Source organism: Bacillus chungangensis (assembly GCF_030812995.1).
Taxonomy (GTDB): Bacteria; Bacillota; Bacilli; order Bacillales; family Bacillaceae_C; genus Bacillus_CF; species Bacillus_CF chungangensis.
In genome coordinates this window covers 1-115,343 of the sequence record NZ_JAUSTT010000009.1, presented here as the reverse complement: position 1 = coordinate 115,343, position 115,343 = coordinate 1, and the positions used below count along the sequence as shown (strand labels likewise).

At 37.4% G+C, this 115,343-nt stretch carries 122 protein-coding genes, 8 pseudogenes and 1 riboswitch; of the genes and pseudogenes, 115 read left to right on the top strand and 15 right to left on the bottom strand.

The features are described 5' to 3' along the window. Window positions 1–124 precede the first annotated feature (124 nt). The 21 genes from J2S08_RS09195 to J2S08_RS09095 all read left to right on the top strand — a co-directional run bounded on the left by J2S08_RS09195 (window position 125) and on the right by J2S08_RS09095 (window position 13,755). Entirely contained in the window at window positions 125–1,090 is a 966-nt protein-coding gene (locus J2S08_RS09195) for a hypothetical protein (protein ID WP_307228804.1), read from the top strand. An 81-nt stretch (window positions 1,091–1,171) separates the two neighbouring features. Next, complete coding sequence (locus tag J2S08_RS09190) at window positions 1,172–1,336, top strand: hypothetical protein (RefSeq protein WP_307228802.1); 165 nt, start codon at window positions 1,172–1,174, stop codon at window positions 1,334–1,336. Window positions 1,337–1,437: 101 nt separating this feature from the next. Then, window positions 1,438–1,662, top strand: a complete 225-nt coding sequence (locus J2S08_RS09185) for a DUF4177 domain-containing protein (protein WP_307228800.1) — start codon at window positions 1,438–1,440, stop codon at window positions 1,660–1,662. Window positions 1,663–1,747: 85 nt separating this feature from the next. Further along, a complete protein-coding gene (terS, locus tag J2S08_RS09180) occupies window positions 1,748–2,479 on the top strand; it encodes a phage terminase small subunit (protein WP_307228798.1) in 732 nt (243 codons plus the stop codon). Further along, on the top strand, window positions 2,476–3,777 hold the full coding sequence (locus tag J2S08_RS09175) for a PBSX family phage terminase large subunit (RefSeq protein ID WP_307228797.1): 1,302 nt from the start codon (window positions 2,476–2,478) through the stop codon (window positions 3,775–3,777). Before terS ends, J2S08_RS09175 begins: the two co-directional genes overlap by 4 nt. A 14-nt stretch (window positions 3,778–3,791) precedes the next feature. After that, window positions 3,792–5,135 carry a phage portal protein gene (locus J2S08_RS09170; protein WP_307228795.1) on the top strand — a complete coding sequence of 448 codons (1,344 nt, stop codon included), beginning with the start codon at window positions 3,792–3,794 and terminating at the stop codon, window positions 5,133–5,135. Continuing rightward, the gene (locus J2S08_RS09165; protein WP_307228793.1) at window positions 5,125–5,406 is read left to right on the top strand and encodes a hypothetical protein; all 282 of its coding nucleotides are present in this window, start codon (window positions 5,125–5,127) and stop codon (window positions 5,404–5,406) included. The genes J2S08_RS09170 and J2S08_RS09165 overlap by 11 nt, the downstream gene beginning before the upstream one ends. Continuing rightward, window positions 5,403–6,437, top strand: coding sequence for a minor capsid protein (locus tag J2S08_RS09160; protein ID WP_307228791.1), 1,035 nt, complete (start codon window positions 5,403–5,405; stop codon window positions 6,435–6,437). The genes J2S08_RS09165 and J2S08_RS09160 overlap by 4 nt, the downstream gene beginning before the upstream one ends. A gap of 97 nt (window positions 6,438–6,534) precedes the next feature. Continuing rightward, window positions 6,535–7,191 carry a DUF4355 domain-containing protein gene (locus tag J2S08_RS09155; RefSeq protein WP_307228789.1) on the top strand — a complete coding sequence of 219 codons (657 nt, stop codon included), beginning with the start codon at window positions 6,535–6,537 and terminating at the stop codon, window positions 7,189–7,191. A gap of 14 nt (window positions 7,192–7,205) precedes the next feature. Beyond that, window positions 7,206–7,565 carry a hypothetical protein gene (locus tag J2S08_RS09150; protein WP_307228787.1) on the top strand — a complete coding sequence of 120 codons (360 nt, stop codon included), beginning with the start codon at window positions 7,206–7,208 and terminating at the stop codon, window positions 7,563–7,565. Between the two features lie 15 nt (window positions 7,566–7,580). Further along, entirely contained in the window at window positions 7,581–8,639 is a 1,059-nt protein-coding gene (locus J2S08_RS09145; RefSeq protein ID WP_307228785.1) for a major capsid protein, read from the top strand. A 51-nt stretch (window positions 8,640–8,690) separates the two neighbouring features. Then, window positions 8,691–8,867, top strand: coding sequence for a DUF7210 family protein (locus J2S08_RS09140; RefSeq protein WP_307228782.1), 177 nt, complete (start codon window positions 8,691–8,693; stop codon window positions 8,865–8,867). Then, window positions 8,845–9,234: a phage head-tail connector protein gene (locus tag J2S08_RS09135; RefSeq protein ID WP_307228780.1), complete on the top strand. Its 390-nt coding sequence runs from the start codon at window positions 8,845–8,847 to the stop codon at window positions 9,232–9,234. Before J2S08_RS09140 ends, J2S08_RS09135 begins: the two co-directional genes overlap by 23 nt. Beyond that, window positions 9,231–9,587, top strand: coding sequence for an ABC transporter ATP-binding protein (locus J2S08_RS09130; RefSeq protein WP_307228778.1), 357 nt, complete (start codon window positions 9,231–9,233; stop codon window positions 9,585–9,587). The genes J2S08_RS09135 and J2S08_RS09130 overlap by 4 nt, the downstream gene beginning before the upstream one ends. After that, window positions 9,587–10,081 (top strand): HK97 gp10 family phage protein, encoded by a 495-nt coding sequence (locus tag J2S08_RS09125; protein ID WP_307228775.1) that lies wholly within the window; start codon window positions 9,587–9,589, stop codon window positions 10,079–10,081. Before J2S08_RS09130 ends, J2S08_RS09125 begins: the two co-directional genes overlap by 1 nt. A 14-nt stretch (window positions 10,082–10,095) precedes the next feature. Further along, window positions 10,096–10,518 (top strand): phage tail terminator family protein, encoded by a 423-nt coding sequence (locus J2S08_RS09120; protein WP_307228773.1) that lies wholly within the window; start codon window positions 10,096–10,098, stop codon window positions 10,516–10,518. Then, entirely contained in the window at window positions 10,511–10,696 is a 186-nt protein-coding gene (locus J2S08_RS09115) for a hypothetical protein (protein WP_307228772.1), read from the top strand. The genes J2S08_RS09120 and J2S08_RS09115 overlap by 8 nt, the downstream gene beginning before the upstream one ends. Then, window positions 10,697–12,013: a phage tail sheath family protein gene (locus J2S08_RS09110; RefSeq protein WP_307228770.1), complete on the top strand. Its 1,317-nt coding sequence runs from the start codon at window positions 10,697–10,699 to the stop codon at window positions 12,011–12,013. 1 nt (window position 12,014) lies between these two features. Continuing rightward, window positions 12,015–12,479, top strand: a complete 465-nt coding sequence (locus J2S08_RS09105) for a phage tail tube protein (protein ID WP_307228768.1) — start codon at window positions 12,015–12,017, stop codon at window positions 12,477–12,479. A 23-nt stretch (window positions 12,480–12,502) separates the two neighbouring features. Then, the gene (locus tag J2S08_RS09100) at window positions 12,503–12,925 is read left to right on the top strand and encodes a phage tail assembly chaperone (RefSeq protein ID WP_307228767.1); all 423 of its coding nucleotides are present in this window, start codon (window positions 12,503–12,505) and stop codon (window positions 12,923–12,925) included. Window positions 12,926–13,161: 236 nt separating this feature from the next. Further along, a complete protein-coding gene (locus J2S08_RS09095; protein ID WP_307228765.1) occupies window positions 13,162–13,755 on the top strand; it encodes a DUF4352 domain-containing protein in 594 nt (197 codons plus the stop codon). A 195-nt stretch (window positions 13,756–13,950) separates the two neighbouring features. Here J2S08_RS09095 and J2S08_RS09090 read toward each other — a convergent pair whose 3' ends face one another. Then, window positions 13,951–14,472, bottom strand: coding sequence for a helix-turn-helix domain-containing protein (locus J2S08_RS09090; RefSeq protein WP_307228763.1), 522 nt, complete (start codon window positions 14,470–14,472; stop codon window positions 13,951–13,953). A 158-nt stretch (window positions 14,473–14,630) separates the two neighbouring features. Between J2S08_RS09090 and J2S08_RS09085 the strand changes: the two genes are divergently transcribed. The 3 genes from J2S08_RS09085 (at window position 14,631) to J2S08_RS09075 (ending at window position 16,061) form a co-directional block, all read left to right on the top strand. Then, window positions 14,631–14,846: a helix-turn-helix domain-containing protein gene (locus J2S08_RS09085; protein ID WP_307228761.1), complete on the top strand. Its 216-nt coding sequence runs from the start codon at window positions 14,631–14,633 to the stop codon at window positions 14,844–14,846. Window positions 14,847–14,857: 11 nt separating this feature from the next. Continuing rightward, window positions 14,858–15,676 (top strand): phage antirepressor KilAC domain-containing protein, encoded by an 819-nt coding sequence (locus J2S08_RS09080; protein WP_307228759.1) that lies wholly within the window; start codon window positions 14,858–14,860, stop codon window positions 15,674–15,676. Between the two features lie 190 nt (window positions 15,677–15,866). Beyond that, window positions 15,867–16,061, top strand: a complete 195-nt coding sequence (locus tag J2S08_RS09075; protein ID WP_307228757.1) for a hypothetical protein — start codon at window positions 15,867–15,869, stop codon at window positions 16,059–16,061. A gap of 560 nt (window positions 16,062–16,621) precedes the next feature. On the opposite strand, the gene J2S08_RS09070 is transcribed toward J2S08_RS09075, so the two are convergent. After that, complete coding sequence (locus tag J2S08_RS09070; RefSeq protein WP_307228918.1) at window positions 16,622–16,705, bottom strand: putative holin-like toxin; 84 nt, start codon at window positions 16,703–16,705, stop codon at window positions 16,622–16,624. A 148-nt stretch (window positions 16,706–16,853) separates the two neighbouring features. Between J2S08_RS09070 and J2S08_RS09065 the strand changes: the two genes are divergently transcribed. From J2S08_RS09065 to J2S08_RS08965, 21 genes and pseudogenes are all read left to right on the top strand, one after another. Continuing rightward, window positions 16,854–19,097, top strand: a complete 2,244-nt coding sequence (locus J2S08_RS09065; protein WP_307228756.1) for a tape measure protein — start codon at window positions 16,854–16,856, stop codon at window positions 19,095–19,097. A 12-nt stretch (window positions 19,098–19,109) separates the two neighbouring features. Beyond that, window positions 19,110–19,397: a hypothetical protein gene (locus J2S08_RS09060; protein WP_307228754.1), complete on the top strand. Its 288-nt coding sequence runs from the start codon at window positions 19,110–19,112 to the stop codon at window positions 19,395–19,397. A 16-nt stretch (window positions 19,398–19,413) separates the two neighbouring features. Continuing rightward, the gene (locus J2S08_RS09055; protein ID WP_307228752.1) at window positions 19,414–20,094 is read left to right on the top strand and encodes a LysM peptidoglycan-binding domain-containing protein; all 681 of its coding nucleotides are present in this window, start codon (window positions 19,414–19,416) and stop codon (window positions 20,092–20,094) included. Then, complete coding sequence (locus J2S08_RS09050; RefSeq protein ID WP_307228750.1) at window positions 20,091–21,065, top strand: XkdQ/YqbQ family protein; 975 nt, start codon at window positions 20,091–20,093, stop codon at window positions 21,063–21,065. The genes J2S08_RS09055 and J2S08_RS09050 overlap by 4 nt, the downstream gene beginning before the upstream one ends. A 5-nt stretch (window positions 21,066–21,070) precedes the next feature. Next, window positions 21,071–21,322 (top strand): DUF2577 domain-containing protein, encoded by a 252-nt coding sequence (locus J2S08_RS09045; RefSeq protein ID WP_307228748.1) that lies wholly within the window; start codon window positions 21,071–21,073, stop codon window positions 21,320–21,322. Beyond that, window positions 21,319–21,729: a DUF2634 domain-containing protein gene (locus J2S08_RS09040; protein WP_307228746.1), complete on the top strand. Its 411-nt coding sequence runs from the start codon at window positions 21,319–21,321 to the stop codon at window positions 21,727–21,729. The genes J2S08_RS09045 and J2S08_RS09040 overlap by 4 nt, the downstream gene beginning before the upstream one ends. Further along, window positions 21,722–22,801 (top strand): baseplate J/gp47 family protein, encoded by a 1,080-nt coding sequence (locus tag J2S08_RS09035; RefSeq protein WP_307228744.1) that lies wholly within the window; start codon window positions 21,722–21,724, stop codon window positions 22,799–22,801. Before J2S08_RS09040 ends, J2S08_RS09035 begins: the two co-directional genes overlap by 8 nt. After that, the gene (locus tag J2S08_RS09030; RefSeq protein WP_307228742.1) at window positions 22,794–23,465 is read left to right on the top strand and encodes a putative phage tail protein; all 672 of its coding nucleotides are present in this window, start codon (window positions 22,794–22,796) and stop codon (window positions 23,463–23,465) included. The genes J2S08_RS09035 and J2S08_RS09030 overlap by 8 nt, the downstream gene beginning before the upstream one ends. Next, window positions 23,462–23,749, top strand: a complete 288-nt coding sequence (locus tag J2S08_RS09025) for a ketopantoate hydroxymethyltransferase (RefSeq protein WP_307228740.1) — start codon at window positions 23,462–23,464, stop codon at window positions 23,747–23,749. The genes J2S08_RS09030 and J2S08_RS09025 overlap by 4 nt, the downstream gene beginning before the upstream one ends. Beyond that, on the top strand, window positions 23,746–24,591 hold the full coding sequence (locus J2S08_RS09020) for a hypothetical protein (protein WP_307228738.1): 846 nt from the start codon (window positions 23,746–23,748) through the stop codon (window positions 24,589–24,591). The genes J2S08_RS09025 and J2S08_RS09020 overlap by 4 nt, the downstream gene beginning before the upstream one ends. After that, entirely contained in the window at window positions 24,588–24,896 is a 309-nt protein-coding gene (locus tag J2S08_RS09015; protein ID WP_307228736.1) for a hypothetical protein, read from the top strand. The genes J2S08_RS09020 and J2S08_RS09015 overlap by 4 nt, the downstream gene beginning before the upstream one ends. Then, window positions 24,889–25,038, top strand: a complete 150-nt coding sequence (locus J2S08_RS09010; RefSeq protein ID WP_307228734.1) for a hypothetical protein — start codon at window positions 24,889–24,891, stop codon at window positions 25,036–25,038. Before J2S08_RS09015 ends, J2S08_RS09010 begins: the two co-directional genes overlap by 8 nt. A 73-nt stretch (window positions 25,039–25,111) precedes the next feature. Beyond that, on the top strand, window positions 25,112–25,306 hold the full coding sequence (locus J2S08_RS09005) for a BhlA/UviB family holin-like peptide (protein WP_307228732.1): 195 nt from the start codon (window positions 25,112–25,114) through the stop codon (window positions 25,304–25,306). 53 nt (window positions 25,307–25,359) lie between these two features. After that, window positions 25,360–25,605: a hypothetical protein gene (locus J2S08_RS09000; protein ID WP_307228730.1), complete on the top strand. Its 246-nt coding sequence runs from the start codon at window positions 25,360–25,362 to the stop codon at window positions 25,603–25,605. A 41-nt stretch (window positions 25,606–25,646) separates the two neighbouring features. Continuing rightward, window positions 25,647–26,072 (top strand): annotated as a pseudogene (locus tag J2S08_RS08995) (glycoside hydrolase family 73 protein); the annotation flags it as partial. A 48-nt stretch (window positions 26,073–26,120) separates the two neighbouring features. Next, window positions 26,121–26,642: pseudogene (locus J2S08_RS08990) on the top strand (peptidoglycan recognition protein family protein); the annotation flags it as partial. A 222-nt stretch (window positions 26,643–26,864) separates the two neighbouring features. After that, a complete protein-coding gene (locus tag J2S08_RS08985) occupies window positions 26,865–27,071 on the top strand; it encodes an Arm DNA-binding domain-containing protein (protein ID WP_307228728.1) in 207 nt (68 codons plus the stop codon). A gap of 521 nt (window positions 27,072–27,592) precedes the next feature. Beyond that, window positions 27,593–27,982, top strand: a complete 390-nt coding sequence (locus J2S08_RS08980; RefSeq protein WP_307228726.1) for a hypothetical protein — start codon at window positions 27,593–27,595, stop codon at window positions 27,980–27,982. Window positions 27,983–28,057: 75 nt separating this feature from the next. Next, a complete protein-coding gene (locus tag J2S08_RS08975; protein ID WP_307228724.1) occupies window positions 28,058–28,726 on the top strand; it encodes an ATP-binding cassette domain-containing protein in 669 nt (222 codons plus the stop codon). Continuing rightward, the gene (locus J2S08_RS08970; protein WP_307228722.1) at window positions 28,710–29,651 is read left to right on the top strand and encodes a hypothetical protein; all 942 of its coding nucleotides are present in this window, start codon (window positions 28,710–28,712) and stop codon (window positions 29,649–29,651) included. Before J2S08_RS08975 ends, J2S08_RS08970 begins: the two co-directional genes overlap by 17 nt. 32 nt (window positions 29,652–29,683) lie before the next feature. After that, complete coding sequence (locus J2S08_RS08965) at window positions 29,684–29,836, top strand: hypothetical protein (RefSeq protein ID WP_307228720.1); 153 nt, start codon at window positions 29,684–29,686, stop codon at window positions 29,834–29,836. A gap of 156 nt (window positions 29,837–29,992) precedes the next feature. Here J2S08_RS08965 and J2S08_RS22745 read toward each other — a convergent pair. From J2S08_RS22745 to J2S08_RS08950, 3 genes and pseudogenes are all read right to left on the bottom strand, one after another. Further along, a pseudogene (locus tag J2S08_RS22745) lies at window positions 29,993–30,777 on the bottom strand (IS66 family transposase). After that, window positions 30,758–30,988: pseudogene (gene tnpB / locus J2S08_RS22740) on the bottom strand (IS66 family insertion sequence element accessory protein TnpB); the annotation flags it as partial. The pseudogenes tnpB (J2S08_RS22740) and J2S08_RS22745, both read right to left, overlap by 20 nt. Before the next feature lie 17 nt (window positions 30,989–31,005). Further along, window positions 31,006–31,668 carry an MBL fold metallo-hydrolase gene (locus J2S08_RS08950; protein WP_307228716.1) on the bottom strand — a complete coding sequence of 221 codons (663 nt, stop codon included), beginning with the start codon at window positions 31,666–31,668 and terminating at the stop codon, window positions 31,006–31,008. Window positions 31,669–31,796: 128 nt separating this feature from the next. Between J2S08_RS08950 and J2S08_RS08945 the strand changes: the two genes are divergently transcribed. The 7 genes from J2S08_RS08945 to J2S08_RS08915 all read left to right on the top strand — a co-directional run bounded on the left by J2S08_RS08945 (window position 31,797) and on the right by J2S08_RS08915 (window position 36,882). Next, window positions 31,797–32,147 (top strand): YolD-like family protein, encoded by a 351-nt coding sequence (locus tag J2S08_RS08945; RefSeq protein ID WP_307228714.1) that lies wholly within the window; start codon window positions 31,797–31,799, stop codon window positions 32,145–32,147. 582 nt (window positions 32,148–32,729) lie between these two features. Beyond that, window positions 32,730–33,680, top strand: a complete 951-nt coding sequence (locus J2S08_RS08940; protein ID WP_307228712.1) for a recombinase family protein — start codon at window positions 32,730–32,732, stop codon at window positions 33,678–33,680. Between the two features lie 32 nt (window positions 33,681–33,712). Further along, window positions 33,713–34,381, top strand: a complete 669-nt coding sequence (locus J2S08_RS08935; protein ID WP_307228710.1) for an ADP-ribosyltransferase — start codon at window positions 33,713–33,715, stop codon at window positions 34,379–34,381. A 459-nt stretch (window positions 34,382–34,840) separates the two neighbouring features. After that, on the top strand, window positions 34,841–35,221 hold the full coding sequence (locus tag J2S08_RS08930) for a hypothetical protein (protein WP_307228708.1): 381 nt from the start codon (window positions 34,841–34,843) through the stop codon (window positions 35,219–35,221). Beyond that, entirely contained in the window at window positions 35,196–35,606 is a 411-nt protein-coding gene (locus J2S08_RS08925) for a hypothetical protein (RefSeq protein ID WP_307228706.1), read from the top strand. Before J2S08_RS08930 ends, J2S08_RS08925 begins: the two co-directional genes overlap by 26 nt. Window positions 35,607–35,623: 17 nt before the next feature. Then, on the top strand, window positions 35,624–35,827 hold the full coding sequence (locus J2S08_RS08920) for a hypothetical protein (protein WP_307228705.1): 204 nt from the start codon (window positions 35,624–35,626) through the stop codon (window positions 35,825–35,827). A 170-nt stretch (window positions 35,828–35,997) separates the two neighbouring features. Next, window positions 35,998–36,882: a hypothetical protein gene (locus tag J2S08_RS08915; protein WP_307228703.1), complete on the top strand. Its 885-nt coding sequence runs from the start codon at window positions 35,998–36,000 to the stop codon at window positions 36,880–36,882. Window positions 36,883–37,115: 233 nt separating this feature from the next. Here J2S08_RS08915 and J2S08_RS08910 read toward each other — a convergent pair whose 3' ends face one another. Then, window positions 37,116–37,334, bottom strand: coding sequence for a tyrosine-type recombinase/integrase (locus J2S08_RS08910; RefSeq protein WP_307228701.1), 219 nt, complete (start codon window positions 37,332–37,334; stop codon window positions 37,116–37,118). A gap of 321 nt (window positions 37,335–37,655) precedes the next feature. Then, window positions 37,656–37,781 carry a hypothetical protein gene (locus J2S08_RS08905; protein WP_307228699.1) on the bottom strand — a complete coding sequence of 42 codons (126 nt, stop codon included), beginning with the start codon at window positions 37,779–37,781 and terminating at the stop codon, window positions 37,656–37,658. Window positions 37,782–37,871: 90 nt separating this feature from the next. Here J2S08_RS08905 and J2S08_RS08900 point away from each other — a divergent pair, with 90 nt between their 5' ends. From J2S08_RS08900 to J2S08_RS08805, 19 genes and pseudogenes are all read left to right on the top strand, one after another. Further along, window positions 37,872–38,066 carry a helix-turn-helix domain-containing protein gene (locus J2S08_RS08900; protein WP_307228698.1) on the top strand — a complete coding sequence of 65 codons (195 nt, stop codon included), beginning with the start codon at window positions 37,872–37,874 and terminating at the stop codon, window positions 38,064–38,066. Further along, the gene (locus J2S08_RS08895) at window positions 38,063–38,749 is read left to right on the top strand and encodes a response regulator transcription factor (RefSeq protein ID WP_307228696.1); all 687 of its coding nucleotides are present in this window, start codon (window positions 38,063–38,065) and stop codon (window positions 38,747–38,749) included. The genes J2S08_RS08900 and J2S08_RS08895 overlap by 4 nt, the downstream gene beginning before the upstream one ends. Continuing rightward, on the top strand, window positions 38,736–39,725 hold the full coding sequence (locus J2S08_RS08890) for a sensor histidine kinase (RefSeq protein WP_307228694.1): 990 nt from the start codon (window positions 38,736–38,738) through the stop codon (window positions 39,723–39,725). The genes J2S08_RS08895 and J2S08_RS08890 overlap by 14 nt, the downstream gene beginning before the upstream one ends. A gap of 82 nt (window positions 39,726–39,807) precedes the next feature. Beyond that, window positions 39,808–40,491 (top strand): ABC transporter ATP-binding protein, encoded by a 684-nt coding sequence (locus J2S08_RS08885; RefSeq protein WP_307228692.1) that lies wholly within the window; start codon window positions 39,808–39,810, stop codon window positions 40,489–40,491. Then, window positions 40,488–43,070, top strand: coding sequence for an ABC transporter permease (locus J2S08_RS08880; protein ID WP_307228690.1), 2,583 nt, complete (start codon window positions 40,488–40,490; stop codon window positions 43,068–43,070). Before J2S08_RS08885 ends, J2S08_RS08880 begins: the two co-directional genes overlap by 4 nt. Window positions 43,071–43,655: 585 nt before the next feature. Further along, window positions 43,656–43,849, top strand: a pseudogene (locus tag J2S08_RS08875) (hypothetical protein); the annotation flags it as partial. A 5-nt stretch (window positions 43,850–43,854) separates the two neighbouring features. Next, window positions 43,855–44,085 (top strand): annotated as a pseudogene (locus tag J2S08_RS08870) (ATP-binding protein); the annotation flags it as partial. A 281-nt stretch (window positions 44,086–44,366) separates the two neighbouring features. Continuing rightward, window positions 44,367–44,717: a DUF2200 domain-containing protein gene (locus J2S08_RS08860; protein ID WP_307228688.1), complete on the top strand. Its 351-nt coding sequence runs from the start codon at window positions 44,367–44,369 to the stop codon at window positions 44,715–44,717. 243 nt (window positions 44,718–44,960) lie between these two features. Continuing rightward, window positions 44,961–45,327, top strand: a pseudogene (locus tag J2S08_RS08855) (antirestriction protein ArdA); the annotation flags it as partial. Between the two features lie 726 nt (window positions 45,328–46,053). Next, entirely contained in the window at window positions 46,054–46,758 is a 705-nt protein-coding gene (locus J2S08_RS08850) for an ABC transporter ATP-binding protein (protein WP_307228686.1), read from the top strand. A 2-nt stretch (window positions 46,759–46,760) separates the two neighbouring features. Next, window positions 46,761–49,085, top strand: a complete 2,325-nt coding sequence (locus tag J2S08_RS08845; protein WP_307228914.1) for an ABC transporter permease — start codon at window positions 46,761–46,763, stop codon at window positions 49,083–49,085. Between the two features lie 63 nt (window positions 49,086–49,148). Continuing rightward, window positions 49,149–49,424 carry a hypothetical protein gene (locus J2S08_RS08840; RefSeq protein ID WP_307228684.1) on the top strand — a complete coding sequence of 92 codons (276 nt, stop codon included), beginning with the start codon at window positions 49,149–49,151 and terminating at the stop codon, window positions 49,422–49,424. Between the two features lie 1,021 nt (window positions 49,425–50,445). Next, on the top strand, window positions 50,446–51,105 hold the full coding sequence (locus J2S08_RS08835; RefSeq protein ID WP_307228682.1) for a response regulator transcription factor: 660 nt from the start codon (window positions 50,446–50,448) through the stop codon (window positions 51,103–51,105). After that, window positions 51,102–52,496, top strand: coding sequence for a sensor histidine kinase (locus J2S08_RS08830; protein WP_307228680.1), 1,395 nt, complete (start codon window positions 51,102–51,104; stop codon window positions 52,494–52,496). The genes J2S08_RS08835 and J2S08_RS08830 overlap by 4 nt, the downstream gene beginning before the upstream one ends. Window positions 52,497–52,582: 86 nt before the next feature. After that, window positions 52,583–53,419, top strand: a complete 837-nt coding sequence (locus J2S08_RS08825) for a hypothetical protein (protein ID WP_307228678.1) — start codon at window positions 52,583–52,585, stop codon at window positions 53,417–53,419. A gap of 827 nt (window positions 53,420–54,246) precedes the next feature. Continuing rightward, a complete protein-coding gene (locus tag J2S08_RS08820; RefSeq protein WP_307228676.1) occupies window positions 54,247–54,507 on the top strand; it encodes a hypothetical protein in 261 nt (86 codons plus the stop codon). A 978-nt stretch (window positions 54,508–55,485) separates the two neighbouring features. Then, window positions 55,486–56,370 carry an MBL fold metallo-hydrolase gene (locus J2S08_RS08815; protein WP_307228675.1) on the top strand — a complete coding sequence of 295 codons (885 nt, stop codon included), beginning with the start codon at window positions 55,486–55,488 and terminating at the stop codon, window positions 56,368–56,370. Between the two features lie 117 nt (window positions 56,371–56,487). After that, window positions 56,488–57,147 (top strand): DUF6518 family protein, encoded by a 660-nt coding sequence (locus J2S08_RS08810; protein ID WP_307228673.1) that lies wholly within the window; start codon window positions 56,488–56,490, stop codon window positions 57,145–57,147. Between the two features lie 272 nt (window positions 57,148–57,419). After that, window positions 57,420–58,472, top strand: a complete 1,053-nt coding sequence (locus J2S08_RS08805) for a serine hydrolase domain-containing protein (RefSeq protein WP_307228671.1) — start codon at window positions 57,420–57,422, stop codon at window positions 58,470–58,472. 619 nt (window positions 58,473–59,091) lie between these two features. Here the strand turns inward: J2S08_RS08805 and J2S08_RS08800 are convergent. Next, complete coding sequence (locus tag J2S08_RS08800; protein WP_307228669.1) at window positions 59,092–60,414, bottom strand: short-chain fatty acid transporter; 1,323 nt, start codon at window positions 60,412–60,414, stop codon at window positions 59,092–59,094. A 772-nt stretch (window positions 60,415–61,186) separates the two neighbouring features. On the opposite strand from J2S08_RS08800, the gene J2S08_RS08795 reads away from it, so the two are divergent. Continuing rightward, window positions 61,187–62,068: an aminoglycoside phosphotransferase family protein gene (locus J2S08_RS08795; protein ID WP_307228667.1), complete on the top strand. Its 882-nt coding sequence runs from the start codon at window positions 61,187–61,189 to the stop codon at window positions 62,066–62,068. A gap of 40 nt (window positions 62,069–62,108) precedes the next feature. Here J2S08_RS08795 and J2S08_RS08790 read toward each other — a convergent pair whose 3' ends face one another. Continuing rightward, window positions 62,109–63,164 (bottom strand): sensor histidine kinase, encoded by a 1,056-nt coding sequence (locus J2S08_RS08790; RefSeq protein ID WP_307228665.1) that lies wholly within the window; start codon window positions 63,162–63,164, stop codon window positions 62,109–62,111. After that, window positions 63,161–63,835 (bottom strand): response regulator transcription factor, encoded by a 675-nt coding sequence (locus J2S08_RS08785; protein ID WP_307228663.1) that lies wholly within the window; start codon window positions 63,833–63,835, stop codon window positions 63,161–63,163. Before J2S08_RS08785 ends, J2S08_RS08790 begins: the two co-directional genes overlap by 4 nt. Window positions 63,836–64,062: 227 nt before the next feature. Between J2S08_RS08785 and J2S08_RS08780 the strand changes: the two genes are divergently transcribed. The 24 genes from J2S08_RS08780 to J2S08_RS08665 all read left to right on the top strand — a co-directional run bounded on the left by J2S08_RS08780 (window position 64,063) and on the right by J2S08_RS08665 (window position 89,822). After that, the gene (locus J2S08_RS08780; protein WP_307228661.1) at window positions 64,063–66,306 is read left to right on the top strand and encodes an ABC transporter ATP-binding protein; all 2,244 of its coding nucleotides are present in this window, start codon (window positions 64,063–64,065) and stop codon (window positions 66,304–66,306) included. Continuing rightward, a complete protein-coding gene (locus J2S08_RS08775; RefSeq protein WP_370875655.1) occupies window positions 66,303–68,177 on the top strand; it encodes an ABC transporter ATP-binding protein in 1,875 nt (624 codons plus the stop codon). Before J2S08_RS08780 ends, J2S08_RS08775 begins: the two co-directional genes overlap by 4 nt. A gap of 379 nt (window positions 68,178–68,556) precedes the next feature. Further along, a complete protein-coding gene (locus tag J2S08_RS08770; protein WP_307228659.1) occupies window positions 68,557–68,919 on the top strand; it encodes a hypothetical protein in 363 nt (120 codons plus the stop codon). A gap of 3 nt (window positions 68,920–68,922) precedes the next feature. Then, window positions 68,923–69,237, top strand: coding sequence for a type II toxin-antitoxin system RelE family toxin (locus J2S08_RS08765; protein ID WP_307228656.1), 315 nt, complete (start codon window positions 68,923–68,925; stop codon window positions 69,235–69,237). A 415-nt stretch (window positions 69,238–69,652) separates the two neighbouring features. After that, entirely contained in the window at window positions 69,653–70,900 is a 1,248-nt protein-coding gene (locus tag J2S08_RS08760; RefSeq protein WP_307228654.1) for a radical SAM/SPASM domain-containing protein, read from the top strand. Window positions 70,901–71,104: 204 nt separating this feature from the next. After that, the gene (locus tag J2S08_RS08755) at window positions 71,105–72,019 is read left to right on the top strand and encodes an ABC transporter ATP-binding protein (RefSeq protein WP_307228652.1); all 915 of its coding nucleotides are present in this window, start codon (window positions 71,105–71,107) and stop codon (window positions 72,017–72,019) included. Further along, window positions 71,988–72,773 carry a hypothetical protein gene (locus tag J2S08_RS08750; protein ID WP_307228650.1) on the top strand — a complete coding sequence of 262 codons (786 nt, stop codon included), beginning with the start codon at window positions 71,988–71,990 and terminating at the stop codon, window positions 72,771–72,773. Before J2S08_RS08755 ends, J2S08_RS08750 begins: the two co-directional genes overlap by 32 nt. Window positions 72,774–72,775: 2 nt before the next feature. Then, window positions 72,776–73,405 carry a CPBP family intramembrane glutamic endopeptidase gene (locus tag J2S08_RS08745; protein ID WP_307228648.1) on the top strand — a complete coding sequence of 210 codons (630 nt, stop codon included), beginning with the start codon at window positions 72,776–72,778 and terminating at the stop codon, window positions 73,403–73,405. An 11-nt stretch (window positions 73,406–73,416) separates the two neighbouring features. Next, window positions 73,417–73,845, top strand: coding sequence for a hypothetical protein (locus J2S08_RS08740; protein WP_307228647.1), 429 nt, complete (start codon window positions 73,417–73,419; stop codon window positions 73,843–73,845). A 38-nt stretch (window positions 73,846–73,883) separates the two neighbouring features. Then, window positions 73,884–75,548, top strand: coding sequence for an ATP-binding cassette domain-containing protein (locus tag J2S08_RS08735; protein ID WP_307228645.1), 1,665 nt, complete (start codon window positions 73,884–73,886; stop codon window positions 75,546–75,548). A 270-nt stretch (window positions 75,549–75,818) separates the two neighbouring features. Further along, a riboswitch (TPP riboswitch) is annotated at window positions 75,819–75,918 on the top strand. Window positions 75,919–75,996: 78 nt separating this feature from the next. Beyond that, the gene (gene thiD, locus J2S08_RS08730) at window positions 75,997–76,812 is read left to right on the top strand and encodes a bifunctional hydroxymethylpyrimidine kinase/phosphomethylpyrimidine kinase (protein WP_307228643.1); all 816 of its coding nucleotides are present in this window, start codon (window positions 75,997–75,999) and stop codon (window positions 76,810–76,812) included. A gap of 713 nt (window positions 76,813–77,525) precedes the next feature. Beyond that, the gene (locus J2S08_RS08725) at window positions 77,526–78,530 is read left to right on the top strand and encodes a LacI family DNA-binding transcriptional regulator (RefSeq protein ID WP_307228641.1); all 1,005 of its coding nucleotides are present in this window, start codon (window positions 77,526–77,528) and stop codon (window positions 78,528–78,530) included. A gap of 19 nt (window positions 78,531–78,549) precedes the next feature. After that, window positions 78,550–79,506, top strand: coding sequence for a sugar kinase (locus J2S08_RS08720; protein ID WP_307228639.1), 957 nt, complete (start codon window positions 78,550–78,552; stop codon window positions 79,504–79,506). A 16-nt stretch (window positions 79,507–79,522) separates the two neighbouring features. Then, complete coding sequence (gene hxlB / locus J2S08_RS08715) at window positions 79,523–80,068, top strand: 6-phospho-3-hexuloisomerase (RefSeq protein ID WP_307228637.1); 546 nt, start codon at window positions 79,523–79,525, stop codon at window positions 80,066–80,068. Window positions 80,069–80,078: 10 nt separating this feature from the next. Then, window positions 80,079–81,089 carry an ureidoglycolate dehydrogenase gene (gene allD, locus J2S08_RS08710; protein ID WP_307228635.1) on the top strand — a complete coding sequence of 337 codons (1,011 nt, stop codon included), beginning with the start codon at window positions 80,079–80,081 and terminating at the stop codon, window positions 81,087–81,089. A 21-nt stretch (window positions 81,090–81,110) separates the two neighbouring features. Further along, window positions 81,111–82,109, top strand: coding sequence for a TRAP transporter substrate-binding protein (locus tag J2S08_RS08705; protein WP_307228633.1), 999 nt, complete (start codon window positions 81,111–81,113; stop codon window positions 82,107–82,109). 324 nt (window positions 82,110–82,433) lie between these two features. Then, window positions 82,434–82,928 (top strand): TRAP transporter small permease, encoded by a 495-nt coding sequence (locus tag J2S08_RS08700; RefSeq protein ID WP_307228631.1) that lies wholly within the window; start codon window positions 82,434–82,436, stop codon window positions 82,926–82,928. Next, the gene (locus J2S08_RS08695) at window positions 82,925–84,199 is read left to right on the top strand and encodes a TRAP transporter large permease (protein ID WP_307228629.1); all 1,275 of its coding nucleotides are present in this window, start codon (window positions 82,925–82,927) and stop codon (window positions 84,197–84,199) included. Before J2S08_RS08700 ends, J2S08_RS08695 begins: the two co-directional genes overlap by 4 nt. 11 nt (window positions 84,200–84,210) lie before the next feature. Continuing rightward, window positions 84,211–85,239 carry a zinc-binding alcohol dehydrogenase family protein gene (locus J2S08_RS08690; RefSeq protein ID WP_307228627.1) on the top strand — a complete coding sequence of 343 codons (1,029 nt, stop codon included), beginning with the start codon at window positions 84,211–84,213 and terminating at the stop codon, window positions 85,237–85,239. 4 nt (window positions 85,240–85,243) lie between these two features. Next, on the top strand, window positions 85,244–85,867 hold the full coding sequence (locus J2S08_RS08685; protein WP_307228625.1) for a bifunctional 2-keto-4-hydroxyglutarate aldolase/2-keto-3-deoxy-6-phosphogluconate aldolase: 624 nt from the start codon (window positions 85,244–85,246) through the stop codon (window positions 85,865–85,867). 16 nt (window positions 85,868–85,883) lie between these two features. Then, window positions 85,884–86,945 carry a mannonate dehydratase gene (uxuA, locus tag J2S08_RS08680; RefSeq protein WP_307228623.1) on the top strand — a complete coding sequence of 354 codons (1,062 nt, stop codon included), beginning with the start codon at window positions 85,884–85,886 and terminating at the stop codon, window positions 86,943–86,945. A gap of 12 nt (window positions 86,946–86,957) precedes the next feature. Then, window positions 86,958–87,794: an SDR family oxidoreductase gene (locus J2S08_RS08675; RefSeq protein WP_307228621.1), complete on the top strand. Its 837-nt coding sequence runs from the start codon at window positions 86,958–86,960 to the stop codon at window positions 87,792–87,794. Between the two features lie 83 nt (window positions 87,795–87,877). Continuing rightward, window positions 87,878–88,507 (top strand): 3-hexulose-6-phosphate synthase, encoded by a 630-nt coding sequence (gene hxlA / locus J2S08_RS08670; RefSeq protein WP_307228619.1) that lies wholly within the window; start codon window positions 87,878–87,880, stop codon window positions 88,505–88,507. Window positions 88,508–89,315: 808 nt separating this feature from the next. Next, window positions 89,316–89,822 carry a P-loop NTPase family protein gene (locus J2S08_RS08665; protein ID WP_307228618.1) on the top strand — a complete coding sequence of 169 codons (507 nt, stop codon included), beginning with the start codon at window positions 89,316–89,318 and terminating at the stop codon, window positions 89,820–89,822. A 169-nt stretch (window positions 89,823–89,991) separates the two neighbouring features. Here the strand turns inward: J2S08_RS08665 and J2S08_RS08660 are convergent, their stop codons facing one another. Beyond that, window positions 89,992–90,453 carry a GNAT family N-acetyltransferase gene (locus tag J2S08_RS08660; protein ID WP_307228616.1) on the bottom strand — a complete coding sequence of 154 codons (462 nt, stop codon included), beginning with the start codon at window positions 90,451–90,453 and terminating at the stop codon, window positions 89,992–89,994. Window positions 90,454–90,735: 282 nt separating this feature from the next. On the opposite strand from J2S08_RS08660, the gene J2S08_RS08655 reads away from it, so the two are divergent. From J2S08_RS08655 to J2S08_RS08590, 16 genes are all read left to right on the top strand, one after another. Then, window positions 90,736–90,990: a heterocycloanthracin/sonorensin family bacteriocin gene (locus J2S08_RS08655; protein ID WP_370875654.1), complete on the top strand. Its 255-nt coding sequence runs from the start codon at window positions 90,736–90,738 to the stop codon at window positions 90,988–90,990. A gap of 172 nt (window positions 90,991–91,162) precedes the next feature. Beyond that, window positions 91,163–93,097 carry a putative thiazole-containing bacteriocin maturation protein gene (locus J2S08_RS08650; protein ID WP_307228613.1) on the top strand — a complete coding sequence of 645 codons (1,935 nt, stop codon included), beginning with the start codon at window positions 91,163–91,165 and terminating at the stop codon, window positions 93,095–93,097. Then, entirely contained in the window at window positions 93,094–95,037 is a 1,944-nt protein-coding gene (locus J2S08_RS08645) for a TOMM precursor leader peptide-binding protein (protein WP_307228611.1), read from the top strand. The genes J2S08_RS08650 and J2S08_RS08645 overlap by 4 nt, the downstream gene beginning before the upstream one ends. A gap of 21 nt (window positions 95,038–95,058) precedes the next feature. Continuing rightward, complete coding sequence (locus J2S08_RS08640; RefSeq protein WP_307228609.1) at window positions 95,059–96,633, top strand: SagB family peptide dehydrogenase; 1,575 nt, start codon at window positions 95,059–95,061, stop codon at window positions 96,631–96,633. A gap of 336 nt (window positions 96,634–96,969) precedes the next feature. Further along, the gene (locus J2S08_RS22505) at window positions 96,970–97,113 is read left to right on the top strand and encodes a transposase (RefSeq protein ID WP_370875653.1); all 144 of its coding nucleotides are present in this window, start codon (window positions 96,970–96,972) and stop codon (window positions 97,111–97,113) included. Beyond that, entirely contained in the window at window positions 97,085–97,162 is a 78-nt protein-coding gene (locus tag J2S08_RS22500) for a hypothetical protein (protein ID WP_370875659.1), read from the top strand. The genes J2S08_RS22505 and J2S08_RS22500 overlap by 29 nt, the downstream gene beginning before the upstream one ends. 5 nt (window positions 97,163–97,167) lie before the next feature. Continuing rightward, window positions 97,168–97,365 (top strand): IS200/IS605 family transposase, encoded by a 198-nt coding sequence (tnpA, locus tag J2S08_RS22495; RefSeq protein WP_370875658.1) that lies wholly within the window; start codon window positions 97,168–97,170, stop codon window positions 97,363–97,365. Window positions 97,366–97,375: 10 nt separating this feature from the next. After that, window positions 97,376–98,530 (top strand): IS200/IS605 family element RNA-guided endonuclease TnpB, encoded by a 1,155-nt coding sequence (gene tnpB / locus J2S08_RS08630; protein WP_307228607.1) that lies wholly within the window; start codon window positions 97,376–97,378, stop codon window positions 98,528–98,530. Between the two features lie 179 nt (window positions 98,531–98,709). Then, on the top strand, window positions 98,710–98,925 hold the full coding sequence (locus tag J2S08_RS08625) for a YdbC family protein (protein ID WP_307228605.1): 216 nt from the start codon (window positions 98,710–98,712) through the stop codon (window positions 98,923–98,925). Between the two features lie 454 nt (window positions 98,926–99,379). Continuing rightward, complete coding sequence (locus J2S08_RS08620; protein ID WP_307228910.1) at window positions 99,380–100,108, top strand: class I SAM-dependent methyltransferase; 729 nt, start codon at window positions 99,380–99,382, stop codon at window positions 100,106–100,108. A gap of 93 nt (window positions 100,109–100,201) precedes the next feature. After that, complete coding sequence (locus J2S08_RS08615) at window positions 100,202–100,849, top strand: HAD family hydrolase (protein ID WP_307228603.1); 648 nt, start codon at window positions 100,202–100,204, stop codon at window positions 100,847–100,849. A 511-nt stretch (window positions 100,850–101,360) separates the two neighbouring features. Further along, complete coding sequence (gene rarD, locus J2S08_RS08610) at window positions 101,361–102,278, top strand: EamA family transporter RarD (RefSeq protein ID WP_307228601.1); 918 nt, start codon at window positions 101,361–101,363, stop codon at window positions 102,276–102,278. A 133-nt stretch (window positions 102,279–102,411) separates the two neighbouring features. After that, complete coding sequence (locus J2S08_RS08605) at window positions 102,412–103,503, top strand: hypothetical protein (protein WP_307228599.1); 1,092 nt, start codon at window positions 102,412–102,414, stop codon at window positions 103,501–103,503. A gap of 135 nt (window positions 103,504–103,638) precedes the next feature. Next, a complete protein-coding gene (locus J2S08_RS08600) occupies window positions 103,639–104,598 on the top strand; it encodes an alpha/beta hydrolase (protein ID WP_307228598.1) in 960 nt (319 codons plus the stop codon). Between the two features lie 180 nt (window positions 104,599–104,778). Continuing rightward, window positions 104,779–105,324 carry a sigma-70 family RNA polymerase sigma factor gene (locus tag J2S08_RS08595; protein ID WP_307228596.1) on the top strand — a complete coding sequence of 182 codons (546 nt, stop codon included), beginning with the start codon at window positions 104,779–104,781 and terminating at the stop codon, window positions 105,322–105,324. After that, window positions 105,302–107,071, top strand: coding sequence for a DUF4179 domain-containing protein (locus J2S08_RS08590; RefSeq protein ID WP_307228594.1), 1,770 nt, complete (start codon window positions 105,302–105,304; stop codon window positions 107,069–107,071). Before J2S08_RS08595 ends, J2S08_RS08590 begins: the two co-directional genes overlap by 23 nt. Before the next feature lie 381 nt (window positions 107,072–107,452). On the opposite strand, the gene J2S08_RS08585 is transcribed toward J2S08_RS08590, so the two are convergent. Beyond that, the gene (locus J2S08_RS08585; protein ID WP_370875657.1) at window positions 107,453–108,652 is read right to left on the bottom strand and encodes a methyl-accepting chemotaxis protein; all 1,200 of its coding nucleotides are present in this window, start codon (window positions 108,650–108,652) and stop codon (window positions 107,453–107,455) included. Between the two features lie 1,367 nt (window positions 108,653–110,019). On the opposite strand from J2S08_RS08585, the gene J2S08_RS08580 reads away from it, so the two are divergent. Next, complete coding sequence (locus tag J2S08_RS08580; RefSeq protein WP_307228591.1) at window positions 110,020–110,796, top strand: ABC transporter ATP-binding protein; 777 nt, start codon at window positions 110,020–110,022, stop codon at window positions 110,794–110,796. Window positions 110,797–110,967: 171 nt separating this feature from the next. On the opposite strand, the gene J2S08_RS08575 is transcribed toward J2S08_RS08580, so the two are convergent. The 3 genes from J2S08_RS08575 to J2S08_RS08565 form a co-directional block, all read right to left on the bottom strand. Next, window positions 110,968–112,503: a solute symporter family protein gene (locus tag J2S08_RS08575; protein ID WP_307228589.1), complete on the bottom strand. Its 1,536-nt coding sequence runs from the start codon at window positions 112,501–112,503 to the stop codon at window positions 110,968–110,970. After that, entirely contained in the window at window positions 112,500–112,853 is a 354-nt protein-coding gene (locus tag J2S08_RS08570; RefSeq protein ID WP_307228587.1) for a DUF485 domain-containing protein, read from the bottom strand. The genes J2S08_RS08575 and J2S08_RS08570 overlap by 4 nt, the downstream gene beginning before the upstream one ends. Before the next feature lie 272 nt (window positions 112,854–113,125). After that, window positions 113,126–114,664: a class I adenylate-forming enzyme family protein gene (locus tag J2S08_RS08565; protein WP_307228585.1), complete on the bottom strand. Its 1,539-nt coding sequence runs from the start codon at window positions 114,662–114,664 to the stop codon at window positions 113,126–113,128. A gap of 389 nt (window positions 114,665–115,053) precedes the next feature. Here J2S08_RS08565 and tnpA (J2S08_RS08560) point away from each other — a divergent pair. Further along, a pseudogene (gene tnpA / locus J2S08_RS08560) lies at window positions 115,054–115,262 on the top strand (IS200/IS605 family transposase); the annotation flags it as partial. A 9-nt stretch (window positions 115,263–115,271) separates the two neighbouring features. Beyond that, a partial coding sequence (locus tag J2S08_RS22490) for a helix-turn-helix domain-containing protein (protein ID WP_370875656.1) occupies window positions 115,272–115,343 on the top strand: 72 nt, incomplete at its 3' end.

Sequence of the window (115,343 nt, the reverse complement as noted above, 5' to 3'; positions counted from 1 at the left end):
ATTTTTAATAGAAATGGACATGAAGGAAGAATAGTGAAATTTGTTTTGTCGTTAATTGTCGAACGATTTAAGTAGGTAAATAGTCCTTTTTGTCGAAATAAGTAGTCGGAAGGGAGAGATAAAAATGAAATTTAGTGAGTATTTTGAATTGGAGGATGTAACTCAAAGCGATTTAGATTTTTTGGATGGGCTTATAGACAAAGATGTACCGCTTTATATAGATCCATCTCAGATTGAAGTGCAAGAAGGAGAGTGGTTTAAGGAATCGACAAGGATTATTAATAGTTTTTTTGAGAGAGTTTTTACCTTGTATAGAGCAGGTGAAAAAGAAAAAGCAGAAGCTTTGTTAATAAATGCACACGAACCAAATGAAACAAAACTAGGGGTATCTCAAGGTAATCCACAAGGGAAAGGCACCTCTCCTCAAAAATTAATAGAAATTTTTAATCATATTACCGATCAGGGACTTTTAAGAGATGATTTAATTAATGATTATAGTGATTTGACTATCTACGTTAAAGACTTTGCCGAAGATAGGATGTCAGATTTAGTAACAAATTTATTAAGAGAAAAGCTGGCTGAGTACACAATTAAACAAAGCAATATTTATGGTTTAGAATTAACAGAAGAACCTATTGATATGGGTGTTGCTTGGGATTTAGAGGCGTTGAATTGGAAGCAAGTTAGTCAGAGGGCATTAATGGAAAATGGATCACCATTACTTTTAGTCCCTAAATCAATAGTAGTACAAAAGTATTTATATACTGTAGAAGAATATCTTACAACTGTTGTTTTTTCTTGGAGAAAAAACTATCATATGGATAAAGATACAGAATTAGTAAGAAAAAAATATGTGAAGGTACACAAAAAAATTATACCATATCCACCTAGTAATGAGGTTTTAATTGAAAAAGAAATTACTGATAAAAATTTAACGCGCAAAGAGTATGCAATAAAAATCTCAAAAGAAAACTCTGCTTTAATAGATCAATTTCGTAGGGCGATCAATCACACATTAAGAGGTACACGTAGCAATCGTTTAAGTGATGAGGAGTTAACTCAAATTGTAGAAAAGCGAAGTAAAGAGTAAACATTTTTTATCAAATAGTAGTAAAAACTAAGCATCCCTTGTGGGTGCTTTTTTTTATAAAATAACAAAGGAGTGTTATTCATGGAGGAATATTACAATATAAAAGAAAAAGAGGCATACAAAACCCTTGTTTCTTTTGGAATACATGAACCAATTGCAAAAGACTGTATTGACAGCCGTAACTCGAAGGAGTTAGATATAGTTATTCAATTTCTAAAAAGGTATGGTGATTATATAAATAGTTGAAATTATAAACATAGCACCCTAACCGGTGCTTTTTCTTTTAGGAAAATAGTAGCAGGGAAATATCTCCTTCTGTCGAATAGTAGGAATATGGGGGGATAGTTATGAAGAAATGGGAATATAATGTTTTATATTGGGATGCGCCAATATACAGCTATCAAGAATCTATGGATTTAAATGAAACGCTAAACGAATATGGAATTGATGGATGGGAAGTCGTTTCAATGAGCCATCAAGTTGATAGTTCCTCGTCGACCGATGATGGTAGTGTTAGTTCAGTTGAAACTAATGCTTTTATTATTGTAATGAAAAGAGAATACCAAGAGTAAGTTATCAAATTATGTCACACTGTTGGTGTGGCATTTTTCTTTTCTCAAAACAAACACAAATATATGGAGGTGGCAGGTGATGTAGATGGCAGATAAACGTATTCAAGCTGAGAAAGATTATGTCAAAGGCATGAAATATAAAGACATTGCTGAAAAATATGGCGTGTCACTCAACACTGTGAAGTCCTGGAAGCAGCGTTATGGATGGAATAGAAATAAGGGTGCACCCTCTAAAAAAAGTGTGCACACAAAAAAACGCGGTGCACCAAAAGGGAATATCAATGCAAAGGGCAAAAAAGGAGGCGCAGCTCCTAAAGGTAATTCTAACGCTGTAACCCATGGCTTATTTGCGAAGTACCTTCCAGCTGAGACGTTAGAGATCATGGAAGCAATGGAAGAGCGTTCCCCGGCCGACTTGATCTTTGATCAAATCATGATCCAGTATGCAGCTATTATCCGAGCGCAGCAAATTATGCATGTCACTGATAAGGATGAAATGATTAAAGAGATTAAAAAGGAAAAAGAGAGTTGGGGCGATGGTTCTGGTAGTCATGAAACCGAATGGGACTTTCAATTTGCATGGGAGCGTCAGGCTACATTTTTAAACGCTCAATCCAGAGCCATGAGTGAGTTTCGCAGCTTAATTAAACAGTTCAACGAAATGGCCCATGAAGATGACGAGCGTCGCTTGAAGCTTGAACAGATGCAGTTAAACATCAAGAAAACAAAAGCCGAGGTTGAAAAGATATCGACTGGAACTGATGATAAACCAATTGAAATCCTCATCAAACGTAAGCGGAAGGATGAGGACTCATGACGGCTATTGAAAAAGAAGTCAATCCTCATTTTGAAGACTTCCTGTTCGATTGGAAGCAGAAATTTCAATTTCTTGTTGGTGGATATGGATCCAGTAAAAGTTATCATGTGGCTTTAAAACTAATCCTAAAATTACTAGAAGAAAAGAGAACAGCTTTAGTCGTTCGAGAGGTATATGACACGCATAGGGACTCAACCTTTTCACTTTTAGAAGAGATTGTTACAGATTTAGGGTTAGATCATAAAATTAAATGTGTAACTTCACCTATGCAGCTACGTTTTCCAAATGGTAGCAAGATTATCTTCAAAGGAATGGATAAGCCTGCAAAATTAAAATCCATTCACAATGTATCTATTATCTGGATTGAAGAGTGTTCAGAGGTCAAGTACGAAGGATTTAAGGAACTGCTAGGGCGTTTGCGTCATCCAACATTAAAACTCCATATGATTCTTTCTACAAACCCTGTGGGAGAAGATAACTGGACATTTCTACATTTCTTCAAAGATGATCGCAACAAACGATTGATATTAGATGACCAGGAGCTATATGAAAAAAGAACAATAGTAACTAACGACACCTATTATCATCATTCGACAGCTGATGATAATTTATTTTTACCTGAGAGCTATATTGAGCAGCTTGAAGAAATGAAGAGTTATGATCCAGACCTTCACCGCATTGCTAGGAAAGGTCGTTTTGGCGTGAACGGAAAACGTGTACTACCACAGTTCGAAGAGTGGGCGCATAAAGATGTAATGAGAGCCATTAGTGCTATCAGAAAACCTATCAAGCGTGTAGGTATGGACTTTGGCTTTGAAGATTCATACAATGCTATCGTTCGTTTGGCTATTGATCATAATAAAAAGATTCTTTATATCTATTGGCAATACTACAAGAATCAAATGACCGATGATAGGACAGCAGATGACCTAGAAGAGTTCAAACAATCAAGAGAATTGATTTATGCAGATAGTGCTGAGCCTAAGACGATTCAGTATTTCAAGCAAAGAGGGTTCAAAATTAAAGGAGCAAAAAAATTCAGTGGTTCTCGCCTGGCTAATACAAAGAAAGTTAAGCGATTTAAGAAAATCATCTGTTCATCGGAATGTCCTGATGTTGTTAGGGAGCTGAAATACTTAACATACAAAGAAGATAAAAATGGCCGAATAATCCCTGATGAGTTCAAGATAGATCCTCATACTTTTTCTGCTATTTGGTATGGATTGGACGATTACGAAGTTTCGGATCTAAAAGGAAATGCGTTAAGAACAATGAATAAATCAAGATTAGGATTATAGAGGTGGTGAAATAAATGCAAAAAATTAAACTAGACAAGGACACCGAAATATCGGGAGAATTGGTAAAAAACATCATTCAAGCCTGGGGTAAAAAACATATAGATCGATATGAAACTTTAGAAGGCTATTATCGCGGTAATCATAGTATACTAGCTCGCACAGTCGGTGAGAACAAACCAAACAATAAGCTTGTAAGTAATTACGCTAAATATATTACTGATATCTCAACTGGTTATTTTATGGGACGTCCGGTTACTTATGATAGTGATAAAGAGGAATACTTAAACCAATTATTTTCGGTTTTGGATAGAAATTATGAAGAGGATGTAAACTATGAACTCGCTAAGGAAATGAGTATATGCGGTGTAGCATACGAATTATTATACGTAGACGAAGGGGCCAATGTCCGTTTCAAGAACATCGATCACAAGACAATCATTCCAGTATATTCGGATGATATTGAAGAGAATCTTATTTTTGCCATTAGGCATTACACAACTCATAACTTAGTTGATAATACCAAAGTAGAAAAGGCAGAAGTCTACTCAGCCGATGAAATCATTGAATTTACAATGACGAACGATACATTTGAGGAAGTACAACGCCAGGAGCATTACTTTGGAGATGTTCCAATAATAGAGTATGTGAATAATGAAGAACGAATAGGTGATTTTGAAATTGTTTTGTCTTTGATCGATGCTTATAACAAGTCTCAGTCTGATACTGCTAATGACTTTGAATACTTTACAGATGCCTATCTAGTTTTAATCGGGATGAGCGGAACTGAGCAGCAGGATATTGACGATGCGAAAGAAAAGAGAGTGTTACTGCTAGATGAAAACGGACAAGCTCAATGGTTGATCAAAGAAGTGAATGATTCTGTAACAGAGAATTACAAGAACCGATTACAGAAAGATATTCATCGTTTAAGCCAAATCCCCAATTTGACTGATGAAGAGTTCGCTGGAAATCTCAGTGGTGTTGCTTTACGATACAAGCTTTGGGGAATAGAACAAGTTGCCGCCATTAAGGAGCGGAAATTTAAAACTGGATTAACTAAACGAATTCAACTCATAACGAATTTTTTGAATATCAAGGGTGCTTCTTGGGAGTATGATGATATTTTTATTTCCTTTCATCGAAACATCCCTCAGAACTTACTGGAAACAGTACAAATAGCTAAAGATTTATATGGTCTTTTAAGCGAAAAGACTTTATTAGGATTATTGCCTTTTATCGATGATATCGAAGGAGAAATCGATAGAAAGCAAGAAGAGGAAGATGGATATAGAGGAGCCGTAGATCCTTATGACTTATTAGTTAAACAAGGTAAGGGAGGAGAGTATGATGATCAGTAAGGAGACACAAGAAAAGATCGATGAGTTGATTTATGGCTTAGCTGCAGATTTAACAGGTAGGCTTATGACAGGAAGTGATATTGACACGAATGAAATTAGAGCTTTATCGGATCTTATTTCTGTTACAAAAAGGAAACATCAAAAGTTTTCACCGACAGTAAATATCCAAACAAAAAGTGTTGATAATGACTGTGATATAGATTCACTTATTAAGAGAATCAGTAAGAGTCTTGAAAAAGAAACAGCTTCGGTAAAAGGTATATATGAATGAAATCAGCTGACTACTGGCAAAAACGAGCTGAGCAAGTAGCTAATCGCCAGCACCTTAAAGCTGACAAATACATTACTTTATTAAGACGGGAATATGATAGGGCTATTCGAAGTATCCAGCGTGACATTGAAGTGTTTTACCAGCGTTTTGCTGTTAATAATGAGATTGACATGGCATCGTCCAGAAAATTATTAACAAGTGGTGAATTAAAAGAGTTTCGAATGTCATTAGAAGAGTTTATCGAAAAAGCGAAAGATAATGTCGACGGCCGATGGACAAAAGAATTGAACAACGCTTATTACAAGACTCGTATTAGCCGACTTGAAGCTTTGCAGATTCAGATAAGGCATCAAATCAAAACGCTAAACGAAAACGTACAGGAAGGCACACAGGCGTTACTTGGTGATGTTTATAAGGATACTTATTACAAGACTTTATTTGAAATTCAAAAAAGAACAGGTATTGGAACACCGTTTTCTAAGGTCCATCATGAAGCAGTTAAGAAGATTATCTCGAAGCCTTGGGTTGGGGGTAATTTTAGCCAACGTATATGGAGCGATAGGGAAAAGTTGTTACGTGAGCTAGAGATCAATCTATCACAAGTTTTCGTTCGTGGTGATAGTGTCGATAGGACTACCCAATCGCTAGCGAAACGAATGAATGTGTCATATTCAAATGCTGCTCGCATTGTTCGTACAGAAACATCCAACATTGTAACTGAAGGAACAATTGATGGATACAAGGCTAGTGGAGTAGTTAAAAAATATGAGTTTCTTGCCACTATGGACGAACGGACATGTGAGATCTGTGGTCCACTTGATGGAATGGTGTTCAAACTATCTGAAAAGCAGATAGGCGTTAATGCTAGTCCATTACATCCGAATTGTCGTTGTACAACTGTTGCTTATTTTGATTCAGATGAGGGGGAGCGTATTGCGAAAAGTGAGGATGGAAAATCATATTATGTACCTGCGAATATGACTTATGACACGTGGTATCAAAAGCATGTTGTTGGCAATAAAGATCAATGAAAGCATCAGCTAATTAGAATAGCAGGTGCTTATTTATTTGTAAAAAAACTGCAACTTACAGGCGTTGCACTATAAGGGGCAAATGGAGGAATTGATGATGTTTGAGGTTGAAAAGAAACCATTGAAAGTTGATCTGCAATTCTTTGCAGCAGAAGAGGGAGTTGAGGATGGCAATCAAAGCACTGGTGATCATCAGACAACAGCCGATGGAAAATCTGAAGAAATAGAGCTTCCGAAATCACAAGAAGAGCTTTTAAAGTTACTTCAAAGCGAGGCGGACAAGCGTGTCACTGGAGCATTGAAAACAGCTCAAGAAAAATGGGAGAAGGAATTCAAGGATAAACTCGAAGCAGAAAAAGCTGAAGCGGAAAAACTAGCTAACATGACTGCAAGCGAAAAAGAAAAGGCGCTGCTGGAAAAATCTAAAAAGGAAATCGAGGATAGGGAAAGGGCTATTCAACAAAAGGAACTTAAACTTGAAACGATCAACTTTTTAAATGAAAAGGAGTTGCCTATTCAGTTTGCCGACATTCTTCTAGCAGATGATGCAGAAAAAACAAAGGATAACGTAGATATTTTTGAAAAAGCATTTCGGGAAGCTGTTGAAAACGCAGTAACTGAAAGGCTGAAAGGGTCATCACCAAAGGGAGGCAAAGCAAGAGTGGAGGAAAGCAATATCGGAAAGCGTCTTGCTGATCTATACACGAAAAAGAATGAAGACTTAGAGAAAGCAAGAAAATCTTACTTTGGATAAGGAGGTAGAAGGTTGTGAGTAAATTTTTAGTAACGAAATATGCAAACAAAAAAGAAATTTTGAAGTTCCCGGATCATTATGTGGCGTTAACTGTAACAGTGGATGATAAAGGTGTTTTCCCAAATAAAGAAGGTAAAAAGATCGTTCCAGCTGGAACAATAGTAGGTGGTGGAGTTCTCGAAGATCAGTCCAAATCCGTAAGGAAAGTAACAGGGGCAGAGGCAGAAGGAGTCCTGCTTAATGATGTAGATGTCACATACGGATCAGCATCTGGATCTATGGTTATTCATGGATTTATAGATTTAAATAAAATTCCTGAAGTTCCAGATGGGGAAACGAAAACAGCACTAAAACAAATCACATTTTTGAAATAAGAGAGGAATGAGAATATGAGCACTATTTTTGATTTGGTAAATGCCAAAAGTATAGCGACATACTATGAGAATAATCCTTCGAATGCTATTCCGTACCTGGGAGCAACACTGTTCCCAGCTAAGAAGCAGCTAGGGCTTGATTTGTCCTGGATTAAAGGATCAAAGGGACTACCAGTGGCGTTAATGCCGTCTGAATTTGATTCCAAAGCGACAGTAAGAGACCGTATTGGATTCGATAAAGTTCAAACTGAAATGCCTTTCTTTCGTGAATCTATGAGAATAGGTGAAAAAGACAGGCAGGAATTAAATAGATTAACAAGCTCAGTTAACGACAGTTTAATTATGCCTATCATCAATAACATTTACGATGACGTAACTAGTCTTGTAAACGGGGCCCTGGTGCAGCCTGAACGAATGATTATGCAGCTATTATCAACAGGGAAAATAAAGATTACTGCAAATCGAGTAGACTACGAGTATAACTATGACATGCCAAATGAACATAAAGAAACTCTTACAGGTTCAGGTGACAGCGGAGCCAAGTGGAGCGATGTTGAAAACTCTGATCCCATCGAAGATATTATGACCTGGCAGGATAAAGTAGAAGATGATACAGGAGTTCGACCAACTAACGCAATCTGCACCAGAAAGACTTGGAACTGCTTATTGAAAAACAAGAAGATTCGTTTGGATATGAATCCTCTTGGTGGTCAAAACATTATCATGACAGATAACATGCTAAAGCAGTACCTTCAAACAAAGTTAGGTGTATCAGTAGCGGTTTATAACAAGAAGTTCGCATTGCAAGACGGCAGTACTCACTTATTCTATCCAGACGACCACTTTACTTTGATTCCAGACGGTAATCTAGGAAACACGTACTTCGGTACTACACCAGAGGAGTCAGATTTAATGTCTGGCAGTACGAATGCTGATGTTTCCATTGTGAATACAGGCGTGGCTGTATCCACCATCAAGGAGCCGCATCCAGTCAATGTTATGACAGTAGTATCTGCTATTATGATGCCAAGCTTTGAAACAATTGACACTATTTTCATTGCTAAAGTGAATTAATGATACAAGGGAGAAGATTCCCTTGTGTTTTGTTGAAAGGAGGAATTGCTTGTGGAACAGCAGGAAAAACCTAAAGCAAGTAAGACGAGTAAAAATAAGCAGCTGACAGTTACATTGATCAGGAATATCAAGTATAGAGGACAGCGTTATAAGAGTGGCGATACCTTAAAAATATCACAAGAAGATTATGATGTTTTCTTGGAGGATGGCGTTATTAATGAGGAATGATGTTCTGGTTATAGTAAAGCGCCGTCTTAAACTTCAGGATAATTCGTTGGATGATTTAATTTTTGACTACATCGAACAAGTAGAATGGAAAATTAAACTCTACTGTAATATCAGTAAAGTTCCAGAAGCTCTTAAGCGAATGTGGGCTTCTATAACAATCGATTTATTGAGAGTAGAACATCCGAACGAAGAAGCTATAGCTAACAGCGTCAGTGAGTCGATGGCTAGTGTTAAGTTAGGTGATACATCAATTTCTTATGGAAGTAAAGGAAATGAAGTGACCAGTACGTCTAAGGCGACATTAGACGATGTAGTTTTGAATTATCGCCATGAATTGAACAGATTTAGGAGGCTTAAAAGCCTATGATCAATTACAAGCATCATCGTAAAGCTATTGAAAAGACGTATGAAGATAAAGTTTCTATTAGTCGTTATGAAAAATTTAAAGTAGGTGGAGAAACAAAACATGAATTACATGTCATTTATAAAGACCAACCTTGCCGACTATCTCAAAAGGCACTTGGTTCAAACAACCAATCCGATGCACAAAACGACATAACTTATGAAACTAAGCTGTTTATATCGCCTGATTTGGAAATTTTGCAAGGTGATGAAATAGAAGTTACCAAAGGGACGATGAAACGTAAATACACAGCAGGAGAGCCTTTCATCTATCAAAGTCATCAAGAAGTTACATTAAGTCGAGAGGATTACGCATAATGGCCAAATGGGGAGAATTTGACTTTGGCGAGTTCGAGAAGATGGCCAAAACTTTTCAAAAGGCGCTAGATGAACGAGTGGTAGAAAGGTTCATTCAAGATTTTCTTTTAGAGATGGCTTTTCGTGCGGATCGTAAAATAAAAAAACGAACGCCAGTAGGTGATGGCCAGCTTCGTCGAGCATGGACTGTTGGCAAGGTACAACGTCATGGTAATTCATATGTTGTGGAGATATTCAACAACACTGAATACGCCTCTTTCGTTGAAAATGGTTTCCGCGCTCACTGGGTTCCTGGATATTGGCAAGGGAAAACGTTTGTGTATGATCCTAACGCCAAAACAGGTATGCAAGTCGGTAAGAAAGGCGGATGGGTTGAAGGACGGTTTATGATGACTATCTCCATGAAAGAAATCGAGCGAGAGTTACCCAAGTATCTTGAAAAGCGTTCGGCCGAATTACTAAACAATATTGTGAATGGACGTCCTCATAGATAGGAGTGATAACAAGAGTGGTAACTATTGATGATGTGCGAAAGGCAGTCATATCCGCACTAGATAAGCACTTTCCTGATATCGACATATACGGAGAGGAAATATTACAAGGGCTAGAGGAGCCTTGTTTTTTTGTGAAAATGTTCCCTACTGCAAGTGATCGTGAATTTAATAGACGATACAAGCGATCGCATTCATTCGACATCCATTTCTTTGCGAAAACAAATGCGGATCGTCATGAGATGAATGAACAACTGTATGAACATATGGAGTATATCGCAATGAATGGCGATTTACTCAGAGGTAAAAAAATGAGCGGTGAAATCATTGATGGTGTTCTCCATTTTTATGTTGACTATGAATTTCACGTCATGCGTGAGAAAGAAAAGGGAATCAAAATGCAAACTCTTGAACAGGAGGAGTATTTAAAAAATGGCTAAAAAAGCTGAAGTAGTTAAGAAAAATACAGAGTATACAAAGCAGCAATTTCTTGCATCAAAGAAGTTTACCACTATACAAAAAGATGTATTGAATGTGTTGCTGTTGGATGAACAGAAATACACAAATGATCAAGTAAAACAGATTATGGATGACTTTATGAAAAAGGAAGTGAACTAAATGGCAGGAGGTACATGGTTAACGCAGAATAAAGTCAGGCCAGGCGTGTATATCAACTTCGAAACAGAACCAAAACCCCTAGGGACTGTCGGAGATCGCGGCATTGTCACAATGGCTTTACCACTATCTTGGGGAGCGACAAAAGAAGTTATCACAATTCAAGCAGGGGAAAATCTTAAAAATGTCCTTGGCTATGACATTACGGATCCTGAAATGCTGTTGGTTCGTGAATCGTTAAAACGAGCGAAAACAATACTTCTTTACCGTTTAAACGGAGGAACTAAAGCGTCAGCGACACATGGTGAATTAACAGTCACAGCGAAATACGGCGGCATTCGTGGCAATGACATTTCTATCGTTGTTCAGGAGAACATCGATGACGAAACGAAATTTGATGTCCAAACGCTGGTTGATGGTGCGGAAGTAGACTTACAGACAGTTACCGCCATTTCTGAACTACAACAAAATAATTGGGTGACATTCAACGGCACTGGTAACTTGGAAGGAACAGCTGGTTTACCTCTCGTGGGAGGGTTAGATGGCCTTGTAACTAACGGTGATCACACCGATTATTTAGAAGCTATCGAAGTTTACGAGTTTAATACAATGGCACTCGTTTCAAAAGATGCCGTACTTAAAGGACTATATACATCCTTTGTAAAACGCTTGCGTGACGATGAGGGTTTTAAAATCCAAGTTGTCGTTGAAAATTATCCTATCGCCGATCATGAGGGTGTTATCTCAGTAAAAAATGGCGTGATACTTGCTGATGGTACAGAATTAAACGCTGAACAAGCGGTAGCGTGGGTAGCAGGAGCTACAGCAGGGGCTAATGTGAATCAATCCCTCACATATCAGGTATACGATGATGCTGTAGACGTTTCAGAACGTTATACAAACTCACAAATTGTCAATGCCCTGAAAAATGGTGAATTTATATTCACACATAGACAAGGTCGTGCTGTTGTTGAGCAAGATATTAACACATTAACATCTTTTACACCGAAACATGGGAAGGCATTTGCAAAAAATCGTGTTATTAGGGTTATAGACAGTATTAACAATGACTTTCAAAGAATATTTGAGTCTTTTTATATCGGAAAAGTGGATAACAATGCAGATGGCCGAAATCTTTTAAAGGGCGAATGTATTAATTACATGGAAACTCTTCAAGGAATTAACGCCATTCAAAATTTCGATGGTGCACAAGACATCTTAGTAGAACAGGGTAATGAAATAGATAGTGTGTATTCGGAGGTCTACGTACAGCCGGTGGATAGCATCGAGAAAATTTACATGAAAGTAGAGGTGAAGTAATGTGGGATTTTTTAGAGCAAAAGATGCGATTAGCGGTCAGGAAGGCAAGGCTTATGCCATTATAAACGGTAATGTCGAAGAAATGTTTTATGCTAAAAAAATCGAAGCAAAAGCAGATAAGAAAAAGTCATCGATGAAATCGTTAGGACATCGCGGTGAACAGCATAAAGCGGCAGGTTGGGCAGGTACTGGAACAATGACGATCTACTATGCTACGACATTATTTCGGAAGTTGATGCTAGAGTATATTAAAACAGGCAAGGATACGTATTTCGATATGCAGGTTATTAATGAAGATCCAACATCTAGCATCGGTAAACAAACAACACTCTTGAAGTTCGTGAACTTGGATGAAGCATTTATGGCGAAATTGGATGTTGATAGTGAATACTTAGACGAAGAAGTATCTTTCACTTATGAAGATGTGGATATTTTAGACAGTTTCGGAAAACCGATTTTAGGATAAAAAATATTAGGAGGAATAACAATATGAGTGATTTACAAGCGTTTTTTGCACAAAATGTACAAGCTGAAATTACAGAGGAATTTGTAATTTCCGATAGATTTAAGGATGAAAATGGTAAACCAATCCCATGGAAACTACGAGGGATGGATGAGATTGAAAATGAGGAAATCAGAAAATCAGCAACAAAACGAAAAAAAGTTAAGGGAAGAGGTTACGTAACTGAGATTGACGATGAAGAATACATTAATAAACTTATGGTCGCTAGTGTAGTCTATCCAAACTTAAAGGATGCTGAATTGCAAAAATCATATGGTGTTATAGGAGCTGGTATGCTTTTGAAAAAAATGCTATTGTCAGGTGAATACGGGGAGCTTGCCGAAAAGGTTAAAGAGATAAACGGATATGACAAGGACATGGAAGATCTGAAAGATGAAGCAAAAAACTAATTGAGGAGGGAGATAGCGAGGCGAACTATGCATACTACTCCCTCCACAAGTTTCAGAAGTGGCCAAGTGAATTCCTGTCTCTTCCTCGAAAAGAAAAAGCGTTCGTAATGACTGTTATCGATATGTATATAGAGAAAGAGAAAAAGGAAATGGCTAAACTGAGTAAATAGCCTTATTGCATTCCCTTTTTTGGTAGAATAAGAGTTGTATAAAAAATCAAAAAAGGGGGATTCATGTTGAAGAAACTTACAATTATAGGGCTAATATTTTTACTTTGTTTCTCATTAGTAGGTTGTGGTAATGCAGGTGAAGAAGCATCTGGGGTTGAAAAAAGTAATGAGAAGGAAAAAGTAAAAGAAAACGCTACAAAAAAAGATGAAGTTGAAACGGAAGAAGAGGAATCAGAAACTGTCCAAGAAACAATAATTGCAAATGTTGGAGAAGTATTTAATTATAAGGATTGGGAAGTCAAACTAGATTCTTTTGAGTTTAACCAAACAGTAAGTAGCGATATGTTTGAGTCATCAGCTGATGAAGGAAATAAATTCTTAGTTTTAAGATTTACTGTCACTAATAAAGGAACTAAAGCTGATTCATTCACCGATACAATAGGTGGAACGCAAATAAAAGCTATGTACAATGAGAAGTATGAATATGAAAAGTTAACTACTCTTTTAACAAGTGATTTGAGTGCCCAAAATGTGCAGCCACTAGCAACTGGCAACGGATTCGTCGTAATTGAAATGCCAGATAATGTGGTTGAAGCGTCAGAAAGTATAGATGTATTCATTGGAGAAGGCAAAGAAATTGTTAAAATAAAAATTCGTTAATTAGTCTCAATAATCTATTTCAAAAGAAAGAAAACGGTTGACAAGAGATGTAATGATATGTATATTTAAAATAAATTAATATATTCAGAATAAGGACAGCTGCGGAAGCACCGCTCTATCGAGTGCTACCCGTCTGTCCTTTTTGGTTTTTATCTTTAGAACTTATTATGAGTATGTAAACTCCAACAACAACCTTTAAATGAATTTTTGGTTAAGGTTAATAGATAAAACTACAAGATCATTATAAGTATTAGCAAGGATTTCGAAAATATTATCAAAAATAAGAGCTTTTAATTGTTCTTCTGGTAGTACTGTAGGAAAATGAGCAGCTTCTCTATAAAGATTTACACTTATACATAAAGAAGTAAATTCATCGATGCCTTCTTTAAGTATATCTTTTTCTAGAATATATATTTCGAGACGACATGGTATAGGTTGATCATAAATCAACAGTTCCCCATCAATTTCTAAATGATGATCTTTTTCAATCCATTCTGAAGTTTTACATGAAAAAAGTACTTTTAAGTGAGTAAGCAATCTTTCTACCGGCACATCGAAATAGTCGCATAATGTATCTAAGGTATCGTATTGAATTCCTTTTCCGGTGTTATGGTATAAGGAACTTAATGCATTTCTTGATATTCCGGTGTCTTTTGAAAGTTTAGTTATATTCAATCCTCTTTCGGCCATTAAGACTGCTAAATTGCATTTAATCAAAATGTGTCACCTCTTTATTAGTCATTATGATATCAAGTATAAGCAATTTTATACATTGTAACAACAAAATGAGGTTGACAAAGAAAACATATAAAGCTAATATATAGTTGTAAATTGCTATGACATAGTAGCAAAATGATATTCATGGAGGTGAAAATGTGATTAAATCTAATCTACCAATCTTATTAGCAAAAAAAAGAATAAATATTTCTGATGTATCAAGAGACACAGGGCTTTCACGCGCTACACTTAGTTCTTTGTTTCATGAAAGTGGAAAAGGGGTTAAATTTGAAACGCTCAGTAAATTGTGTTCCTATTTGGAGTGTGGTGTTGGAGAGATATTGGAATATGAAAAAAGTGAAAATATTGCTTAGGAGGGGTATGAATGAATAATTTAATGCTTTTTGAAGGACAGTATGAAGTGTTAATTTTGACTAAAAATGACTTAAAATTTGACTTTCATGGGGACTTTCTTATTTTGGCAAAGAGTGTTTCGAAGGCTCTTGAATATGCAAGAACAGAAGAAGTAACAAAATTTTGTAAAGAAGGTCAGGTATTCATTGTTAGAAATAGCGATCTTTCTATTTCGGTGAATCGCCGAATTAGAAAATTACACAATACAGGAGAAGCTTTTATTACAAACTTAGCACTGAATCGTGTATTTGGTAAATCTGAGAAACCTAAAGCTGAACCGTTTCAAGATTGGTTATACGAGGACATGCTTCCATCAATTCAAAAACATGGTGCATATCTTACTCCAGATAAAGTGGAGGAAGTTCTGCTTAACCCAGATACAATTATTCATCTTGCTAATCAAATAAAAGTAGAACGAGAAGAAAAAGAAAAGGCGCTCAAAACATTAGAAATTCAAAGACCTAAAGTGATTTATGCGGAAGCTGTAACTGTTTCTAGAGATACAGTATTAGTGAAAGATTTAGCTGCTGTATTGAAGCAAAAGGGTGTTGATATAGGAGAGAAGAGGTTGTTCAGTTGGCTTAGAGATAATGGTTATCTTTGTAAACGTAAAGGTGATATGTGGAATATGCCGACTCAAAGGAGCCTTGATTTGAGATTAATAGAAATTAAGCATGGATTGAGAACAGGAAATAATGGAGAAATGAAGAAAACCAGAACTCCAAAGATTACTGGGAAGGGGCAAATTTACTTCGTAAATAAATTCCTTGCAAAGGAGAATGTGATCTAGTGGTTTATGAGGAGAATAAAAAGGGAAATTTGTATCTATTAAAATTAAATAAAAAAACCACTATTTAAGTTGCAGCTTAAGTAGTGGTCGAATAAAGGGGCAATACCCCACGAATTAAGTACATACATTATAACCTAATTGACATCATTTTAAAAGTGGGTATTGCCTCCAATTTCAGGGAGGAGAAACTATGGATAGTGCACAAATTCGTAATAACTTTTGGGAAGTATGGAATGAGAAGGCGAGATTATTTAATGCTTTTGCTGACGAGTTACAAGGAAGGGATGATGAGACTTTAGAGAAAATAGCTCAACTGAATAGAAAGTGGCATGAAACTATGTTAGCTTTCGGTAAAGTAACGGAAGCAAGGATTTCACTAGATTAAACACCCTAACAAGGGTGTTTTTATTTGAAAGGGGTGATTATCTTTGATAAACTGTTAAGTACAATAGACTTTCCTATCAAGAGAGGCTTATATGGTAAAAAGAATAGACCATCTCCATAAGTTTCTGAGGCTCAAGGGAGGTCTATTTTTTCAAGTGCGAATGTGAAGTGAACATGAATTTCTAGGGATATTTCTCTATATCGAACTAAAGGAAAAAGTTATTTTATCAAAAATTGTGCTGTATCCTGTATGAATGTGCGGATTGAAATAAAAAGCGAGGCTAACTTGAAAAAGGAACTTCTTTTGTTGATTTCTGCCTAACCTATCGATGACGTTATAAGTTATAACCCCATCTTTATCACAGTGATTTGTAACTGCGGTATGAGAGTGTGATTATCTTTTCTTGTTCAGAATGTTATAGTATAATGAAAATAAGCATAGAATAAAAAAGACCGCAGGTGCTACCAACACCCACGGTTATGTACAAATAGACGTCTCCAAAAAGCGGAGTGGCTCATTAAGACCTACTGAAATAGACCGTAGACCTAGTCAAGGGCGGTCTATTTCTTTTTGTCTTGTGACAACAAAGCTACAATAAGTAACCCAAACGTGAGCATGAGCATCAACGCTTCAAATGTTGTCATCGGCATCACCCCCTTTCTTTCGGGGATGAGCCACAGACCGCCCTTAGAGCCGATTCTATTGTACAAGTTAATATTATAACATTATTTAACTCTATTAACACTCTCTATATGAGGGTGTTTTTTAATTTCAATGAAAGGAGGTTGGCCATTGGCAACCGTTACATCAACTCTAAAAATGTTTGACTCTTTTTCTGGTCCACTTAAAAACATCACACAGTCAATGAATATAATGCTATCATCTATGGAAAGTCTACATAGATCAGTAGATAGAAATAATAATATAGGTAAACAGTTTGATGTTGCTAGACAAAAAATAGCACAAGCTAATGCTGAAATTAACAAAATGACTCAATCTATCAGTAGCGCGGAAAAAGAACAAAAAAAACTTAATAATCAATTTAACAAGGGAGCAGAACTCGCATCAAACATAGGTAAAAAATTACTAGCTGTAGCAGCTACGTATTCAGGATTTAGGGCTGTTAAGGATACTATGTCAGATTTAATATCCACAGGTGTCAATTTCCATGCATTTAGACAAGATTCGTCTGTTGCTTTTAATACTTTTTTTGGTGATGCCAAAAAAGCACAAAAGTACATGGATGATATGCTGGATTTCGCTAAGACAACTCCTTTTTCTTATCCTGATTTACTTACTGCTGGACGTAACATGGTATCTTTTGGGATGGAAGCAAAAAACACACTTCCAGTACTACAAGCTATTGGTGACGCCACAAAAGGTATGGGTGGTGGTGCACAAAAACTCATGGATATCGCTAATGTATTCGGATCCATTCAAGTTTCCGGCAGACTCTCGTTGGGAGACGTAAACAGATTCCATGATCATGGTATTCCTGCGTTAAGAATGCTTGCTAATCAGGCCGGGGTAACAGCTGAAGAAATGGAAAAACAAATTCAAAAAGGTGTAATTGGAGCTAACACTGCAATAGCTTGGCTAGTAGATGGTATTAAAAATGGTACTGATGGATTAGAAGGAGCAACCGCGAAGTTTGGTGGGCTAATGAAGGCTAGTAAAGGAAATTGGTCAGGTGCGATTGATTCATTGCGCTCTGCATGGAGAAACGCCGGGGCTGAAATTACAAAAAAGCACATGCCCAAAATTACCGATGGGGTATACAAGTTAATTGATATAATAAAAAAAATGCCAGAAGCCTTAGGTCCATGGGTAGATGTGTTCGGTGGTGTTTTTGGTTATACGATAAAATCGCTACAAATCGTTCTTCCTATTATGTTGAAAATCGTTAATATTATAGGAATGATAGTAAACGCTGTTGGAAAATTATGGCCTATTTTAGAGCCAATCTTAATAGGTTTAGCAACAGTCCTACTTCCTTTAATAATTATAAAACTAGGAATAATTGTTTCTAAAATGTGGGCAATGGTGGCACCAGCGGTATCAGTTGCAGCAGCTTGGCTTGGAGTTACTTGGCCAATTCTTTTAGTTGCAGGTGCAATCACAACAGTTATTTGGGTATTGAATGCATTTGGTCTTAAAACCGAACAAATAACAGGATTTGTTGGAGGTTTATTCGCTTCTCTTTTTGCTTTGATATACAACGGAATTGCAATAACCTGGAATGCAATGTTAGCACTTGCAGAATTTATCGCGAATGTTTTCATAGACCCAACATATGCAGTTAAAAAGTTAGCTCACGATATGGCTAAATTTTTTGTTGATAGGATGTACAATATGGCATTAAGCGCAGAGAATTTTGCTAATGCATTTTCTAAAACAGTTTTAGCAGCTATAGACGGTGTTATTATTGGTATAAATATGTTGATAAAAGCTATGAACCATATACCTGGATTCAATATTCCTGAAATCGGTATTAGGGTAAGTGACTTAAAACAAAATAAAATTAGCAATACTTTTAAGAAGGTATCCAACGCTTTAGATGCGACTGCACCAAAAAGTGATAAAAAAGTTAAAGATTTTAGCAAATATAGAATGGAAGAAAAAAATATTTATGACGCATTTAAAAAAGGAAAGGATATTGCCACTGGTGCACTTGATAAGACTAAAAGTCCTAAGCCTGATTATGATATGCCTGAATTCGGAAGTGATATGCTCGATCCACTAGGATTGGGTAAAGAGAAAGGAAATAAAGGCAAACATGGCAATAAACCCAACATCGGCAAAGTCGACAGAGTAGGTAAAATCGATGACACAGTGGATATTTCTAGTGAAGACCTAAAAGTCATGCGCGATCTTGCAGAAATGAAAAGCATTCAAAACTTTGTTACCTTAACGCCAACAGTGGAAGTCAACACTGGGGACATTAACAATGGATACGACATCGACACAATCATCAGGAGAATAGAAAAGTCTTTGGAGGAAGAAATAGCAAGTGCGGCTAAAGGGGTTTATAGCTAAAAAAGAAAGGGAGTGTTAAAAATAGACGCTAACCTTAAAAATAAAGCCACTGAGAATTCAGCGGCTTTATCTAATGTAAATGATTTTCGTGAACCAGACTTTCAAGTTATTCTCACGTCTTATGAAATAAAGGATAGTGGTATACAAGATAAATGGAATAACGGAATGAATTTAAAATTGTCTTTTATAAGTGAAAATTTTTCACCTGATAAGTACTCAGAGTTTCTTAAAAGCTTCCAATTATTCTTAAAAGACAAAGGATATTCTCCATTTAAGGTAGACCAAGAGCTTTTTAATTGAAAGGGGTGTATTCGTGATGAATAACTACGGTATTTGGTTAAGTTTTAACAATCAGGAGGAAGGATTCCAAATACCCGTCAATCCTCCTGAGGTCGAAATTAGTGAGGAAGGAAACGGAAACACATATGACATCACTGGCCTTGGACAGATCAATGTTATTAAGAGTCCAAACTTAACCGAGGTTAGATTTGAAAGTTTTTTTCCAGCAATGCCTTATCATTTTGTTGTAGCTCCGACACTTTTAGAACCGATGCGGTATGTAAGTCTAATAAACAAATGGAGAGCGACTAAACGTCCTATCCGATTTGTTTACACTGGAGAAACGTTTGATATTAACATTGCTGCCAGCATCGAAAACTTTACTTGGAAGGAAACGGCTGGAACGAGTGGAGACATCGAATATTCTCTTGCCCTTAAGAAGTATATTTTCTATTCGGCAAAGAAGGTGAAGGTTGAGGGGAATAGTAATGGAGCAGCAAAAACAATGAAAGTGCAGGATAAAACACGCCCTAACGATAAGCAGCAACCTAAGACTTACACACTAGCAGCAGGTGATAATCTTTGGAAAGTGGCACAGAAGCACTTGGGTGATGGTTCTAGGGCAAAAGAAATCCAGGAGCTAAATAACTTGAAAGATTCTGATCTTAAAAAGCTACCAATTGGACTAGAATTAAAACTACCTGGAGCCGCATCATGAGGGATATGGAAATACTGGTTGATAATAAGAATGGTACTGTGTGGAACATGACGGAAGTTGTTAGTGATCTAACTTGGAAGACTACTAGAATAGGTAAGGCTGCTAGTATTGAATTTAATTATATTGATGCAAGCATCTATCAGGACCCTTGGTTCACCATAAAAAATGGTGATATTGTCCGCGTTAAATATAAAGGTACAAATGTTTTCTATGGATATATCTTTACGATTGATGGAGGAAAAGATGAAGCAGTAAAAATTACCGCATATGATCAAACGCGCTATCTCATGAACAAAGACACGTATGTATTTAAAAACGTTACAGCAACACAAGTCATCCAAAAAATCGCCAGTGATTTAAACCTTAAAACGAGTAAGCTTGAGGACACAAAATATAATATACCGACACTCGTTGAGGATGATCAGTCATTGATGGACATCATCTGTAAAGCACTTGACGCTACACTTATTGCTACAACTCAAAACTATGTTCTTTTTGATGATTTTGGACAGTTAACAGTACGAAATATTAAAGACATGGTGTCTGATTTTGTCATTGGTGATGATAGTTTAATGACTGATTTTGATTACAAACTGTCGATTGATAGTGACACATATAATCGTATAAAGATAGTCCAAGACAATAAAGAAACAAAAAAACGTGATGTATATATTACACAGGACAGCAAAACTATTGCAAAATGGGGACGTTTGCAGTACTTCCAGAAAGCAAATGAGAAACTTAATGCTGCTCAAATAAACGATATGATGAAACGACTCCTTGAACATAAAAATAGAGAGCAAAAGACAATGAGCATAAAAGCAATTGGTGACATAAGAATACGTGCCGGTTATTTCGTTCCAGTAATCATTGAAAAAAAGAAGATTAACTCCTATTTTCTTGTGGATGAATGTACTCATGAATTTAATGGTGATGACCACACAATGACGCTAAGTTTGAAGGTGATATGATGGGAATGCTTGATATTATTAAACGCGCAGGAGTGGGGGCTGTTGAAGCTAGCCAACCAGTCGCTGTTATGTTTGGAACAGTAACAAAACTAAATCCTTTGGAAGTGTTAGTCGAACAAAGATTACCACTTTCAAGGGATTTTTTAATTGTTCCGAAACGCTTCGCAGGACATTTTGAATTAGGGGAAAAATATAGTTTAATTCGTGTTCAGGGCGGAAATCAATTTTTGATTTTAGATGAGGTGGAGAAGGATTGATTATTCCAGAAGGAGGCTCATTAGAAGAACAAAGGATTAAAATTGAAAAACAACCTAGCCTAACTTACAAGATTGATTTTAATAAAAATCGTGTTATCGGGATGACAGATGATCTTGATGCTATCAAGCAAACTGTTTTCATCACCCTACACACTGAAAGATTTCAGTACCTTATATTTACAGATAACTTTGGTGCTGAATTAGATAGTTTAATCGGAACTAATAGATTGTTTATTCAATCCGAATTAAAAAGGCGTGTAACTGAAGCATTACTGCAGGACGATAGAATTACAAGTGTAGAAGGGTTTAAGTTTACATTTAGTGAAGGCGATGTACTTGTGCGATTTACAGTTGTAACGGAATATGGGAGCTTCGAGGATATGCTTGAGGTGAAGAGAAATGTATGAACATAAAACTTTCGAATCTTTATTAGAACAAATGCTGGACTACATTAGAAATGATGTGGATAAGAGAGAAGGGAGCTTAGTTTATAGTTCTTCTGCTGCTGCAGCTGTGATTTTTGCCCAATTGTATGCGGACCTAACGATTAATGACCGTCTAAGTTTCGCAGATACATCGTCCGGCGAATATTTAAGTCGCAGAACGGCGGAACATGGTGTTAATCGTTATGGAGCAAGTAAGGCACGAAGGAAAGGATTATTTTTTAATAACGAAGGTAAACCAGTTGATGTTCCTATTGGTACACGATTTTCTATTGGAGATTTAAATTATATTGTTCTTAGTAGGATAGAAAAAGGTCAATATGCACTTGAATGTGAAGTAACAGGGGTTGTAGGAAATGAACAATTTGGAACATTACTCCCTATTGACTATGTCGAAGGATTATCACGAGCGGAGCTGGCGGACGTTCTTATTCCAGGCGAAGATGAAGAGGATGACGAAGCTTTAAGGCTTCGTTTTTTTGAAGCAGTCAACGAAAAGCCGTTTGGCGGAAATATTGCCGATTATAAGCAAAAGATTAACGCAATTGCTGGTGTTGGTGGTGTTAAGGTATTTCCGACTTGGCGAGGTGGTGGAACGGTAAAATGTACGATAATTGCAAGTGATTTTAGTCCTCCATCTCCTGAATTAGTTGATGAGGTCCAAACAATTATGGATCCAGAAGTTAATCAAGGAAAAGGATTAGGTTTAGCTCCTGTTGGGCATCACGTTACCATAATGGGGGCGAAGGATGTGACCGTTAATGTTGAAACAACCGTTATTCTAGCAGCAGGAACTACAATCGGACAAGTTCAAGATGATATAGAAAATGCTGTATCTTTATATTTTTCTATGTTGCGCCGAACATGGAAGGACGAAGACAATATAACCGTTCGCATGGCTCAAATTGATGCTCGTATTTTAACTGTGCCGGGCGTTGTAGATGTCAAGGATACCAAACTAAATGGTGTCTCTGAAAACATAGATTTGGACGCGGAAGAGATACCAACACAAGGGCAGGTGGTTATTAATGGCTGATCCAGTTATGAGTAACCTACCGACTTATTATCACGACATTATCGATTTTATCGAAATAACAAAAGCTGAAGATATTGAGTTTGCTAATGTTGAAGAAGCAATTGAACGTGCATTCAATAATCAATTTGTAATGACATCAGACGAATATGGGGTTAAAAGACACGAGAAAATACTTAACATCGTTGCTGATCCAACAATCGAAACGTTAGACTTTCGAAAAAAAAGGATAATAAGTAGATATTCTACGACTCCACCTTTCACAATTCGTTTTTTACGTAATCGATTAGACTATCTAGTTGGTGAAGGACGTGTTACAGCTGATATTGACTGGTTGAATCTCGTTTTAACTGTTACCGCAAGTGTGGATAATGCATCGGTATTTAAGGAGATTCAACATACGATCCACAGCACCAAACCAGCGAATGTAGTGTATTTCCAAAAAACTTCTTTATGTGACGGAATTGTCTTCGAGGAAGAAATGTACAAAGTGCCACTGACTCGTATGACAAGATTGTCTACTCAATGGCGACTAGGAAAAACACCATTTATGCAACTTGGGGAGAAAGAAATAATCCATAGAGCACCTTTAAAGCGTTCTACAAAACTATCAACTGGTTGGAGATTAGGCCGTACAGCATTTGTTGAACAGGAGGCTGAAGTATGATTGATCCAGTTTACTTAAATGAAGTAGCTGAATATACAAAAGATAACATTAACAAAGTGGTTCTCAATAAGACGTATGACATTTTCGATTTTGTTATCAAAGAAGTTGATAAAACAACAGTTAAGCTTGAATACAAGATACCAAATGGACTTGTTGATGCAGTCAAAAGTGTCGAACTGCGAAAGGAAGACGGATATGCAGTTAGCATAAATGAAGTTTATATTCCCATCAGTGGGGACACCATAGTTGGCCATACCATAAAAATAAAGGAGGGAATTAAGTGAGTTACAAACCTAAAACAAATTGGAAATACGATGATATTGTGACTGAGCAAGACATGAACCGAATCGAAAGCGGAATAGGCGAAGCTCACGAACAAATCGAACAACTGCAGCAAGGCGTAGGCCAGGAGTTCGGGCTGCTGCAGGAAGAAGTTGCTGCACATAAGGAAAATTATGCGAAGATGCAGTTTGGGGAAAGGCCGTATTTTTCGACCAGGTCTGCTACTTACTATTTGGATCAGGAAAATGGTAATGATGATAACGATGGTCTATCAGAAGCTACTGCATTTAAAACATGGGAGAAAACGCATAGTATGATACCTATCTTTACAATCAAATCAACACAAGTAAGAGTAATAGGTGAATATCGTGGGGTTATTGATATTAATAATATTAATTCAGTTATAAGTAGTTTTTCTCTCTTGGGAGTTGAAAATTCTCGTTTACTTGGAAAGTTAAGAATAAGAGGATGCAATAATATTAATGTTTATAATTTAGAAATTGAAAAAGAAGATTTATTCCATGTAGATATTGATGATTCATACGGAATAAGAATTTCTAATGTAAATATTATTTCTCCCACGGATGGCAGATACGGAAATGGATATATTGAAGCCAATAGATCTATTGTTACATTAGAAAAAATAAATTTTAAGTCAATTGGTAAGGGAGGAGCATCCTGTATTTTATGTAGATCTAATTCGTTGGTGCTATCAAAAGATAATACTGGTTCAGGTATTTATGCACTTTACGCGATGTCCGGAAGTGTAATAGTTAAATCTGGTTCTCAACCTACAGGGAGTAACACGAATGAAGTCGTTACAGATGGAGGTTTAATAAGATGAAGACGTTAAAATATGATGGAGAAGAATTAAAAGCAGAACGCATCATAAAAAATGCAGATTCAATCATAGGCTACAATGGCGAGAGTGAAGTTTTTGCTTTTCGTGGTGTCAAAGACTTTTCCTTCTTTAAACTTATTAACGATGAGGGGAATCCTGAAGAAATCGAAAGAGAATTAACTAAAGAAGAACAGCTGATGCTGGCTCTTTCTGAAGCGCAAATAAAGATGGCGGAGCAAGAACAAACAATCATGAATCTAGCATTAGCAATAACTGACTTACAAATGGGGAGTGATAAGGATGCTTAGTTTCAATTATTATATTTGGAAGATGCTATTCGATCGTAAATTGCGAACATCAAAAGAAATCGAAAAGGCTAGAAATCTTGGTATATTAACACAAGATGAATGTGATAGCATTTTGACGCATCAGAACGATGATGTGCAGTAAACAAACACCTTTATAGGTGTATTTTTTATGGAGCCGTTTGGCTCCTTATTTTCGTTATAGGTAGGGTGATCTTATGGAAGATATGCTGCAATATTTTTTAACACAAGGACCTTTCGCTGCCCTGTTCGTATGGATGCTTATCCACACACAAAAGCGCAACAAGGAGCGCGAAGACCAGCTTTACGACACACTTAATGAATTTGCGAAACGGTACGACATCGTAATCGAAAAATTAGACGACATCAAGAGTCGGTTACCTCCAAGGTGATCGGTTCTTTTTTACGTCATAATATAACATTACTTTGGAAGGGTAGATGAAACATGTTTGAAATTTACGATGTAGCAATTATCCCACTTATATTAGCATTAGTGGAATTGTTTAAAATTGGTGGGTTGAAACCTAAATATTCGCCATTTGTTGCGGTAGTATTCGGGTTATTAATCGGTATTTTCTATCTTGATGCAGAGCTAAAGGAAGGTATTATTGTTGGACTGATGCTAGGGTTGTCGGCAACAGGGTTATATAGTGGCAGTAAAAATCTAATAGGGAAAGAGCAGCAGAAATAATTGTTGCTCTTTTTTCTTTTTAGAAAGGAGAATGATAGAAAATGAGTTTCGTAGATGAGATCGCCCCCCATGCACAGGAAATCGGAATAGAGAATGATATTCTCCCCTCGCTGATTATTGGGCAGGCGATACTTGAAAGTGCTTCTGGCAAATCAGAACTAGCTCAAAAAGGAAATAACTTGTTCGGGATTAAAGGAGCATATAATGGCGAGTCTATCACGATTTTAACGACAGAATTTGTTAATGGAGAAAAAATCAACGTAAGTGCTGCATTCTGTAAATATCCAAGCTGGCGTGAAAGTATCGAGGCTTTAGTAAACAAATACGTAAACGGTGTGTCATGGAATCGGGATTTATACCGAGCAGTCGTTGGTGAAAAAGACTATCGGAAAGCTGTTCAAGCTGTACATGCTGCTGGCTATGCTACCGATCCCGCATACGTCACTAAAGTAGTGAATGTGATCGAGAAATACAATTTAACCAAATATGATCAAATAACGGAAAGGGTGGATTATATGGTTACCATTAAGCAGCAGTTAATCGATCCAAGTAAATATAGTATTAAATGTCCTAACACTATGAATGCCGAATATATCACCGTCCACAATACGGCCAATTCTGCACCAGCTGTCAATGAGATCAGCTACATGCAGCGTAACAGCAACCAGGTATCTTTCCATTTTGCTGTTGACGATAATGAGATTATTCAAGGGCTACCGTTGAATAGGAACGCATGGCATTGCGGCGATGGGAATGGAAACGGCAATAGAAAGTCGATAGGAATTGAGATTTGCTACTCGAAATCAGGTGGAGAACGATATAAAAAGGCGGAAGAAAACGCAGTCTTGCTGATTACTCAGCTATTAAAGGAGCGTGGATGGGGTATCGATCGTGTTAAAAAACACCAAGACTGGAACGGGAAATACTGTCCTCATCGCATTTTAGCTGAAGGACGGTGGGAAGAATTTAAGAAGCGAATCTCTGATAAATTAAAAGCAAAGGAGGAACTAAAAGTGGACAAATCACAACCGTCCGCATGGGCAAAGAAAGATTGGGACGAAGCTGTCGCTAACGGATACTTTGACGGTACACGTCCGCAAGATAACATAACGAGGCAGGAGATGGCTATAGTGGTGAATCGGCTACGAAGAAACATTCTTCCACACGTATATGAAATAAAGTCAAAAATTTAAGGGATGTAATTGAGCACCCCATTCTCATAAGAATTGACATCGTTGTTTATAGTAACGGTGGAGATTATGCAGTTAAGCGATTTTACCAACGTGGGGTACTTCAAAGTACGATACAAAGATATGTACGGAAGAAGTAAACAAAAACTTAAACGAGGATTTAAAAAACGCAAAGACGCAATTACAACTGAAGCTGAGTTTATAGCAAGTACAAAAGACATATTCACAGATGAAGTGACTGTTGATGAAGTGTTTGAGCATACATCAAATTGTTAATTCCTTTATTCTCTTTAACGATGCAAAAAAGCGCTCCCGGAATAATAGGAATTTAGACATACTGGTAGTATGATTTCCATTTAGTCCAAAGACCGCATTAATTACTTGTTCACCAAACGACCTAAAAAGGTAGTTAAAAAATATAAAATAAAAGTATTACCTCTTTAGTTTACTAAATTGTGCCAAGAGGTCAATTTTTTTAATAAAAGGACTTCTCCCTTTACTAATTCTCGGATTATAACTTAGGTTATCGTTCGGATATCACCAAATAATGATGAATATTCATAGCTAATCATTCAAATAGACTTGATAGAATCATTTTACAAAAAAATAAGTAATTCGACATATATTTTACAATATATGTCTATGGGTAGAAAAATCACTTCAAAGTAAAGGAATTTAGGATCGTTTTTTGACGGAATTTGTCTAAAAATTATAAATGTATTGAGATATTAAAATGTTATAATTGGGTTGTAAGTATACTTATCTATTAAAATATCAAAAAAAGGAGGGAAACCAAGATGAAAGGAAAGTTTGTTCTTGGAGTATTGTCGGTGATGATGGCATTCTCGTTTGCTACTTCTGCCTCTGCAGCTACTGCTTATGTTAAAGCAAGTGAAAGAGGTGTAAAGAATCTAGCCTGGAGTGAAAGTAAATTAATATGGAAAGTTGATTCAGGTAGGGTGACAGCTTCAGATGGATATCAAGATCAAAGTGGCTTCTTCGTTAGAAATAAGGGGGCATCAAAAGTAACTTCTTTAAGCTCATCTACACAACATGCATGGAATTACAAAAATGAATTTCTAGCGGGTGCACAAATAGGCGGGGTAACTTTAGGATTCACCCGAACAATTACTGACCGTATCATTGGTTATTCAACTGGTGATGCTGATTTTGAATGGGATATTTAATTTAGTTAATGAGTCTTATCGTGATCTCACTTGTAAAATCTAGCAAGTGAGATCACATAATTAAGGGGTGAAGAAATGATAGAATGTAAAAATATATCTAAGAAATATGGCGAAAATGTTATTATTAAAAACTCCAGTTTTGATATCCAGAACAATAAAATTTCCTTTCTTATGGGGCCAAATGGCCATGGGAAAACGACATTAATAAAGTGTATGATGGGTATGGAACAATTTCAAGGCGATTTTCTTTTCAGTGGGGAAAAAATAAATAGCGTAAGAAAAGAAATCTTAGTCCTTTGGGATGATTGTCCTTTTTACACAAATTTAACTGGGTTTAAAAATCTTATGATTTTTTCCGAAAACAAAAAGCCAAAGAAGGAAATAAAAGAAATTGCGTCAAAGTTTTTGGGTTCTGATTTGCTAAAAAATAAAGTGAAGCACTATTCTTATGGTCAAAAGAAAAAATTGGCACTAGCCCTTGTTGAGATATTAGAGCCTAAATATTTAATAATGGATGAAATCTCTAATGGATTGGACTATGAAATGATAAGATATATTCAAAAGCTTATTAAGCATTGGGCAAAGCATACAACAGTTCTGTTAACGGGGCATCAGTTTAGTTTTTATAATGAAATAATAGATGATGTTTTTATATTTAAAAGTAAAGATATTTCATTATTGGTAGAGGATTTTCAACATAGCGATTTAAAGTTGGAGGATATTTATGATGAGTCAATTGTTTAAGCAAGAGATACTGTATGGGATATACTCAAAAACATATTTTTACATCATATTATTTCTTGTTTCATTATTTGTCCTTGTCTCATATACAAACTATTCTGTAGCTATGAGTGCGTACAACAGCTTCTTACATACTGAAAATTTCTATAAGGAAAACAATTTAGATATAGAAAAAGACTTAGAAGGAGAATATGAACTTAATTATGATGGAAATCAAGATGTAGTTGAAAATCCGATTCTTTATGAAAAAGAAATGGTCAGCACATATGTTTATACCGCAAGCCCTAAATATGCATTAACACAGTTTTTAGAATCAGCCTTTTTGTATTTCCCTATTGTCTTTGGGACTATAGGTTTATTGATTGCAATATTTGATTTTAAATACAAAACCATTAAACTCAAGACGGTTAGGGAAAGTAAATTTGGTTTTGGTATAGTAAAACAAGCTTCATTAATGGTTAGTGGCTTATTTATTTTAAGTATAGCGCTAATAATAGCTTTCCTCATAAACTACTTTTTTTATTACAAAATTTCTGAGGCAATTCCAATTTCGGAATTCCAATCAAGCTTATCAAATGCAGAACCGAACTCAACTCTACTTTTAAGATTTTTTTTCGCTTATGTCATTTCTGTAATTTTTATGACAATAGGCTATACTTTAGGAATAATGTTTAAAAATATTTATATAGGTTTTATCTTAATTGCTATTTATATGTTTTTTCTACCTAGTTTTGTAGTTTTTGATTTAAAAAACTCTCTTCACTACCTAGGAAATCGAATTTATGATTTTTATGGTGTATTATCTATAGAAAGCGGTAAAGATGGTACTACCCTTATAACATCTGTATGTGTGGTATTATTTACTTTAATTGTATCATTTGTAATAAATATTATTATTACAGAAAAACGTAGTTCTTTTGAATCCTAAAAATGCGTCTAATACAATGAGGGGTTAAGGTAATGATGCTAAAAAAAATATTAATTGCGATTGTCATTTTAATTTGTATCCTAATTCTTTTTGTTTTAGTTTCTAGTATCCTATTTAAAAATACAACTAATGAAGAAATCATTCAGGAAGAAACACAAACACTTGTTGTACCACATCACATGTGAACCAATTGCTAAATAAATATTATTAGTAAGCCCGACTTATAAAAAATATGCGTACCTTTCGGGTACGCATCACAAATATCCGTAAATTTTGATTTCTTTAGTCGTTTTACGGCTACTACTCCATTTATTTGCACATTCTTCCTGAATCATTTTTGATCAGGGCATGTATTGATCTAAAATTTCAGGATTTAGATAAATTCCTAGATTCGATAGATCCTCAAACAGTTTCTTAAGGTATGCGTAGAAATCTACGCCGTTACTTTTGGCTGTTTCAGCGATGCTCAAGCAAATTGCCTTTGCACCAGCTTCGCTGACAGAAAAAAGCCAATTTTTCCTCCCGATCACATTAGGACGAATCGCATTTTCGGCTGGATTATTGTCAATTTCAATACGTCCATCATGTAAAAACGCTTTTAATCCATTCGCCCTGTTCAGTGTATATTCCGCTGCTTTCGCAAGGGCGTTTTTACTGAAGAAAGGGACGTATCGACCCAGTGAAGGAATTTATCTACAATTGGCTTCTTCACGGACAACTGTACCACCGATTTCAATCAATTGATATTGGCAACAGTCACAAATAGTATTGTCCGGATGATGGTGAATCTTTTCTGCTTCCACACCATCACGTAATGAGTCATTTCTCTTTTTCTTATGAACTTTACGGATAACAGTATAAGGAACCGTCTGTTGGCTTTGTTCTTCTGTATGCTCAGAATCATCAAAAGACTGATTATCTTCTAATAAGGATCCTTGCCCATCGGGCAATATTTGGATTTCTCTGTTTTGGAGCCAAATAAAAGTTCTGTTAAGTGTTGAATTTGCTGCGTAAACGCTTCGTTCTGTTTCTGCTTCAACGATTGATTCATTTTTTTTGACAGCTCTTGATTTTGTTGGTTCGTGAGAGTTAATGGAGTCACTATATGGATCGAGCTCAAAAGAATCTTGAATTAATGTAGCCAATCTATCTATGCCTTTTCGCATATCAGTCTTGCCACAAATGATATAGATATTTTTTACGCTTGTATAATCTTGTTTCACAAATGCTTCAACTCCTTCATGATAGTTTGGATGACATGCTCTTCTATGCCATTGTAAAAGGAAACTTCCGCATGAACTTTTACTATCTGGGTGGAGCGTAACGGGGACAATCATTAATTTTTGTTGTGGTATTAGAAAAACACCTCCTCTTTGATGCGGATGCCCATATTGATTGCTTTCGCTGGCACTATAAATGCCACGTCTCCATATGTTAACCTCACAGCTAAACAATTTTCATGGATGCTGCCTTCAATTTTTGCAGGGTTTAATATCTCTATAGCAAGCGGACCAACATCATATACTTCTCCCACCCTCGGCTCGTGATATGTTGCATTGCTGTTTAATGCAGCTTCCATAGCACGCTCGAAGGTTTGAGAGGTAATGGTATATCCAGACATCCAAACCTCATCGACTGTGATGTTTTCAATAATTTTGTCAAGTTGTCCAACGTGATCTGCATGCGGATGTGTGATCATCACAGCATCGATATGATCAACTCCATGGTCAAGCAGATAATCTAACGCATTTGAAGAGTTAAAGTTTCCAGTGTCAATCAGGAGATTAAAATTCTCACCTTTGTGTTGAAATTCAAACAGTGTTGCATCAGCTTGGCCGACATCTATGTAATGGACCTTCAGGCTTTCTAAATTTATATCAGCCTTTTCTTCAACTTGTTTTTCACTCTCATTTGTTTGTTTCTCATCCTGGACGCTCGATGTATCTATAGCACCATCGCATCCCACTAATAAAAAAATAGTAAATGCTATAAATAATGATAATAACCGTCTAGTCAATCCATTTCCCCCTTTAGTTCATCCCATCTATTATTTCAAATCCTTTCACATTTTACCACAATTTACTTCTGTTATAAGAACATTCGTTTGTATATAATAAGAACGAAAGTTCGTTATGAGGTGATAAAGTGAAGAAAAACAAATTAACCCCAGGATACAATCTAATGTGGGAATCAAGCCGTATTATGCTGCCTGAACATGTAGCAGGTTTGCATAAGCTTGCGGAAGAGCAAAGAAAAGTTGACAAACCTATATTAGATATTTCCCAAATTGAAGAGAATGAAAATAAAATACATGTGGCAATGGAATTTAGTGATGAAGTGAAAATCACATTTTTTGAAGTTGGCTTTATAAGTGAGGTGCATGGTCGCATTCATTATTTGGATCAGATTAAAAAAGAGATTAGAGTAATAGACAGAGAAGGCGAGATACAGTACATAAAGTTTGAAGATATACTTGCAGTTGAAATATTGGATTAAATATTTTAAAGTATTAAGCGTAGAATATAACAGCGGAATCACCTTGTTTTTTATCCGACCACATGATCACATTTTGACCACAAAATATCCGATTAAAAATGAAAAAGAGCGGATATTATTTTTTTGTTTTTTTGATTACACAATAAATTATTTTAAATATGAATACATCTGAAAAAAATTGAAAATCCTTCCCAAAACGGGGCATGTGGAGTGTGTGGCGTTGATGTCAAGGGTAGAGAAATAGGGTTACTCAAAGCATTGATAAATAAAGGATTTTTGAGGTTAGAAGGATTTCTGTTTGTTGTTGAGCAGTGGCTTTTAACCTTGAAAATCCTTATTTTTATACATTTAGGAAACATGTCGACTAAGGAAATCGGCGGTAGGTTGAGGAGATAGAATGGATGATTTTGCAGGGTTGTGGAGATAGGATAGATGTAATAAAATATAATAAATAGCCTAATCATCATATAGAGCATTTTTAATATGTTGAGTAGTCATTTAATCGGATCGTATTTAAAAAGTGTATTTATGTGACTCAACAAATTTTGGTTTGTTACTATTACTATTTCACGGAGATGCAATATGACTAATAATCCAAAAGTGCATTTCATACCACCAAGACTACCAAAACGAGAAAAGCGTGTGGGTATATACTGTCGGGTTAGTTCAAATAGTGCTGAACAGTTAAACAGCCTGACAGCGCAAGTATCAGCATTGACAAAAATGGTAGCTGGTGTACCTCATTGGCTTCTTGTTGATATTTATATAGATATTGCCTCTAGTAAAACGGGATCATCCCGAAAAGAATTTACTCGTATGCTGGATGATTGCCAAGCCCACAACCTCGACATTATCCTAACGAAGAGCATCAGCCGATTTGGAAGAGATACAGTTGAAGTTTTAGAAGCTTTACATCAATTAAAGACCCTTAATATTCGTGTTATATTTGAGCAGGAAAGTTTGGATACCGCTGATACAGATAGCGCTCTAATGATTTCCATTATTGAGTCTATTGCACAGGCGGAAAATGAATCTAGAAGCGATAATATCAAATGGGGGATCAAGCAACGGGCTGCTCAGGGTACCTCAAAGCTGTATAACAGAAAATGCTATGGTTATAAGAATGGTAGTGATGGAAGTTTAATCATCGATGATGCCGAGGCTAAAAATGTTCAGCTGATATTTGACATTTATCTTCAAGGTAAAAGTATTATAGGAATAATAAAGGAGCTAGAAGAATTAGGAATCAAAACACCAACAGGAAAAGACAAATGGAGCAAAAGAACAATTGATGTAATGTTAAGCAATGAGAAATATATAGGTGTCGTAAGGTTGCTAAACTCTGGAAAGAATGAGGTTCATTATGTATCTGAAAATAATAACCCACCTATCATTTCTAAAGAAAAATTCAAGGCGGTACAAATTGAGAAATCACGACGTAGTAATATTATAAAAGGTGAAGTAGGAAACCAGAGAAAGAGTAAAAAATATAGTTCAAAAAAACACCAGTGTGGTGAATTATGGAAAGAATGATAATACAATTTGGGGACAGGATTATAAAAATGATGAATAAAAAGCGTTATGGAGAAATTCATTGGAGTATCGATAAAAAGAAAGAATACAGGGAATTTCAAAATGCTACTGAAGCACAAGACTGGGGAATGGCACATTATAAAAATTGGGCAGATCAATATATGAAAGTTATGCAGATGGCAAAAAATATAGTGAAAAATAGTCTTTATATCGCACCGTTAGAGTGTTATTGCGGTTATTCGTATCGGCAGATAAATGAATTTTTAAGATATGATAGTGACAATGAAAATCATACATATAGGGAATTATCAGATATCTTATCAATTGTTTTATGCAGTGCTCCAAGGATTCCCTGCAATTTAGTATTGTACAGAATGGTCAACGATGAGTTTATAAATATGTTTGTTGCAGAGAACAAAAGAGATATGCCAACGCCTGTACAAGAAAAAGGATTTATGAGTACAAGCTTACTTAAGAATATTGCAAATGAAGATGAACCATATGCAGCGGGGAACAATCTATTGAAAATATATATACCCAAAGATACTATTGGTGTTTATGTTAATGCGGTGACAAGACGAAGTGAAGAAGAAATGTTATTGTTTCCAAATATGTTTTTAGGATTAGCTTCTTATCCATATTATGATCAGGAAAGTGGAAAAAAGGTTTTTGAATGTCAGTTGATAAATTTCTATATATGAAAATAAAACTGTTTTTTCTATTTGAAACGAAAATAGCCTAATCGAAATGTAAAATGTTGAGAGGATAGGATGGATTTCAAACCCGCTTAAACACAGCAATTGTTCTACATTTATGCAAAATTTATAATAGTCTAAAAATTTCATGTCGAGTGTGTTGTCTAGATGTCAAGGGTGTAGAAATAGAAGGGCTGAAAAAGCTCGGTATCATTTGTAAGAACGATAATTTCTTTTTTTACATCGATATGATCACGGGTACTATGACGAATCCAATATTCTTTGTGTAATCCCTTCTCCCAACAATCTACCGGCTTGTTCAAAATGTCGTGAAATATCAAATTCTGATACGGTCATAGTCTGGGTTGCCTCATCAAAGGAATATGCATTGTCTCCATACTCAAATATCAGTGTGCCAAGAGCAAAACCAGTAATTGACGCCCCTCGGGTGTTGTTGAGACGAAAATGTCTGACTGGTTTTATACAGATCAGTTGCTGCGCCATCTGAAGTCTTTCAGTGATGAAAAATATAAAGTTATGATAACTTTAGCACCTGAGTTAATGAAATCAGAAAAGAAAATAGAGTTCGAAGAGCATTTGAAGGCATATAACGCCACACAGACATATCCGGTAATGCACGTTAATACTACCTTCGAAGAGATTATTGATGCGATACGAGATGTTATTGATGACAGAGATTATGAAATGCAAGAGGTTCTGGACGATTACCTGAATTATTGCTATAACGACAAGTTAATTATTGTTTCAGATTCGTGGAAGCGTATGAGAGTGCAACTGGCAGGTACCACATTTAATTTTAATGTTAGTGAAAATCTTTTACTATGACAATATTGAACGTGGATTTAGTGCACATGACTATCTTGGGCTGTATAAAGAAAAAAGTGTGAGGGCTGTTGGAAAAATCACTGCAATCATTACAGCAGTTACTACGGAAGATGGCATTGAGTATAAAGCTGAACTTGGAGAACTTTCAGACGATAGGAAGCAGCAAATCTGTAAGACCATTGAAGATGGGAGAAATTATGGATATGTGCTGTCTGCAAATAGATATTTCTTTGTTGATAAATTCTATGAAACAGACTTTAAGAAGATAACACCTAGAGCACCAATGGGTACACAAGTTTTTGATTTGTCCCAGATTCTTGAGACCGAGCAGTTACCTGAAACACCGGAAATTGCTGAGCTTCTTAAGTCCAAGACATGGGGTTAAAAACAGGAGGAATGAATATGTATTTGGTGTCATTGGAAGAACGACGAGCCAGAAGTAATGAAATAAAACTTGTAACTGCTGCTTTGTATGAAGCAAAAGTTAAGGACGAAGAAATCCTGCGAGTATTGATGAAGGTATGTGATGCAGATACAGAGCAAGCGACTATTGCGTTTCGTAATGAAAAGTTCATGCTGTACCCTTGTAGAGAATTGTATCAATGACCTGATTCTTGAAAAAGGCTTTGAAGAACATGATGCTGATGTGTTTATACACAATAAAGCTAAACGCGCGTTGGCTGATAACAGGGAGCTAAGTAAATTATCACCAGCTAAATTGTTTGACGCTATTAATAAGGGTATTTAATTACTTTGTTTAAGGTGGTGATGATGTGATGTATAAATTTAAAAAGTGTGCTCTATGTGGTGCAGAGACTAACTTGGAGTTGAGCCACATCGTTCCGAAAATGGTTATGCGGACGCTTAAAAAAACCGCCGCAGGTAACATCAGGAATTCTGAAAATCCGAATATCCCTGCCCAGGATAGCGAAAAGCATTATATGCTCTGCGGGAGCTGCGAGGATTTATTCAGTGAAAAAGAGACGTACTTTGCAAACACTCTCTTTCATCCATATATAAAAAAGGAAAAGACGAAATTTGATTATGACAGCAAGCTTTTTTATTTCCTCACATCCTTGAGCTGGAGAAGCCTTTACTTAGATCTGATCGACTTCGTAGAAAACCATGTGGTCGGCATTGATGCCTTGGAACACTTAATATCTTGTGAAAAGATTATGAAAGACTATTTGCTTAACAGCCGAAACGATATCGAAGCCATCGAGCATCACATATTTTTCTTTGATGAGATAAGGGAAATCACAGGCAATACTGAGATGGCTGAGTTAAGACCACATGTAACATTCCACAGGGGCATAATCAGCTATACCTTTTGCTTCGAGGATGATGGCACATATGGAACTATCACGAATATGATGGGTATCATACTCATTACCCTTTATAAAAAAGGCAGCCGGGAAAAATGGGAAAGAACACAAATTCTAAACGGTATTGGCAGTATAGAAGCAAAAGACCAGCTAATAACCAGTGTAGTCGGAAACGAATTCATGAACATCCTAAAAACAACTCAGTCTGCCTCGAATTCCATAAGTGAAAAACAAATGGGAAAAATCGTTGAGAACCTAAAAAATAAGGCAGACAAAATCAAAGTCTATCCGGTATTCCAAGATTGGCTGAGCGACCGTGAGTTACATAACAAATAAGGTATAACGTTGATATATTCCCAAGAAACCTAAAACCGTTGATATGTTCCCGTCTACCGATAGCCCCAAAAACGCAGTGGATATGTTTCCGAGAACGGACATACTCAAATGACATTCATTCTGTCCTCTTGAGCCGTGTGGAGTGTGTGGCGTTGATGACCTTGATATAACAAGGTTTTTATGCAAGGTATGTCGTCATTGACCACATTTTGACCACATACCTTGCTAAAAGTCTATTGTGAAATATATTTTTCAAACAAATCGACAGTTTTTTCTTTCATCACATCCGTAACATGAGTGTAAACATCACCAGTCGTTTTTATGCTACTATGGCCTAAGCGATCTTGTACCTCTTTTAAAGACATACCAGCTTCCAGACATGTGGAGACTATTGTGTTGATACAACGAGCAGATATGTAGAAATCCTTTGTTTTACGCACTTTTTCAAACATATCATCTTCACAGGTGAGGGTGATAAAATCAGAAATAAGGTCATTAAAAACTATATCAATGTTTCTGTGGTGGTTGATATAGAGTGTGGGGATACAAGAAAATAAAGATTGAGAATCAAAGGGGTACTGTGAAAATGGTACTCCTTTTCTCTTAATTTAGACGTTCAGAAATGAGCGTCTTTTTTCTTGCTCAAAAATCAGAAGGGAAGTGATAGCCATGCCGCAATCAAAATAACCGGAGCGTCCACCGCCCAAATTACATTTTGAAAGTCAGCCAGATAAAAACTGGCAGGAATACTCCTTATTCTGCTTAATTGCCCGTTACCTGTCTGAATGGGATTTGTCAAGGGTGCGAAGCAACGCCTGCCCTTGATAATTTGCTTTTCTTGCTGCTTTTATAGCTTGGCCGAAAGCCTTAAAGTCATACTTCTCAACTATACGCTTCATAATATTTCACCCTATTACATTTTACTGTTCACCTTATGTCCTGTATATTTCCGTCAAAAGAAATATAATAAAATGATGGAGGTGTTATGCGTGGATTATATAACGACAAAAGAAGCAGCGAAAAATTGGGGAATCACAGACAGAATGGTATTGTACCATTGCTCTGCCGGGCGGATTAAGGGAGCTAAAAAAATGGGAAATACATGGCTTGTTCCGGTTGACGCTGAAAAACCGGCTGACGGACGATACAGGAGCAGTAAAGTAAAGGATGGTGAAAATAAATGAAACGGATATTTTTGGTTGAGGACGATAAGGCAATCGCCAGAAACCTTATGCTTCTGCTTCGCTCGGAGGGATTTACAGTCACTCACGCCCCTACGCGGAGTGAAGCCCTTGCCGCGCTTGCCGGGAATAAATTTGACTTGGCGTTGATTGATATTTCTTTGCCTGACGGAAATGGCTTTACGGTTTGCACGGAAATCAAAGAAACGCAAGATGTTCCCGTTATCTTTCTGACGGCTTCCGGCGATGAGGCGAGTGTTGTTACCGGACTGAACATGGGCGCGGACGACTATATCACCAAGCCTTTTCGTCCGCGTGAATTGATTGCGCGAATTGGAACCGCCTTGCGAAAAAGCGGGCGTTCCGGGTCGGATTTTGAAATTCGCGGGCTTCATGTCGATACGGCAAGCGGCATTGTGAAAAAAAACGGCAACGAGGTTTTCCTTTCAGCATTAGAATACCGCTTGTTGCTGGTGTTTATTAGCAACCCAAAAAGTATTATCACGAGGGGCAGGCTACTTGACGAATTGTGGGACGCGGCGGGCGAGTTTGTCAATGACAATACACTGACCGTGTACATCAAACGCTTGCGGGAGAAGATAGAGAACGACCCAGCAAGCCCGCAAATTATTCTGACCGTTCGCGGGACGGGGTATAGATTGGGGGGCGAGTATGCTTCGGAATAGAGAGTTTCGACAGTTTGTCATTTTGTTCTCCTTAATGGCCACCGCCGCTGTAATGCTGGGATTTGCAATCAATACGGCGGCGGGAATCCTTGCCATTGCTTCTGCCGTCGCCTTTGGCACAGCGTTTTTCGCGTTTACCAAAGCCCGATACAAAAGCATTGCACGGATTTCAAATCAAATCGATCTTGTGCTTCATAATGCTGACCATCTGTATATTGGTGAATCGGACGAGGGCGAACTTTCCATTCTACACAGCGAGATAACAAAAATGACGTTGCGCATTCGGGAGCAAAACGACGCGCTGAAAAAAGAAAAAGAACATCTTGCCGATTCGCTGGCCGACATAGCCCACCAACTCCGAACGCCGCTCACATCCGCGAACCTCATTCTGTCATTGTTAGCGAATAACCCTGATGAAAACGAGCGGAAAGCATTTGTGCGGGAAACAGAGGAATTACTTGTGCGGATGGATTGGCTGATTACTTCCCTACTAAAATTATCCCGCTTGGATGCGGGCATTGTGGTGTTCCAAAGCGAGCAGATAGATGTAAACAACTTGATATGCGCCGCGCTTCGCCCGTTCCTAATCCCAATGGAACTGCGCGATATTGATGTGCAAATAGACGCACCGAAAGGGATGATTATTCAGGGCGATTCAGGTTGGCTTTCGGAAGCAATTCAAAATATCCTCAAAAATTGCATAGAAAGCGTAGGCGAGAACGGGAAGATTGAGATTGTCTGCACGGACAACCCACTGTTTACCGAGATTGCCATCCACGACAGCGGCGCGGGCTTTGAAAAAGAAGATTTACCCTCCCTGTTTGACAGGTTTTATCGTGGGAAAAACCCAAACGCTACAGGATACGGGATTGGATTAGCTCTCTGCAAGATGATTATAACACGGCAGGGAGGGACGATTACCGCAAAAAATCACCCGCAGGGCGGCGCGATATTTGCCATACGTTTCCCAAAGTGACGAATCTCTCACCTGAAAGTCACAGAGATGTAAGTTGAAGGTTCTATTATATGGGTAAACCATGATAAAGGAGACTTACATAATGGAGTTCTTAAAAATTGAAAATCTATGCAAGGTCTACGGCAAGGGGGAAAACCAAGTTACCGCGCTTGACCATGTTTCTCTTACAATCGAAAAGGGGGAGTTTACCGCAATCATCGGCTCCTCCGGCTCCGGCAAATCCACATTGCTTCACATCATCGGCGGCGTGGACGTGCCGACAAGCGGAAAAGTGTATTTGAACGGGCAGGATGTATATGCCCAAAGCAATGAAAAACTCGCCATTTTCCGCAGGCGGCAGGTCGGACTGATTTACCAGTTTCACAACCTCATTCCCACTCTGAATGTGGTGGAAAACATCACCTTGCCTATCCTGATGGACAAGCGGAAGGTCAACGAGGAACGGCTGAATGACCTGCTCGAAATGCTTGGGTTGCAAGACCGCAAAACGCATTTACCCAATCAGCTTTCGGGCGGTCAGCAACAGCGGGTTTCCATAGGACGCGCTTTGATGAACGCCCCGGCGGTCATGCTTGCCGACGAACCCACGGGCAGTTTGGACAGCCGAAATGGACATGAAATCATCAAACTGCTGAAAGAAAGCAATAAAAAATATGGGCAGACCCTGCTCCTCGTCACCCATGACGAAAATATCGCCCTGCAAGCAGACCGTATTATCGGCATATCAGACGGCAAAGTAGTGCGAGACGAGAGGGTGCGGCCATGAACATTTTCAACAAAGTTACCCTGCAAGGCATGAAAAAAAGCCGCACACGAACCATTGTCACGATTATCGGAGTTGTTCTGTCCGCCGCCATGATCACAGCCGTAGCCACTTTTGGCGTTTCCCTGCTGAACTATATGACAAACGGCGCGATCCAGAAATACGGCGATTGGCACGTTGAGTTTTTGGACGTCCCTTCTTCTTTCGTACAGGAACGAACCCACGACGAGGGAGTCGCTAACACCGCGGCATTGGAAAATATCGGCTACGCAACGCTTGACGGCGGTAAAAACCCCAACAAGCCGTATCTTTTTATAGCCGGATTTAGCAAGGAAGCTTTTAATACTTTGCCCATCAACCTGATGTCCGGCAGGCTGCCTGAAAACAGCGGGGAGATTCTTGTTTCGGGGAGCGTCGCAGCAAACGGCGGCGTTAAATTCTCGGTGGGCGACACGCTTTCACTTGCTGTCGGAAGCCGCATGGACGGAAACAAAAATCTCGGTCAACACGACCCTTACATTTCCGGGAAAGAAACTCTTGTGCCAAAAGCCGAGAGAACTTACACGGTTGTCGGTATCTACCAAAGACCTGGCTTTGAGGAATCTTCCGCGCCGGGATATACCTTGATAACGAAAGCAGATGCAAAAGACAAAGCGGACAGCTTCAGCCTATTTGTCACGCTTAAAAACCCGCGTGGGGTTCACGCTTATGCAAGCAGCACAGCCGTAACCGAAGCTTATGTCTTTAACGATAATGTGTTGCGCTTCATGGGTCTTTCGGATGATAATTTGTTCAACACGCTCCTGTACGCGGTTGGCGGCATTGTGGTCGCCATCATCATGATAGGCTCGATTTTTCTGATTTATAACGCATTCACCATCTCGCTGAACGAACGCACACGACAGTTCGGGATTCTCTCGTCGGTTGGAGCCACAGCGAGGCAGCTGCGAAATTCGGTGCTGTTTGAGGGGCTTTGTATCGGTGCGGTCGGCATACCGATTGGCGTTATTGTCGGCCTAGGCAGCATCGGGCTTGTGATTTCCGTTGTCGCCAAGAATTTTGGGGACATTCTCTACAGCAACGTTCCTTTAACCTTGACGGTGTCCATCCCCGCGATTGTCGGCGCGGCGGCGGTCAGCATGGTTACGATTCTGATTTCGGCCTATATCCCGGCTCGCAAGGCCGCAAGCTCTCCCGTGATGGAGAGTATTCGCCAGACGAACGAGGTAAAAATCGAATCCAAAGCCGTGAAAACTTCAAAGCTCGCGGAGCGTATTTACGGCTTGGAAGGTACTCTTGCGCTAAAGAATTTTAAAAGAAACAAGAAACGCTATCGCAGCATTGTGCTATCCCTTGTTTTAAGCGTAGTGCTATTTATATCGGCCAGTGCTTTTGTAACGGATATGAAACAGGCGTCGGAGCAGGCAGTAGAGTTTACTACCTATGACATCGGTTTTGCCACACAGGACATGGACGATAGTGAAATGTTGCAGCTTTACGACAAACTAAAAACCGCCGATGGTGTTTATGAAAGCTCGTATCAAGCGCTTATGACGTATTCATGCGCTGCCAAAGCAAGCGATCTTTCAGACGATTACTGGGAATACGCGGGTTCACATTCGCCGGACGAAACGGTTAATCTGCCAATGGACATCCAGTTTCTTGATGACAGCGCCTATCTGAATATTATCAAAGGCTTGGGCTTGCCTGCAGAGGAATATACCGGGCAAAATGCGAAAATGATCGCCGTTGCCAAAATGCAAGGCCAAAGCAATCGGGTGGAGGAGGTTGACCAGCTTAGTGATATGTTCACGAGTTCTTCCATGAGTTTTACCATCGCTCCCGAAACAAATGGCGAGCCGAAGACGGAACAGGGGCAAAACGTAAGCATTACGTTTGTCAATACCGTGCCGCCTGATACACTCCCGATCCTAGGAAACTCCGGGTCGAAAAATCCGTTCTTTTTTAGGGTGATGGCCCCCCATTCGCTCAAAGAGAAGTTTGAAACCGCCGATACCCATGTGGATGTTAAGGGCATGACCTTTCGCTCAAAGAATCCCACACAGTCGACGGCTGAAATGAAAACGATGATTCAGGGGGAGGGAATTACAGCCGAGTACAACCTGTTCAATAGCTATGACATGATGGATGAGAACCGCAATTACATCTTCATTGCCAACGTGTTCGCGTATACTTTTATCATTATGATTTCGCTGATTGCGGTTGCCAATGTGTTCAACACAATTTCCACAAATATCAAGCTGCGCCGGCGGGAGCTTGCCATGCTCCGCTCTGTGGGGATGTCCGACCACGATTTCAATAAAATGATGCGCTTTGAGTGTGCCTTTTATGGCATGAGGGCGTTGCTTTTCGGGCTTCCCATAGCGGCAGTCTCTTCCTGGCTGATTTACAAAGGGATGTTCATCGGCGGAGCGGAAGGTATCGATTTTGTGTTGCCGTGGGCCAGTATCGGAATCAGCGTGTTCAGCGTGCTCTTTGTGGTGTTCATTACAATGCTGTATGCCATTAGCAAGATAAAAAGAGAAAATATTATTGACGCGCTTCGGGATGACATGACTTGATTCAAAACCGATAATTGACTTGATATAAAATCAAAAAAACATCTAGTTCAAGTGATTCGCAATCATCCCGAAAGGCGATTTAGACATTGAAATACAGAATCCATCCTACACAAGTAATGTAAATTACAAAGGAGTGCTACCCTACGTTAATAAAAAAACGCCGTTGTGGCAGATGATGTTTTGCGGCCAAAATGTGGCCATGCGACGGTTTTGAAATAACAATCAAAACCGCCGTTTTCCTTTTTCAAAATTGGAAATTCGGTTGGGTGTATTAAAGTCGCCCATTTTTTAGGACATGACGGTATCAAGGAGGTATCAGCATGTCCGTTTTTTATTATCATTCATACCCTAATTTTTATTACTCATTAAAAAAAGTTTATACTCATAAATAGGATATTCTGGCTATAAATATGAACACACACATCATGATGTAATTGTTAATAATTCCCTTATGCCCGGTTGCGCTATGCTGCCGGGCTTTTTTCGTTTTTCTCAAAAGTTTTTCTGTGGGAAATGCAACTGGCAGCCCTTTCGTGTCGGGACTTAGTGCGAAAGGGGGAAAAGTAGCAGCACTCACTCTCTTTCATGGCAAGAAAGGGGGTGAGAAACTATGAAGCCATCTCTTTTCAGACTACTATTGAAAACCAGTTTGATTACATCTCCAAGTGTGCTATAGACGACGAACGCAAGGACTACATGAAAATCCTGTCCAGACAGTCCAAACGGGAAATATCATTTTCTGTATGGGTGATTACCTCGTCAGTCAGTTTTCAGTCGTATACAGTTAGGCTTGCCCACTCATTTTTTGATTTTTGACGAGTACACTTCGTGTGATTGGAAAAGAAAGTACAAAAGTCATAAGTAAATTAAAACAAATTGTTATGCTTGGTCGGCAAAGTTGTTTCTTCCTTATCCTTGCTTATTAGCGCCCAGACGCAAAATATCTGGAGATGGAATTCGCGATCAGTTCAATTTTAGGGTTGCTTTAGGCAGAATGAGTGAGCTTGCTACGGGATGATGGTAGATGATTGGCTTTTTGATTATTGCCTTAATTGCCGTTGGTTTGGTCTATAATGCTAGTGGTGTTAAGGATGTACTGCTGAACCTATTCAATAGAATTATAGGCGCTTAAATGTTACAATTTATAGGCAAGCATTTGATTAATGGTAAATTGCAAAACTTAAATTATATGAAGAGTGTTGTGTCTCATGAAATAAAACTGTCATGTGCATGATTATGAAATTACTTATTTCAACAAACGGGCCATTTAACGGAATAATTAAGGGAGGATGTATCATGACCAAACATCAGATTTATACAATGAGTGTCGCAAGAGTCTATCCCCATTATATTTCGAAAGCAGAGAAAAAAGGGCGTACAAAATCAGAAGTCGATGAAATCATCCGTTGGTTGACAGGATATAGCCAGGAAGAGTTAGAAGTACAACTGGAAAAACAGACAGACTTTGAGACCTTCTTTGCGGAAGCTCCCCTATTGAATCCTTCACGTGCTTTGATCAAAGGTGTAGTATGCGGCGTCCGAGTGGAAGATATCGAAGAACCAACGATGCAGGAAATTCGCTATTTGGATAAGCTAATCGATGAGTTAGCAAAGGGAAAAGCGATGGAGAAGATTTTGCGGAAATAATAATTAAAAACGAAGAAACACTGTTTCCATTTATATAGCTTTATTTTTAAGTATTGTGGAAAATGTTCATAACATTTTCCGATTACCCAAATAATTTAACGATAGTTAGAACAATAGATTCTCAAAAATAACGATATTAACATACTTCTAATTGAAAAAAATCATCTTATAAAAAACAGCTAACTTTAAACAGTTGGCTGTTTTTTTATTGCCTATTACCAATAGAAAGGATGATAAATACAGATGGAAATGAAAGTCTATATAGCGAACCTCAGAAAATAATAACGAAGGTGAATTGGTTGATGCTTGGTTTACGCCACCGATTGATATGGAAGACGTAAAAGAACGCATCACTTTAAACGGCGAATATAAGGAATTTGCTATTCATCATTACGAGTTACCTTTTGAAGTGGATGAATATACACCGCTTTCCGAGATCAATCGGTTATGTACCATGGTGAAAGAGTTAGAAGGTTCCCCGATTTATCATGAACTCTCTGAAATTCAATGCTACTGGTTTGATAGTTTGGAAGAATTACTAGAGCATCGAGAGGACATTATTTGTTATTCCGATTGTGAAGATATGGAAGATGTGGCTCGCTACTATGTATTTCTGTGAATGAAGAAGAAGCAGAAAAATTTCAAATAAAACAGTTTACTGGGCGATAGAGAGCGAGAGGAGAGAAAATTCACTGAAAGAAAATGTATTGACCCGTCATGCTTAAGTTAAATTAATGATTGGAGCAGAGCAGCCTTTTAGAGATTATCCGTTTTTTTGCGAGCAAGTCGAATGAACAATCGTAGGTTTATCGATCCTGGCCAGCTGGGGCGACCTCGATCGCAGCTCCGATAGGCAGCACTTTATCTTCAGCTTGTCTTCTGCCCCTTGGCGGTTCAGCGCTGAAGTGGCAAGGGATCAAACTCCTTCTGGAGACCGATGCCAAAATACATCGGCTGCAGGATGCAGTTTTTTTCCGTTTGGTATATTATGGAGGTTAAGCGCAAGGAAGTCGATTACTAGCTGATCTCAGACCTAGGTGCCCATCGGAACCACCTGCTGTATCGTATGACCATAGCTTCTTCTCAGGATATTTCTTCTCTTTGCGGGTTTAATGACACTGCTTAGAAAAGCCCGTTATCCAAGATCCACCACTCTATTTCTAACCGCAAGTTGTATTGCTGAACTGACGAGGGTAGCGCCCAAATTGTCGTCATGTTCGGATATGAGTACTGATGACGTTACGGACAGGGTCCAAGATGTTATTTCCATCTCTCTAGAAAACAGAAAATTGCGTCAAACAAGTTTCAAAAAATACTATACGAGGTGATGTAATAAGTGAAAAAGTTAATCGAATTCAAAAAAGTAACGAAAGAATACAAAATAGGAGAAGTGCTAATCAAGGCTCTTGATGGTGTTGATTTTTCCATATCAGAAGGTGAATTTGTCGTTATTTTAGGTGCAAGTGGTGCCGGTAAAAGTACCATTTTGAATATACTTGGCGGTATGGATACGGCTACCTCAGGTCAAGTGTTTGTTGGTGATCAAGAAATAACAAGATTCAACGAAAAAAAATTAACAGAATATCGTGGAGAGAAAGTTGGCTTTGTATTTCAATTCTATAACTTAATTCCGAATTTAACCGCTCTAGAAAATGTTGAATTTGCCACTGAAGTATGTAAAAACTATCTAGATGCTGAAGATATTTTACATAAAGTTGGATTAACAAATCGTATGAAAAACTTCCCTTCCCAGCTCTCTGGAGGAGAACAACAAAGAGTTGCGATAGCTAGAGCTGTTACCAAAAATCCTTTACTTCTACTCTGCGATGAACCAACCGGAGCTTTGGATTATGTTACAGGCAAGTCCGTCTTAAAGCTTCTTCAAGATTTGAACAGGGAAACGAAAAAGTGCGTCGTTTTAGTCACCCATAATTCCGCAATCGCTCCTATGGCCGATAAAATTATTAAGGTTAAAAGTGGAATGATCGAAAGCGTTGCGATTAATGAGGAAAAACAAAGCGTTGAAGGGATTGAGTGGTAATGATGAAATTATTTTTGAAGTTGTTAAGAGATATTAAACAATCTCTCGTTCAATTTATAGCCTTAGCTTTGATTATCGCAGTAGGAGCTTTTTTCTATGCAGGGCTGAATAGCTATAGCAATAAGCATCGTGCTTATACGGAGGCTTACTTTAAAGAACATAATTTAAGCGACTTAAATGTATATTACGGTCAAATTTCCAAAGATGATGTGGCTAGTTTAAGTGTAATTGAAGGGATCAACAAAATAGAAGGACGTTATACCTTTGATGCGACGCAAACCTTTGAAGGTTATAAAGCTTCCTTAAAAGTCCATTCGATTCCTGTAAACAATGAAATCAACACGCCTACTATGATTGAGGGCAGTATCCCGTCAAAAAAGGATGAGATCTTATTGGATTCCCATTATGCCAAAGAACATCATTATCAGGTCGGTGATACGATCAGTTTAAATACAAATGGAAGAGATGTTAAGTTTACAGTTAGCGGCTTGGGTGAGAATGTTGAATATGTAAAAAAGAACTCCACACAAGACCATAAAACCTACGGGGTAGCTTATATTGCCGAAGAAACTATACCTGAGATCTCAGATAGCTTTTACTATAATGAAATGATCATTGATGCTAAAGAAGGATACGATATTGAAAAATTAGGCAAATCCATTGAAGGACAATCCAAACAACTTCCTTATTTAGACCAAGTAAGTAAAGAACGGTCTTTCGGTTATTCTCAAATTAATCAAACAATTTATAATAATAATATGATGAGTAAGGTTATACCTCTCGTTCTCTTTTTGATTTCAGCTATCATCCTATTTCTTATCATGTCGAGGACGATCGATTCTCAACGAAATCAAGTAGGTATGATGAAGGCTTTGGGTATAAAGAACAGAAACATCATGCTTCATTACATGGGATACCCTGTGCTTGTAGGTATAGTAGGCTCAATCATAGGTTGTGCCCTTGCCGCTAAAGTATTTATTCCATTAGTAACTGCGTCGAGTGCAAAGTCCTACTCTCTGCCTGGCATTACATTTTCACTTTCTTGGTTTTCGATTATACCGCCCATCATCTTCTCTAGCGCTTTTGGACTCCTGGCAGTTTACTTAAGCGGCAGAACCATATTAAAAGAATGTGCGGCTCAGGCGATGCGTCCTAAACCGCCAAAGAAGATGAAAAAGCTGCTTATAGAAAGAATTCCGGGTATTTGGAATCGTATTTCCTACAGTTACAAACTCATTTTGAGAAATATATTTTTAAATAAACAAAAAGCTTTAGCGAGCTCAATTGGTGTTGTTGTAAGCACTGTGTTATTGATAACTGCTTTGGGCACTCAATCGGCCTTGCTAAAAATAGCGAACCAAATTGAAGATGTTTTTACCTATGATATAAGAGTAGATTATAAGATAGGAACATCTTCAGATACGTTGCAACTACCCTCCGGCATTAAAAATAGTTATTTTTTATCCACCTTTCCTGTTGAATTTATAAAAGAGGATGAAAAAGAAAATGCCACTTTAGTTGTGACGGAAAAAGAAAACAATCTTATTCATTTCTTTGACGAAAATGACAATAGGACATCTTTAGAAAATAATGGTGTCCTGGTACCCAAATCTTATGCCGACAACTATCAAATTGTAGAAGGGGATATCATTAAATTAAAGTTCACAGCACCAGAGCTTAAAAATAAATCTGTGGATATGAAGGTTTTAAATATATCTACCCAGTACACGAACCCATCGTTTTATATCACACCAGCCTATTTGAATAGCTTTGACATCGACTACAGTCCAGCCTCGCTTTTGGTTGAAGCCAATAACTCTGCAGATCTTATAAGCGTTCGTAACTTCTTTGAACAGGATCATCATGTTGATACAATTGCAGACAAGACTGATCTAAAGAAATCGGCTCAATATATTTTGAAACAAAACAGCTTTATGTTTATTATGTTTATCATTTGTGCCGTCGTACTCTCTTTTGGCGCCATATACACGATATCTTCCATAAACATTTATGAAAGGAATCGCGAGCTTGCAACGCTTAAGGTATTGGGCTATCAAAAAAATAAAATAAACAGACTTATATTTTTTGAAAACATGATACTAACCACATTTGCGGTAATTGTAGCCGTACCTATCAGCGTCAATTTTTATGCAATTGTTGTAAAGGCACTGTCTAGTACCCATCAACAAATCCCGGATAATTTAAATATTTTTATCATGCTGGTATCTATTCTTCTTGCATTCTTGCTTACCATTCTATCTAACTTACTACTTAGGAGAAAAGTTACAAAAATAAATATGATTGAATCATTAAAAAGTATAGAATAAAATTTTTAATGAGATGGGACAAAATGGGCTGTTTCACCCTGCTACGAAAGTAACCCTGCCGATATGGCGACTATACTCGTCAAATGGAAACAGCTTGGTAACGCGTTGCAATCGGTTCGTTTCTCTTCTACGGTTGGGCATTGGGCAGAAGGAAGAATCGTAACAGTAATCGAGAAGGGATTCTGTTCGGATCAGCCTCTGACGCGAGCAGAAGCTGTGATTCCGTTCATCCGATTGACAGGTAGAGGCCTGATTGCAGGAATGCTGCAGCAAGTATGGTCAGACGTGATTGGGCTTTCTCTGAGATCATGGAAGCCACTGTACCGTATGAGGCAGTAAAGCAGGGGGATGAACGGAAGTTATCGAGAAGCAATAGAAAAACGAAATGAAACAAAAAGCCAGGTATTCGGCTGAGGTTGAGTGTATTCCTTAGATTAGACATTGGAAAAAACCGCTAGACGAAACTAAACTAGAACGGAGAAAGCTTTTCTGGGTTTCATAAAATGAAAGTAAATCTGTTAACTAGACTATAACCCTCGATGTGTGTCTGCGGGAACATATCGAGGGCATATTTTTGTGCAAATTTTGATCCTAAAAGTAGGTAGGGTTGAGTATTACTCAAAAGCAAATATGTTGATATGGATCATCATATGAGCTGGATCACTGAACAGGAAAAGAACAAACTCAGGCTGTTGTTGATATTATTATTCGAGATTTCTTATGGAGTGAACTGCCTGAAAGTAAAGATGATCGACTACTAAATGAGTACCCCCCGTAAGATTTATGATTACATATACTCTTATCCTGCAGCGTAAAAACAATGAATAATCGAAATAGAGGATCAGTCATATCAAGCGCGGTGCTTGTCCATGATGGGTCCTATTTATTTTTATAGAAAATTTTTATTCCTGTCGAAGAGGTGGTGGTGGCTATGTTTGCGCTAATTTAATCTGATAATTTAAAAAAGCCAATTCGATCGTAAGAGCTAAATAAACAGGTGCATGGTAACCCCGGCCCAAATATTCGAAAACACCTCCATAAGACTAAGAAATGGGGGTAGACAGTTGAAGATAGAAGGGAAACAAGCCATTGTTGCCGAATGCAGAGCCAGCGATATGACAGCAAAGGAATGGTGTGAATTAAAGGGCATTAAATACACTCGGTATGTCACCTGAGCCACAACAGTGAACCGTGGAAACCAAAAGGATGCACCAACAGCGGGCTGATGTTCTTTAGGTAGATAATATTTGAGTTTTTGATGTTGTAGGAGACTCAATTATAGTAATATATGATACAGGATAGCTAGAATCGGCTGTGTTTTATACTTAAAAAGTTTAGAAATAGAAAAGGGGTGATTTTTATGGCATTAATATTAATTGTTGAGGATGAAATGCCTATCAATATTTTAATTAACAGAAATCTAGAACTAGTAGGTCATGAGTGTGTATCAGTATATGATGGTGAAGCTGTGCTTGAAATCATACAAAAGTACACTTTTGATTTAATATTATTGGATATAATGCTACCTAAAATGAATGGTTATGAAGTTTTAGAGATAATAAAAGAAATGGACATACCTGTTATCTTTCTTACATCAAAAAGCTCTCTTTCAGACCGAGTTAAGGGTCTGACATTAGGTGCTGACGATTATATTGTAAAACCTTTTGAAATGTTAGAGTTACAAGCAAGAGTTGAAGCTGTGCTTCGTCGAACAAATAAAGAGCAAAAGTTTTTTGTACTGAATAATATTCGAATAGATTTAGATGGTCGACAAGCCTTTCTTAATAATGAATTGGTTGATATTACCCCGCAAGAGTTTGATTTGCTGGTGACTTTGATTAGAAACCGTAATATTGCTCTTTCACGTGAGAAGCTATTGAGGTTGGCATGGGGCTATGATTTTGAAGGTGACACAAGAACGGTTGATGTTCATATCACAAAGTTGAGAAAAAAACTGGGTTTAGATAATTACATAAAGACAGTATATAAATTGGGATATAGACTGGAGGTGTTGGATTGAAGTTCAGAACATTTATTGCAACCTTTACTTTATTTTTGATAGTATTCTTCTCTAGCCTATTTTTTATTTCAGTTTTTATTTTTAACAATCAGATGAATATTATAAAGGAACGTGGAATAAATGAACATTATTTTATTTCATCATCTTTCGGTAAGGATCTTATGGCTATAGTTGACAGGGGAGGGAATTTAGACGATGCATTAGAGCAGCTTTTTAATTTCTATACGGAGTATTATCAAAAACAAGGTGTGTTTTTAGAATTACTTTCCCAAGGGAAAATTATATATAGCAATTTGCCAGAACGTTCAGGCGAATTAACATCTTATTCTATTGAGTCTGGTATTAGAAAGGCCACTTTTCATCATATAGATGATCGTGTTTACTTTAAGATCGTTGGAGAGTTGCCGGGAACAGATAATAGATTTAGCATCCAGTATCTTCATGATATCTCTGATAACTTAAAAACATGGCAGAAAACACAGCGTATTTTATTGCTAGTTGGCATCATATTTACTATTATTTTAGCGGCCAGCCTTCAATTGATTCTCAGTCGTGTTTTTGAACCACTAGATATGGTATCTACGGCATCAAGAAAAATTGCTAATGGACAATATGATGATCGTATTATCGTGTCTGGTCGTCATGAACTTGCTGAAATGGCGGGGAGTTTCAATAACATGGCAGAGGAAATTCAACGTCGTATTACCCAATTAGCAGAGGCGTCTGAGCAGAAACAGCAATTTGTAGATAACTTAGCTCATGAGATACGTACCCCTCTTACTTCAGTTTATGGATTTGCTGAATATATCCTGAAGGCCAACATTAGCGATAAAGAAAAAATATTTGCAGCCAGTTATATTATGTCTGAGAGCCAATACATGCTCAATATATCAAACCGACTTTTAGAGTTAGCCACATTAAGGAATCAGTTAATTAAAATGAAAGTAGTCGATGTAAACAGTCTATTCGAACACTCACAGAAATCTCTTGCAGCAAAATTGGCGGAAAATCAAATATCACTTAAATGGAAGATTGATATTGATTCTCTCTATGGGGATAAGGATTTACTACAAAGTTTGCTCGTCAATTTTACTGATAATGCTATAAAAGCCTGTAATCCTGGAGGGGTTATTGTATGGAATGCCTACATTGAAAATGGCTGTAGAGTTTTATCTGTTCGGGATAATGGTTGGGGTATTCCACAAAATGAAATCAATAAATTAAGAGAACCGTTTTATCGGGTGGATAAATCACGCAATCGGGCAAAAGGTGGTGTAGGACTTGGGCTTTCTATCTGTGAACAAATAGCTCATTGTCATAATGCTGTACTTTCAATTGAATCATTGCCCAAGGTTGGTACCACAGTAAAATTAACCTTTACAAGTTCATAACAAGTTTATAGTAACTCAATAATACTATGGGTTTATATTATATTTGTGTTTACCACTAAAATCAATTTTGAAAGGAGATTTATTTTATGAAACAAACAGTGGGAAAAAAGAAAAAAAGTACCTGGAAAACAGTAGTTGTAAGTGCAGCGGCTATTACTTTATGTAGTACGGTTTTTATAGGGGCGAACAATGTAGCAATGGCAATGGCATTGGATAAGGAGGAATCCATTTCTACAACGTACAACGTTAGCAATACATTTATTGATAAAGCTGAAGACTATGTAAAAGCTGATTACCAAGTTTTAGAAAACAAGGTTATGCGATCTATAAACTCTGGTGCATTGCCTGTGGATCAGGCAGCTGAAATTGGAGCTCAATATCTGTGGAATATGTTTAAAGTGGATCTAAGCGGCAAGACAATCTATATGTCCTTTTTCATTGATTCTGATGTCGCCAAAGCATATTGGAAAGGTGACATTGTGGAACCGGATAGTGATATTTCAGATGCAACGCCCACCTATAGCTTTGTCGTAGAAGCTATATCTGGTGCCGGAGTCTCTGCATCAAAAAAATATGAGAAAAAGGAAACAACTGTACCTTTTGATCCTGAAAAACTTAGGGAAGAGTATAGAAATAATTGTGATGAATACTTAGAGTTAGCAAAACAGTTTTCAGAAAAACATTCTGGAGTTAAAGCAACTATGGCGGAGTTTAAGGATATATCTGCAAACATTGATGGAAGCAGTATTGACCATAAAAACCCCGGTAATTATAGTAGGGCCTATGAAGTATTTGTTCAGGTTATCGTAACGGATGAACAAGGGCAAAAAACAGAAGTCACAATATCAACAGACAGTAAAACTCTTCAATCTATTAATACTATTGATCCTAATAGAAAAAATAATGAGTTTCATCTTGGTTAATAACAAATGTTTCTCAAAAATGACTGATTTATATCAGTCATTTTTCCTTAGTCCAAATACATAGCACTTAAAAAGTTTCCTATATCTTTTAACCCATGTGGATCGCTACTTTTTATATTTATATGATTCTCTTATCCGAGATACGTAAAGGATACGTGCAAAAATTATTAATTTCTAAGAGAGTATTTGCCTTTCCTGCAGCTTTACATATTCTTTAGATATTTATAAGAGATAATTGAGAAGGTTAGGTCTAAATAGTAAATAAATCATAGACGCTTTCAATTTCCCTTATTATAATTTATATTATAATCCAGCAAAGAATTGTAATATACTGAGAGGATTTTAATTAGCAAGGGAGGCAAAAATGTGAAACTAAAAGTTTTAGTAGATAACAATACATACATTGACCAATATTATTTTTGAAAGGTACTCAGATCTTAAGACAAGACTCTATAGACTTTTTCATATAATTAACGAGTGACGCCAAACATGGGTGTTTGTATCAGAGGGTGATAAAATCAGAAATAAGGAGTGGAATCTAATCATAATTGGCATATTTTTTTGCTGTCCGCCAATTAATTCCTAAAGTTATTGATATCATATTGAGCGATAAGGATTTCTGATTTCGTAAAAGTTTGATACAATTAATTTCAGACATTGCTAGCATTTCTTTCAAAACCTCCACTATAAATTGTTTTGAACATCAATTACAGTAGAGAAATTTGAGAAGGCAGGCAAGTCTTTTTTTCTATAACTCGTTACTTCTATTTTGTACTAAACACTACTAGATTTGTAATAAAATAATGAATGAATCGGAGGCGCATGTTATGAAATGGTCTGTAGTACGTGAGCATTTCCCAGAACGTTGTGTCCTAGTAGAAGCTTTAAAATCAGAAACAAGAGGAAAAGAAAGAGTAATTGAAGAAATGTCAGTTATTGCTGACTTTGAAAACGGCAATGCAGCTTGGAAAGAATATAGAAAACTCCATGCGGAAAATCAAAATCGTGAATTATATATTTTTCATACAAATAATGAGGAAATTAAGGTAATTGAACAACCATATATAGGAGTACGAAGAAGAGTATGAAATTTGCGATCGACGACCAATTGTCCCTAGTTTCTGTTCAGATTGAATACAATGGAATAAAAAAAACATTTAGTAACGTGTTGCTTGATACTGGCTGCTCTTCAACTATTCTAGATACGGACTTATGAGAAGAAATTGGACTGATGCTTGATTTAAAAAATGCTATAACACGAAAAATGTATGGAATTGGCGGCACCGAAAATCTGTATTGAACAAAAAGTGAGCTGCTTGACAATAGATAAGTTCCAACTTAATGATTTTACCATACAGCTTGGTGATGTCAGGGAAATGCATGGATTTGACGGCATCATCGGTTGTGATTTTTTTCTTGCAAATAATTAATCATCGATTTTGAAGATATGGAAGTACGAAAAAACTAAGTTAAGGTAAACACTACTACATCTTTATTTATCTGCCATCACAATTCAAGCCATGTTGAGTGCATTTCACAGTTAGTTTTAATAATGGATTGAGGGGAAAGTTATAACCCCTTAACCTGCGTAAACTCATGGTAAATATTATCATATTTATTTTCAACAACTTCAATTTTCTCGACAAAACGTAGTACATCTCGGATGTTAATTAAATTAAACTCTAAAAAAACCTTTAAGTTGTTTAATGATGACAGAGTTTTTACTTGAAGATTTATTTCTCTCATTCAACCTGGCAATTATGCTTCTCAAAAAGTAGCAAGAAAAATAGGTATGAATTTAGAGAAGAAAATTGTATTAGGTGGACAAGACGTCAACGTATATTCAATTTAGAAATAATTTGTTCTTTAGTGCATTATTCGAAGAAACACGTTGATTAATGTGAAATATTTTACTGAATGTCTATATGTATTCTCCGTTCGCTTCCCTCACTTCGGAGGCTTCGTACCTTGCCCTATTTATAGTAATAACAATCCGGCTATTTCCATTTCGTATTGTTAAATATAAATACTTCAATATTCCTAATTTAAAACTAGGGGAGAAATCTTTGCAAGGACGTGTTTTAATGCTAAATAAACTAACATCAAATGTCTTTTACTTGTCTTTTAATCATGATACAGATCGACCAAATTTAGGATGTGTAGTCGGTCAAGATGCAGCGTTATTAATTGACGCAGGCAACTCGCCTATGCATGCGAAAAGTTTTTTAGATGATGTATCACATACCATTGATGTGCCGATAAAATATGTAGTCATTACACACTGGCATTGGGACCATGTTTTTGGTTTGCAGTCGTTACCATTTCATTCTATTGGGCATGAATTAACACAAGAAAAACTAAAGTGGATGCAAACTTTATCGTGGGAAGATGATGCACTAGATTTGCGTGTACAAACAGGAGAAGAGATTGCCTTTTGCCGTGATATGATTAAAAAGGAGATGCCAAGTCGTCTTGATTTAACCATCACATTATTAGCTGAAACATATAAGGATAAGTTAAAGATTGATTTAGGAAATCAGCTAGTAGAGCTTCATCATGTCGACAGTGATCATGCAAAAGATTCAACAATAATTTATATACCAAATGAAAAAGTATTATTTTTAGGTGACTGTTTAAGTCCTGATTTATATAGTGGTGAATGGAGTTATTCTTTAGGCAAGTTAGAGCGTCTACTTCATAAAATAAAAACATTTGAAGTGGATACTTATCTTGAAGGCCATCATATACCAGAACCGAAAGAAGAATTTTGGTCTTATTATAATGAATTACTAGCGATAGGAGCTATCGTTGCTCAAACGATGAACAAAGATAAAGCGTATGATTTGTTTTATCAGGAAAGAAAAATGAAACCAACGGAGGAACAACAAGAGCTCATTCAATACTTTGTGAATGGTAATAAAAAGGAGTCTACCTTTCAAAACGATAATTGATGAATAAAACCTTTAATATATAGGCTCTATTAAAGATTGTTGTTGGTATCGTAATGAAGGAGAAAGTGAAAACATACTCTGATGAAAGGTAGAACATTGGATAAGGAGGGATTGTATTTGTCTATAAAAGCAACTTTGAACAGTATAAGGAATAAATCATCTTCTTCATTAACAATACAGCAAAAGCTTTTACAAGTGTTGTTATCATTTGCCTTAGGAGTGTTTCTTGGTTTTATAGCCAAATATAGCGATACAATACCGTCAAATGGGTTAATTGGGGATATTTGGGGTACTATAAGTGACATAACCACCAGATTAGGTATTTGGATTTTGGTGGCTACCATTATTGCTATATTGAGCATTAATCCAAGAATCGCAGCAATAAAGGTTTTTACTTTCTTTAGCGGAATGTTGTTGACATATTACCTCTATTCGATGTGGTTATTTCATTTTTTTCCAACATATTATTTTATTCGTTGGGGTGTGATTGCGTTAGCATCGCCAATAGCAGCCTATATTGTGTGGTTTAGCAAAGGAAACGGATGGTTTTCAGCATTTTGTGCCTCAATGCCAATTGGATTGTTAGTTTCAGAGGGTTATCCGTTTTTTTATATGTTTGAAATAGCCTTTGTATTTGACATTTTATCTGCTATTATACTATTTCTAATCTTGTCACCAAATAAAAAACAATGTTTACGAATTTTTATATTTTTATTACCTATTGTGTTTATTCTTAGAAAATCAGATATTCTATTGTACCTATTTGGTGGTCTATAAAAATAGTTTTGAATTCTCTAAAGAATACCAATATGGGCTTGACACAGTAAGAACTTTCTTAGTATTAGAGATAAAAAAGAGAGTGTCTAATTCTATGGAAAAATGCTGTAGTTATCAATATTTTTTGAAAACCTTATTAAAAAAACTATGAGGTGAAAAAAAGGTTAGTTAAGATATTAAGGAAGTAAGGTAATTTGTAATAGTTCCTTTAGTATGATTAATTTCTCTTATTTATTACAGATTTTAATTAGAAAGAGAAGAGGTATTTAAGTATGATTAATACATACGATCAAGTAAAACATGCAAAGATTATACAATTATTTGAAAAAATATCTGCAAATCAGCCTGGTTGTGCCTATATCGCTAGTTTTGATAATGGGGTAACGTATAAAGGGGCAATTGGATTAGAATCATTAGAAGAAAGTCTACCAATAACAACAAAAACAATTTTTAATCTTGCATCTGTTTCTAAACAATTCACAGCATTTGCAATTTTATTGCTGGAGCAGGAGGGGAAATTGAGTTTAGATGATTCGATTTTGAAGTATGTTCCTACTATAGGTGAGTATGCTAGACCTGTGACAATTAGACACTTAATCCATCATACAGGCGGTTTAGTTGATTATATGGATTTAGCGGAAGAGAAAGAAATTTTAGAAACAGATAAATTAACTGTTAAGGAATCATTAGAACATCTTGAAAATCACCAAGTAGCTGATTTCGCTGTAGGTACAAAGTTAGAATATAGTAACACAGGATATTTTTTATTATCTCTTATAGTAGAAAAAGCAAGTGGACAGAGTCTGCGTGAGTTTGCAAAGGAACGTATTTTTGAACCTTTAAATATGAAAGATACATCAATTGTAGACTCTTATCCTACAAATTTATCAACTGCTCGTGGTTACACGAAAAACGAGCAAGGAACGTATGAAATCTTTGAGAGCCCCTGGGAACATACAGGTGATGGGGCTGTACACTCAAATGTTGAAGACATGATTAAGTGGGGAGAAAACTTCGCTTCAGGTAAAGTTGGAGGGAAAGAGCTTGTTAAAAGAATCGAGGAAGTCGGACCAAAAACAACGCCATCTGGTGATAAAATTATTGACAATGTAGACTATGCTTTTGGCATATCTTATGGTCAATCTTTCGACTTTCACTATTTAGAACACGGCGGACTTTGGGTAGGCTATCAGTCACAATTCTTACGCTTTCCAAAAGAAAAATTGACAATTGTCGTATTAAGCAATTATGAAGATTTTGAAACTTACAAGTATGCACATAAAATTGCAGAAATCCTTCTAGGAGTACATAGCAACATCGTTTAACGTCAATATTGAGGCATTGTCAGTGATCATCTGAGATTATTGTTGCGACTGACTGTGATCGTGGAGGAAAAAATAGTACTCGATTTATAATTCTAAGAGCTGATTTTTGAATATAAATGTTACTTGGAGTACAAAAAACTTTTTAGAATGTTTCGATATATCCTTGGAAACTAAGTAAAAAATTACAACTCGGTTGTTTTATTTTTAGTAGCATGGCAGAATAATAAGTAAAAAAATATCCCATCCCTATATTCTTGTGAAAAAAGTTATTGTTTTAGAGCTATTTTAAGTGCGAATGTAAAGTACACATGAAAATTTCGGAGATTCGCACCTGAATTTCGAAATTTTTAACCAAATTTTTCAATTTATCTATGTGAATTTCTTTATTTCACTAAAGGAAAAAGTTATTTTTAGGTTAGTTTGCGATTTTTGTAGGTTATTTTAACCGAAAATCGCTGTCACATCCTATGGATGTGTGGATTGAAATTTTATTGTTATGATCTTTTTCGATCACACCTACGGGGCTGTCCAGAAAGTCAGATTTCTGACTTTCTGGACAGCCCCTTCTTACCTTTAGTCAAGTGGTTTTTGGTATTAGGCGCATTTTAATTGCATACATCTAAAAAACTAAAAACCCGATAGAGATAATGATACCGCTTACAATAAGAACCATCGTACAAAAGCCCATAATATCTCTGGCTCTTAGACCAGCAATGGCTAAAGCAGGAAGAGCCCAAAATGGCTGAATCATATTGGTCCATGAATCTCCCCAAGCCACAGCCATAGCCGTCTTCGCAGTATCGACCCCCAACTCCAGACTAGCTTTCAACATAATGGGGCCTTGTATAGCGAATTGTCCTCCACCTGAGGGAATAAAAAAATTGACGATACCTGCACTGATAAAGGTTAAGAAAGGAAATGTCATCTCATTCGAGATGCTAACAAAAAACAAACTTAGTTTTTCCGCCATTCCTGAGGCGACCATCATCCCCATAATACCGGCATAGAAAGGGAATTGAATAATAATGCCTCCTGCATTTTTAACAGCATCTTGTACACTGTTAAGAAAACGGCGCGGCGTCACATGAAAAAGGATGCCTAAAAATAAAAAGATAAAGTTAACAATATTTAGATTGAGCGAACCCCCATCAGCAATAAAATAATATAATAGAAAAATGATACCCATCGTTCCGATAATAAAAGAGATGAGCTTACTATTTTCCAATCGATCAGCAGGTGTATTCATCTCGATTGTTGCAGCTTGGGCTTCTTTACTATTTTCTAAAAGGGTCGGGTCAATGTATACATGATCTTCCGTATAGTTTGACATGAGTCGGTTTAATAAGGGCAATATGATTAATAAAGCAACCACAATAAATAAATTGAAGCCAGCAAAAATAGTTTGGCTAGTAGGAATAACTCCAATCATGTTTTCCATAAAATGTTCAGGAGTAGCAACGGTCAATGGGACCGAACCAGCTAAGCCCCCATGCCATAAAAGGAAACCACTATATGCACTTGCTATCAGCAAACGATAGTCTACTTTAGGTATGACTCTAGCAATCTGTTTCGCAAAGAGTGCACCGATTACTAACCCAAAGCCCCAGTTTATCCAACTAGCAATTGAAGAAATGAAGGTAACGAGAATAATCGCTTGCCCTGGTGTCCGAGCGATTTTAGCAAGGCTGATTAAAATAGACTTAAACACTGGGCTGCTAGCTAAAACATAGCCAGTTACTAAAACGAGTGTCATTTGCATCGTAAAGGATAATAAGTCCCAGAAACCAGTTCCCCAAAACTGAACCATTTCAATGGGTGTACTTCCTGTCGTTATGATTCCAGCAACAAAAACAATAAATGTAAGGATGATCGCAAACAAATAAGGATCAGGTAGATACCGTTGCACAATTCGATCAAAAAATAAAGTTAAGCTTTTTAGCAATGCTTCGTCCCCCTTTGGTTATGTATGTTATTACCTTATACTGTAAATTATTTATCCCATATCTAACTAGCGAGTCAAGACCCCACCTCGGGGATTAAGAGGAATCGAAGAAGTCTAGGTGGGGGATAACTGAAAGTCAAATGTCCGATTGGTACGGGCCGACAAGATAAGGGAAGCTTCGGCAGGGACACATCGCACGAAGAAAAAGCGGTTTTCTTTTTCGAGGACGTTACGACATTAGCCTTTGTTCTACTTCCCATCAGTGGAAATTTCACTTATTTTTCTGAAATGTCATTAGCTGTTAAAATAGAAATACTTTCATTAACCTGCACAATCCCAGTCCACGAAAAAAACTCCTAACAAAAATCCTCTCATATGTTTTTAAAAAATAACCCTATCGTTTAAATATTATAGTGTATCATTCAGAAAAATAAAACATTTAAAAATTATATGATTTTATTTAAACTAATTGAATGAACGCTATATTATTTTGATAAATAATCTCTTTTTGAAAAAACGGACGGAAAACCCCTATTGATTTTTTTTTGAAAAGTACGAGTAAAAAAATCTTGATGGACATTGAAAAAACGTGTTCAAAATGATATTCATTTGCCTTAATATAGATATAAAGATGGATGAATGTTCATTAAATCTATCCATTTTTTCACTATTAAAGCATATACAGCCTATAACCTCTTATTTTAAGATAAGGAAGGGAAATGTAATCTCGATTTATATATACTAATTAAACCATGTTGGAGGATAAACATTTATGAAAAACCCAATATGCAACGTAAATTGGATCGAAAAAAACAACCTGATCGATGATTTATTAAAGGAAGCCTCCTTAACTACTGATCCAATGGATCAAGGGTTTGAAGCAGAAGTCATAAAGATAAATTCAGATAAAGAAAGCTTTGTATTAAAAGTATGGAATCAGCGTTCTAAACCTGATGTCAGTTTTCAATTTCATTTATTGAATGTCCTTTTTGAACGTGGGCTGTCAGTTTCTAAACCAGTGGGTTGGGGGATAAATCCGAATACGGATAAAGTACTGCTAACTACCTTTGATGGGACGCCTGTTCTCAAGGTGAATAAGAAGAAAATAATGGATATTGCAAACCTACTATCAAACATACATCAAACAACTCTTGAAGATTTAAAAAATATTCAACTGCCAAAGTACGATTTCATTGACTATTTTTATCCTGGAGTAAGAGAACATCTAGATTTATATCATGCCTTAGTTCCTCTTGTTCAAAGGGCTCAGCTGAGACAAGATAAATTGATTCATGGCGATTTCCATTTAGAAAACATATTGGAGGATAATAAGCGATACACCGTCATTGATTGGACGAACGGCCAATTAGGCGACATTAGATATGATTTTGCGTGGTCGCTCATTTTAATAAAAATATATATATCAGAGCGCTATGCCGAAGTGTTTCGTTCCGCTTATTTATTGGAAAATGATATTCCGGAGACAGAAATGAACGTTTTTGAGGCGATCGCTTGTCTTAGATGGATATTGCTTTATAGAAACGGCGGTACACCGCAAAGACCTAGTACAATAAAAAGGATAAAAAATTTCCTCATAAACAATCCATTTCTAAAAGATATGTCAATAAAAAAATATAGAGAGGTAATGGAATGAATTTGGTTTAATCTTAGACATCTGTAGATTACAGTTGTTTTTAAGTATCATTCCCCACCTCCCTATTCTTTGGAAGCTCGACAGTGAAAACAGAGCCGATGCCGAGTTCACTTTTTACATGGATGGCTCCGCCGCTTAGCTCTACAATGCGCTTAACTAGCGGTAAGCCAAGGCCGCTTCCCTCGGATGAACGGGATTTGTCACCTTGATAAAATTTATCGAATAGATGTTTTTTTGTCTCTTCATTCATGCCTATGCCGTTGTCGGCAATCTCCGTAATAATGTGATCACCGGCTTCAGAAAGACGGACGGAGATTTTTCCGCCTTCATTTGAGAATTTAATGGCATTGTCTAAAAGATTGAGCCATACATGTTGTAAAAGGTCGACACTGCCGCAATAGCGAACTGGTTCCAAATCGATATCCAACTCGATATTTTTTTCACTCCATTGCGGTTCAATCATAAGAAGACTTCTTCTTATTTGCTCGTCTAGGCTAAATTCGACGTTGTCGGTGATAATTTTCTGATTTTCAAATTTTGACAGCTTTAATATGTTGCTGGACAATTTTGATAACTGGCGGGTTCCGGCGATAATCATATCCGTATATTCCCGCCGTTCATCAGCGGAAAGCTCTTCGTCCTGCAAGAGCATTGCGTATCCTTGCATAGAGGTGATGGGCGTTTTAAATTCATGGGATATGTTGGTAACAAAGTCGTTCCGCATTGTTTCGATGCTGCCCAGTTCTTGCACCATTTTATTAAAACTTCGTGTCAGATCGCTCAGTTCATTATGTCTGTCTATCTCTACTTGGATTTTAAAATTCCCTTTAGCAACTTCTTTTGTTGCTTTATTTAGTTCTCGAATCGGATGCAGCACTCTTTTTCCAGAAATAGCCGTCAACGTTGTCACGAGAATGATACTAGTAAGGAGAATGAGTGCAATATGCAAAAAAATGTTTGGCACGCCTAAAGTGATGATGTTCAGCTTTATTAGAATATAAAATAAAAATGCGATCACAAAAGAAGAAATAAGCATAATGAAAAAAACGAGAAGAACGAGTGCAAATCTTAAATTGTACATTGCTCTTTTCTTCATGATTTTTTCACCGCCTTATATCCCAATCCTCGGACAGTCATAATTTCAAAGTCCGAGTTTGTTTTAAACCGCTCCCGCAGGCGCTTAATATGGACGTCTACTGTCCGCTCATCCGCCTCAGAATCCACTCCCCATATTTCGTCCATCAGCTGCTGACGGGTAAAAATCTGCCCTGGATAGGAAAGCAGTTTGAAAAGCAAATAAAACTCTTTTTTCGGAAGAACTGTCGCATCCCCGTTCTGGGAAACAGTTAAAGCATCGTAATCCAGCACAGTCTTCCCAAAGGTCAATTTATGTTCATTCACTATTTTCGAACGGCGCAAGAGGGCTCCCACTCGTAAAACCATTTCTTTTACATCAATTGGTTTTACCATATAATCGTCTGTCCCGACCATAAAACCTTTTTGCTTATCTTGAAAGCTTTCTTTTGCAGAAACCATAAGTATGGGCAGGTTGTAATTAGCATCTCGCAGCGACTTTGTCAGCTCGTAGCCGTCCATATTCGGCATCATAATATCTGAGATAATCAAATCAATATATTCTTTATTTAAAATTTCAAGTGCCATTTCCCCGTCCTCGGCGCAAAAGGCTTTATATCCGTTTTTTTTGAGAACTGCAGCCATGAGCTGCCGCAGTTTTTTATCATCTTCAACAACAAGAATGTTAAACATGACATTCACCTCTCTCAGTGTTTCTTTATATACTGATTCTCTCATTTAAGTATTTTATGCAAAGTTTTAGAAAATCCAAAGGGGTTTATAGTTATTTTATATCATAAAGATGAATTCAAGATGAACTAAAAAAATGTTGCACTCGGTTGTTCAGTTCATATTGGATTCATATTGAAGTTTTAATATTGGGTAGAATCGAATGTTGTAGAAAGGATGAAAATAATCGTATGAAAGTGATATTCAAGTACTTAAAACCTTTCTCATTCATATTAGTCATGTGTGTTGCATTGCTCTTTGGCCAGGCTATTAGCGATTTAAGCCTTCCAAATCTTATGAGCGATATTGTCAATGTTGGTATTCAGCAAAACGGCATTGAAGAGCAAGCACCGCAGGCGATTAGTGAAAATGGCCTTGAACTAATAAAGCTGTATATGAATGAGAATGACAAGCAAGTGATAGAAAAAAGCTATACGCTTGTACAGCCTCATTCTGTTCAAGCAAAAGATTACGAAAAAGACTATCCCCTGATGAAAGATCAGGCTATATATGTTTTGACAGAGACAGATAAAACAAAGCTCGAGAATGTAGAAAAAACATACGGCAAGGCTGCCTTTGCGTTTATGAAACATATGCAGTCCATGTCGCCAGAGAGCGGCGAAGCTATCGATACGACTGACAGTGAAACAGGCTTTGCAGATGTAGATATAACAGAAATCTATGAAATGCTGCCTATGCTTAGCATGATGCCTGATGAAGCCTTTTCGGATGCGATTGCTGCTTCAGAGTCAGCAGATTCTATGCTTCAAACACAAGTTGGTGTTGGCTTTATAAAGCTATTTTACACCGAATTAGGCACTGATTTAAATGCGATGCAGCAAAGCTATATTCTTGCCAAAGGTATGCTTATGCTGCTTATAGCCCTTGGAGGGGTTGCGGCGGCAGTGCTTGTAGGGTTTTTCGCTTCGAGAACGGCTGCAGGTGTTGCGAAACAACTTCGCCACGATGTATTCGCCAAGGTTGAAAGCTTTTCCAGCAAGGAGTTTGATCAATTTTCCACAGCGTCGCTTATCACTCGTACAACAAATGATGTTCAACAAATACAAATGCTTATCGTAATGGGCATCCGTATGATGTGTTATGCGCCCATTTTAGGTATCGGTGGAATCATCATGGCTGTAGGAAAGAGTGTCTCCTTAAGCTGGATCATTGCCGCCGCTGTTGTCGTGCTCATTGGGCTTATTTTAGTTATTTTTGCGGCTGCACTGCCGAAATTTAAAATGCTCCAAAAGCTCACTGATCGGATCAACCTTGTCAGTCGAGAAAATCTTAGCGGCATGATGGAAATTAGGGCTTTCGGCAATCAAAAGCATGAGGAAGATCGTTTTGAGGTTGCTAACCGCAATCTGAGAAATACAGAACGTTTTACACAACGCGCCATGGCATTTATGATGCCTGTCATGATGCTCGTCATGAACCTGGTGACGCTAGTTATTGTATGGGTAGGCGGACATGCCATTGCAGAATCTACGATGCAAATCGGCGATATGATCGCTTTTATGCAATATGCCATGCAGATTATTATGTCATTCCTGATGATTGCCATGATGTTCATTATGGTGCCGCGTGCTTCCGTTTCAGCGGCCCGGATTGCAGAGGTTTTAAATACAGAACCGGATATTGTGGATTCGAAAAATCAAAAGAAACTTTGGGAAAATGTGGATAAAACGAAAGGAGTAATCAAATTTAATAATGTATCCTTTCGCTATCACGGTGCCGAAAGTGATGTGCTTCAAAATATCAGCTTTACCGCTCGTCCCGGTGAAACTACAGCGTTTATTGGCTCAACAGGTTCAGGTAAGTCTACGCTGATTAATTTGATACCTCGTTTTTACGATGTTACTGAGGGTTCTATTGAAATTGGCGGCATCAATATAAAGGATGTGTCACAGCATGAACTCCGGGAGGCAATCGGCTATATTCCCCAAAAAGCTGTTTTGTTCAGCGGTGATATTGAATCCAATATCCTCTATGGTAAAGAGGATGCAACGGCCACAGAAATTGATAAGGCAATAGAAGTTGCACAGGCAAAGGAATTTGTGGATGAAACAGAAGAAGGACTGCAAACAGCTATTGCACAAGGCGGCGGAAATGTCAGCGGTGGACAGAAACAGCGTCTTGCCATCGCACGCGCTCTTATAAAAAAACCGTCCATCTACATTTTCGACGACAGCTTCTCCGCTCTTGATTTTAAGACAGATGCGGCACTGCGGAAAGCGCTGAAGGAATACACAAGCGATGCGACGGTATTTATTGTTGCCCAGCGTGTCAGTACCATTATGAATGCCGAGCAGATTATTGTTTTAGATGCCGGGAAAATTGTTGGTAAAGGTACACATCAGGAGCTCATTGAAACTTGCCCCGAATATAGGGAAATTGCTGAATCTCAACTGGCGAAGGAGGAGTTGTCATGAGCAAATCCAATAACAATACAACGATGAAAGGTCCCGGCGGCGGTGGGTTTATGATGGGAGGTGCAAAGGCAAAGGACTTTAAAGGCAGTTTTAAAAAGCTTGCAGCCTATCTCGCGCCATTTAAAATTTGGATTTTCGCAGTTGTCTTGCTTGCGATTATATCTACCGTGTTCACTATTTTTGGGCCAAAAATATTGGCAAAAGCTACCGACGAGTTAAGCAATGGCATTATCAGCATTATTACTGGCGGCAGCAGAGGCATTGATTTTGGATTTATCGGCAAGATTATGATAGTCCTTCTTGCTCTGTATTTAGTGAGTGCGTTATTCTCTTATCTGCAAGGACATATCATGGCTGGCGTTTCGACAAAGGTGTCATATAACCTTAGAAATGCCATCATACAGAAGATCAATCGGATGCCGCTTGACTATTTTCACCGTACAAGCCAAGGCGATGTGCTGTCCCGTATTACAAATGATGTAGATACCTTGAGCCAGAGCCTTAACACAAGTATTACACAGCTGATTACTTCGATCACAACGATCATCGGCGTTCTTATCATGATGCTTACAATTAGTTGGAAGCTCACTTTGGTTGCGCTGTGTATTTTGCCTGTATCACTTATTTTAGTAGTAGCTGTTGTAAAAAGGTCGCAGAAGTACTTTAAGGGTCAGCAGAAGTATCTTGGAACAGTCAACGGCCATGTTGAGGAGATGTATGGTGGACATCTTGTAATGAAAGCTTTTAACGGCGAGAAAAAATCGATCGAGGCTTTTGATGGAGAAAACGAAAAGCTTTATCAATCAGCTTGGAAATCCCAGTTTCTCTCCGGTCTCATGATGCCGATTATGAGCTTTATCGGAAACCTTGGATATGTAGTCATCTGTATCCTTGGCGCTTCAATGGCAGCTAAAGGTACGATGACAATTGGTGGTATACAGGCATTCATTCAATATGTCCGTAGCTTTACGCAGCCTGTTACACAGCTTGCAACGATCTCTAATCAACTTCAAATGACTGTTGCGGCGGCAGAACGTGTATTTGAATTTTTAGATGAAGCAGAGGAACCTGTTTCTAAAGCCATTATGCGTATAAACCATACGGATGAACCTGACACTGTATCCTCTGTCCACATTAACGGTGATGTCCGCTTTGAAAACGTTAAGTTCGGTTATGACCCGGATCATATCATCATTAAAGACTTTTCCGCTAATGTGAAGGCAGGTCAAAAAATAGCAATTGTCGGCCCGACTGGTGCAGGTAAGACGACAATCGTGAAGCTAATCATGCGCTTTTATGATATTAACGATGGCGCCATCTATGTTGACGGCTATGATATAACAGATTTCAAGCGTGAGGATTTGCGCACACAGTTTGGAATGGTACTGCAAGACACTTGGCTTTTTAATGGAACGATTATGGACAATATACGATACGGAAAAAGGGATGCTACAGATGAAGAAGTAATAAATGCTGCGAAGGCAGCACAAGTAGACCATTTCATTCGTACTTTGCCAGATGCCTACCAGATGGAGCTAAATGAGGAATCCACCAACGTATCACAGGGGCAAAAGCAGCTCCTTACAATAGCGAGAGCAATCCTGTCCGACTCAAAAATCCTGATTCTTGACGAAGCGACAAGCTCAGTTGATACAAGAACAGAAATACTCATCCAAAAGGCGATGGATAATTTGATGCAAGGACGTACCAGCTTTATCATTGCCCACAGGCTTTCCACAATTAAAAACGCTGACCTCATACTCTGTATGAAAGACGGCGATATCGTGGAACAGGGCAAACACGACGAACTGATACAAAAAGGCGGCTTCTATGCAAACCTTTATAACAGTCAATTTGAAAGGGTATCTTAGAAGTCGTGCGGTACAACTGTGTAAGTAGAACAGTGATAGGCTTATAACCTACTAGATTTGGCTGATAAACCACCAACTTCGGCTTATAATTTACATGGATTGGCTTATAGATCATGAATGTCGGCTAATAAAAAACATGAATTTGATATGAACAACCTAACAACCTGAGTCTTCATACTAGGACTCAGGTTGTTTTATAGCTAAAAAAAGATGAATTCAAGGCAATCGATAGAAAGAGGAGATTAACCCGAAAAATTGGTTTTAAAAGTACGATATGAAAAATGTGAATTAATTTTAAATAAGTATGTATTTTAAATGATAAATAAATAGAAAGATGTTCTGTATCATTTCGCTATACTTGTTATGTAATATTAGGAAAGTGGGGATCGTTATCAAAAAACCGAATTTTAACGTTGATCAAGTTACTTCTGTATCTTATGCCGCAAAACGTTTTGGAGAAATTAGAAAAAAAGCGAAACAACTTCCGAAATTTATTTCTGAAAACAATAAAGTTGATACCGTTGTCTTAGATTATATAGAATATGAAAAAATGTATGTAGAATTGGAATCATTAAGGGAACTTGCATGGGAGTATAAAGTAATGCGGCGTATCCAAGAAGCAGATGAGAATCCTAATCAATCTACCAGCTTAAGAGACGTTATGGAAGAAGATGAGTATAAAGAATACCGCTCTATGAATGCTGATGAAATCCCAGATGATGAGTTATTTGAAGAGGACTAATAAGTGAGTAGAAGATTTGAAGTCAACCTAATTCCTGAAGCGGTAAAGGAATATAGGAGATTAGATGGTTCAATAAAAAAACTGGTCAATGTGGCATTTCGCAAGCTAGAAGAAAGAGCAGACGAACTGGGAGAAGAATTGTTTGATAAAAAAGAAACAAAACTGCTAGGATGTCGAAAGATTAAATTTAGGAAACACGGAATACGGATCGTTTATCGAATCATTAAAGGCAAAGTAGAAATTGTACAGGTTATTGCTATTGATAAACGTGGAGATGACGAAGTATATAAAATAGCAAGCAAACGATTAGAAAAATAAATTATTCTTCAAGAGCCACTAGCATTAATTATTCCAGAAGATTAAAAATAAACAGTATGTTCGGAAATAATTGGTTAATGGCATAAAAATCTTTTGGATAAGTCGCTCCTGTCCAAATCCAGCGCTTAGCTTCAGTCAAGGTATACAAGACAACTAGCTACTTCCTGTCGGGATGTAGCTTTTTATTTTTATCAACTCCCCTTTCCTTCTTCATTTATTACTAACGTTTCAGATTTTAAAAATAATAAAATGTCAGCAAGTGTGATTACGAAGTTAATACTATATCCAAGTTGGAAATGAAATTAAATTACAAATTATGACAATTATGTTAAATAATTAGATTTTAAACATATTTTTGTTTTAACGTGATATGATGTGTTTGGAGGTAAGGAAAAAATGGAAGGGGAGGATATATTTGAGTATATTAGATGAGAGAAAGCTAAAGTTGCATAAACGAATCAGACAATTTGAAATAGAAGGTATCAGCATGATCGGGAATCTAAATAATGGAGCGATTATTGGCCTGGATGATAAAGGTAAAAATCTCATAAATAGAATAAACAACAATGATTTTATACATAAAGATTTATTAGATCATGATGAACAGCAGTTGTTAGATCATATGATTGAAAGAAATTTTTTTACAGAAGAAGAAACCAGCTTGAAAGCAGCATATGTTCATTTAACTGATAGATGTAATTTACATTGTGTTGGCTGCTATTCATTTGTTGAAAATAGGAATGCAAGAGATGTTTTGTCATTTGAAAGCATATGCTTTATTTTAGATCAATTAAAATCTAATGGAGTCGAGCAAGTTGTATTTTCTGGTGGTGAACCTTTTATCCGAAAAGACATTACGGAAATATGCAAGTATGCAAAAGAGGAGGCAGAGATATTTAATCTGCATGTCATCACAAACGGAACATTAAAATACGACAAATATGTAGACGCGTTTTCTTATATTGATGGACTAAGTATTTCTATAGATGGCTATAACGAGGAAACACAATTTATTAGAGATAAAGGAATTATGCCGAGAATTATTAAAAATATTCATTTTTTAAAGGAAAAAGTACCTGTTACGCTTATTGCAACGATACACAAAAGAAACGTTCAATATGTAGATGAGTATTTAAAATTTTCGAAAGATTTAGGTGTGCAGCTCTCTTTTAGTATTTTTACAGTTGATCCTAATGATAAAACTTTTAAAGATTTTATATTTGATCATAAATCTCTGCTGGAATTTTCAAATAAGATCATTCATTTAGATAAAAATGTGAAAGTATTAGATACACCAACTGGTGAAATAGAGTTAACTTGTCGAGGAAATTGTGAAGTGGGGAAAGAAATGGTCAGTATTGGAGCCGATGGCACCATTTATCCATGTCATATGTTACATGATGCAAGTTTAGAATTTGGCAACATCTTTGACATTTCATTAAAAGAAGCCCTTCAAGCTCCAGATAATCCTTTTTCGAAATTAGATGTGGATGATATCAATGGTTGCAAGAATTGCGAATATAAATATATTTGCGGCGGAGGGTGCAGAGGAAGAAGTTGGTTGTATCACAAAAGTTTACAACACAGAGATTCATATTGTCCATTTATAAAAAATTTCTATCAAGATACTATTTCTAAAGTAAAGGAATCTATAAATCAGTAGAACTTAAGAATTTCATCCATTAAAGGAGGTGAGAATCATGTTATTTGCAACTCAAAAATCAGTAGCAAAAGCAAACTGTGTTAGTGTAGGTACTGTAGTTTGTGTCAGTTACGGTAATAAGAAAGGATGGTAATGAGGAATGGGTAGTATTGTCCGTTTTGTTCAATACTACCCATTCAAAAATATTGATAGGAGAAATATTTCATGATTTTAAAAGTAAAAGATGTAAGTAAATATTATGGAAAGCATCTTGCTTTAAGTAATTTTTCCATAACTATTAAGCCAGGAGAAATTGTTGGCTTAATAGGGAAAAATGGCTCTGGAAAGACGACACTTTTGAATTGTATTGTTAATAATATTCACATTTCCTCTGGAGAAATTTATGTTGACGATAAAAATCTTCTTGAACATAAACATCTCATTGGTCATTTTGGTGTTTTAATAGAAAGTAGTTTTTTAGATTATTTGAATGCATATGAAAACTTAAAATTGCTCATGATGGCTGATGGAATGAGAGATGTAGATAATATAGATAGCCAACTTAATGAAGTACTAAAATTAGTTGGACTTGATCAAAGAAAAAAAGAATTCGTGAAGAGTTACTCTTTCGGGATGAAACAAAGACTTGGTCTAGCTCAAGCACTTTTGAATGATAAAGAATTGTTAATTTTAGATGAGCCATTGGTGGGTTTAGATGTAATGGGGCGTGAGTTAGTGAAAAATATTATTGTAGATAGAGCTAAAAAACATGGAAAGGCGGTTATTTTCTCCGATCACAACCTTAATGAAGTAAAAGATATATGTGACAGAATCGTATATATCGAAGATGGAATTAAAAAGTATGATGGTGTTTTTGATGAAGGGAAAAAATACATCATTACTGTAAAAAGTTCAAATGAGCAGATGAAATCACTTCTATTAAAAGAATTTGGCAATGATTTAGACATAGAAGACGATGTACTCATCTTAAAAAAGTTAGAAAGATTAAACCATCTTCTGAAAATCCTTATTCATCATGAAGTAAGTATTCATGAAGTTGACAAAATGGAAGGCTCACTCATGAGATTTTTCAAAGGGGATAGTGGCAATGTTAAACATAAAGTCGATATGGAACATTGAAATAAGGAAGCTCTTACGTCGTAAAGATGTCTGGATTATGCTTACGATGTTAGGTATACCGTCTTTATATAGCATTGGAGTATTTTTTAATTCTTCGGTTGTTGTCTTTAGTGGCGATGAAAAAGAATATGCATTTAGTTTTTTTGTGAATATGTTTAATTTTGTGAATATGATATTTATCTATTTCTTTATTTTATCCCTTATTGCAGCTAGGACATTAGGAGGGGAAATTGAAAATAAAAGCATTTTATTATATACACAAAGAATGAACGACCGCAAAAAAATATATAAAGCGAAAGTGCTTTCAACTATCGCAATATTCACCCTAATGTGCGTTGTATTTTTTATTGTCAGCATATTAATGTTTTATCTATTTGCTATTCATAGAGAAGACATCATTTCAAGTGAATTTATTATAAAAGACGAATTATTAACCTTGTTATTATGGTTCTTATCTATGTATTTTATTTATCTATTTACCATTTGTTTTAGTACGATGTTAAGTTCTTTTTTTAAGACGAATACTGCAGTGATCATTTTTAGCATCGTTTTTATTATATTTATTTTTATCTCGAAATTTCCGGCAGTAAAATACTTTTCTTTCCAGTATTACGTTTCAGAGCTTGGAGAAATTGATTTTGCTGATACATCGAAAGCATTACCGCTTTTTTTAGCTAATTTGGGGCTTGTTTCCATTTATTCTTTCATCTGTAACTTTATTGGGATTAAGCAATTTGAAAGGAGAGATCTATAGTATTGAAATTGCAGATAATGAAACAGGATAAGGAAGGATGGATAGACCTTATTGTTCACTTGATTATTTTATTAATCGTTCCTTTACTGCTTGTATCCATTGTAGGAGTTATTTTTGCCTTCGCTTTTGCAGGTATTCATCATGATTTTGCTGCGGTTATCATTGTTGGCATCAGTATGACTGTTGGTTTTATACTTTTTCCGTATTTATTAGCTAAAAAAATATATAACCCTAGACTAAATGATTTAGGCTTGAAGCAGTTTACAGTGACAGAAGTGATCATACAAATTGCTGCTATAACCGCACTTTATTTGTTTTTATCTACAAAAGATTACTCCTTCGTTCATTTACTGATGATATCACTCCAGATGCTAATCGTAGCTGCTACTGAAGAGTTTTGGGCAAGAGGCATCATATGCTATATGTTGAGAAAAATAGTAGATAATAAATGGTTTGTCCTTATCGTTAGTAGTCTCGCCTTTGCATTTTTAACGCATCTAAATGAACCTTTATTGGATAATCTACTTTATCGGTTACCAGGATCATTCGTGATAGGATATATTTTTTTACAAACAAATAATTTAAGGTACGCAATATTGTTTCATTTTGCTTATAACTTAATTAATTATTAGGAGGGTATTTGATGAAAAGTAAAGCATTGTTTATTAGCTCTTGGGTTGTTCATTTAATCGCATTGTCGTTGTTCATTTATGTTCAACAGGATTTAGATGTTTTTAGTGTGCTTGCATTCATTTTTGTTCCTTTCCTCATTAGTTTAGTCATATGTTTATGTGGACAATTAAAAGAGTTAAAATCAAATGTCATTAAAAATCGTGGTCTTCTATATAGCATCCCAAGTGTTATTTATTTGTCAGTTGCATATTATTTTATCAATAAAAATATTGATGACATTTTCGCATCAAGTCAAAAATTTCAATCTGAACAGATAAATATCACAACGAGTAACTCACCTTTTTTCTCATTCTTTATATTGTTAGTCATTACAATCGTTTTACATTATGCAATCGCAAGTATAGGGGTGAGAAAAGCGAAGAAAGATATAACGTTGTAGATTTTGGGGCATGGAGAACGTAGGGGGTATAAATAATAATGAAATACTTTAAAATTGATTTTAAATTGATCAGTTTGTTATTGTGCAATCTCATCACTTCAGTTGTTTCAGTTTTATTTCCCCTCTCTTTAATGAAGGTTACAGATTCTTTAGTTTCAAATGAAATGAAAAGTTTTTATTTCTATTTAACAGTAGCATTAGTAATCATGACCATACAGATGACAATGACTTATTTGGGCAGCAGAATAAATAATACATATGTAATGTACAGACTAATTGAAATAAGAACAAAAGTGATTGAATCTTTATTAAGATCAGACTATACAACGTTTAAAAAGAAAAAAAATGATGAATATTTGGCTTTGGTTCTTAGCAATCTACAAGTATTAGATGAAGACTATTACAAATCTGTATTAAATGTGATCACGAAGGTGATGCTACTTTTTATGTCCTTAGTAACTTTATTCGTAATAAATCCCCTTCTTATGATCAGTTTGGTTTTCTTTATTATCTTGATAGGTACATTTCCACTGTTATTTTCTAAAAAAATTTTATCACAAAAGAAGCAGTTTATTTCTGCGACTGAACAGTATACCAATTCTACTACAGAGTGTTTATATGGATATGAAGTGATTAAAATAAATCGTATAGCTGAAATAATAATCGGTAAATATGAATCAGCCATTCATAAGATGGAACAAAAAGGAAGGGAATTGGGCAATACAATCGTTTTAGCCAATGTTGTATTCGGTAGTTCAACGATGCTTCTTTTATTACTCATCTTCTTAATCGGTGGTTATTCAGTAAGTCAAGGTACATTAACAATCGGCTCTCTTATAGCATGCATACAATTAATGATGTATGTGGTCGAACCCGCTATTAATATTACACAAGAAGTAAATACGATTCAATCTACCAAACCAATTCGGGAGCAGATAAACGATATCATCAAGACAGAGGAGAATATGTTTGAAAAACAGCTGTTGAATGAAAGTATTCGACTTATTAAGCTAGAAAATGTTTCTTATCAGTATCCGGAAGAAGAAACTAGTGCGCTTAGAAATTTCTCTTTTACATTTGAAGCCGGAAAGAAGTACGCTCTTATTGGTGGAAACGGAAGCGGCAAATCGACATTATTAAAAATCATTGCAAATTTAATAACTGATTATACTGGGAGCATGAAGGTCAATAATCATGAGGATAAGGATGTCAATTTTCAACATATAGGCTATATAGATCAATACAACTTTTTATTTAACACAACTGTTTTGGAAAATATAAACCTATTAAAAGGAAGTAGTATTGATTACAATGAATTAAAAAATCTGTTTAAAAGGTTACAATTAGATTCTTTTATAGCTGATCATCCAGAAGGATTGCATTTTGTAGTTGGCGATAATGGCGAATATTTATCTGGAGGGCAAAGACAAAAAATATGTATCGCAAGAGCCTTGTTAAATAATCCGGATATCCTGCTGTTGGATGAACCTAACTCTGCTTTAGATTTAGAAAGCAGTAATGAGATTGACGACATTTTAAGTGAGTGGAATGATATCATTTGTATCATGGTTACCCATAAATTGGATGATAGTTTAAAAGGGTTTGATGAAATACTAGTATTAGAAAATGGTGTTCTTGTTGACAGCGGTTCATACGATGAATTGTTAATAGAAAGAAATACATTTTTGCCTGCAGAAGCTTAAAAACTTTATTTTAGATAATGACAATCTTTGCTGCGTATCCTACAACCAAAGTGATAGAAATATATTCTCTCTATTTATGAATCAGCTTCATACGTCACATAAAAAATGATATACTATCCATAGGAGAAGGGCTATCGCCATTCATATAACGTAAGTATGATCATTCATTTCCAAAAATAAGAACGCTGTAAAATAACCGTAAGTAAGCGTTTTTATGATGGAGTATTCATCTGAAATTGAAAAGCTGTTTACAGGAAAATTTCATAAACGATTCGTTTGCGGGGGGACTAATGTAGTTGAGAAGGTTAAAAACCTGACCCTTTGAACCTGTTAGTTAATACTGACGTAGGGAAGCAAATCATTTACTGTTATTGTATTTGATAAAAGATGCTTGCCACTATAGGCAGGCGTCTTTTTTTTCATCATAAAAAGAGAGGATTGATTAATAGTGAAAAAAGCTCTAACAATTGCCGGTTCTGATTGTAGTGGTGGTGCAGGAATACAAGCTGATTTAAAAGCCTTTTCAGCACATGGTGTTTTTGGCATGAGCGTCATCGTTTCTGTTGTTGCTGAGAATACTAGCCGCGTCATTGATATTCAAGACATTACACCTGATATGATCAGAAAGCAGATTGATGCTGTATTTGAAGATATTGAGGTAGATGCAGTTAAAATCGGAATGCTTTCTCAACCTTCTTGTATGCAAGCAGTGGCAGAAAAGCTAAAAGAATACAAACCGCAGAACGTTGTGGTTGACCCAGTTATGTACGCAAAAAATGGCTGTCCTCTTATGCAGCCTGAAGCAATTGATACCCTGATTGAGGTTATTATACCGTTAGCAGATGTCCTCACTCCTAATATTCCTGAAGCTGAAAAAATTTCCGGTATAGAAATAAATTCCCCCGCCGAAATGGAACAAGCGGCAAAACGCATTTATGAGATGGGCGCAAAAAATGTTCTAATGAAAGGCGGTCATGCTGCAGGCGATGCATTGGATATTTTGTATGATGGCAAGCAATTTTACTATTATAATGCCGAGCGTATTCAAACTAAAAACACACATGGCACTGGCTGTACCTATTCATCGGCCATTGCTTCTAATCTTGCATTAGGAATGAATATACAAGCGGCTGTAGAGCAGGCAAAACATTATGTCACAACAGCGATAAAGCATTCCTTATCAATTGGGAAAGGACATGGGCCAACTCATCATTTCTATGAACTATACAAAAATGGTTTAAAAACAATAGAAAAGTCAAAGTAGCGGTGTGAAAACGAATTGGCTTGTAAACATCGGTTTTGGCTTATAGCTTGTAATATTCCGCTTATAAATCTTGAGGTTTGGCTTATAAAACAAACTTAGGCTTTTATTTCGTGTATTTCAGCATTTTCGATTGAAAAACGTACCAACCTGAGTATAAGGCTCAGGTTGGATGGATGTTATTGGGTGGAACCACTAGGTTAGCGTGCTGTGTCTATTTCGGAGAATTCAGTAATGGCATTAATATCTAATTCTGTTGTACATCATTATCATTCACTGCTGTTTTCTAAAAATCTAGATACGACTTGAAAATATTCCTCTTGGCAATATCCCCTTGCCTGAAGCAGTATAGTGCCATTCTACATTGTCTAGTTTCATTTTTTGAATTCATACATTCGCTTATATATAGTTGTTTTTATTTATTTATTATCTCCTAGCGGCTCATTGCGTGTTAGAATTTTAAACTCTTTATCATGCTAAAGTGTATTTAAAGCATATATTCCTTTTTTTCCTGGTTTAAATGCTGATAAAACACTAATTCATACGCATTTCCTCCTTCTTTTGCGAATGTCACATACTAATTATTGAATTGTGTTTCTTTCAGTTTTATTTCTAAGATATTTTGTGTAATTTTAGGGTTGATTTTTTAAATGTGTTTCCTTATACTTTAGGTAAACCGATTTACTAAACCGATTTAGTAGAGAGGGGAGGAAAAATTGAAAAAAGTAACAATGCAAGACGTCGCTAATAAAGCTGGTGTCTCGAAGAGTACAGTTTCCCAATACATAAATAATCGTTATGAATATATGGCAGATGCGACAAAGCTCAGAATACGAGAAGCGATTCGTGAGTTGGAATATATTCCGAATTTTGCGGCAAAAAGCTTGAAACAAAAAAAGTCGTCAACGATCGGTGTGATTGTTGCGAATATTTTGCACGTATTTTCAACGGAGATTATTCGTGCCATTGAGGATGTATGTGAAAAAAATGATTTTCATTTGTTCGTGTGCAATGCGGACGACCATCCTAAAAAAGAGCGGGATTACATTGAAATGTTAGTTGCAAAACAGGTAGATGGATTAATTATTTTTCCAACAGGCAAAAACCAAGACTTGTATCAAGATTTAAAGAAATCTAATTTTCCAATTGTGTTCGTTGATAGAATGATAGATCAGCCGCTTTATCCTGTTTTGATGCTGGATAATGAAAAAGCTGCTGAAATTGCTGTTGAACAGCTCATAAAAGCAGGACGCAGGAAAATCGGCATTGTATCCACTTCCATTATTCTTAATGTAACACCGCGAGTGGAGAGAATTCAAGGCTACAAAAAAACATTGCAAAAACATGGTATTTCACCTAATGAAAACTGGATTATTGCAACAGACAGACACAACATAATAAAAGAACTTGAGTCAGTGTGGCAGCAAAAAGAGCGTCCAGAAGCATTCTTTGCAACGAACGATTTATCATTGATCGAATTGCTAAAATTTTTAAGAAGTCAACAAGTGCGTATTCCAGAAGATGTAAGCGTTATTGCAATAGATGATTCGCATTTCTTGGAAATAGCTTGTCCACCAATTACGGCGATTAAGCAGCCGACTTTTGAAATTGGAAAGGATGCAGCGGAAACGCTGTTAAATTTGATTGCTCACCCTGAAATGCAAGAATCGTACAAGATGAAAAGATACTCTCCACAATTGATTGAGAGGGAATCTATATAAAGTGTTAGGAGAGAGTAAGATGTTATCCCCATATAAAGTAGTAACGATCGGCGATGCAATGATTACGATGAATCCGATTTCAACAGGCCCATTGCGTTTCGTCACGCATTTTGAACGAAAAGTGGGCGGCGCAGAACTGAATTTCGCTATCGGATGTGCCAGACTAGGACTTCAAAGCAGATGGATTAGTCTGCTAGGAAAAGATGAATTTGGACGGGTCATTTATAACTTTACTCGCGGGGAAGGTGTGGATATGACTCATGTCCAATTTGTTGAAGGATATCCTACTTCATTAAATTTTAAAGAAATTCAGGAAGACGGTTCAGGTAAAACTTTTTATTACCGTTACCAGTCGCCGATTTCTACATTTACAACGGAAATGATGAAGGATGAAATGCTTGAAGGCGTTGCTCTTCTCCATCTGACCGGAGTATTTCTTGCCATTGATCCAAAAAATGTAGAGCTTGTCCAAGAATTAATTCAAATTGCTAAGCAAAAGAACATTCCAATTTCTTTTGATCCGAATATCCGTTTGAAACTATGGTCGATTGAAGAAGCGAGAAAAGTGTATGAAATGATCTTTCCAGATATCGATATTTTGCTTACTGGTTTAGATGAATTTCGCCTTATTACAGGGAAAGACTCAGAAGCAGAGTTGGAAAACTTCGCCGCCGTATACAATATCCGTGATCTTGTCATTAAAGACGGTGCAAACGGTTCTAAACTTTATCGCGAAGGCATGTGGACAAGGGTTTCTAGCTTTAAGGTTACGCCGGTTGATACGGTTGGCGCCGGCGACGGATTTGATGCCGGATATGTGTATGGATGGCTTCATAGCTACGAGCCGGACAAACTACTGCGTTTTGCAAACGGTGTAGGCGCACTTGTTACGACTGTTTCAGGCGATAATGAAGGGCTTCCTTATTTTGAAGAAGTAGATGCATTTATTAACAACGAACTGATCATTGAGCGTTAAAAGAGAGGTGGTCATCATGGAGACCATACATACGATATTGAATGAAATGCAGGCTGTCTGTAGAAAAGTCGATAAAGATGAATACGAATCGTTTGTTCAATTATTAAAGCAGAATCAGCGTTTTTTCTTTACTGGAGAAGGACGTTCTGGGTTAGTGGCGAAAGCGATTGCAATGAGACTCATGCATAGCGGCAAAACCGTCTTTGTCGTAGGAGAGACGACCACACCAGCGATTGAGAAGGGTGACATCTTAATCGTGTTGTCGGGCTCAGCGAAAACTGTGCAAACACTGAATATTTATGAAAACGCTTCAAAGCAGGGGGCAAAGATTTTTCTAATTACGACAAATCAAGAAGCGTTACAAAACAGCTTCTGCCATAACGGCTTGTACATTCCAGCAGCAACAAAATATCGCCTGCCAAGTGAGCCTGCGACAATACAGCCGCTGGGCAATCAATTTGATCAAGCAGCTCACCTTCTTTTGGATGCTGCCATTATTGATAGTTTATCTAATGAAAATACACACGAAACACTGAAAAAGAAACACGCTAATCTTGAGTAGGAGGAGAAAAATGTCGACTGTAACAATGAAACATGAAGAAGCAAAAAAATTAGTTGTACAAAAGTTGGAAGAGGCAGGGCTGCAGCAAGATCATGCGGAAAAGGTCGCGGAAATTTTAGTTCACGCCGATTTACGGAATGTCAATTCTCACGGTGTGCTGCGGACAGAGCATTACGTCAATCGTTTAAAAGCAGGTGGAATCAACCCGAACGCTACTATTCAATTTAATAAAACTGGTCCTGTCACTGGCTTTGTCGATGGGGATGATGGTTTTGGCCATGTGATTGGTGATGTAGCGATGAAAGAAGCGATGAAAATGGCAAAAGAAAATGGGGTAGGGATGATTACTGCCATTAACAGCAGCCATTGCGGAGCGCTTAGCTATTTTGTACAAATGGCAGCTGAACAAAATTTAATTGGCATAGCAATGACTCATACGGATAAAATCGTCGTACCGTTCGGAGGAAAAGAAGCATTTCTAGGTACAAATCCGATTGCATACGGAGTGCCTGCTAAAACAAACAAGCCTTTCATTTTAGATATGGCAACATCGAATGTAGCATTTGGGAAAATACTCCAGTATCAAGAGGAACAAAAAGACATTCCATCTGGATGGGGTGTCGATGGAAACGGTGAAACCGTATCCGATCCTGCAAAAGTAGTTTCATTGTTGCCGTTTGGCGGACCGAAAGGATATGGATTGTCGCTTATTGTTGACATCTTTTCCGGACTGCTTGCTGGTGCAGCTTTTGGGCCGCACGTCGCTAAAATGTACGGCGATTTAGATAAGAAACGTAAATTGGGGCATTATTTTTGTGCCATTAATCCAGCACATTTTACTGACTTGAATGTATTTTTAGAAAAGATGGATCGCATGATGGATGAAATCCGTCAAGTACCTCCAGCTCCGGGTTTCTCAAAAGTTTTCGTTCCAGGGGACATCGAACAGGCAAACGAAGAGGAGAACATGCAAAACGGCATTACTATTGCTTCTACAGTTTATCAATATTTAACGAAATAAACATCTAGAGGAGGAAAAAAGATGAAGAAAATGAAATGGCTATCTTGTATTCTAGCTGTCATGCTGCTGTTAAGTGCTTGTGGATCAAAAGAAAAAAATAGTGAAAAATCTAAAGGGGACGTCATTAAATGGAAGTTTGGCCATTTAGCGGATCAAAATCATATTTGGCATAAAACAGCAGAGAAATTTGCAGAATTAGTTAATGAAAAAACAGATGGTCAAATTGAAATTAGTATTTACTCCAACAATTCACTTGGCGGCGAAACAGATACAATTAATGCCATTCAATCTGGAACAGCTGATTTAGTTATTTCTGGTGAAACGATGCAAAACTGGTCGCCTAAAGCAGCTTTAATGGCAGTTCCTTACGTATTTCGTGATTTAGATCACTTGAAAGCAGTCATCGAAGGCGACATTGGTAAAGAAATTGAAGAAGAAATCATTGAAAAAGTTAAATTAACACCACTTTATTACCATACACGTGCACCACGGAACTTAACATCACAAGAGCCAATTGAGACTCCAAACGATTTAAAAGGCTTTAGCATGCGTGTTCCAAATGTGCCGCTATTCTTAAAAGTGTGGGAAGCAGCAGGGGCAAAACCACAAGTAATGGATTTTAATGAAGTTTTTACTGGCCTTCAACAAGGTGTCATTAATGGGCAGGAAAACCCAGTTGATTTAATTCAGAGCGGTGGCTTATACGAAGTACAGAAATATGTGAACCGCACTGAGCATGTTTACTCATGGATCTACATTTTAATTGGCAACAAGCAATTTGAAGCTTTAACTGACGAGCAGAAAAAAGCAGTAAAAGAAGCAGCAGCAGAAGCACAAGCATTTGGCGACGATCTTTATGAATCTGAACTCAATGAGATTGAGACTAAATTACAAGATGAAGGCATGGAGTTTGTAGATGTTGATCAAGATGCGTTTCGTGAAGCAATGGCTCCTGCGATAAAAGAAGCACTTACAAAAGAACAATTTGAGTTGTATGAAAGAATTTTAAAGGTAGAGTAATAGAAATATAGTCAAAAAGTAGATCATGTTGTGATGTCATGAAAAGGTATCCATATGCTGAAGCTTTCATGGCATCACCATTATATGCGTATTTAAAACGCGTTGCTCATAAAAAGCTCAATTGTCTACTTTGTAAAGCTGCTAAAAAAGTAGATTTCCAACATCCATCGTGGTGCTTGGTATATGATATCTGGAAAATGTCGTCAATGTTGTCCGGCATTTAATGAAATGTTCTTAGATAATGCTAATTACTTTTTTTCATTGATCATAAAAATATGAACACTTATAGCCAAGATGCATTTGTTCTAGGAAAGGATAGAAACGATGAAAATTCGAAAATGGTTGGACAATATACTTGCGTTTTTGACAGTCATCAGTTTAGCTAGTGTCATTATTGTCGTTACGATACAGATTATGTCCCGCTATCTGCCGTATACTGCCATTTGGACGGAAGAATTAACAAGATATTTGTTTATTTATGCGATTTGTTTTGGAGCGCCGCTCGCATTGCTGCGTGGTGAATTTATCAATGTTGATTTAATCATATCAAAAATATCAACATCTTTTCGCCGTTATTATGAAATCGTTATCTACATAGCGATCATCGTTTTAAATGTCGTGATGGTGATGGAAGGCTATGAATTTATCTTAATTGGAAGCAGTCAAACTTCTGCCACCATGCCTTTTCAAATGTCCGTCATACATGCTGCAATTCTTATCATGAGTGTATTTTTAGTATTTTATTCGATTGTAAAAATTGTTCAGCTATTTCTTAATAAACAAGAGGCTAATGAACACTTTGGTGGTGAAGAATTATGATGGCAATGCTGCTTTTTGTTTCGTTTATTATTCTCATTTTTATAGGAGTGCCAGTAGCCTTTAGTTTAGGGATATCATCGTTAATATACCTGATTGTTGCTGATATTCCTTTAACCATCATTCCTCAAAAAATGTTCGGTGGCTTAAACTCTTTTGTTTTGCTCTGCATTCCTGGTTTTATTTTGGCAGGGAACTTAATGAATGCCGGGGGTATTACGGACCGTATTATTAACTTTGCGAATAACTGTGTAGGTCATATTCGCGGTGGATTAGGATTAGCAAACGTTGGTTCTTCTATGGGTTTTGCGGGAATTTCTGGAACAGCACTTGCAGATACGGCTAGTATCGGCGCTGTTTTGATTCCAGCTATGAAAAAAGAAGGGTATGGCGCTGGTTTCTCCGCAGCAGTTACTGCTTCTTCTTCGACTGTGGGGCCAATTATTCCGCCTTCCCTTCCAATGATCATTGTAGGAACGCTAGCGTCGGTTTCAATTGGCGATTTGTTTTTAGCTGGGGCATTACCAGGAATTCTGCTAGGATTTGGATTAATGATTCCAACCTATATTATTTCTGTGAAACGCAATTATCCAAAAGGCGAACGGAAATCATTCAGAGAAATTTGGAAAAGTTTCACTGGCGCGTTTTGGGCGCTCTTTATGACCATTATCATTTTATTTGGTATATTAGGCGGCTATTTCACACCAACAGAAGCTTCTATCATTGCAGTACTATATGCATTTGTTATCGGAATTTTCGTTTATAAAGAATTGCCTTTGCGAAAAATTCCAGAAATCATGCTATCGTCCATGACTAGTACAGCCTCGATTATGTTGTTAGTAGGTTTTGCAAATTTATTTGGCTGGATTATGGTTAGTGAACAAATTCCAGGATTAGTAGCAAATGCGATTTTAAGCATTTCATCAAACCCGATTGTTGTTATTTTACTCATTAACTTATTACTGTTGTTTGTTGGAACATTTATGGAGACGATTGCGGCACTTGTGATTTTATTCCCAGTTTTATTGCCAGTAGCTGTATCGGTCGGAATGGACCCAGTACAATTCGGTGTCATGATGGTTCTTAACTTAGTAATTGGATTAGTGACTCCGCCTGTTGGTGTTTGTTTATTTGTCGCTTCCCAAATTGGCAAAGTATCGATTGGCAAGACAACGAGAGAACTAGTGCCTTTTTTAGGCGTCAGTTTAGCTATTTTATTACTTGTAGCTTTTGTACCGCAAGTAACACTGTTCCTTCCAAGTCTATTTGAATAGGTGGTTTAAAAATGAAAGCAGTTGAAATTTCGAAATCGTTGGAAATGGTTATGATCGATGTAGAAAAACCTCTGATTGAAAGCCCTGATGAAGTAGTAGTAAAAATAAAACGGGTTGGGATTTGCGGATCTGATATGCATATTTACCATGGCACTAATCCATTAGCTACATATCCCCGCATTGTTGGCCATGAAGTAGTAGGGGAAGTCGTTGAAGTTGGCGACAAAGTTTCAACGTTAAGGGCAGGAGATCACGTCATTATTGAACCAATCCGTTATTGCGGCACTTGCTATGCATGCCGAAAAGGCCGCGTTAATGTATGTGAACAGTTATCCGTATTTGGTGTCCATGAAGACGGCGGCATGAGGGAATTTGTCGTTCTCCCGGAAAAGCAGCTTCATGTTGTTGATGCTTCTCTTAGATGGGATGAAATCGTATTAGCAGAGCCTTATACAATCGGAGCACAAGCAGTTTGGCGCGGCAATGTTCAAGAAGATGATACTATTTTTATTCAAGGAAGCGGTCCGATCGGGATTTGCATATTAAAAATGGCAAAGCTTGCTGGTGCGAAAGTGATCATTTCCGATTTAAAGGAGGAGCGTTTGCTATTTGCAAAAGAAAATGGTGCAGATGTCATCATTGATGCCTCTAAAGAATCTGTTGAAGAGCGCGTGTTGGAACTAACGGACGGAGAAGGGCCGAATGTTGTTATTGATGCAGTATGTCTGCCTTCTACATTTGAGTTAGGTGTCAATATTGTGTCCCCTGCTGGAACAGTAGTCGTTTTAGGCTTTGATGAGCGGCCGGCTGCAATCTCCCAATTGCCGATTACGAAAAAGGAAGTTACAATAGTCGGCTCGCGTCTCCAAACGAACCAATTTGCTAAAGTTGTGGCCTTATTAAATGAAGGAAAACTAAAAACGGACGGTTTTATCACACATAGTTTTCCTTTAAAAGATGTGAAAAAAGCATTTTCATTTGTAGAACAAAACCCAAATGAGGTACGGAAAGCGGTCATCGTTTTTGATGAAGGAGAATAGTAAGATGAACCAAAATATGAACGTCTTAAATAAAGTAGAAGATGCGAAACTTGTTGCTGTTGTTCGTGGTACGGATGCAGAAGAGGCAATTGCGATTTCTGAAGCTGCGATAAACGGAGGATTTCAAATCATTGAATTAACGTATACGACTCCGGAAATCGCAAAGGTGTTTGAAGCGTTAAGTGGGAAAGAGGCATTAATCGGAGCGGGATCGGTATTAGATTCGGAAACAGCTCGCCACGCGATTTTAAATGGTGCAAAATTTATCGTTGGCCCTCATTTCCAGGCAGGTATTGCCGAGTTGTGCAACCGTTACAGTGTTCCTTATTTTCCGGGCTGCATGACCATTACGGAAGTCGTAAATGCGTGGGAGAGCGGCTGCCGAATTGTGAAGCTGTTTCCTGCAAATCAATTTGATCCTTCCTTTATTTCTGCTGTGAAAGGTCCGCTTCCGCAAGTTCGCTTGATGCCGACGGGTGGGGTCAATTTAAGCAATGTGAATGAATGGCTTGAAGCAGGGGCAGCTGCTGTTGGGATTGGAAGCGATTTGAATCGTGCTTATTTGAATAATGGAAAGAAAGCAGTCGAAGCACTTTGTAAACAGTATATAGAAGCAATCAAAGAATAAGTCGGGGTGACTTCTTTTGAATATGACATTTCGCTGGTATGGCAGAAACAATGATACGGTTCATCTTGATCAAGTGAAACAGATTCCGGGTGTGAAAGGAATCGTCTGGGCTTTGCATGAAAAGCCAGTTGGAGCTGTTTGGGAAAGAGATGAAATTCGTTCAGAAATAGACTATATTCAATCATTTGGTTTTCATGCAGAAGTAGTGGAAAGTGTAAATGTCCATGAAGCAATAAAACTTGGCAATAAAGAACGGGATATGTACATTGAAAACTACAAACAAACGATTCGCCACTTAGGAGAGTTTGGTGTGAAAGTGATCTGCTATAATTTCATGCCGATCTTTGATTGGACGAGGACAGATTTATTCCGCCTTATGCCTGATGGATCAACTGCGTTATTTTATGAAAAAAATAAAGTGGAAAACCTCGATCCTAAGGAGCTTATTCAAATCGTTTCGTCTTCATCTGATTTGACATTGCCTGGCTGGGAACCGGAAAAAATGGAGCGAATTCAAGAGCTGTTTCAAGCATATGAAAATATGACAGAAGAGCATCTTTGGGATAATCTCGCTTATTTCTTATGTGCCATTCTTCCTGTTGCCGAAGAAGCAGGCATTAAAATGGCTATCCACCCTGATGATCCACCGTGGTCTATTTTTGGACTGCCGCGTATTATGACAGGGGAAAAAAGTTTGGAAAAATTACTTGAAATCTCTCATTCTCCATCAAACGGAATAACATTTTGTACAGGCTCATTAGGTGCAAATCCTAACAATAATATGGTCAAGCTAGCAGCTACATTTGCCGGCAAGTCGCCTTTCGCCCATATTAGAAACGTGAAAATTTTTGAAAACGGCGACTTCATTGAGACTTCTCATTTAACAGCAGATGGGTCAATCGATATTAAAAGTGTAATAAAAGAGCTTTCTGACCAGCAATATGAAGGATATGTAAGACCGGATCATGGCAGACATATTTGGAACGAACAATGTAGGCCTGGCTACGGATTATACGACCGGGCCCTCGGAATTATGTATCTCCACGGATTATGGGATGCCTACCAAGCTGAAAAATAGGAGGATTTTTAAATGTTTCCGATTCATGACAACTTACAAGGTAAAGCAGCTGTTATTACGGGCGGCAGTGGGGTGCTCTGTTCGGAAATGGCACGGGAGCTTGCGCGCCAGGGTGTTAAAGTGGCCATTTTAAATCGAACAGTTGAAAAAGGAGAAGCTGTTGCAGTAGAGATCAAAGCTGCCGGGGGAATAGCAATTGCGGTTGCGGCAGATGTCTTAGATCGCGCTTCATTAGAAGCTGCGAAAGAAAAAATTGTGAAGACCTTTGGGCGGATAGATATTTTAATTAACGGAGCGGGTGGAAATCATCCCGATGCCATCACAGCATGCGAAACATATGAAGAGCAACCATCTGAGAAATCTTTTTTTGAATTAGAAGAGGCCGGTTTTTCGAAAGTGTTTGCCAGCAACTTTACTGGTACATTTTTGACGAGTCAGGTATTTGGAAAAGAACTGTTGAAACAGGATGCTCCTGTCATTATCAACGTTTCTTCCATGAGCGCCTACTCGCCAATGACAAAAGTTCCTGCCTACAGTGGAGCAAAAGCAGCAATTAACAACTTTACAATGTGGATGGCTGTCCATTTCGCTGAGACAGGACTGCGTGTCAATGCAATTGCACCCGGCTTTTTTCTAACGACACAAAATCGAGAGTTGCTTTTAAATAAAGACGGGTCACATACTTCTCGATCTAAGAAAATTTTGATGAATACCCCAATGAAACGCTTCGGGAAGCCGAATGATTTAGTTGGGACTTTGCTGTGGCTTATCGATGAAGATTACTCCGGTTTTGTAACAGGCATTACCGTTCCAGTAGACGGAGGATTCATGGCGTATTCTGGTATATAAACAGAACAACATCACACATCCATAGGGAACAACATGTCTCTATGGATGTTTTCTTATTCAAAGATAATAGGAGAGAAAAAACAATGAAAATTCAATTGGCGCTTGATCGCTTATCAGAAGAGGCCTGCTTTGGCATATTAGAGGAAACGCATGAATATATTGACTGGATTGAAGTCGGTACAGGTGTGATTAAAGAGTACGGCATGGAGATTGTCCGAAAAATAAAACATCAATATCCGCATAAAACGATTGTTGCCGATATGAAAACATGTGATGCTGGAAAACATGAAGCAAAACAAGCATTTGCTGCCGGAGCAGATATCATCACGGTGATGGCCTTTTCTCACGATAACACGATTAAAGAAACGCTTGAAGTGGCTCGCCAACATCATAAGAAAATAATGGTAGATTTACTTGGCGTCCAACAACAGAATCGTGTTCGAGAGCTAAATGAACTAGGGGTTGACTTAGTTTGTTTGCATGTTGGAAAAGACATGCAGGAGGAAGGTACATTGGCAAGCCCTTCATTAATGCAGTTAGTAGAAGGAACGGAAGCTTTGCACGTTGCTATGGCTGGCGGCATCTCTGAGAAAACAATCGGTGAGCTTAAAAACAGCATTGTTGATATCGCAATCGTCGGAAGCGCCATTACAAGCGCTGATAGTCCGAAATCGGCAAGTGCAAAATTAAAAGAATTAATTAGCGAATTTTAAACAACCTTGACGAGGCGGACATGCATGTATGCCCGCCTCGAAGCTGCAATACTTGACGGAAAAAAATTCGAGATTAGATTATAATCTAATTATGGATTTTAAAAAAATCTACGTATGTGAGATTCCATGGTCAAACCGATATTTATCCAAGGCTACTAGCCAAGCAGCTTATTACTATCGGTGAATCTGTAATGGCAGGAGTATTTGACATACCGTTGAATAGAATAGCTGTTGCTTCTTCTTTCGAGCCAGTGCCATAGATGTGTTTGTCGTTGGATTGTAGAGCGCTATTGATCAAGTAAGCATATCAAAAGCGCGGCGATGGGATTATAATATGACTGTGAAAAACATGATTACATACTACTTCTAAATCGAATGGTAAAATAGATTCGTAAATATTATACTATTCTTCAAATTTATTAATTTTCTTAAAAAATTACTCCTCTATAATTGTGGAGAGGAGCCTGTTGTATAGAGGCAAGAAGAGAACCTCAGCCTGCTAAACAAAAAAAAGGACGCCTCTTCATGACAGCACCTATGAACATTTCTCCAAACATCGTTCATATTTTACGGCAATTTAGAATTTTACTCTATTAAAAGAAAAGGAATTTCTAACAATCATTAATTGGAGTAATTATCTCATCATAAAAAATAACATTTTTATGTAGTAGTTGTCACTTTAAAAAAGATATCGAAAATTAATTCCTTTTCCCATAAAAGGAAAGCTAGTTTGAATAGCTATTTAAATGATTAACAGAGGAATCGCTACGATAAATAAATAATTTTTTTTAGAAGCAGGTGTTTTTCTATGAACAAAGTAAAACCAAAAAGGATTCATATTATCGGTTCAGTTGGCAGCGGTAAATCGACACTAGCAAGAAAGCTATCTCATAAATTGGATATTCCGTATTATGAACTAGATAACGTTGTTTGGAAAAGAACGGCGAATGGAGATATTAGAAATAGTCCTGAAGTAAGAGACGACCACTTCAATAAAATAATTCATTCAGATGCTTGGATTATAGAAGGTGTACATTACAAATGGACATTAGGAGGATTTGAGCTTGCAGATTTGATTATATTCCTTGACACTGCAACATGGAAAAGAAACTATCGAATAATAAAAAGATTTGTCGTTCAAAAATTAGGGTTTGAGAAAGGAAACTATAAACAAACATTTAAAATGCTGTGGCTTATGTATAAATGGAGTCATTCTTTTGAAAAAGAAAATAAGCCGGAAGTTTTCCAGCTGTTAAAAAGATATAATAGTAAACTAGTAGTACTGAAAGATAATAATGAACTAGATAGGATATAAAGGACAAAAAAGAAAAAAATGACAGTTATCACTTTTTTTATACAGACATTAGCTCTTGGAAATCAAACAATGTTGACATAGTTGTCTGAGAAGGGGTAAAGGCTATTTATTTTAATTATATCTTTTGAATGAAAGATAACCCACTAATATGTAGTAGGTTATCTTTAAACTATAACTTATGATACATAGTAAGGGACTGTTCCTCAAAACCTTGTCTTTTATAAAGTTGGATTGCTGAATGATTGTTGGTTAGAACAGAAAGCTGAATATAATCTAACTCTCTCTCCTTACTCCATTCTTTACAAGCATTTATCAACTTTGTACCAATCCCTTTTCCTTGCTGCTCTGGCCTCACTAATAAATCTAAGAAATAAGCAAAACGATGTTGATGAAATATAGCAAACGGAGGAGTTACTTGTTCTTGTATAAAAGCAAATCCCTCAACTTCTTTTCCATTACAAGCTAAAAGAATATCGGAAGTATTTTCTTCGATTAACTTTTTGATAAATGATTCTTCTTGTGTTTCTTCTTTAAAAAAGAAGGGTTGCAAATCAGCCATCGCTTTCGTTAACTTTAGATACAATTTTGAAATATCTGTTACATCTCCTACTGTTGCTTTTCGAATATTCAATTTTTACACCTCTAATCATGATTCCCTATCCATATAGTATATACACCCCCAATCACTACAGTTCCTATAATAAGCAGTTCACACTTCTTATTTCCTTTAATTGGGATTAACATGATTGATTTCAATTTTCTGTACGATTACTCACTAAAATGGGTGTTTACACTAGTAACAATACCCATTCATCTTCATACTTTATTGGAAAGAGTACTCAAAGTATTGGTGGATTCATCTATTACACAGTGTGTTTCATATTTGCTAGTAAATAACATGTTAGTTTAATTTATGGAGGTTATAAAAATGAATGATTTCCAAAGTGATCTTCAAATGTTGAATGTTGGCGATTTCTATGCCCACGAGGCAGTTCCTTGGGATTACACTCAGTATACTAGTGATCAATCTCGACAATTCGGATTCGGTTTTCGTTGCTTTAATTGTTTTCGTTGCTTTAACTGTTTCAATTGTTTTAACTGTTTTCGCTGCTTTAATTGTTTTCGTTGCGGCGGATGTGGAGGCTGCGCTGGTCGCTGTGGCGGTTAATGATCGTTTTCTAATAAAACTTTGTGTGTTTAAGGAGAAGAGGCTGCACCTGCATGAGTTATTGCAGGGGCCCTTCTCTATTTAGGTTAGACATAAGGGACAAATTTCAATACATAGGATAAAAGGTGATGAATGAGATTTTAAAAAAAGCTCACGGGTAAGGAGGAGCGTAATGACTAGGTTGACCTCTGATATGCGTCTGAAAGTGAAGAGGGACACGTTTTTTCTCCCCGATCCAAACAGCGGTGTGTATTTTCGGAACAACTTAAGTTCGTTCCGTATGGAAGGAAGTACAGTCGATCAGTGGATTGAAAAGCTGGTGCCGATGTTGAACGGGGAGTACACGTTAGGGGATTTGACAAACGGATTGCCAGGTCCATATCGGGATCGGGTATATGAAATTGCAGAGGTACTGTATCAAAACGGATTTGTCCGGGATGTGAGCCAAGATCGTCCACATCAATTGTCGGATCAGGTTTTTAAGAAATATGCTTCACAAATTGAATTTTTAGACCATTTTGGTGATTCCGGTGCGTACCGTTTTCAAGTCTATCGCCAGTCCAAAGTGTTGGCAGTCGGCTCTGGCTCTTTCTTCGTCTCTTTAGCTTCTGCGTTGATTGAATCTGGAATAGCCAAATTCCACATGGTGGTTGCTAATTCGGACTCGACTAATAGGCAAAGGTTAAAGGAGCTGGAGGTACATGCCCGGAAAACGGACCCTGAAGTGGCGATAGAGGAAATCATCCAGCAAAAAGAGGGGGAAAGCTTTTGGCGAGAAATTGTGCAGCCATTTGATTCGATTTTGTATGTGTCTCAGGGTGATTTAGAGGAATTGCGAATCCTTCATAAAGTCTGTCGGGAGCAGAAGAAGGTGTTTATCCCTGCCATCTGTTTGCAGCAAGTTGGGTTGGCAGGTCCGCTAGTGCATTCTGATTCTGACGGATGTTGGGAGTCCGCATGGCGCCGCATCCACCAATCTGTGTTTTGCAAAGTCGAGCAATTACACGATTTTTCTGCTACAGCGCAAGCAATGCTTGCTAATGTCATCGTGTTTCAGCTGTTTAAAAAGATAACAGGAGTGCTTGATTTAGAAGAGGCTGAGCAATTATTTCTGCTTGATCTAGAAACTTTGGAAGGCGGTTGGCATTCATTTATGCCTCATCCGCTTGTAACTGGACGTGCGAAAGCAAAATGGGTTCAAGATTTTGATCTTCGGCTTGAACAGAGGATGAGCAAAACGGAATCAAAAGATTTATTTCTTTCTTTCAGCCAATTGACATCAGAGAAATCAGGTATTTTCCATCTATGGGAGGAGGGAGATTTAAAACAGCTGCCGTTGGCTCAGTGCTCCGTCCAAACAGTTGATCCATTGTCAGAGGGGCCTGTTAAATTGTTGCCAACTATTATTTGTACAGGTCTGACGCATGAGGAGGCACGGCGAGAAGCAGGATTGTCCGGGATTGAAATGTACGTCACGCGAATGATTAGTCAACTTGCAACCACTCTAGAGCTAGAAAAGATGATAGAACCGCAAGAATATGTTGGTATCGGAGCGGGAGAAACGTTGGCGGAAGGAGTTTGCCGAGGGCTGCAGAGGTGTTTGGCTGAGGAGCAAAGCAAACAAAAAAGTGATAACATTCATGTTGTTACTCCGGTGCAGTTAAGTACGGTAGAAGATAAACGCTGCCAGTTTTATTTACAGGCACTAGCGACGATGCACGGAGAGCCGATCATTGGTTTAGGAGAGGAAGTGTCTGGCTTTCCTGTCATGTGGGTTAGTACGAATCACCGCTGGTATAGCAGTGTCGGTTTGAATCAGACAATGGCGCTGCAAAAAGCATTGCAAAGGGCAATTATGGAGGCGCAAAGCAAAGACATTTTCCCTACAAAGCGTTCGTCTGTCGTTTTGGAAGAAAAGGCGCCGTTAAGTATTGAAGTTGCTTCGTGTGATAAGACGACGCAAACCGAGGTTTTGCAGTCTGCTATACAGGTCTTAAAACGGAAGCACAAGCGCCTCCTCGTCCTCGAACTAGAATTAGAACCATTTATAAAAGGGGAGCAAGCAGGAGTATTTGGAGTGTTGCTGCGAGAGGAGGAATCTCGGTGAGTGCTATTGTGCTCGTTGTCGGCGAAGGACTGTTAGCAGAGCATGTGTGTATAGATTTGTCCGCTCAATACGAGATCGTTCGTCATACTAGCTTGGAGGAAGGAGTGCCGGAAGCCGCTGATTTAGTTCTGATGCTACATGATGCCTGGAATCCTGCCGTGTATCAAAAGGCAGAAGAGGTACTAAGGCCAATCGGCATTCCTTGGCTGCGCGGATTCGTTTCATTTGGCGTGGGCGTTGTCGGGCCGCTTGTAAAACCGGATGCGTCGGGATGCTTTCAGTGTGCGGATATGAGGCGTCTTTTGGCAGGAAACGACCGCAAAGAGATGGTGGAATTGCAGCAGCAGATGGCCGAAAACGGAGGAATATCGCATGATCCATGGGCATCACGTACAGGGCTTTTGCAGATAGCTCATTTCATTAGTGCAGAAGCAAAAAAGGTATTGCAAGGTTCTCATCCCTGCTTAGAAGAACGAATGTTTTTAATCAACATGAAAACACTAGAGAGCTCATGCCACTTCGTTTTACCCAATTCGTTATGTTCAGTCTGTAGTCAGTTGCCCGCCGACTCGTCGACAGCAGCCCAAATTTCATTGCAACCAAGTCCGAAAATGAATACCGACAGTTACCGCTGCCGTTCGATGGACGATCTGAAAAAAGTTCTGCATAAAGATTATTTAGACTTCCGCACAGGCTTATTAAATGGCAAAATGTATGACTTGGTGCCCCCTTTTGCAGATGTGATTGTAAACCTCCCCTTATTGGCAGGGGATGAAGCAACTGCAGGACGAACCAACTCATATGCGGTAAGCGAGTTAACTGCTATTTTGGAAGCTTTGGAGCGTTCCTGCGGTCTGGCCCCCCGCGGAAAACGGACAGTCGTCTATGATTGTTACCGCAACTTAAAAGATCAAGCTCTCGATCCTTTTAAAGTAGGGGTGCACGCGAAGGAGCAGTATGTAAAACCTCATTTTCCATTTAAAGCGTTTCATCCTGATCGTAAAATGAATTGGGTATGGGGCTATTCATTATTACAAGAGCGGCCGCTTCTTGTGCCGGAGCTGCTTGCCTATTACAGCTTAGGATGCAGCCAGGGATTTGTCTATGAAACTTCGAATGGATGCGCCTTAGGTGGAAGTTTAGAAGAAGCTATTTTCTATGCTATTTTGGAAGTAGTGGAGCGTGATTCGTTCCTGATGACTTGGTACGCACAACTAGGTCTCCCGCGCTTAGACCTTCATTCTGTTAACGACCAAGAATTGAAGTTAATGGTAGAACGTGTTCGCACGATAGCAGGCTATGATCTACATTTATTTAACTCGACATTGGAGCATGGAATTCCAAGCATTTGGGCATTAGCGAAAAACAGGAAAGAAAAAGGTTTAAATATCATTTGTGCAGCTGGAGCTCATTTAGATCCTATAAGGGCTGCAAAGAGTGCAATTCACGAATTGGCTGGAATGATGCTGACGCTTGACGAGAAATTTGAGGGAAACCGCGAAAAATATGTACAAATGCTGCATGATTCTTCTTTCGTTCGACATATGGAAGATCATGGCATGCTGTACGGTTTGCCGCAAGCGCAAGAACGCCTGCAGTTTTTGTTGGATGATAATCGGCCGTTGCGAACATTTGATGAAGAATTTAAATGGGAGTCTACCCATACAGACTTGACCGATGATCTTCGGGATATGCTTCAAATGTTTAACCAAATAAATCTTGATGTTATTGTAGTAGATCAGACAACACCAGAAATTAGCCGAAACGGATTATATTGTGTGAAAGTGTTAATTCCGGGAATGCTGCCAATGACATTCGGACATCACCTTACTCGACTTACAGGACTAGAAAGGGTATTAAGGGTGCCAATGGAACTTGGTTATGTAAAACAGCCGCTGACATATGACCAGCTAAATCCATATCCACATCCGTTTCCTTAATTGTTATGAGGAGGTAAGAGGATGAGTCTAGAGGAATTTCTGCATCATCTCCATGTTGACATTGATAAGGTAAGCCCGCCGGACTGGGAAGTAGATTGGGAAGATGCGCCTCTTTCCTATAAACTTTACCGTTGTTCATCTATTGTTCCGCTTTCTCTGGAAGTGCCGCTGACACTTGAGGGATGGGAATCATCTAAAAATCCTAACCTTCGTAAAATTGGACATTTCCTATGGTATACTTTCGGTCTTAATCAAATCTCCCAGTCCGTTCTTTCTTCTGATCCTATCACACAAGCAGCCGACTTCATGTCTTATCGGCGGTTCGTTCCATCCGGCGGAGCATTGTATCCAAATGAATTATATGTATATTTGAAGTTGAAAGACTTGCCTGATGGAGTGTACCATTTTGATGCAGCACATCATCGCTTGGTATTGTTGCGAGAAGGTAATTTTGACTCATATATTAATCAGGCGCTTGGTAATCGCTGTGACTTATCCACTTGTTTTGGTACAGTGTTTGTCTCAACAATGTTTTGGAAAAATTTTTTTAAATACAATAACCTTGCTTATCGACTGCAAGGCTTGGACGCAGGCGTGCTGATTGGACAGCTACTAGAAGTGGCGAAACGTTTTGGCTTCGAATCGGGAGTATACTTCCAATTTCTTGATCAGGCGGTTAACCATCTACTTGGCCTATCTGACCAAGAGGAAAGTGTATATGCGGTTATCCCTTTATCGGTGGAACAAACAAATTGGTTTTTTTACGATAGCGGCAATGACGACACGACAACTGCTGCCGAATTGTGCCGAGAATTGGGATCGATTCATCATCATCATTACGTTAAATCACAGCGAATCAAAGAGTATCCGATGCTAACAAAGATGAATCAAGCCTCTATGATCGAATCTACGCGGTCTTTTCGGGAGTTTAGAGCGCAAAAGAGGTCGGATTATGTAGGGGAATCGTTAATACTGCCTCGCGTAGAGCGGCTGTCATATGATTTTGCCTCAGTTTGTCGAAAGCGCTATTCTCCGGATATGGATTTCGTATTGGGGAAGGTGACACGATTACAGTTAGCCGGCCTGTTGCTAGAAGCGACTGCTTCTTTTTCGTACCGAAATGATTTGGATGGAGCCCATCAAAAGTCTGTGGATCGAGTCTCTTTGTATGGCTGTTTGCATCATGTCGAAGGGATACCGGATGGTGCTTATTATTATGACAGTACTGCCCATGTACTGCGTCAAGTACAGCTTGGAGATCATCGACTCCAGCTGCAATACGGAATGGCTTTAGATAATGTTAACTTATTCCAAGTGCCACTCTGCCTACATGTAGCAGGCGATAAGGATCATTTCAGATCGCAGCTGGGGTACAGAGGATATCGTATTCAGCAAATGGAAGCTGGTATGCTCGTACAACGATTACTGTTAACGTCATCAGCTATCGGTATGGGAGGGCATCCACTCCTTGGATTTGATGTGAATATATGTGATCAGATTTACAGAATGGATTTACAAGATAAAACAAGCCTCATTCAAGTTCCAATTGGCCCCTATCGCCCTCGACCTTGGTTGACAGGAAGTTTGCATAGTTAAGAGGAAACAATTAAAGCTTTGTTCTGTTATGAATAGAAATAAAAGACACACTTGATGAGGATTCTTTAGCAGCACAAGATAAAGATTTTCATCATAACAGAACAAATGTTTGTTTTTTGTTCGTAAAATGATATCATAAGAATGGGGAAAAGACTTCCTGGCAAAAGGACGAGTTTTATCAGTTCCCGACAGAAGACTCCCACTTCAAGGAATGAGAAGGGCGATAGCCCAATGAGTAAGTGGGAGATGAATGTCGGTTAGGCGTAAGCCTAAAAGTTGCTTCTTTTTTGCATTATGATATAATCAGTCTTATTTAAAGGGAAGGCTGATATTACAATGAAATTGGATAGTAATAATCATTCAGTATTCTTAATGTATTACCACCTTGTATTAGTCGTTAAATACCGCAGAAAGGTTTTTGACGATGAAATGTCTGACTCATGCAAAAGGCATGTTTGTAAAGTTAGCCAAGAAATATAATATATCATTAGTTGAATGGGATCACGATTCTGACCATATCCATATTTAAAGCACATCCCAAATACTGAATTATCAAAGTTCATTAATGCTTACAAGAGTGCAAGTTCTCGAATGATTAAAAAGGACTTTCCACAAGTAAGAGAAAAACTATGGAAAGAAATGTTTTGGTCAAGAAGTTTTTGTCTACTAACTACTGGGGGCTCTCCCATCCATGTAGTTAAGAAGTATATTGAAAATCAAGGTATGAAGTGAGGTGAAATCAATGTTAGTCAATAAAGCGTATAAGTTCCGTATCTATCCAAACAAAGAACAAAAAACACTAATTACTAAAACAATCGGTTGTTCTCGCTTTGTATTCAATCACTTTTTGGCACAATGGAATGATGCTTACAAAGTGACAGGCAAAGGATTAACTTATAACGCTTGCTCATCTCAATTAACACAACTAAAGAAAGAATTAGTTTGGTTGAACGAAGTAGACAGCATTGCTATTCAATCATCACTCAAAAATCTTGCTGATTCGTATTCACGATTCTTCAAGAAACAGAACAAAGCACCACGTTTTAAGTCTAAAAAGAATAAAGTTCAGTCTTATACAACAAAGCACACAAATGGGAATATTGCCATTGTAGACAACAAAATGAAATTACCTAAACTTGGATTAGTTAAGTTTGCAAAAAGTCGTGATGTAGAAGGTCGTATTCTTAATGCTACAATTAGCTGTAATCCAAGTGGCAAATACTTTGTATCCATTCTTGCTGAAACAGAAGTGCAAGAACTGCCTAAAACTGGCTCATCTGTTGGAATAGATATGGGACTAAAAGACTTTGCAATCCTTTCTACAGGTCAAGTATTTGGCAATCCTAAATGGTTTCGTAAACTTGAAGAAAAATTAGCGAAAGCACAACGCATTCTTTCTAGACGACAGGAATTAGCATTAAAACGAAAATGTAAATTAAATGACGTTAAGAACTATCAAAAACAAAAGCGTAAAGTGGCTTGTATTCATGAAAAAATCACTAATACAAGAACAGACTATTTGCAAAAAGTCTCTACTGAAATCATCAAAAACCACGATGTGATTGGTATTGAAGATTTGCAAGTGTCAAATATGTTGAAAAACCATAAGTTAGCGAAAGCAATTAGTGAGGTGTCATGGTCACAATTTAGAACAATGTTGGAGTATAAAGCAAAATGGTATGGCAAACAGATAGTAACTGTATCTAAAACCTTTGCAAGCTCTCAATTATGTTCAGTTTGTGGCTACCAAAACAAAGACGTTAAGAATCTCAATCTTCGCGAATGGAATTGCCCTTCTTGTGATACACATCATGATAGAGATATTAACGCAGGACAAAATCTTAAAAACGAAGCCATAAGACTTCTAACCGTAGGAACTACGGGGGTAGCCTACTAAATAACTGGTGGGTACACTGGTGTTCGTAGGAATCCCCCACTTCAAGCAACTCGTAAGAGTGCTAAGTGGCGGGTAGTTCAATCATAAGACGATTGGATGCGTTTGTTCATTTTAATGGAGAGAGAAAGATTTTTCCATTATAATAAGTTGTAATGATTCATTTCTTAGGAGGATTAATTATGGCAGATATCAAATTTGAAATTACAAAACATATCGCGGTTCTTTCTGAATCGCCAAAGGGATGGCGGAAAGAACTAAACCTCATTAGTTGGAATGGACGGGAACCAAAATACGATCTTCGTGACTGGGCTCCAGATCATGAAAAAATGGGCAAGGGTGTAACATTAAGCAGCGAAGAGTTTGAAAAATTAAAGGAAGTATTGCAAAAAGAATAAACCGATTGTTTGAAATTTAGAAGATACTATTTTACCTGTTTTTTCAAATAAAAATAAAGTAGGGAGTTTACGTTCATTTTAAAGACATACGATTGATTTCATCGCTTATTTTTTGAAGGCTAGAGCCGCCTGATAATGGTTAAAGTTGACAGAAAAACCGATGTTTTTTCCTGCCTATAGTATTTCATTTTGTTTCTTTTAGCTGTCTTTTTCATTCTTCATTTTTATTCAAACGATACAAACTGTATACAACTCCCCCATGATGAACATGATGTTATCTTTTCAAGGTTCGATTTTAACGATTATCGAATTTCTTCAATTAAATGATCAACGTTATTTTTAACCTTAAATAGGTACGAGATTTATTTGTAGAAGCTTTCGATTTAATGAAAACGACGTAAAAAGTACACATCAATAGAAATATAACATACATGTATTCCACGTTATCACAATCATTTTTTCGCGACAGGAGATCAGGGTGATGAATAGAATCGAGTATATTCGGCAAGAAGAGAAGAAATATCATGAAAGCTGTTATAACAATTACACATTATTTGAAGAGGGTTCTTGGCTTCATAAACCTGTAAAAACCGTGATGGATGCGCTGGCATTATTAGCTGAAAAAGATAGCCTAACTATTCTTGATTTGGGTTGTGGAGTAGGGAGAAATAGTATACCAATTGCTGAAAAAGTGAAAAATTCGAATGGTAAAGTGATTTGTGTTGATCTGCTTGAGACAGCGCTGCAAAAATTAAAACAGTATAGTCAAGCTTATCATGTAGAAGATACTATCTATCTTCATCAAGCGGATTTAAGTGATTTTGTGATGAAGAAGGATGAATATGACTACATTGTTGCAGTATCAAGTCTAGAACATGTTCGAACAGAGGAAACATTTATTCAAGTGCTCCAATCTATGGAGGCTGCTACGAAAAGCAAGGGTGTCAATTGCCTGATTGTCAATTCTAATGTAGAAGAAATAGATATTGAAACAAGGCGAAAAAAGGATGCATTAATAGAAATAAATCTTCCAACAGATGAGATGGTGAACATATTACAAAAAGTCTATAAAAACTGGAAAACAATCCACCTTGCAGTTAAACCGCTCGCATACCATATTATGAGAGGTCAAACGTCTATCCAGTTAAAAACCAATGCCATCACTTTGGTTGTTCAAAAATAGGATAAGCTTTTGCAATATTGGCATTTATTTTCATCATTGTATTTTGTTATGATAGATTATATGATTAATCATCATGTTAAGGAGAATTTTATCATGAGTATTCGTACAAAAGGCATTATTTTCGATATGGATAATACATTGCTGCAATCTAAAATTGATTTTTCAGCAATGAAACAAGATATTTTTACGTTATTAGTGGAAAATAAAGTCTTGCCTAGTTCCTTTCCAGTGCAAGACCATACTCCTTCTTCAATGCTTGAGCATGCGAAGCAATTCGGTTTGACAGATGCGTTATATCAAACTTCTATGGATATAGCTGCAAAACATGAAGAAGTTGGCATGGCAGGAGCAGGGCTTGAACCTGGTGTAAAAGAATTGCTTCAATCTATTAAACAGGAATATACGCTAGTCGTGTTAACGAATAATTCGTATCCGGCTGCTTTAAAGGCGCTTGAGTACACAGATATTGTTTCCTATTTTGACTTCATTATTGCCAGAGAACAGATGACTTCACTAAAGCCTTCGCCGTCAGGATTTCATTTTGTGATGAATGAATTTCAAGAGATAAAAATGGGGGAATGGATTACGATTGGGGATTCATGGATTGATGGGAAGGCAGCCAATGCAGCTGGCATTCCTTTTATAAGCTACCGTACTAGTTTAGAAGAAATGGAGAATAAAGGTGTAAAGGCTGTTGCTCGCGTAGAACATATAAGCGGTATTCTATCAATTATTCGCTAATTTCCTTTGGTTGTACTTTTTAATTAAAATGCATAGGGAACTCTAAATATGCTATATGTGATAGTAAAAAAAGATAGGGTTTCAAATGTGACGAAGTGGGTTCATCAATGTATACTAGAACCATGAAATGAGTCGATGGTCTTATTACAATCTTAAAACCTGAAAATATTGTCTCCTGTCATGTGCTTGGGCAATCTTTTGGAGGGTTGGCAGCACAAGAATTGCTGCACGCTTGCCCAGAATGTGTGAACAAGGTCATCTTATCACATACAATGGCTTCCCTTTAGCTTCTCTTCAATCTTTTCAAAATGAAGGACATTTAAGTATCATCATTAACAGAGAAAAATACTTGGAAATTGTTCGAAACTTTTTGGATAGATAAATTGTATATAAAGATCATGTCAAAGTGTCGTTGCGGACTTCTAGAAAGATAGAGAAGTCCGCTTAGGTTTTTAGTAATATTTATAAGGTGAATCTAATAAAAGTATGTCATCATAAGTGAGGGAAAAGTATGAAAAATGCAAACGAGCAAACTAAAGGTATATGGTATGTAGTCGGAGCATATTTGCTATGGGGATTTTTACCTTTATATTGGAAGCCTCTACAAACAGTCTCTGCTCTTGAAATTTTGGCACATCGCATTGTTTGGTCATTCGTGTTCATGATTTGCATTTTGATGATTACTGGAAAAATAAATGCATTTTTTACAAATTTAAAAGGTTTATTTCGGACAAGAACATATTTTTTATCGGTTTTCACTTCCTCGCTATTAATAAGTTCTAATTGGCTCATTTATATTTGGGCTGTTAACACTGGTCATGTTGTTGAAGCGAGTCTAGGGTATTATTTAAATCCGCTGTTAAACGTTTTACTAGGAATTATTTTTTTAAACGAAACATTAAATAGATGGCAAGTAATTTCGTTTTTCTTTGCTCTTATTGGTTCGGGGATTTTGGCGATTCAACACGGACAAGTACCATGGATTGCTCTATCATTAGCTTTAACCTTTGCTTTATATGGTTTAACAAAGAAATTAAGCCATTATGATGCCTTAATTGGCTTAACATATGAAACAATGTTCGTGGCCCCTCCTGCCTTGCTGTTGTTAATGTATCAATATGCAAATGGAACTAGCTCGTTTGGAGTAGAGTCTTTCTCAATCACATTATTATTAATGGGAGCTGGGGCTGTAACAGCACTTCCATTGATTTTCTTTGCCCAAGGTACGAAAAGAATTACGTTTACGATGGTTGGCTTCTTGCAATATATTGCACCAACAATCATGCTTTTTCTAGGTGTTTTTGTTTTTAAAGAAGGCTTTTCTACTGTACAGCTTATCTCGTTTTTATTTATTTGGGTTGCTTTAATTTTATTCTCATTTTCTAAAGCGACTTTTATGTTGAAGGCCTTCCCTAAAAAAAGTCATTAATATAAGAAACGGAGAATGATATGCGTATCTTTCTCCTTTCTAAATATGAATGAAAAATATTATTCTTTTCGGAGGAAGCCGGTTATAGAGGAATGAAAAAAAGATACGCCCAATAAGCTAGGAGGAGATCCGTATGACGATCATGGAAAGAGTAGCGACAGCATTAGAGATAAAAAAAATAGGCAGAGAAAATCTAACTGTATCATTTTTGGGAGAGGGCGCTTGGCATGAGGCATATTTATTTTCTACAAATGAACTTGAATCAACAGTTATTCGCTTTCCGAAAGCCTTTTCTTATGGGAAGCCTTTTACCTATGATGAATCAGAGCTGTTTGCAGAATATGATGGCCGTGGCTACTACTATCGACAAGCAAATAAAATAAGAAAAGGAATTTGCCCTAAGTTTTATACATATCATGTCGATCCTAAACATTCATTTACAATCGAATCGTATTGTGGTGATACCATGTCATTAAAAACAATGGATCATCAACAAGCAGTGATGTTAGGGAATCAGTGTGGAGAATTTTTTCGCGAGATGCACGAAACAACTCCAAATATAGAGGGATTTGGTTTTTTAAGTTGGAGCAATGGGAAACTGCAGGGGGAAATACAAACAGATATTCATCAATATTGGAAAGAAGAAACAGAGGAAGCTTGGGAACAATTTGAAGATTTAAAGCATTCCAAATACGCATTTGATGCCTCATCTGTAATGGAAAAAATAAAAACCATCACGGAACACCGATTGAAAACTGGTTGTACATTATCGTTGGCCAATCGAGATGTATCGCCAGAAAATCTAATTGTCTTTCAAAACAGCTTACGTTTAATTGATCCGCTGCCTATCATATACAGTGGACATGTTTTTGCAGGGAATCTTATGAATAATTTCCGTACTTTGTTTCCAACTTATCATCGCTCACCTCGTTATAAACAACACCATTTTCACTTAGTAAAGAATCAGTTGGAATGGTTTGCCGACGGCTTTATCGATGGTTATGCCCAAGCAGAAATGGACGTTAGATATTCCGTATTTGCTGAAGAATTCTTACTGCTTTTGGATTTAGCCCATCATCATTTAAAGCTGTTGGAGGAAGATTTTACAGAAGAAGTCGTACTAAGGGTTGGCAATCGTCATGCTGTTGCCGAAAGGCTCCCTATCTATTTACGTAAGTTAGAAGCTTTTAATATAGAAAATGGAAGGTTATTAGATGAAAACTAAAAGTTAAATGTCCGATTGTTTGAAACTCAATAGGAGAAGGAAAAGCTTTGGCAGCGACATGCACCTTAATCAGTGAGGGTGACAGAAAACCCTCACTAGAGGATGCTTCATTTTATTGAGAGGAGTGTTTTATAAATGGATCAAGGGAGTCCACAAATAGAGCCATTGTTGAAACAGCGGCCCAAAAAACGTTTTAAAATATTGCTTTATGCCCTCATTATTATTTTGATATTGTCTATTGTTGTGACAGCAGGCATTTCTGGCTATATCGGTTGGCAGCTGACGCATCCTCCAACTCGACCGCTTGAAACTACACCAGCAAAAATGCAATTAGCCTATGAAGATATTGAATTTAAAAGTCGGGGCGATGAGCTAAAAATGAAAGGCTGGTATATCCCGCCTAAGGAAGAAGATAAGCAGATGACGGTTATAATTGCCCATGGCTATAAACAGAATCGCGTGCAAGCAGATGTTCCTGCACTTGAAATCGCTGATAAATTAGTGGATTCTGGCTATGGAGTTGTCATGTTTGATTTCCGAAATAGTGGGGAATCAGAAGGAAAGGTGACAAGTGTTGGTCAATTTGAAAAAAATGATTTGCTTGGGGCAATTGATTGGGTAAAAGCACAATCAAATGGTCAAATCGCCTTACTAGGCTTTTCAATGGGGGCAACAACATCGATCTTAGCTGCAGCTGAGGAACCAGAAGTTGGCGGTGTGTTGGTAGATAGTCCATTTAGTAAACTTCGCACTTATTTAGAGGATAATCTTTCTGTTTGGTCAGACCTTCCGAAATATCCGTTTACACCTTTCATTATGGCAATTATTCCACCGCTGACTGGGTTGAGTGTTGATGAAGTAGATGCTCTTGCTGCTGTAGATAACGTGTATCCGCGGCCAATTCTCTTTATACATGGAGAAGAGGATACAAAAATACCGTTTTCCGAAAGTGAAAAAATGTGGAAAAAGCATCCAGATGCATTCGATTTTTGGAAAGCACCAAAAGGAGATCATATGAAAGTGTATCAGTATCAAAAGGAATTGTATTTAGATAAGATGTTTACGTTTTTAGATAACCTTTCTTCTGAACATTAACTTGTTGTGTTGCTAGCTAGCTTGGTTTAACAATTAAATGCTGTCAATGGGGGTGGCCAAATGAGGACGCTTAGGCGTTTTTGGTTACCCCCTTTATGCGTTATCTTTTCAACAAAATTTTTTACCATCAAAACCTTTTCCAATGTCAGACCATCTAATGAGTGATGATAGGGGGTGACAATGATTATTAATCATCAAGAAAAACTTGTGAAGAAAGCAATTAAAGGGAATCGGGCAGCATTTACTAAACTCATCAAAATGCATGAGCAAACATTATATCGAGTTTCCATTTCCATCTTACGTTCCGACTTTGACAGTGCTGATGCAGTTCAAACAACGATTATGAATGCCTATGAAAACATAAATAAACTAAAACAGCCACCATATTTTAAAACTTGGCTGACACGTATTTTAATTAATGAGTGCTATCAAATGCTTAGAAATCGAAAACAGGTAGTTCCGCTGCCGGCAACAGAGTTGGCAAGTTCAGTAGATAAAGAGTATGGGCATATTGAAGTAAAGGAAGTAGTGGCCATGCTGCCCGACGATTTGCGTCTTGTGATCATCTTATTTTATTTTGAAGCATTGAAAGTAAAAGAAATCGCAGAAATTTTAGAAATGCCAGAGGGTACTGTCAAAACTCATTTACATCGTGGACGCAAACAGCTTTATACATTTTTAACAAAGGAAGAGGTGGGAGAAGATGAACAAAAACGAACATTATAAGCTAGAAAAAAAATTAGAACAAGTAAAAACAAACGTACCAACAGCATTTTCAGCAAAAGTCGATGAAACGCTATTAAACTTGTCAGCAAAAAAGAAGCGGATGATATTAACGGTCTGGAGCAGTACTGCTGCAATCGCGATAGTTAGTGTACTCATGGTAAGCAGCATGTTGTCTCCGACTTTTGCAAAATCCCTTCAACAGATTCCAGTCGTTGGCTCGGTGTTTCATTTGTTAGGGGAAAAAGGCTTAAAAGGATCGAATCAAAACAATTCAAATGCAGCTGGAGAAATGATTGCTGCTGAGGCTAAAGAATCAAAACAAAACAATGCAAATATAGTAGACTCGAACGTTAACCAGCAAAATAAGCTTTTTAACACATCAAAACAAAACAATGCAAATATTGTAGGTCAAGAGATTTCCTCTCCATCTTCGACGCTAAAGATTACAGATGTTGTTTATGATGGCATCAGACTTTCGCTAAGTTATATACAAGAACTTCATGATGATAATGCCGAAATGATTGATATAGAAGACATGACCTTTAAAGCGGATGGGAAATTACTCGACGAAGGGATAGTAAGTGGAGCCTATTTAAATAAAAACAAATATGCAGGTATCATCTCGTTTTCACGTCATCTTCCTAAAGAGGATGCCTTTACACTTACGTTGAATGTGGAGCAGCTAGGGTATGACAAAGGCAATTGGTCAATGGCGTTGCCAGTGAAAAAACAAGCTAGTGGTGAAACATATGTGAAAGATCAGCAAATGGAAACAGATGAGTTTAGTTTACATTTAAGATCGATACAAGTTAGTCCTACAACCGTTAAACTTGGCATGAGAATGACAATTCCGAAAGAAGCTGATAAAGAAGAAACGACAGATTATTCAGAATTTTATTTTAGACTGTTAGACGAGAACGGATTGGAATTAAAGCAACTTCATCTTCCAAAAGGTACGGTATTTTCTGATAGAAAAGATAGTGTATATAACATTAAAGAACATTTTGAGCCAATAGGAGAATTGCCAAAGGTTGCGACTTTGCAAATCATAAAATGGGAATTAGATAATGAAGCAGCATCGATGAATTTAATTGAAGAAACGGTAGATGAGCAGCAGCTGCCCCTCAAACTTGTTAAAGACGGTATTGAACGAATCAGTATTGAAAAAATTGAACATTTTTCAGAAGTTACAGTGGTCACTTATCGCTCTTTTGGTTCACACTCTTCCCTTTCTTTTACAGACGAGTCAGGAAAAGCATATAAAAAGAAGGCCGATATTGAAAAAGTCGATAACGAAAAAAATCTCTTTAAAGCGCGTTTTGAACGGTTCTCCACAGTAGAAAAAATGAACGCTCAGACGATTGCGTATTGGACGAAACCAATTATTGTTGGAGATATTAAAGAGCAGGTGGATGAACAGCAACTGCCTCTTAAACTTGCACAAGATGGTGTTGAACGAATGATCATTGAAAAAATTGAACATGAGAAAGACAGTACGGTTGTTACTTATCGTACATTTGGTGCACTCGCTTATAGCCAAGCCAATAACCTTTCTTTTACAGACACATCAGGAAAAGTATATGATCGCAAGAACTTGCCTGAACGAATTAGTAACAAAGAGAATTTGTATCAACAGCGTTTTGAACGGTTCTCCACAGTAGAAAAAATGAACGCTCACACAATGACATTGTCAGAACCAAATATTGTTGGAGAAATGAAAATCTCATTAGACGGAAGCAGCAATTAATTCCTTCAATAAATAATCAGGGGGCTGCATTCATGCTAGCTAAAAATGATTTCAGTGCAGCCCCTTGTTACTTATAAAAAGATCTTTTGACGAATTAGGATTTTATAACAACGTCATGTTTGATCTAGAAAATAAAAATCCTCTACTAAAGGTTTTTCCTTTCGTTTTATATTCACTCAAAAAGAAGCAGAAGCGTTATCAACTAGATTTATTGATTAATAAATCGAAACGAGTAAGTTATAAGCCACTTTCGAAAATTATCAGCCAAATAGAGCTGTTTATCGACCAAAGAAGGGCATTTGCCAGCTCGAATCAAAAACAGTAGAAAAACGATCCATTTTTCTCCAACTGTTTTCATTTTAGCTCGGTTTTGTAAGCAAGTTACACTTTAAATTTCCCAACGATTGTTTGCAATTCTTCTGCTATTTTGGACAAGTGGGCTGCTGAACTTGATACTTCCTCCATTGAGGAGAGCTGTTCTTCTGAAGCGGCAGCAACTCTTTGTGAATTTTGGGCAGATTGTTGTGAAAGAGAAGTGATTTGCTCCATTGCCGCCGTTATTTCTTCTGAACTAGCCGACATTTCTTCCGAAGTTGCAGATACTTCTTGGATTTCTCCCTCTACATCTTTAGCAGAATCAAGGATGCGCTGGAAGGCGTCGCCGACTTCTTGAATCGCTGTTATACCTAGGTGCACCTCACTTATTCCTTCATTCATCGCTTCTACAGAAAGTTTGGTGTCATCTTGAATTTGTTTTACTAACTCGACAATTTGTTCTGCTGAGCTATGAGATTGTTCTGCAAGTTTGCGAACTTCATCCGCAACAACGGCGAATCCGCGTCCGTGTTCACCAGCGCGAGCTGATTCGATTGCTGCATTAAGGGCAAGTAAATTCGTTTGCTCTGCAATGCTTGTAATCGTATCGATAATGACGCTAATTTCCTTTGAGCGTTCTTCAAGCCGTTTCATGATTTCTGCTGATTCTCCAACAGTACTGTTAATGCGATTAATTTGTGTAATAGAGTGCTGCACTAGATCATTCCCACTAACTGCTTCATTAACAGTATGCTGTGACTTTTCACTAACATTAGAGGAAGCGTCTGCGATACTTTGGACGCCCATCGCCATTTCGCGAATCGCATTGGTGCTTTCTTCTGAACTTTGCAGCTGCACTTCATTTCCATTTGCAACTTCTTGAATCGCTGACGCAATTTCAGTTGACGCATGTTTTGTGTTTTCTGAGCTTGCCAGCAATTGCTCTGAAGATGCTGATACTTGTTCGGTTGTGTTTTGAACAGTGCGAATCATGTTGCTCATATTGTCAATCATGGAGTCAAATTGGCTACTTAATTGGCCAATCTCATCATGTCTATTTATATTTAATCTCTCATTGAAATGGCCGTCACCAACTTTTTTAATAATCTGGAATAATTGTGTAAGCGGTTGAAATACTTTACGTGTAACAATATATTGAGTGGTAACGGTAATAGAACTTAATATCAGAAGGACAATGGCAAGTGATGTTATCAATTGCTTTTTTGCATTTTTGACGACACTAATGTCGACATCAATTCCAAACATGGCAATTGCTTTTCCATTTTCATCGTAAATAGGGTCAAGCACACTAATCCAATCACCGTATACATCCGTATATGCTGCAGTAGGTACTGGCTTCCCATCTTTTAATGCTTCTGCATAGGCATCGGCAAATTCTTTTGGCAATTCGAAAAGGTCTCCTGGTACTGCGCCTGCATCATAATGGCCTTGGTACATAGCATGCATTACTACTGCATTGTCAATAATATCAGCATCTAAAATATAGCTTTGGGCAATATTATGATTTAACTCGGTGATTTTGTCTAATTCTCGTTTTACTTCTAATTGAATTGTTCCATCAGTATCATGATTTTCCATAATGCCATTCACATCTTCTAATGTAAAATGGTCTTTTGAATAGTGAGCCATACCAATCGTATTTTCAATCAAATTATTCATCATCGCTCTGTTTTGAATAGAATAGCTGATAAAGACGAGAATAATTCCAGATAAAATGACAAAGCTGGCGGAATAAAACAAATTTTTTTTGAAAAAAGACATGCGAGTCGAAGAACGAAACATGTATAAGACCTCTTTTCTACATTTAATTGATAATAGAATATTCCGAATACAATATGTATGCGTTTTGCAAGTAAAACAAATTTATTTTTTTAATGATTCATCAACAAGTCGATTAAAAAACGCAGCATATTTTTTATCTATTTGGAATAGCTAAATGCAACAGCTCCTTTCTTTTCTAGCAAACATCATAGTGGTTTGATGGTCTATTTAGGCTAAGTTCTTTTCTACTATTTCGCTAATATTTTGGCACAAAATCCCTCCACTTTTTGAATACGATTATCTATAATAATAAAATACCATCATTTTCCTATTGTTTTCAATAGTACGAACATATGAATAGTGCTTCTCATACTAGGACAAAAAACACATAATAAGGAATATTTAGGATTTTATTAGGTTTATTTTCATTTTTTTGCAATGAAGTAAAATAAGTACTATTACTATCTTACCTCTTTTATAGAGATTGGCCAAGCCTTATCACTTATTTCTTAACAAATATTTGGGATAATTGATAACAGTATCCAAATAAAGAATGGTATATAGGTCTATTTAACCAAGGGCGTGTTTTTGTGTACTATCATATTTTTTACTATAAAACTCTTAGATCTCTATTTTCTATGCCATATCAATTGGTATATTTACCTTTATTTTGGTTGGATAAGAAAGAAAACGGGCTCACTTTATGCATGTGCAGCGATGTATGGCATCTATGGTTCTATCGATCATCTGATTGTGGCGACACCTTAATTCCAAAGGACGACACTTTTTTGTTATACTGAAAATTATAAAAAGTTGAAAGAACAGATTTTTAGGAAGAGGCGAAAATAACGATGATTGAGCTAAAGGATGTTTCATGGCAGCGGAAAGGGAAATCGATTTTAAAAGAAGTCTCTTGGAAAGTTAAATCTAGTGAACATTGGTGCCTTGTCGGTTTAAATGGTTCCGGAAAGACAACGCTTCTGAAGATGATCAATGGCTATATTTGGCCAACTTCAGGGACCGTAACTGTTTTAGGGAATACATTTGGAACAACAAATGTAGGGGAACTGCGCAAAAAGATAGGCTGGGTTAGTTCCTCGCTGCAACAAAGGCTTCCCGAGAATGAAACAGCAGAAATGATTGTGTTGAGTGGAAAGTTTGCAACGATTGGCTTATATGAACAGGTTGTACATGATGATTTGCAAAAGGCTGACGAGCTTTTAACAATATTGGGATGCGAGCACTTGAAGGAAAGAACATATGCAACTTTATCCCAGGGGGAGCGCCAGCGTATATTGATTGCTCGTGCATTAATGGCTTCTCCACAGCTGTTGATTTTAGATGAGCCTTGTACGGGATTGGATTTGTTTGCCCGCGAACATTTATTAGGATTCATTGATAAAGCAACGAAACAACCTGACTCTCCTACCTTTATTTATGTGACGCATCATGTTGAAGAGATACTTCCGTGTTTTACACATACATTGTTGATGAAGCAGGGAGAAGTGTTTGCTTCCGGAAAGACGAAGGAAGTGTTGACTCCTGAACAATTAACGGCATTTTTTGATGCCCCGGTTGCTGTTCAGCAGAATAAAGAGAAAGAACGCATCTCGATTTCATTGAAATAAGAAAATAAAAACAGAAGCTTCCCATTTTGATCGAGTCATTTGGGACAGCCTCTGTTTGCTTCGTTATAAAGGCATTGTTAAAATAAATGTATTCTAAGATGTGGTAAACGCTTTCATTGATTTCTAGCAATTACTTTACATACTAAAAATTAGAGAGAATCCTCTTATTCGTTATTTATCCCCTCGATAGCCTGTATTAGCGCGCACTTTTACTTCCGCATAGCGAGCCAAGTCTTGTTCCTGGGAAAGAATCGTTCCGGCATATGCTCCAAGGAATCCAAGTGGAACGGAAATCAATGCAGGATTTGTAAGCGGAAATATTGGTTCTCCTATAAAAATTGCCGCTCCTTCAATTGGTGAAAACACATTCGGGCTGATCGCAACTAGGATAAGTGCAGATAGCAAGCCGGATAACATCCCAGTAACGGCACCTGCTGTATTAAATTTTTTCCAATAGATCGTAAAGATAATAACAGGCAAGTTAGCACTGGCAGCAACACAGAAAGCGAGAGAAACAAGGAATGCCACATTCATTTTTTGGGCGAACAATGCTAACAGAATCGAGAAGATAGAAACAGCGATGGATGCGTAGCGAGCAGCAAGCATTTGCTTCTTCTCAGATATTTTTCCTTTTTTAATAATTTGTCCGTAAATATCATGAGCGAATGCGGATGCACCTGAAAGGACTAGTCCTGCTACAACTGCCAAAATAGTAGCAAAAGCAACTGCAGCTACGAACGACATAAGAAAATCGCCGCCAAGTACTTGTGCTAGAAGCGGAGCAGCCATATTTCCAGCTGGATTTGCTTTTATAATTGTTTCAGAACCGACAAACGCGGCTGCACCAAAGCCTAGAAAAATCGTCATAATATAGAAAAGTCCAACGATCCATGTTGCCCACATAACGGAGCTTCTCGCTGTTTTTGCATCTTTCACGGTAAAAAATCTCATCAGAATATGTGGTAAACCTGCTGTCCCTAAAACAAGGGCAAGCATAAGAGAAAGCGTGTCAAGTGGGACTTTATATTTGACTCCTGGATTTAAATAGTCTGCCCCTAACGGTGTAGCGGTCTTCATTTGTGAAAACATGCTGAAAGGATTAAAGTTGAACTTTGCCAAAACCATAAATGAAATAATAACTGTACCGAGCATTAAGAGTATCGCTTTAATAATCTGAACCCAGCTTGTAGCAGTCATGCCTCCGAATAATACATAAATTGTCATCATGACGCCAACAATCAATACCGCAAGCCAATAATCAATTCCGAATAGCAATTGAATAAGTGCTCCGGCTCCAACGAGTTGGGCAATCATGTAAAAAATAACGATTGTAATCGTGCTAAGCGCTGCAACTGCACGAACCTTTTTTGCATCAAAACGGGCGTTGATCATATCTGCAAGGGTGTAGCGGCCAAGGTTTCGAAGAGGTTCAGCAACGATGAATAGGACGACGAGGTAAGCAACAAGATATCCTAAACTAAAGAAAAAGCCATCAAAGCCAAAAAGTGCAATTGCACCAGCAATTCCAAGAAAAGATGCAGCTGATAAATAATCGCCTGCGATGGCAAGACCGTTCTGCCATCCACTCAGACCCCCACCGGCTGTATAAAATTCACTTGCTGTCCTTGTTCTTTTTGCTGCATAATACGTAATGATTAATGTACTGGCTACGATGAGAAGAAATAAGGTGATAACGGTAGCATTCATGTCCTTGTCCCTCCTCTAGCAATCTCCTCCTTTATCATTTCCTCAGCGATTTTGTCAAAAACAGCGGCTTTTTTCATGTAAATCATGACAAGTGTCCAAGTCATAAGAAATTGTGCAACAGCAAAAACCCATACCCATGATATGTCTCCAATTGCGGGGTGATTTAATACATTTGTGTACGAAGTGAATATTGGCAATGCAAAATAGAATACTAGAAAGAAAATTGTCAGTGGTACAATAAATTTTTTCTTTTTTCTGATTAAATATTTAAACTTTTCAGTTTTTTCCACTTCTTCAAAATTTTCTTTTTGATTTTCTGCTGCCAATTTGCTTTTTATCGCAGTTCCCATGTTTGTCTTCCTTTCTCACAATATGATTCTAATATATCAGAATATGTAAAAAGATTAAAGTATTCAGAAAGAAAAGTCAATAAGAATGTTTACAATATCATCCATTAGTCCCGATCGATTAACAGAATAGCTCGTTTTTATGAAGTTTATATTCATAAAGTCATAGATTTGTTCTACTTCTCAGTGGGGGATGAGAGAAAACCCCACTGATGGAAGTTTCACTTTATCATTCATTCCCTCTCAGTGAAGCTTGTACCAAATGTGAATTCTTCCTAATAACTGGTACAACTCTCTTCTTTCATTTCCAATTTACGAAGTACATGCTTTAAAATTTTTCCTGTTGCATTTCTAGGCAGCTGATCAATTGCTTCATAGCGTTTTGGAATTTTAAAAGCGGCTATTTTCCCGTTAAGAAAATGTTTGCATTCATCTTCAATCCCTTCTAGCGGTTTATTTAGTACGACGAAAGCTTTCACTGTTTCACCCCATTCAGGATGAGGAATGCCAATGACTGCTGCTTCAGAAATATGTGGGTGCTGCTGCAGCGCCTCTTCGACTTCTTTTGGATAAATATTGACGCCGCCTGAAATGATGATGTCCTTTTTACGATCGATCATCCAAAAATAGCCGTCCTCGTCTTGTTTAGCAAGGTCACCTGTCAACAGCCAGCCATCTTTTATCACTTCACTCGTTGCTGCAGGATCTTTCTCATATGCTTTCATTATACTTTCGCTGTATAAGGCAATTTCTCCGATCTCATCAACTGCAACTTCTTTTCCCTCTTCATTTACAAGCTTAATTTCCGTACCAATGGCAGCTCTTTTTCCAATACTTCCTGCTTTTCTGTGATGGTCGTCTGGTGTGAGGATAGTTCCGCTTGGCCCTGCTTCTGTCAATCCATATACGCAAAATAAACGTTCGGTTTTTAGCTGCTTTTGAATAAAAGTTACATCCTCTTTAGAAAGAGGAGCACCGCCATATACCCAATAAGATAATGATGAAAGGTCAAAATCATGCAAATTGGGTATTTTTGCAGCAAAAAGAAACACGACAGGTGCACCAAAGAAGTGGGTTGCCTTTTCTTTATGAATCATCTCAAGCATTTTCTCCGTTGTAAATGTAGGTGATAGTAGGTGGGTCGCACCGACATATGTACCAGCGACCAAAAATAAATGAAGAGGTGCTGCATGACTTAATGGCATCATATGAAGGATTCTGCTTTCTGGCTTCATCGATAGTTCGATGCACATCATTGTTGCTGTGTTTAAAATATTGCGATTCGTTAAAAGGACACCTTTTGGCGTTCCTGTAGTTCCTGATGTATACAAAAGTGTTGCTTCATCATCTTCCTTAGTCGTACAGACAATCTCCGGTTCGTCGTCAGTTTCCCTTAATAGTGCATCAAAGGACAACCAATGCTTCATTTCCTTTCCTGTTTTGATTTTAAGACGCGGTGCATCAGCAGGGAGTTTTTTGACTGTATCCCATAACCATTCGTGGGCAAATAAAACACTTGCTTCACAATGGTCGATTACATATTGCAGCTCACTCTGTGTAAATTTAGCATTGACAGGTACAACAATGCCGCCTACCCGTAAAACAGCGAAATAAGTAATTAAAAATTCAGGTGTATTCGGCATCAAAAGAATCGCTTTTTCTCCTTTTTGAAAGCCCTTCTGCAAGAGGGCGTTTGCTAGACAATTTACCTTATCGTGAAGATTTTGATATGTTAGTGATATTGAATCGGCAACAATTGCTGTATGATTGGCATGTTTTCTTGCATTTCGCGCCAACAATTCAGAAATATTCATTTTTCCTCACCTCTTCATTATGTTAAAAGCACCACTATAGAAGCTGCAGCTCCTCTCATACGATTGGTTCATCTATTTTTTCCTTCACCTCCTCGTAAATAGCTATCTTTCAACTAAGCCGTCTTTTTATGAGACCACCGATGGAGAATACAATCACTCAATATTGACGTTCATTTCTGAATGTTCAGTATATAAACGTGATTATATCATTTTTATTAAAAGTAAGGGGGATTTTAACTGGATTTCCGAAAAGAATTCTCCCACTTCTAAATGTGAAGGGCATAGCCCAATGAAAGTGGGAGATGAATTTACGGTTGGCGTAAGCCAAAAGATTGTTCTATGATTAGTATATACAATATGGTTTGATAGCACTATAAAAAACCATGTGCATGTTTAAGGCACATCCGAATAGTGAGTTATCAAAGTTTCTAAATGTGTATAAGCGTGCAAGTTCTCGTCTAATAAAACGTGACTTTCCCATTGTTCGTAAAAAACTTTGGAAAGAATTGTTTTGGTCAAGAAGTTTCTGCTGTTTACTACAGACGGTACTTCTGTAGAAACAATCAAGCAGTACATTGAAAAAAAAGGCAGAAAGTAGGTGTAGAAAATGTTGAAAGCATATAAATATCGGATATATCCAAACGAAGAACAAAAAATATTTTTCGCAAGAACATTTGGT

Excerpts from the sequence above, each read along its gene's own strand:
- J2S08_RS08615 (WP_307228603.1), top strand. The coding sequence starts at position 100,202 with ATGAGTATTCGTACAAAAGGCATTATTTTCGATATGGATAATACATTG.
- J2S08_RS08585 (WP_370875657.1), bottom strand. The coding sequence starts at position 108,652 with ATGTTTGGAATTGATGTCGACATTAGTGTCGTCAAAAATGCAAAAAAG.
- J2S08_RS09030 (WP_307228742.1), top strand. The coding sequence starts at position 22,794 with ATGGCTGATCCAGTTATGAGTAACCTACCGACTTATTATCACGACATT.
- J2S08_RS08780 (WP_307228661.1), top strand. The coding sequence starts at position 64,063 with ATGAAAGTGATATTCAAGTACTTAAAACCTTTCTCATTCATATTAGTC.
- J2S08_RS09075 (WP_307228757.1), top strand. The coding sequence starts at position 15,867 with ATGGATAGTGCACAAATTCGTAATAACTTTTGGGAAGTATGGAATGAG.
- J2S08_RS09185 (WP_307228800.1), top strand. The coding sequence starts at position 1,438 with ATGAAGAAATGGGAATATAATGTTTTATATTGGGATGCGCCAATATAC.
- J2S08_RS09190 (WP_307228802.1), top strand. The coding sequence starts at position 1,172 with ATGGAGGAATATTACAATATAAAAGAAAAAGAGGCATACAAAACCCTT.
- hxlA (WP_307228619.1), top strand. The coding sequence starts at position 87,878 with ATGAAAATTCAATTGGCGCTTGATCGCTTATCAGAAGAGGCCTGCTTT.
- J2S08_RS09115 (WP_307228772.1), top strand. The coding sequence starts at position 10,511 with ATGGCTAAAAAAGCTGAAGTAGTTAAGAAAAATACAGAGTATACAAAG.
- J2S08_RS08595 (WP_307228596.1), top strand. The coding sequence starts at position 104,779 with ATGATTATTAATCATCAAGAAAAACTTGTGAAGAAAGCAATTAAAGGG.
- J2S08_RS08890 (WP_307228694.1), top strand. The coding sequence starts at position 38,736 with ATGCTTCGGAATAGAGAGTTTCGACAGTTTGTCATTTTGTTCTCCTTA.
- tnpB (WP_307228607.1), top strand. The coding sequence starts at position 97,376 with ATGTTAGTCAATAAAGCGTATAAGTTCCGTATCTATCCAAACAAAGAA.
- J2S08_RS08735 (WP_307228645.1), top strand. The coding sequence starts at position 73,884 with ATGAAATACTTTAAAATTGATTTTAAATTGATCAGTTTGTTATTGTGC.
- J2S08_RS08640 (WP_307228609.1), top strand. The coding sequence starts at position 95,059 with ATGAGTCTAGAGGAATTTCTGCATCATCTCCATGTTGACATTGATAAG.
- J2S08_RS08880 (WP_307228690.1), top strand. The coding sequence starts at position 40,488 with ATGAACATTTTCAACAAAGTTACCCTGCAAGGCATGAAAAAAAGCCGC.
- J2S08_RS09010 (WP_307228734.1), top strand. The coding sequence starts at position 24,889 with ATGCTTAGTTTCAATTATTATATTTGGAAGATGCTATTCGATCGTAAA.
- J2S08_RS08650 (WP_307228613.1), top strand. The coding sequence starts at position 91,163 with ATGACTAGGTTGACCTCTGATATGCGTCTGAAAGTGAAGAGGGACACG.
- J2S08_RS08860 (WP_307228688.1), top strand. The coding sequence starts at position 44,367 with ATGACCAAACATCAGATTTATACAATGAGTGTCGCAAGAGTCTATCCC.
- J2S08_RS09005 (WP_307228732.1), top strand. The coding sequence starts at position 25,112 with ATGGAAGATATGCTGCAATATTTTTTAACACAAGGACCTTTCGCTGCC.
- J2S08_RS08845 (WP_307228914.1), top strand. The coding sequence starts at position 46,761 with ATGAAATTATTTTTGAAGTTGTTAAGAGATATTAAACAATCTCTCGTT.
- J2S08_RS22505 (WP_370875653.1), top strand. The coding sequence starts at position 96,970 with ATGAAATTGGATAGTAATAATCATTCAGTATTCTTAATGTATTACCAC.
- J2S08_RS08565 (WP_307228585.1), bottom strand. The coding sequence starts at position 114,664 with ATGAATATTTCTGAATTGTTGGCGCGAAATGCAAGAAAACATGCCAAT.
- J2S08_RS08925 (WP_307228706.1), top strand. The coding sequence starts at position 35,196 with ATGTTAGTGAAAATCTTTTACTATGACAATATTGAACGTGGATTTAGT.
- J2S08_RS08600 (WP_307228598.1), top strand. The coding sequence starts at position 103,639 with ATGGATCAAGGGAGTCCACAAATAGAGCCATTGTTGAAACAGCGGCCC.
- J2S08_RS09175 (WP_307228797.1), top strand. The coding sequence starts at position 2,476 with ATGACGGCTATTGAAAAAGAAGTCAATCCTCATTTTGAAGACTTCCTG.
- J2S08_RS08655 (WP_370875654.1), top strand. The coding sequence starts at position 90,736 with ATGGAGGTTATAAAAATGAATGATTTCCAAAGTGATCTTCAAATGTTG.
- J2S08_RS09145 (WP_307228785.1), top strand. The coding sequence starts at position 7,581 with ATGAGCACTATTTTTGATTTGGTAAATGCCAAAAGTATAGCGACATAC.
- J2S08_RS09050 (WP_307228750.1), top strand. The coding sequence starts at position 20,091 with ATGAGGGATATGGAAATACTGGTTGATAATAAGAATGGTACTGTGTGG.
- J2S08_RS09135 (WP_307228780.1), top strand. The coding sequence starts at position 8,845 with ATGGCGTTATTAATGAGGAATGATGTTCTGGTTATAGTAAAGCGCCGT.
- J2S08_RS08575 (WP_307228589.1), bottom strand. The coding sequence starts at position 112,503 with ATGAATGCTACCGTTATCACCTTATTTCTTCTCATCGTAGCCAGTACA.
- J2S08_RS08940 (WP_307228712.1), top strand. The coding sequence starts at position 32,730 with ATGACTAATAATCCAAAAGTGCATTTCATACCACCAAGACTACCAAAA.
- J2S08_RS09155 (WP_307228789.1), top strand. The coding sequence starts at position 6,535 with ATGTTTGAGGTTGAAAAGAAACCATTGAAAGTTGATCTGCAATTCTTT.
- J2S08_RS08985 (WP_307228728.1), top strand. The coding sequence starts at position 26,865 with ATGCAGTTAAGCGATTTTACCAACGTGGGGTACTTCAAAGTACGATAC.
- J2S08_RS08740 (WP_307228647.1), top strand. The coding sequence starts at position 73,417 with ATGAAAAGTAAAGCATTGTTTATTAGCTCTTGGGTTGTTCATTTAATC.
- J2S08_RS09015 (WP_307228736.1), top strand. The coding sequence starts at position 24,588 with ATGAAGACGTTAAAATATGATGGAGAAGAATTAAAAGCAGAACGCATC.
- J2S08_RS08905 (WP_307228699.1), bottom strand. The coding sequence starts at position 37,781 with ATGAAGCGTATAGTTGAGAAGTATGACTTTAAGGCTTTCGGCCAAGCT.
- J2S08_RS08935 (WP_307228710.1), top strand. The coding sequence starts at position 33,713 with ATGAATAAAAAGCGTTATGGAGAAATTCATTGGAGTATCGATAAAAAG.
- J2S08_RS08805 (WP_307228671.1), top strand. The coding sequence starts at position 57,420 with ATGATTAATACATACGATCAAGTAAAACATGCAAAGATTATACAATTA.
- J2S08_RS08910 (WP_307228701.1), bottom strand. The coding sequence starts at position 37,334 with ATGTTTGAAAAAGTGCGTAAAACAAAGGATTTCTACATATCTGCTCGT.
- J2S08_RS08790 (WP_307228665.1), bottom strand. The coding sequence starts at position 63,164 with ATGAAGAAAAGAGCAATGTACAATTTAAGATTTGCACTCGTTCTTCTC.
- J2S08_RS08580 (WP_307228591.1), top strand. The coding sequence starts at position 110,020 with ATGATTGAGCTAAAGGATGTTTCATGGCAGCGGAAAGGGAAATCGATT.
- J2S08_RS09045 (WP_307228748.1), top strand. The coding sequence starts at position 21,071 with ATGCTTGATATTATTAAACGCGCAGGAGTGGGGGCTGTTGAAGCTAGC.
- J2S08_RS08970 (WP_307228722.1), top strand. The coding sequence starts at position 28,710 with ATGAGTCAATTGTTTAAGCAAGAGATACTGTATGGGATATACTCAAAA.
- rarD (WP_307228601.1), top strand. The coding sequence starts at position 101,361 with ATGAAAAATGCAAACGAGCAAACTAAAGGTATATGGTATGTAGTCGGA.
- J2S08_RS09130 (WP_307228778.1), top strand. The coding sequence starts at position 9,231 with ATGATCAATTACAAGCATCATCGTAAAGCTATTGAAAAGACGTATGAA.
- J2S08_RS08975 (WP_307228724.1), top strand. The coding sequence starts at position 28,058 with ATGATAGAATGTAAAAATATATCTAAGAAATATGGCGAAAATGTTATT.
- J2S08_RS08895 (WP_307228696.1), top strand. The coding sequence starts at position 38,063 with ATGAAACGGATATTTTTGGTTGAGGACGATAAGGCAATCGCCAGAAAC.
- J2S08_RS08705 (WP_307228633.1), top strand. The coding sequence starts at position 81,111 with ATGAAGAAAATGAAATGGCTATCTTGTATTCTAGCTGTCATGCTGCTG.
- J2S08_RS08685 (WP_307228625.1), top strand. The coding sequence starts at position 85,244 with ATGAACCAAAATATGAACGTCTTAAATAAAGTAGAAGATGCGAAACTT.
- J2S08_RS08625 (WP_307228605.1), top strand. The coding sequence starts at position 98,710 with ATGGCAGATATCAAATTTGAAATTACAAAACATATCGCGGTTCTTTCT.
- J2S08_RS08835 (WP_307228682.1), top strand. The coding sequence starts at position 50,446 with ATGGCATTAATATTAATTGTTGAGGATGAAATGCCTATCAATATTTTA.
- J2S08_RS09170 (WP_307228795.1), top strand. The coding sequence starts at position 3,792 with ATGCAAAAAATTAAACTAGACAAGGACACCGAAATATCGGGAGAATTG.
- J2S08_RS08755 (WP_307228652.1), top strand. The coding sequence starts at position 71,105 with ATGATTTTAAAAGTAAAAGATGTAAGTAAATATTATGGAAAGCATCTT.
- terS (WP_307228798.1), top strand. The coding sequence starts at position 1,748 with ATGGCAGATAAACGTATTCAAGCTGAGAAAGATTATGTCAAAGGCATG.
- J2S08_RS08920 (WP_307228705.1), top strand. The coding sequence starts at position 35,624 with ATGTATTTGGTGTCATTGGAAGAACGACGAGCCAGAAGTAATGAAATA.
- J2S08_RS08965 (WP_307228720.1), top strand. The coding sequence starts at position 29,684 with ATGATGCTAAAAAAAATATTAATTGCGATTGTCATTTTAATTTGTATC.
- J2S08_RS08785 (WP_307228663.1), bottom strand. The coding sequence starts at position 63,835 with ATGTTTAACATTCTTGTTGTTGAAGATGATAAAAAACTGCGGCAGCTC.
- J2S08_RS09080 (WP_307228759.1), top strand. The coding sequence starts at position 14,858 with ATGAATAATTTAATGCTTTTTGAAGGACAGTATGAAGTGTTAATTTTG.
- J2S08_RS08690 (WP_307228627.1), top strand. The coding sequence starts at position 84,211 with ATGAAAGCAGTTGAAATTTCGAAATCGTTGGAAATGGTTATGATCGAT.
- J2S08_RS08665 (WP_307228618.1), top strand. The coding sequence starts at position 89,316 with ATGAACAAAGTAAAACCAAAAAGGATTCATATTATCGGTTCAGTTGGC.
- J2S08_RS08570 (WP_307228587.1), bottom strand. The coding sequence starts at position 112,853 with ATGGGAACTGCGATAAAAAGCAAATTGGCAGCAGAAAATCAAAAAGAA.
- J2S08_RS08775 (WP_370875655.1), top strand. The coding sequence starts at position 66,303 with ATGAGCAAATCCAATAACAATACAACGATGAAAGGTCCCGGCGGCGGT.
- J2S08_RS08605 (WP_307228599.1), top strand. The coding sequence starts at position 102,412 with ATGACGATCATGGAAAGAGTAGCGACAGCATTAGAGATAAAAAAAATA.
- hxlB (WP_307228637.1), top strand. The coding sequence starts at position 79,523 with ATGGAGACCATACATACGATATTGAATGAAATGCAGGCTGTCTGTAGA.
- J2S08_RS09110 (WP_307228770.1), top strand. The coding sequence starts at position 10,697 with ATGGCAGGAGGTACATGGTTAACGCAGAATAAAGTCAGGCCAGGCGTG.
- J2S08_RS08750 (WP_307228650.1), top strand. The coding sequence starts at position 71,988 with ATGTTAAACATAAAGTCGATATGGAACATTGAAATAAGGAAGCTCTTA.
- J2S08_RS09195 (WP_307228804.1), top strand. The coding sequence starts at position 125 with ATGAAATTTAGTGAGTATTTTGAATTGGAGGATGTAACTCAAAGCGAT.
- J2S08_RS08915 (WP_307228703.1), top strand. The coding sequence starts at position 35,998 with ATGTATAAATTTAAAAAGTGTGCTCTATGTGGTGCAGAGACTAACTTG.
- J2S08_RS09125 (WP_307228775.1), top strand. The coding sequence starts at position 9,587 with ATGGCCAAATGGGGAGAATTTGACTTTGGCGAGTTCGAGAAGATGGCC.
- J2S08_RS08825 (WP_307228678.1), top strand. The coding sequence starts at position 52,583 with ATGAAACAAACAGTGGGAAAAAAGAAAAAAAGTACCTGGAAAACAGTA.
- J2S08_RS08820 (WP_307228676.1), top strand. The coding sequence starts at position 54,247 with ATGAAATGGTCTGTAGTACGTGAGCATTTCCCAGAACGTTGTGTCCTA.
- J2S08_RS09160 (WP_307228791.1), top strand. The coding sequence starts at position 5,403 with ATGAAATCAGCTGACTACTGGCAAAAACGAGCTGAGCAAGTAGCTAAT.
- allD (WP_307228635.1), top strand. The coding sequence starts at position 80,079 with ATGTCGACTGTAACAATGAAACATGAAGAAGCAAAAAAATTAGTTGTA.
- J2S08_RS08840 (WP_307228684.1), top strand. The coding sequence starts at position 49,149 with ATGGCGACTATACTCGTCAAATGGAAACAGCTTGGTAACGCGTTGCAA.
- J2S08_RS08675 (WP_307228621.1), top strand. The coding sequence starts at position 86,958 with ATGTTTCCGATTCATGACAACTTACAAGGTAAAGCAGCTGTTATTACG.
- J2S08_RS09055 (WP_307228752.1), top strand. The coding sequence starts at position 19,414 with ATGAATAACTACGGTATTTGGTTAAGTTTTAACAATCAGGAGGAAGGA.
- J2S08_RS08700 (WP_307228631.1), top strand. The coding sequence starts at position 82,434 with ATGAAAATTCGAAAATGGTTGGACAATATACTTGCGTTTTTGACAGTC.
- J2S08_RS08720 (WP_307228639.1), top strand. The coding sequence starts at position 78,550 with ATGTTATCCCCATATAAAGTAGTAACGATCGGCGATGCAATGATTACG.
- J2S08_RS08795 (WP_307228667.1), top strand. The coding sequence starts at position 61,187 with ATGAAAAACCCAATATGCAACGTAAATTGGATCGAAAAAAACAACCTG.
- J2S08_RS08930 (WP_307228708.1), top strand. The coding sequence starts at position 34,841 with ATGTCTGACTGGTTTTATACAGATCAGTTGCTGCGCCATCTGAAGTCT.
- J2S08_RS09165 (WP_307228793.1), top strand. The coding sequence starts at position 5,125 with ATGATCAGTAAGGAGACACAAGAAAAGATCGATGAGTTGATTTATGGC.
- J2S08_RS08590 (WP_307228594.1), top strand. The coding sequence starts at position 105,302 with ATGAACAAAAACGAACATTATAAGCTAGAAAAAAAATTAGAACAAGTA.
- J2S08_RS09100 (WP_307228767.1), top strand. The coding sequence starts at position 12,503 with ATGAGTGATTTACAAGCGTTTTTTGCACAAAATGTACAAGCTGAAATT.
- J2S08_RS09025 (WP_307228740.1), top strand. The coding sequence starts at position 23,462 with ATGATTGATCCAGTTTACTTAAATGAAGTAGCTGAATATACAAAAGAT.
- J2S08_RS09070 (WP_307228918.1), bottom strand. The coding sequence starts at position 16,705 with ATGACAACATTTGAAGCGTTGATGCTCATGCTCACGTTTGGGTTACTT.
- J2S08_RS22500 (WP_370875659.1), top strand. The coding sequence starts at position 97,085 with ATGTTTGTAAAGTTAGCCAAGAAATATAATATATCATTAGTTGAATGG.
- J2S08_RS08695 (WP_307228629.1), top strand. The coding sequence starts at position 82,925 with ATGATGGCAATGCTGCTTTTTGTTTCGTTTATTATTCTCATTTTTATA.
- J2S08_RS08885 (WP_307228692.1), top strand. The coding sequence starts at position 39,808 with ATGGAGTTCTTAAAAATTGAAAATCTATGCAAGGTCTACGGCAAGGGG.
- J2S08_RS09000 (WP_307228730.1), top strand. The coding sequence starts at position 25,360 with ATGTTTGAAATTTACGATGTAGCAATTATCCCACTTATATTAGCATTA.
- J2S08_RS09035 (WP_307228744.1), top strand. The coding sequence starts at position 21,722 with ATGTATGAACATAAAACTTTCGAATCTTTATTAGAACAAATGCTGGAC.
- J2S08_RS08980 (WP_307228726.1), top strand. The coding sequence starts at position 27,593 with ATGAAAGGAAAGTTTGTTCTTGGAGTATTGTCGGTGATGATGGCATTC.